We start from the raw sequence: 115343 nt of genomic DNA, 5'->3' as shown, positions 1-115343 counted from the left end.
AAGATGGAGGCGATAGAAAGGATCATCCCAATCAGGCTGAAAAGACCGTCGAAAATAATGGCCTTGGCATCAGTCAGCAAGCCAAAAAAGATGCTTAAAAGTGCAAAAACACCTGTCAGATAAATAGATAGCTTAATCAGTCGGTTTTCAGTCAGGGCCATAATATATTTAATTCCTCAAAATACACAAAAGCCCTACCTGTATCTGCCCAACTAGGTTCCACATTCTAAAGTGAAACGCATTGCTCAACGCCTTACTCCTATTTGTTGAAGTGGATCAATAGCTTTGTTTTAGGGTCTATCTAAATCCTTAAACATTATGGCAGAAAATAATAAAAAAGTTGGTTTAATCCCAGTAATGCTGATGGTTGCAGGGAACATCATGGGCTCCGGAGTATTTCTTCTGCCTGCAAATCTGGCTTCTACCGGTGGCATTGCCATTTATGGCTGGCTGATCACCATTGTAGGCGCAATTGCCCTATCTATAGTGTATGCGAAGATCTCTTCGATAGACCGTAGTCCGGGTGGTTCTTATGCGTATGCAAGAAGAGCTTTTGGGCCTTTTCTAGGTTACCAGACCAATATGTTGTACTGGGTGGCCGCCTGGGTGGGTAATATCGCCATTGTGGTGGTCGGTGTAGGCTACCTCAGTTACTTCTTTCCTTTCTTAAAAGAACCAATTCCCGCTGCGATTTGCTCTATTGGAATTCTTTGGGGATTTGTACTGATCAATATCTCTGGTCCGCGGTTAATGACCAAAGTACAGGCCGTGACTACCGTTTTAGCCTTAATCCCCATTATCGGTGTGGCTGTATTTGGTTGGTTCTGGTTTAAAAGCAGCACCTACATGGAGGCCTGGAATGTGAGTGGAAAAAGCTCGCTTAGCGCCGTACAAAGTGTGTTAAATATTACGTTATGGGCATTTATAGGGGTCGAAACGGCTTCTGTCGTTGCCGGAGTAGTAGAAAATCCTAAAAAGAATGTACCTATTGCTACCGTTGGCGGGGTATTAATTGCCGCGGTTTCTTATATACTATCCAGCACTGCAATTATGGGGATGATTCCCAATGCAGAATTACAGGTTTCCTCTTCTCCTTTCGGCGATGCCGTAGCGATGGCCTTAGGAAAAACTGCCGGTGCGGTGGTGGCTTTCTGTGCAATGTTGGGCTGTTTAGGTTCTGTTGGTGGCTGGACCTTAGTAGCCGGACAAACGGCAAAAGCAGCAGCTGATGATGGTCTGTTCCCTAAAATATTCGGCAAAGTCAACAAAGACGGAATTCCGGTAACGGGTTTGATAATTGTAGGTATCCTGATGACCATCCTTCAATTGACTACCATCTCGCCAAATGCCGCAAAACAGTTCGGCGTGGTCTCTTCGATCACCGTAATTTTCACCGTTATCCCTTATATCTATACCTGTGCAGCATTAATGCTGATCGGTCATGGTAACCTTGGAGAAAAACGCAATGCTTATATCGGTATTATCGGCGTTGCCTTTATCTACTGTATCTGGTCTGTGATAAGTTCAGATTCTACTACCGTATTGGGTGCTTTCGTTTCTGTACTGATTACTACTGCACTTTACGCTTTCAATTATAACCGTACCCATAAAGGAGCATATCCACTTGATTCTAATTAAATAAATAAACCTATGATTCAACGTATCAATAAACTCAACAAAAGAAAAGTTCTGATCATCGATGATGAACTTCTTATTCTAAATACAGCCAATGGAAGAGCGGTCAGAGCATTGGTAAATGAATTGAATGATCGTAATTTTGAAGTGATCGAAGCGATTTCCTATGAAGATGCCCTATCGGTGATTATCTCTGACGCGGCGATCAGCTGCGTATTGCTGGACTGGACTTTAGGCGATAATGACGATACTACCCATCAACAGGGAACGGCATTACTAACGGAAATCAGAAAAAGAAATGCTGCTGTACCGGTATTCTTATTGGCAGAGAAAGGCGATCAGCATTCCTTTACCATAGAATCCATGAGCCTGGCTAATGAATTTATCTGGATGCTGGAAGATACTGCTTCCTTCCTGGGCGGAAGAATTGAGATTGCGATTCATCATTATTTCGAAAACCTATTACCCCCGTTTACTAAAGCCTTAATCAATTATACTGAAAATTCGGCAGAGTATTCCTGGGCTGCTCCGGGTCACCAGGGTGGGATTGCCTTTACAAAATCTCCGGTAGGAAGAGTATTTTTTGATTACTTTGGAGAGAACCTTTTCCGCACAGATACCGGGATCGAAAGAACACCACTCGGCTCTCTGCTAGACCATGAAGGGCCGGTTAAAGAATCAGAAGCTTATGTAGCCAAAGTATTTGGCTCGCATTTAAGTTACAACATGCTGAATGGCACTTCCGGTTCTAACAGAGCGGTGTTTGTGGCTGCGGTTAGCGATGGACAGTACGCGTTATGCGATAGAAATTGTCATAAATCCATCGAGCAATCCTTAACGATGACGAGTGCGATTCCGGTTTTCTTTATCCCAACCCGTAACCGTTTTGGGATCATCGGTCCGATTCCAGCGAAAGAATTTTCTCCGGAGGTGATCCAGTCGAAAATAAAAAACCATGCGCTTAAAGATTTAGCCGTTCAGGACAGACCGGTTTATGCCGTGGTCACGAACAGTACTTACGATGGTATGTGTTACAATTCTAAAGAACTTGAAAGTATACTGGCCCCAACCGTAGACCAGATCCATTTAGATGAGGCCTGGTATGCTTATGCCCGTTTCAACCCATTATACAAAGATCGCTTTGGCTTACGCGGCAAAGCGGAAGATCATCCAAAAGATGCTCCTACGATATTTGTAACGCATTCTACGCATAAATTATTAGCTGCACTATCGCAATCTTCTTACATCCATGTCAGGAATGGCAGAAAGCCAATTGAACATAGCCGGTTTAACGAATCTTATCTTTTACAGTCCACTACCTCTCCATTGTATGCGATCATCGCTTCTAATGAAATTGGTGCGGCGATGATGGATGGTCCACAGGGAGAAATCCTGATTCAGGATGTAATTGATGAGGCCGTAGATTTCCGTCAGGCATTAGCGCGTACGCAACGTGCTTTCCATCAGAAAAAAGACTGGTTCTTTGGTTCCTGGAATGCCCCAACGGTAACCGATCCGGCAACTGGAAAAGAGATAGATTTTGCAGATGCGCCTAAAGAATTGCTGAGTCATGATCCGAAATGCTGGGTACTAAAGCCCGGAGATGCCTGGCATGGCTTCGATCATATGACCGAAAACTGGTGTATGCTAGACCCGATTAAAGCAGGGATATTATGCCCCGGGATGGAAGATAATGGTAAATTGAGTACCTGGGGGATCCCCGCGGCTGTATTGTCATCTTTCTTATATGCGAAAGGAATCATCCCTTCCAGAACGACAGACTTTATGGTTCTTTGCCTGTTCTCTGTAGGAAATACTAAGGGGAAATGGGGTACATTGATCAATGCACTTTTAGAGTTCAAAAGATTTTATGATGAAAATGCACCATTAACGGCGACCATCCCTGACCTTCCTGCGAACTATCCTGATCGATATGGAAAGATGGGACTAAAAGACCTTGCGGATGAGATGTTCCATACCATGAGAGAAAGCAACATGGATAAATGGCAAACAGCAGCTTTTAGTCAGTTGCCAAAACCGGTCACCACGCCAAGGGTTGGTTTCCAAAAACTGATGTCGGGCGATGTAGAGTTATTGCCACTAGATAAATTGGCTGGCAGAACTTCTGCAGTAGGGGTTATTCCTTATCCTCCCGGAATTCCAATCATTATGCCGGGTGAAAACTTCGGTCCGGCCGACGGCCCATGGTTAAGCTATATCCGCAGCCTGCAGGATTGGGGAAGAAGGTTCCCTGGTTTTGAAAAGGTGGTGGAAGGATCAGAAATGAAAGACGATACCTACCATGTTTGGTGTTTAAAATAAGTCTTTAAAGTAAGACGGGGAAGTTTCCTCCGAAACCTCCCCGTCTAAATTAACGCTCTCATATATATAGACGCTCTTCTATCCGGTTTATTATATCCGACTGAAAATATTTTTACATTTCTTCTCTATCCCTGATCTCCGCGAAGCTTATTCTTAGCGCTAAGACTATTTCTCTTTCCTCATTAGTCTATTTACAATTAATCTAAATAATTCTTGCACTTGTCAGAATCAGCACTTACATTTGCGCCTTTCTAGAATTAATCTAAATAAACTCCTATGAAGAGACTTTACATTTTATTAAACATTACGCTACTTCTATTTATAACGCATACCACTTTTGCCCAATTGGCTTCGGCACCTGTAAGAGGAACAATTACTGGAAAAGTAAGTACCATTGATGGAAAACCTGCTGCATTTGTAAACTTACAGATCGTAGAAAACGGAAAGAAATCCTTGTCAAAGGAAGATGGTACTTTCATTTTTAACAACCTTAAAGCTGGAAACTATACGATTAAGTGCTCTTATGTTGGTTCAAAAGTGCAATCTCAAAAAGTTACGGTCATAGAAGGACAAACTTCTACCGTAGATTTCACGCTTTCGGAAAGCTCAGCTGATCTGGATGAAGTGGTAATTTCATCTTATAAATCTCAAAATCTAAAACCTGTTAGTGCGGGTAAGATTGCAATTAAACCAATGGATCTCCCTCAAAGTGTTTCCATTATTGGTAAAGAAGTGATCAGAGATCAACAAGCAAACCGTTTAAGTGATGTATTGAAAAATGTAAACGGTATTGCACTGGGTTCTACCAGAGGAACTACCGGAGATAACTTTTTTGCCCGTGGCTATAGCCTTGGTGCCAACAATTACTTTAAAAATGGTGCCAGATCAAATTCTGGTGCTTTACCTGAAGCCAGTACTTTAGAAAGTGTTGAAGTGCTGAAAGGTAGTGCTGCATTGCTTTACGGAAATGTAAGCAGTGGCGCAATCGTAAATATGGTAACTAAAAAACCACAATTTGAATATGGTGGTGAGGTATCCCTGCGTGCAGGTAGCTATGATCTATATAAACCTACCGGTGACATTTACGGTCCGATCACAAAGGATCTTGCTTTCCGCGTAATTGGTACTTATGAGAATGCAAGAAGTTACAGAAGCACTGTGAAATCTGAGCGTGTTTACGTAAACCCATCCTTATTATATAACATCAGCAAAAAAACAAGCCTTTTAGTACAAGGTGATTATTTAGACTACAACCTCACTCCTGATTTTGGAATTGGCTCTGTAGGCGGAAAAATCCCGACTAACATCTCACGTTCTGCATTCTTCAATACCGCATGGGCATATAATAAAGGTAAACAAGGAACGGCTTCTGGTGAATTAAACCACCAGTTCAATGACAACTGGAAGTTAAACGCAGTAGGTTCATTCCAATCTTTTAACAGAAACTACTTTTCTTCGGAAAGAATTCAGGCAGCTGCTAACGGCGACCTTGATCGTAAGTTAACCCGTTCAAAAACTGCGGAAGATTATTATACCGGCCAGGTAAACTTAAATGGTTTCTTTAAGACAGGTACCATCAAACATACTTTATTAGTTGGTATTGACGGTGATCGTTACCTGAACCTGGTGAACCAGTTTGACTTAAACACAAATACGGTTTATGATAAAATCAACACCCTTGATCCGAACAAATTTACGCCACGTACAGATATGCCGGTGACTAACATTACCGGATCTACAAAAACGCCAACAGATCGCGTAGGTGTTTATTTCCAGGATTTAATTGCGGTATCTGAAAAAGTAAAAGTACTTGCCGGTTTACGTTATTCTTACCAGGCAATCGCTGCTCCTGATGTATATTCAGTAGCAACAGGTGAAACTATTAAATCTCCTACAGTAAAGGCTAAATACGATCAGGCTTTCTCTCCAAGAGTTGGACTTGTTTACCAACCTTTCAAAACGACTTCCCTGTTTGCAAGTTACTCCAACAACTTTGCGCCAAACAATGGTGTAGATATTAATGGTGCAAATCTTAAAGCTTCCATCATCGATCAGTATGAGGTGGGTGTAAAAAATGATTTATTCAATGGAAAAATGACGGCCAATGTATCTGTATATAAAATCATTAACCATGACTTTGTACAAGGTGTAGTGCTTCCTGACGGACAATCAACGGTCGCAAAAGAATTTGCCGGTCAAACGACAAGTGACGGTTTCGAAGTTGATTTATCAGGAACGATTGTTTCAGGATTGAACTTCCTTGCAGGTTATAGCTATAACTTTATGCGCTACACCAAAACATCAGGATTACCTAACGGTAATATTGTAGGTGAGCGTTTAGTAGGAAATACTGCTCATACTGCAAATGGAACATTATTCTATACTTTCAGTGAAGGCGCCGTAAAAGGACTTAAATTAGGTGCTTCCGGATTTTACACTGGTAAACGTTATGCCGGATGGAACAATACACCAGCAGACTTAGCCAGTGCTACCGGCTCACGTCTGATTCCGGTTAAAGGTTTCACTACATTTGATTTATCTGCTGGTTACAACTTTAAAAAGTTCTCTATCCTGGGTAAAGTTTCGAATATTGGAAATACTTTAAATTACTATGTTCATGAGAACTACAGTATCAACCCAATTCCACCAAGACAATTTATGACTACCTTAAGCTACAGATTCTAAGACGCTAAAATATATTTTTAAAAAGGAGTTGTCTTTTCAGACAACTCCTTTTTTGTTTGCAGGGGATTTTCTTTACTGACTGATTTTCAAGCCGGAGTTTTTTAGCAGGATAAGGAATTCCAATCCTATATGGAAGAAAAAAATAGTCCTGCCTATACCGAATGGCCTGTGTTTTGCGTTAATGCACGAAAGAGACCCGCTAAATTATAACCGGGCCCTGAATAAAGAAAGATAAGATGAAGATTATTGCCCTTGCGCTCTTACTAACCCTCCCGTTTACCAGCCCTGCTCCTCAGTCTAATATCCTTTCACCAGATGACAGCTGGACCAGAGAAGAGCTGAGAATGGCCAATACCGCGGGTAATGCCAGTTATCTGACTCCCGAAGAAAAAGATATGGTGATTTACATGAACCTGGCCAGAATGGATGGTGCCAGATTTTTTGACACCTATTTTCAGGATTTTGTAGATGCCTACAATACCAGAGTAAGGCAATATGGTAATTATGAGGAGCTAAAAGTGAGCAGAAATGACAATTACTACCGCACATTGAGAAGAGATCTTCAACAGGTTAAGGATTTTCCGGTGTTTTGGCCGGACAGGGCGCTCAGTAATGTTGCCAGAGCACATGCAAAAGACTTAAACAGAAACAATTATGCGGGCCATACTTCTAAAGACGGGCGTACGCTAAACCAACGTGTTGCTACCGTATATCCGAAAAGATCTAATGGAGAATGTATCGCTTTTGGTTTCAATTCCGGCCTGGAAAACGTATGTATGTTACTGCTGGACAAGGGTGTTCCGGACCTGGGACACCGAAAACTGATCTTAAACAAATCCGCTGAGCTGAACACGGTTGGTTTGAGTATTCAACCTCACCCAAGGTACCGTTATTGTGCTGTCATCGACTTTGTATCCCTCCCGGATTAATTTTTACAATTAATAACATCAAATTCCTTTGAATTGAGGAAAAAGGTGCCGAGCTTTGCACCAATGAAAACAACTGACGATAAGTACAACACCGCGTATAAACGCTTCGGCCGATATGAGCGGGAGAACTACGCTTTCGGCTTTGTTTTCCAGAGTACCTCGAGAGATTTTATTCTCTTAGCCCCGAGTCCTTCGCCATAAGATTCTCGATTCAGGGGCCTATTCTATTCGAAAAATTATTATTTAAATTCATTTTGAAGGTATAAGATTCAAAAATCATATACCTCAGGATGCTCATTTTACTTTTATTTATCACCATCTTATGAAACAAAAAGGATTTCGTTCCATACTAGGAACAGTATTTCTTTGGATCGCCTTATTTGGCATTATCGCTTTAATCGTGAACGCATTTTATCAAAAATCTGCCTTCCATTTATTAATAGCGTTGCCCGTTATTCTGATTACGGCTCTTGCATACGACCGTTTTCAATCTAAACACGCCGTTCTCCGCAATTATCCGGTGATTGGCCGCTTACGCTATTTCTTCGAATCCATCAGACCAGAAATGCGTCAGTATTTCTTTGAATCGGAATTGGATGGAAAGCCTTTTAATCGTCGTCAGCGTTCCATTGTTTACCAAAGAGCAAAAAATGAAAGAGAAACAGTAGCCTTCGGAATGCAGGTAGACCCTTATCAGGAAGGATATGAGTGGGTATCCCACAGTATTTACCCGAAAAGGATTTCTAATATGGACCTAAGAGTGAAAGTTGGTGGTTTGGTATGTTCACAGCCTTACGACCTGAGTATCCTGAACATCGGAGCAATGAGTTTTGGTGCATTGAGCAAAACAGCGATTCAATCGCTCAGCCATGGTGCCCATTTGAATAAATTTGCACACAATACCGGCGAAGGTGGGATTAGTCCTTATCACGTTAAAGGTGGTGGCGACCTGATCTGGCAGGTAGGTACCGGTTATTTCGGTTGTAGAGATGCAGAAGGTAAATTTGATGCCGCGCTGTTTCAAAAGAACTCAAAAAGAGAGTACGTGAAAATGATTGAGCTGAAGTTATCTCAGGGTGCGAAACCTGGTCATGGTGGTATTTTACCGGCAGCCAAAAATACGCCTGAGATTGCAGAAATCAGAAATGTGGTAGCAGGAACAACGATCCTTTCTCCACCAGCACACAGCACCTTCTCTGATGCAACAGGTCTGATGCACTTTATCCAACAGTTGCGTGAGCTTTCAGGTGGCAAACCAGTCGGCTTTAAACTGTGTATCGGTAGCAAAGAAGAGTTTGTTGAGATCTGTGAAGCGATGGTAGCCACTAAAATTTCTCCGGATTTCATTACCATTGATGGTGCAGAAGGTGGAACCGGTGCCGCTCCGCTGGAATATACAGATTATGTAGGGATGCCTTTATTAGATGCCCTTGCTTTTGTAAACATCACCTTGAAACAATACGGATTAAGAGAAGACATTAAAATCCTGGCCTCAGGAAAAATCATTACCGGATTTGACATTATGCGCGTCGTTGCATTAGGTGCAGATGCCTGTTATAGTGCAAGAGGCATGATGATGGCCCTGGGTTGTATTCAGGCCCTTAAATGCGACAGTGGTAAATGCCCTGTAGGTATTGCTACTCAAGATAAAAGCTTATTTAAAGGAATTGACGTAACCGATAAGAAACATCGTGTCGCCAACTTCCATAAAAATACCGTTCACGCTACGATAGAGCTGATGGAAGCTTGTGGTTTTGATACCTTAAATGAGATTAAACCAGAACGTTTCAACAGAAGAATTGATACGACGAAAACGTTGAACTTTAAAGACATCTATTTTTCCTAGAGCATGATATTATAGAGAAATAGCTAACAATGATCAAAAAGGGCTGTCTTCCATAAGGAGATAGCCCTTTTGATTAATTTACCATTAATAAATCATTATCAATACTTAGCTTTGGAGCAAATATTTAAAAATTGAAAATAAAAGACACAACGGGCCTGAACCTTTATCTGGTGCTGGCTTATCGCTTTCTGATATTATTATTACTATATACCTTGTGCAGAATCGGTTTTTACCTTTTCAATCAGGATCTCTTCCAAAACATTACAATCGCTAAGTACCTCTACATCCTTTGGGGTGGACTAAAATTTGATGTTTCCGCTTTAATCTACATCAATGCGATTTATATTCTTGCGCATGTAATTCCTTTTCCTTTCCGTTATAACGAAGGTTATCAAAGGTTTTTCAAATGGTGGTTCATTATCACCAACAGTTTAGGGATTGTTGCCAATCTAATTGATTTCGTTTACTATAAATTTACACTTAAAAGAACAACAGCAACGGTTTTCAACCAGTTTAGCAATGAGAATAACAAGCTGAAACTCTTTGGTGATTTTCTGAAAGACTATTGGTACCTGTTGATTTTGCTGGCCGTATTTATCGGGTTCTTCATCAAATTATATCAATTGATCCAGGTTAAAAAGACAGCTGTTTTTACCTGGCCAGTCTATGTTTTACATACGGTATTGATGTTTATGATCGCTGTAATGTGCATCACCGGCGTTCGTGGCGGTTGGGGATTTGGTACCAGACCAATCACTTTAAGCAATGCGGGTGAATTTGTGGATACTCCGGATCAGATGAGTCTGGTACTGAACACGCCTTTTGCCATCATCAGGACCTTAAAAGCGTCCAGGTTAAAGCAACTAAATTACTATGATGAGCAAACTTTAAATGCCATTTACAACCCGATACAGCAACAAAAAGATACCGCAAAATTCAACAGGTTAAATGTCATGTTCATCATTGTGGAAAGTCTGGGAAAAGAGCATATAGGCTACTTTAACAAGGACCTCGATGGCGGAAAATACAAAGGATACACCCCTTTTCTGGATTCTTTAGCAGCTCAGAGTTATACTTTTAACAGGAGTTTTGCCAATGGCAGGAAGTCTATCGATGCCTTACCTTCTATAATTACCGGTATTCCTTCCATCAACGAACCTTTTGTACTCTCGATTTATTCGGGTAACAAAACCACCAGTATCGCTAAAATTCTAGGCGATGAAGGCTATGAAACGGCCTTTTTTCATGGTGCTCCGAATGGCTCTATGGGCTTTTCTTCTTATACGAACCTGGCAGGGATCAAGAAGTATTTCGGACAAAATGAATATCAAAAGACTGGTGACTCTGATGGCACCTGGGGCATTTGGGACGATCCCTTTTTACAATACACGGCGCAAACGATGAACACGCTGAAACAACCATTCTTTGCCAGTGTCTTCACTTTATCTTCCCACCACCCTTTCCGTGTTCCGGATGAATATGCAGGTAAATTTCCTAAAGGACCACTTCCGGTACAAGAGCCCCTGGGTTATACGGATATGGCCTTGCGCAATTTCTTTAAAACCGCATCCGGCATGCCATGGTTTAAGAACACGTTATTTGTACTTTGTGCTGATCACGCTACAGTTTCTTATCACCCGGAATACCAAAATACTCCCGGATACTTCTCCATCCCGATTATCTTTTATCGCCCGGATGGCTCATTAAAAGGATTATCAGATAAGCTGGTGCAACAAATAGACATTATGCCTACCGTTTTGAATTACCTACATTACGACAAACCTTATTTCTCCATGGGATTTGATGCTTTTGAGGAGAAAACGGATAACTTTGTGCTGAACAATAACGATGGTTCTTTTAACTTTTACATGGGCGATTATTACCTGGTAAATGATGGCAAGAATAACCTTGCCTTATATAACCTGAAAAAGGACCGCCTCAGTAAGCACAATATTCTGGCAGAAGAACCGGAAGTTGCCGCTGCCATGGAAAAGAAATTAAAAGCTTTCAGACAACAGTATAACAACAGAATGATCGCAAACCAGTTAACCTATAAATAATAAGTATGCGTAAAGCTTTGTTAAAGCTCATAGACTTTTTCTATCCTCCTTTTTCGAAATACATTTCCTTACATACATTCAGGTATATCGCTTCCGGAGGCACAACAACTGCTGCCGGAATTGTGATTTACTATATTGTCTATAACTGGGTGTTAAAACAGCAGGATGTTCATTTGAATATCTCCTTTCTGCCAAAGCTCATTACCGCACCAATTGCGGCATTTGCCATCGAGTCTGTGATTACTTTTATCATCGGTTTTACACTGAATAAATACCTGGTCTTTACAAAGTCCACCTTAAAAGGCAGGATTCAATTGTTTAGATATGCCTCTGTCGTAGCCACCAATATTCTGATCAATTATGCCTTGTTAAAAGTGTTAATAGAAGCCTTTGGTTTTTACCCTACAGTTTCCAAAGTGATCATTTCCGTATTACTTGCCGTGTTTAGTTATTTCTCTCAAAAGCACTTTTCTTTCAAAGTGAAGAAATAAGGATTTTAGGACCCGGGAATGTCTACTTTCCGTTATTTTTCGGAATCAAGGCGGGTTTTGTTTAGGAGAAGAAATAGATTTTCTTATATTGGGCTCCATATAAACCATATAGGTAATGAGTGATTTTAATGACTTCAACAATCCACAAGTAGCTAAGCTTCCTAAGCATTTAAGGCAATTTATTGTAGAGCAGCATTATGAAAAATATACGCCAATTGATCAGGCAGTCTGGCGCTATGTAATGCGTCAAAACTATAGCTACCTGAAGCAAGTGGCCTATTATCCTTATATCAAAGGTTTGCAACGCGCAGGTTTAAGTATAGAACATATCCCGAATTTGCAAACCATGAACGATAACCTTGGCAAAATAGGCTGGGGTGCCGTTACTGTAGATGGATTTATTCCGCCTGCGGCCTTCATGGAATACCAGGCTTACCGGGTATTGGTGATTGCAGCAGACATACGTCAGATTAACCACATTGAATATACACCAGCTCCGGATATTATCCATGAGTCGGCCGGGCATGCCCCGATTATTGCAGATACAGATTACAACAATTACCTGAGCTATTTTGGCTCTATAGGTGCTAAGGCCATGTTTTCTTCGAAAGATTTTGAGTTGTATGAAGCTATTCGCAACCTGAGTATCTTAAAAGAGGCAGCAAATGCGCCGGAACAGGAAATCGCAAAAGCGGAGAAACACTTACAAGTGGTTTCAGAAAACATGGGTGAGCCTTCGGAAATGTCCTTATTGGGTCGTTTACATTGGTGGACCGTGGAATACGGCTTGATCGGCACACTGGAAAACCCGAAAATATACGGTGCAGGGCTGCTTTCTTCTATCGGAGAAAGTTCGAGCTGTATGAAAGAAGAGGTCACCAAATTATGGTACAATATTGATACGATCAATTACGCTTATGACATCACGAAACAGCAGCCACAGTTGTTTGTAACGGAAAACTTCCAGAACCTGATTGATGTTTTGGAGCAGTTTGCCGATACCATGGCATTCAGACGTGGTGGTGCAGAAAGTGTAGTCAAAGCAATTGAGTGTAAAAACCCTGCAACGGCAGTTTATAGCTCAGGATTGCAGGTAACCGGTGTCTTTACAGACATGGGACTGAATACCGCTGATGAGCTTACTTTTATCAAAACAACAGGTCCTTCTGCATTGGCAGTAGATTCGAAACAACTGGAAGGTCATGGTAAATTCTACCATAAAGACGGCTTCTCCTCTCCTGTTGGTCGCTTAAACGGCCTGGTATTGGAAGATCTTAGTCTGGCGGAATTGCAGGAGCAAGGTATTGCTACAGGCAGCAGAGCAGAGGTAACTTTTGATAGTGGAATCCACCTTAACGGTGTGGTAAAAGATATTCTTCAACACAACGGTAAAACAATCCTGATTGTGTTTGAGGACTGTACCGTAAAAGAAGACAATGGCAATGTGCTTTTCCAACCGGAATGGGGTACTTATGACATGGCTGTCGGAGAGAAAATCGTTTCCGTATTTAATGGTGCTGCTGATAAAGATGCTTACGAAGAAATCACACACATCAGTGATAAACAAACACATAAGATAACCTACGACGAGAAAACGCAGCAGCTGCATGCGATTTACAAGGAAGTTCGCACGATCAGAGAAGACAAAAGAAATTATGAACAGGTCATTGCTTTATTTGAAGCTTTAAAAACAGAACATCGTCACGATTGGCTGGCTGCTTTAGAGATTCTGGAGATCCTGTACCACAAGAATCTGGATCCTGAACTGGAAAAAGAAGTGCGTATCTACCTGGAACTAAAAGCGGCAAATGAGCCAGAGCATCATAAATTAATTACAGATGGTTTACATGTGATTGAAAATCCGGTAAGTCAATTGATTACAGAAGAAGATTAAATGAATATAGTATTAACAGGTGCGAGCAGTGGGATTGGTTTTGAAGCTGCATTAGAGTTCGCAAACTACAAAGAGCATAAAGTTGTATGTATTGCCCGTTCTGCGGACAAGCTGCGTAAACTGCTGGAAATTGCCAAAAGTCTCAATCCGGATTGCACGTTGCTTCCGGTAGAATTTGACATTGTAAATGATGATTATGCCGTATTAGTTCCTTTCCTGAAGGAAAAGTTAGGTACAGTAGATATTTTAATCAATAATGCGGGTGCATTGATCAACAAGCCTTTCCTGGAAACTAGTAAAGATGATTTGTATCAGATGTTTGAAAGCAATGTTTTGGGTCATTTTAATATGATTCAGAATATATTGCCTTTAATGACTGCCGGCAGTCATATTGTAAACATTGGCAGTATGGGTGGTTTTCAGGGCAGTGTAAAATTCCCTGGCCTTGCAGCTTACTCTTCAAGCAAATCGGCCTTACATACCTTAACCGAATGTTTGGCTTCCGAATTGGCAGAAACGGGTATTAAAGTGAATTGTCTGGCTCTGGGTTCTGCGCAAACAGAAATGCTGGAACTGGCCTTCCCTGGCTATGAATCGCCTGTTATGGCTTTTGAAATGGGTAAATATGTGGCCGACTTTGCGAAGACCGGACACCGGTTTTTCAATGGAAAAGTGCTACCAGTAGCAGTAACCACCCCTTAATCAATTACTTATCAACATTACTTTAGGCTAAAGATAGTTTTATTATCTTTAGCCCAATCCCTATGAAGAAAAGCATCCTAATCCTCCTGTTTCTATCCATAAGTACGTTTGCTGCAAAGTCGCAGTCATTGTCGCCAGTCCTTTATCAGGATATGGTTTTCAAAATAATGGAAAACTTACCGGCACTTCCTGCCAGCAAATTTCAACCAGGCAATTTGTTATCTTTTGCAAAGTCCATGATTGGTACGCGTTACCGTTATGCTTCCAGCAATCCTAAAATAGGTTTCGACTGCTCCGGATTTGTAAACTATGTGTTTAAGAATTTTGGTATTAATGCACCACGATCTTCAAGAGATTTTGCGACCAAAGGACAGGACAAGAAGCTTGCTGATGCACAGGTTGGAGATGTGATCATCTTTACCGGCACTAACAGCCGCGTTCGTCGTGTTGGCCATGTAGGCATTATTTCTGCGGTAGATGGTGATGAGATCAAGTTTATCCACTCCTCTTCAGGTGCTGCAAAAGGCGTAACTATTACCAGCTTAAACGAGGGTTTCTATAAGAAACGGTTTATGAAAGTAGTAAGTATCTTATAAAAAAGCTTTTTAGCTGCATTTAAAGCAATACAATTTTTAAAGCATCCGCTACATTTCCTGCTGCCAGAAACTGTTTTGCCAGTTCATGAAGTTCACGTTCGCGGTTATTCGCATCGCCAATCGTGGCGTCTAAAACTTCTTTCACCTGGCTATTGCGTTGCATTTCATCCACATCATCAGCCGAAGGCAGTTGTTCTATGTTTCCTAATCTTCCAAGATCATTCCCCGAAAGCACATAAGAGTTTCTTACTGCTTTAGGCAGGGCATCTACGCCAATACCCAGTGTGGTTAAGGGTTTTGCTACTTTAAACAAGCTTTCCGGGGTCACACGACAATACCAGTCGCCACCCAAACGGGCCACAAGATCTATCTTTTCCTGATCAATTTTACCATCAGAATCCAGTATTTCTTCCTGAATGTGAATTAGCTTTACTTCTGCCAGAATCAGGTTGCCGGCGCCAGGCTGATCTCCTAAATGAATTACTTCTTTGACGATACACTCCATTTGCACGGGTGCTTCTGCCACTCTTGGTGGCTTCACCAGATGAGAAGGCAGCATGGTAAAACCAGCCTTTTCAAACTCATTAATGCCCTTTATGTATTCTGTACTGGCCAGACTCATTTGCTGTACCATCGGATAGTTGACGATATTGATGACACATTCTTTTACTTCCAGCACGTTTTCCAGGGTGTGTTTAGTACTGCCATCCCTTACCCTTCTCGATGGAGAAAAGATGCACATTGGTGGGTTAGTACTGAACATATTGAAAAAGCTGAAAGGGCTGAGGTTGATGTTTCCGTCCTGATCAATGGTGCTTGCAAAACAGATAGGTCTGGGTGCAATCGCATATTGCAGATAGTTTTGCAATTGAACAGGGGAAAGTGTGGTTACATCGATAGTCAGCATATTTATTTGAGCTTGTGTAAGGTCAAAGTTACTCCCTAAAAGTAGTTTAAAAAAGGGCTTACTGAATTTTAATAGCGATGGGCTGCAAAGAGCATATCATATATCCGGTAAGAAAACAATAGCTTCTTACCGGAGAATATGATTTTATTCTTGTATGGGATTCTATTTCTTTTTCAAAGCAAGGATAGAGAAATCACTATCTACTTTGATGATACTGTTACTTAAGTGTCCAAGACCGGTAATCTCCATTTCGACCACATCGCCATCTTGTAACCATTGCGGTTTAAAATCAGGGTTATTCAACAATCCAGTGCCATTTAGCTCCAGAAAGCAGCCTGTACCAACGGTACCAGAGCCAATCACATCACCAGGCAGAATATCTACGCCGTAGGCGCAACGCTCAATGATCTCAGCAAAAGTCCAGTCCATATCAGCCATATTTCCCGCAGATACCTGCACTCCATTTACGGTACAAGTCATTTCCAGATTATAAGCCTTTCCGGTATGACCAGGTTTGGCTGCTGTTAAATATTCTTCCAGTTCATCCGGTGTGACCAACCAGGGGCCGATTACAGTAGAAAAATCTTTACCCTTTGCCGGACCTAAATTTAGCAGCATTTCTTCCATTTGCAGGGTTCTTGCGCTCATATCATTCATCACCATATAACCGGCAATATAATTATCGGCTTCTGCGGCAGTAATATTACGGCCTTTCGTTCCGATAACAATGGCGACTTCCAGTTCAAAATCCAACTTTTGGAAATGATCCGGCATACATTCGATATCACCAGGACCCTGAATGGCATTGTGGTTGGTAAAGTAAAAAATCGGATACTGATCAAACTCTGCAATCATATCTACCTTACGGTTTCTACGTGCCGCAGCTACATGCTGGCGAAAAGCATAACCATCTCTACAGGATGTTGGATGTGGTACCGGTGCCAGTAATTCAAAGAAAGCTTCTTCCTTAGGTTCGATTTCGCCAGATTTAATCTGTGCATCCACCTTTTTAGCGCGATCCATCAGATCCACCCCTCCACGCAGGAATTCGTTCATCTCATCAGGCAACAATTTGTCGCAGGAATTCAGGTTATAAATATGTCCGTTTACAAAAACACCCAGGTGTTCTCTGTCTTCTGTTTTATAGGATACCAGCTTCATATGCTCAGTTTTTTGTCAAGTTATTCAAAGCTATATAAAAATACAGCTACGATGGTTAAATATAATTTATCTACATATAATCGTTCTGATTGTTTGTTCTTTACTATAATTATTACTTAATTTAGCTCCGCAAACAAAATGATCTTACACCTCACATATCAAAATCAAGTGGCCAAACAAGCGTTGGCTGCATTCAGGTATGCGATGCTTTCCAAGATCATCTTTGCACAATACTCCATATAGCATTTCCTTCGCTGTTGATTAAAACGTTTTCTACGTTTTACTGTTATTAATATACATATAATTCTAACCAAATTAACCTACTGTTATGCCTATTTATCATACCTTAGGAACTATTCCTGCGAAACGTCATACCGTTTTTAGAAAGCCCGATGGCAATTTATATGCAGAAGAATTAGTCTCTACTGAAGGGTTTTCCAGCTTATATTCACTCGTTTATCATTGTCACCCGCCAACCATTGTAAAAGAGCTCGGTGAGCCTTACTCGGTGGAGCCAAAGATTGCGCGCGAAAAGCATCTGCGTCATACCAGTCTGATTGGTTTCAACGTCAAACCGGAAGATGACTACCTGAAAAGCAGAAAACCTGTACTCGTAAACAGCGATTTACACATCTCTCTTGCAGCGCCAAGAAAATCTATGACCGACTATTTTTATAAGAATAGTCAGGCAGATGAGGTCATCTTTATCCATGAAGGTACAGGAACACTAAAAACAGGCTTTGGAAAGATCCGTTTTGCCTACGGCGATTACCTGGTGGTACCCCGCGGTACCATTTACCAAATGGAATTTGACGATGAGAAAAACAGGCTTTTCATCATAGAAAGTTTTAGCCCGATCCGCTCTCCGAAGCGTTACAGAAATGAATACGGGCAGTTAATGGAGCATTCTCCTTATTGTGAACGCGACATCAGACGCCCGCAGGATCTGGAAACCATCGACGAGTTTGGTGATTTCAAGGTATTGATTAAGAAACAGGGCTTAATGTATCCATACACCTATGGCACCCACCCTTTTGATTTTGTAGGCTGGGACGGTTTCCACTACCCATGGGCATTTTCTATCCACGATTTTGAACCGATTACAGGCCGTTTACATCAGCCACCTCCGGTACACCAGACTTTTGAAGGACATAATTTCGTGATTTGCTCTTTTGTACCGAGAAAATACGACTACCATCCCCTATCTATTCCTGCCCCGTACAACCATAGTAATGTGGACAGTGACGAGGTATTGTATTATGTTGATGGTGATTTTATGAGCAGAAAAAGCGTGGTTAAAGGCCAGATTACCCTACATCCGGGCGGAATTCCTCATGGACCACACCCTGGAACAGTAGAGAAATCCATCGGTAAAGAGCGCACAGATGAGCTGGCGGTCATGATTGATCCTTTCCGCCCTTTAATGCTCACCGAAGATGCCATCAGTATTGAAGACGAGAGTTACCATAAAAGCTGGCAACAAAACGTAGAATAAGGCATTTTAACGTAAAAAATCAGATTAAGAGTTTAAAATATTTAAAATCATGAGTACACAAACATTTGCAGAAAAGATTGCTAAAGCGCCAGATTTTCTTCCAATAAATGGAACAGATTACATAGAATTCTATGTAGGCAATGCAAAACAAGCTGCACATTACTATAAAACTGCGTTTGGTTTCCAATCTCTGGCTTATGCCGGACCGGAAACCGGGGTGCGCGACCGTGCTTCCTACGTACTAAAACAAGGAAAGATCAGGTTGGTACTGACTACGGCTTTGAAATCGGAAAGCCCGATTGCAGAACATGTAAAAAAACATGGTGATGGCGTAAAAGTATTGGCTTTATGGGTAGATGATGCTTATAGTGCCTTTGAAGAAACCACTAAACGAGGAGCAAAACCTTACCTGGAGCCGGTTACTAAAACAGACGAATTTGGAGAAGTAAGGATGTCGGGAATCTATACTTATGGAGAAACCATCCATATGTTTGTAGAACGTAAAAACTATACAGGGACTTTTATGCCTGGCTACCGCGACTGGAAGAGCGACTATGCGCCAACGGAAGCCGGCCTCTTGTACATTGACCACTGTGTGGGTAATGTGGGCTGGAACAGGATGAATGAGACCGTAAAATGGTATGAAGAGGTGATGGGATTTGTCAATATCCTATCATTTGATGATAAACAGATCAATACCGAATATTCGGCCCTGATGAGTAAGGTGATGAGCAATGGGAATGGTTTCTCTAAATTCCCGATCAATGAACCTGCGGAAGGAAAGAAAAAATCACAGATCGAAGAATATTTAGAATTTTATGAAGGCGAAGGGGTGCAACACATTGCAGTAGCTACAAAAGATATTTTGTCTACCGTAAAGGAATTAAAAGCTCGAGGGGTTGAGTTTTTAAGTGCACCCCCTGATGCCTATTACAGCATGATGCCAACGCGTGTGGGTGAAATCGACGAAGAAATTGAGCAGCTAAAAGAGCTGGGTATCCTGGTAGATTGCGATGAGGAAGGCTATCTATTGCAGATTTTCACAAAACCGGTAGAAGACCGTCCGACTTTATTCTTTGAAATTATTCAGAGAAAAGGGGCACAATCTTTTGGTGCCGGAAATTTCAAAGCCTTATTCGAATCCCTGGAACGTGAACAGGAATTGAGAGGTAACTTATAAAAAACTGACGCTTATTATTCATAAAATGAAAGCCAGTCTGGAAACAGTACTGGCTTTTTTACATCATAGCAGGTGGAGATTTACGAAAAAATAGTTAATTTCGGCCTTCAAGGCAACCTGCGGGAATGGACATTAACATCATCGGAAGCATCTCATTATTTTTCACACGCTTTACGGCGGCATTTACGCTGTTCCAAAAAAACGACCCGCTACGCCTTGCCGGAGCAACGGCTTTTTTTGCCAACTTCGCCCTACCTCCCATCCTCATCATATTAATTCGTTTGTTTGGATTTTTCATGGACAGAAAAACCCTGGCTAACACTTTATTTGAGCGCTTAGGAACGGTATTAGACGACAGTAGCACCACTCAAATCAAACAGGTGCTGCGAAATATCAGAGGTGTAGATCACCAGTGGTATGCGACTGTATTGAGTTTTATATTTTTCATCTTTGTAGCCACAACACTTTTTGCCGTGATCAAAAATTCTATGGACCAGATCTGGTCTATTGGTATCAAAGAAAAAGTGGGATTCTATTTCAAAATGAAACTGCGGGCAAGGTCTTTTGTGATCATCTTACTCGCTGGACTGTTATTCTTTGTGGGGATCATGACGGATAGTATGCAGGCCATTATCGGGACTTATGTCAACAATGCCGCCCCAACTTTTGGAAGAATTTTCCTACTGATGCTAAACCAGGTCTTATTTATTATAATTGTGACCACCTGGTTTTCCGTATTGTTTAAATACCTCACCAATGGCCGTCCGGGCTGGAAAGCTGCCATCCATGGCGGTATCCTTACGGGAATACTGTTTACCATTGGAAAGTCTATCCTTAGAATCATGCTCCCGCTTAGTGGCATCGGAAACATCTACGGCACCTCAGGATCTATTGTCCTCATTATGCTGTTTGTCTTTTATTCTTCCTTCATTTTTTACTTCGGAGCTTGTTATGTCAAAGTGCTGAGCGATGACAAAAACCGTCCTATACGCCCTATAAAAGGTGCTTTCAACTACGAAATCAAGGAAATAATAAAAGGTGCCTAATCAAATCTAAACTGCGGCGATTTTCTCGAATCCCTGCATTTCAAACACGGCCAGTTTATTGAGCAGGTTATAATGAAGCGTACCAAAAAGATTGACAATACCTTCTTTGTTCCTACCTTCAATGCAGATGCTTTCTTTTAAGATGTCTTTGTGTCGCAAAATCTGGTCAGACAAGATCACGTCTTCATCCTGAATTTTAACGTCACTGGCTTCAATTGAGAATTGTTTCAGCAGCTCTGAGAAGCCGTTTCCGTTCAATAATAATTCTTTGATATTCATGGTCTTCTTAATTTAGTTAGGGAGAATCATAACATCAATTTTAGCGCCAAAAAAAAGGGCAAAGCACTAAAGCTCAACCCTTTTCCACAAATGTTGAAAAATTGTATTTTAGAACAAACGGTAAGCTAGTCCCAGCGTGAATAAGCCAAGTTTTTTAGCCTGGTTGTAGTCATCTTTCCCAATTTTGGACAAACCTTGTTCATATCTCAGGTCAATTCCTAATTTACTGACATCCAGTCCTGCGCCAAACTGCCATGCAAAGTTTTGATCTTTAAAATTACCTTTAAAAGCCTCACCTGCTGCCTGTTTAAATGACTGATCTTTGCTCAACACAAAAGAAACTACCGGTCCGGTATTCAGGCGAATGCCTACTCCTGCTGCTCCGATTTTTGTACCTACTAAAACCGGGATATCTAAACTGGTGAAATCTACATTACTTTCGAAGCCATTGGCATCTTTTAACGTAGTGTTTTTACCTGAAATATACATCTCTGGTTGCAAGTGGATTCCTGCTGCGCCAATACGGGCCCAAACACCACCATAATATCCTGCTCTGTTTTCACTTTTGAAGGTACCTTCTGTACTGAACTTGGTCATATTTACCCCACCTTTTAATCCGAATTGGAAGCTTGGCAAGATCTGACTAAACGCCATCATACTTGAACAGATGAATAACGCAGATAAGATAATTTTTTTCATAATGTAATGTTAGGTTGATAGTATAACTGTTATGTAAAACTAAGAATATTTTTAATTCATCAGTATATTACGTAATTTTATATTTACAATCGCCTGTTTGAAATCATCTTAGAATTCGAAGGTGAGGCCCTAATCATCACCTATTTAGATGGATTTTACCTTTAATGCGTACTCGTATTTCTTAATTTTTTTCGGGGCAGTCACCCTCTTTTTATCATGGTTTGCGTATCGCAAAGACCATGGTGCAGTGCGCCTTTTTGGCCTGGTCATGCTATCCAATGCCATCTGGTCCTTAGCTTATGGATTTGAACTGGCCACCAGCAATTTAGCAGATGCGAAATTCTTCATTGACATAGAATATATTGGCATCACTACCATTCCATTACACTGGTTGATGTTCTGTTTAAAACTATCCGGAAAAGAATATTGGTATAAACGAACCTTAAACCTGTCTTTACTAATCAGTGTAGCCGTCATTACCTCAGTTTTGGTATGGACCAACGACTACCACCACCTCCATTACAAGCATTATTTTATGGATACCAGCGGTCCCTTTCCATTGGTTTCTATTGAAACCGGCATTGCCTATAAAATATTTACTGCCTATTTTTATGTGTTACTCGCCACCGGCAGTTACCTCCTGATCTCTACATTCCGCAAAGCGGATCCGATTTATAAAAGACAAAACTACAGCATTATCATCGCTGCACTCATCCCATGGATCACCAATATTGCCTATACTTTAGGTTTCCGCCCGGTAGAAAACCTGGATCTTACCCCCTTTGCCTTTGCAGGAACGATAACATTTATAGCCATGGCCGTTTATCGGTACAAGCTTTTTGATGTGTTGCCAGTGGCCAGAGAAAAGGTATTGGACTTAATTCAGGATGGTTTTTTAGTGATCGACAAGCAATTTCGGGTGATTGATTACAACCATGCTATCCGAAAATATCTGGATGAACCGAACAGTAAAAAAATCATTGGTACATCCATAGAATCACTATTCCCGGAACAGGAGGCTTTTTTCCAATTCATCAAAAACCACCAGTCTGGCAAGGTAGAATTACGTGTGGAAAGCCCACTGGGGATACATGAACTGGAAGCCGACATTCTTTACCTCGATGAAAATCAACTGAGCAACAACGCAACAATCATTAAATTTCAGGACCTGACCCATTTTAAACAGGATGCCCTGAAATCTCAACACCAAACCGAAGAACTTAAAAAACTAAACCAGTTAAAAGACCGGATTTTCTCTATCATCGCTCATGATCTTCGCGGTCCATTGGTGAATCTTTCTGAGGTACTCAAAATGATTTCAAATGATCAGATCACCATTGAAGAGTTTAAAATGTTATCACCGACCTTAAACAAGGACATTTTATACACCACCGAATTGCTGGAAAACATCTTACACTGGTCCAGAAGTCAATTAAAAGGATACGGCATCAATAAAGAATATTTCGATTTGAGGAGCATGATCATCAATGAAGTAAATTACCATCTACCTTCTGCTGCTTCAAAAAATATTAAGATTATCCAGGATGTATTTCCGGGAATCCTGGTTTATGCCGATATGTTAATGATTCAGATTGTGGTTCGCAACTTACTGAGTAACGCTATAAAATTCTGCTACGAAGGTTGCGAAATTGATATTTCCTCTGTCTATACCAAAGGGCATATGATGCTCTCGATACATGACAATGGGGTTGGAATCAAGGCCGAAACTGTTGAAAAGTTGTTCAGCGGTGAAAACATGTCGACAAGAGGTACCTTAAATGAAAAAGGAACCGGATTGGGCCTGGTGGTGTGCAAGGAGTTTATGGAGCGCAATGATGGCGATATAAATGTAGAAAGTGAGCTGAATACAGGCACTAAATTCAATATGTTTATCCCCGTTGAGCCAACCAGCGATGAATTCCATAAAAAAACTGGTAAGCATTAATGCCGACCAGCTTTTTTATACCATTATTAGGTAATCAATTTAATGACCTGTTGCTTCGTTAATGATTTGCTTCTCTTTTAAAGCTTCCACATTGTTTTTATTTCCAAAATTCTGAGTTTTATCGGCAAAGTATTCCAGGATACCTACAATCGTTTCCAGATTATCTGAAACGCGTTGGTGCATATCCGGCAGGTCTTTATCTAATCTTTTATCCCCCAATTCAATATTGTCTACTTCAATCTTACCTATTTTTTGGATAATCGCTTGTTGTGAATGTTGTAAATCCTCCAACTCTCTGACTATCTTCTCCATTAATTCGAACTTTTTTAATGTATCCATACTATTTTCGATTTAAATTAATACTCTATTGATATGGTAGTAGAACCAATTACCCTGCCAGGATGTTTTCTTTTTTTTCAATCAAGACCAGATTATGATGGTTAAATTTGGAATACTGAGGTCAAACTAATAACTTAGTTTATCGAATTGCCTCAATTATCTTATCTTTCACAAAAATAGCTTAGTGCATGAAAAAACTCCTGCTTCCCTTTTTAATATTGATCAGCACTTATGCTGTGAATGCTCAAACGGCTACCGTTGTTGATAAAGAAAAACTACTGGACCTTTTTCAGACGCAACGCTACCTGGAGGCCGCTCAATACCTGCAAAGCATTTACAAGGAGGACACTACAGATCCGAAGGAGATTTCACAACTGGCTTACGCCTATCTTATGGCCGGAAAGCTGCCGGATGCAGAAAAGAACTACTTAAAACTTCATGAAGCGAAGCCAGACGACCTTGCAGGTTTATTTAACCTCTCCAACATCAATTTAAGAAGAGGAAACAATGCTAAAGCCAGAGAATATCTGAGTAAGGTAGTCGCACTGGACAGTAATAATTTCAATGCCTACAAGCAGATTGGCCGCATAGAAAAAGAGCAGACAGATATTGCACAGATGTTCAGGAATTTCAAAAGAGCGAATTTATTAAATCCGGCAGATGCCGATGTTGCTTATGAAATGAGTGAACTTTATTTCAAGATGAACAATTTCAGATTGGCCTTAAATGTGCTGGAACCAGCTTTGGCTGCCGACAGTAGTAACCTTCAACTACTGAAGATGAAAATGCCGGCAAGTATCGCTTCAAAAGATTACAAAGGATCCATTAAGACCGGTGAAAAACTGATGAGTTATGGAGACAGCTCCACCTTTGTGTTGACCAACATGGCAAAAAGCTATTTTCTACTCCTGAACTATCAAAAAGCATTGGATTATTTCTTAAAAGCAAACATTGACAAAGATGATGATGAGGGGCTTTTATACAATATTTCCCTGAGTTACCGAGGGATTAAGGATTACAAGAATGCGGCGGCCTATTTAGAACGTACCATTAAGGCTGCCATTTCTAAGAAAACATCCAGCTATTATGGTCTTTTAGGTGATTCATATGAAAATATTGATAAAAACGACCTGGCAAATGCTGCTTATAAACGAGGTTTGTTATTTGAAAACAATGGCAGTCTATATTACAACATCGCCTTAGTCTATGAAACCAGGCTAAATGACAAGAAAAATGCCATCAGTTATTACCAACAATACCTGAAAACAGTAAATCCTGCAGAGCAGGCTAAACTGGTCGTTTTTATCAAAAATAAGATTGAAGAACTAAAAAGATAACTATGCGCGCCCCATTAAACGGGCCACATATTTACCAATAATATCAAATTCAAGGTTTACAGTATCCCCAACATTCACCTGATGTAGGTTGGTATGTTCGAAAGTGTAGGGAATGATAAAAACAGAAAACTCATCATTTTCTGACCCTACCACGGTTAAACTGATGCCGTTTACGCAAACAGAGCCTTTTTCTACCGTTACATTACCATTTTTCGAATCGTATTTAAAGCGGTATTCCCAGCTTCCGTCTAACTCTGCTCTTTTCACACAAACAGCCGTCTGATCTACATGACCCTGAACAATATGACCGTCCAGGCGTCCGTTCATCTCCATACAACGCTCCAGATTCACTTTACTCCCCACTCTTAAATGCCCAAGATTGGTCTTTTCTAAGGTCTCCTGAATGGCCGTTACCGTAAAAGAGTCTTCTGTCAAAGCTACTACCGTTAAACATACCCCGTTATGGGCCACACTCTGGTCGATTTTCAATTCATTACTCAATTCCGATTTAACGGTAAAATGAAGATTAGTTCCTTCTTCCCTGATCGCTGTTATTTCTGCTAAGGTTTCAATAATCCCTGTAAACATCTCTAATTATATTTTGTACGGTTTCTTTTCCAATTGCTGACTTGTTGTTCCGAAGAATCTGCAAGCATTGCAAGAGATTTCTTTTTATAAGTTATTGCCGCCATGACTGCTGCCATCAGCGCTTCATTTTCATCTGCATGCTTTATCCGCTCCTGACTAAAATACCTGCTTACGAAATGTGTGTTAAAATCACCTGATTTAAAAGCTTCATGCTGCATGACAAATTTACCAAAACCCAGGGTAGTTTTTATCCCTGTAATGTGATATTCGTCGATTGCCCTAACCATTCTTTCAATGGCTTCCTCTCTGGTCTGACCATAAGTAATCAGCTTGGCGATCATTGGATCGTAATAAATAGGAATTTCCATCCCTTGTTCAAAACCATCATCAACACGCACCCCATTGCCTTTTGGGGTTTGATAAACTTCCAGCACGCCGATATCAGGCAGGAAATTATTCTCCGGATCTTCAGCATATACCCGCAGTTCAATCGCATGGCCATTAATTTTCAGGTCCCCCTGGGTATAAGAAAGCGCTTCTCCCCTGGCGATTTTGATCTGCTCTTTGACCAGGTCTAAACCGGTGATCAATTCAGTTACCGGATGCTCTACCTGGAGTCTGGTGTTCATCTCTAAAAAGAAGAAATCAAGGTTTTCATCCAGGATAAACTCTACTGTACCGGCACCTACATAATTTACAGAACGGGCAACATCTACGGCACATTTACCCATTTTCACACGGATTTCTTCTGTAAGTACACTGGAAGGCGCTTCTTCAATCACCTTTTGATGTCTGCGCTGTACTGAACATTCGCGTTCAAAAAGGTGAACAATATTTCCATGGGTATCTCCAAGGATTTGTATTTCTATATGTCTGGGTGAGGAAACATAACGTTCAATAAAGACTGCACCATCGCCAAAAGCAGAAGTAGCCTCGCTAACCGCCAGTTTCATTTGTTCTTCAAAATCACTAACTTTTTCTACTACGCGCATTCCTTTTCCACCACCCCCGGCGGCAGCTTTAATCAGGATAGGAAAACCGACTTCTACCGCTCTGGATTTCGCCTCTTCGACATCAGTAATGGCCTCTTCCGTTCCGGGAACCATAGGAATCTGGTATTTTAATGCCGCTGCTTTTGCAGACAATTTATTTCCCATGATTTCCATTGCTTCGGGTGTTGGCCCGATCAAAATCAAACCGGATGCCTTCACCAATCTGGCAAAAGCAGCATTTTCTGATAGAAAACCATAGCCTGGATGAATCGCGTCAGCGCCGGTAATCCTGCAGGCTTCAATAATTTTATCGCCCAGTAGATAACTTTGATTAGATGCTGCCGGACCAATACATACAGCCTCATCGGCATACCGGACATGGAGTGCCGTTCTATCGGCCTCCGAATAAACGGCTACCGTTTTAATCCCCATTTCACGTGCAGAGCGCATAATACGCAATGCAATCTCGCCCCTGTTGGCTATCAAAATTTTCTTCATGTAAAGGTTATTTATGGAGGGAAGGATGTAAATGTAAAATCTGTTCAATGGTATAGTCGATCATTTCCCGGGAAACATCAAGATGGGTAACCATGCGTACCGTTTTAGGCCCGGTAATGCCACAGGCGATTCCCTTTTCTGCCAGGAGCTGGACAATATTTTCTGCTTTAAAGCCTTTTGCAATTTCAAAAACCACAATATTGGTTTCTACAGGCATCACTGAAGCTACATAGCTCACCTGGTTCAACACCCCGGATAAAACCTTAGCATGATCATGGTCAATAGACATTCTTTGCACATGGTGATCCAATGCATAAATTCCAGCCGCAGCCAGAAATCCCGATTGTCTCATTCCACCACCAAATGCCTTGCGGATCTTAACCGCTTTTTTGATGGTTTCTTTGCTTCCCAATAAAACAGAACCTACAGGAGCACCTAATCCTTTGGATAAACACACCGAAATACCATCGAAATATTGTCCGTAGTGTTTCGCAGAATCTCCGGTAGCTACTAAAGCATTAAAGATCCTTGCGCCATCCAGGTGTAACTTTAGTCCTTTTATATTACATAAGGTATGAATAGGCTCAATCTGCGATAGCTGATAACAGGCGCCACCGCCTTTATTGACGGTATTTTCCAATACAACCAGGCTAGAATTTGGATAATGAATATTGTCCTCATTGATTTCCGGTTCGATCATTTCCGGACTAATGAGTCCCCGCGGAGCATTTAGCAACCTGACCGAGGCCATAGAATGATAGGCAATTCCTCCACCTTCATATCGATATACATGAGCGGTCTGGTCGCAAATCACCTCATCCATTGGCTGGGTAAAGCACTTGATTGCAATCTGATTGGTCATTGTTCCGGAAGGACAAAACAGTCCGGCTTCCATGTTAAACATCGCTGCAAGCTTTGTTTCCAGCTGATGAACAGTTTCATCTTCTCCGAAAACATCATCGCCAACCTTCGCAGCCATCATTGCAGCCAGCATTCCTGCTGTTGGTTTGGTCACGGTATCGCTTCTCAAATCAATCTTTATTGCCATCATATTATCTTATAGCGTGTCTACAAATATTAACTTTTTAAATGTCGTTAAAAAGAGGTGCAGTACAAAATCGACAGAGCTATCGAGATAATTACATTAAATAAGGAATGGTTGTACTTTATTCGAAAAACGCCATTTAAGGCTAGTAAAACGTTTATCAAGCCCCCTATGAAGGTTTTTTTAATTCATAAAAAGTAGTTTTTTCAGAATTAAAATGCCATTTCCGGCAAATGCTTGATTTTAAATTTGGATTTCAAAATAACAAGTGTATTTTAGGCTTAGTGTTTTTTTAACAATATGGTAACTTTAAATCAATAAATAAAACGAGCAAAAACGCCCTTATTAGCACCATAGAGGCGGAAAATTATTTAAAAACTTAAACCAAAGAATTAAAATTATGAAAAAAAACCCTACAAAAGTGTTAGGATTATTTACTTTTATCCCGAAAAAAACAAATTAAGATGATAGTTATTGCAGATGGTGGTTCAACCAAAACCAATTGGTGTTTAATTAATGAAGCAGGCAGAAAAATTCTATTTAATACAGAGGGATACAATCCATACTTTTCAGATACAGCATACATTGTTGGTTCGTTAAGAAAATCTCTTCCGGATCATTTAGAAACTGATAAACTTACCGAAGTAAATTACTATGGTGCAGGTTGTTCAACAGATGCCAAGCGCAAAATTGTAGCAGATGCTATGCAACAGGTTTTCCCTAATGCAAAGATCAACATAGGACACGATTTATTGGCTTCATGCCGTGCTTTACTAGGTGATGAGCCTGGTTTTGCAGCGATATTAGGCACAGGTACAAACTCTTGTTTGTATGACGGTAAAGAAATTACACAAAACATCGATTCTCTGGGCTATTTCCTTGGAGATGAAGGTAGTGGATGCTTCATCGGAAAAAGAATTCTTAGTGATTATATGAAAGGTTATATGCCTAAAGGCTTAAGAGAAAGTTTCTATGATAACTTTGCCTTAACCAATGAGGACATTTTCGACCAGATTTATAATAAACCACTTCCGAATCGTTTTTGCGCTGGTTTCAGCAAGTTCTTATACGACTATAAAGACAATTACGAAGATTATACCTTCTCTACTGTAGATTACGCATTTACTGCTTTCTTTGAGAACCTGGTGATTCATTATCCAAACTACAAAGACTACTCTTTAAACTGTGTAGGTTCTGTAGGTTATAGTTTCAGAGATATTTTAAGCGTTGTTGCAGACAGATATGAGATGGGCGTTGGTAAAGTGATCCGCTCTCCTATAGATGATTTAGTGGATTACCACATGACTACCGTGAACAAATAAGCACAGTAGTTCTGATATAAAAAAACAGCGGATACCTGATCAAGGTACCCGCTGTTTTTTTATAACTAAAATATCGCAAAAAAATGGCCGCAGCATTGTAAATGTTGCGGCCATTTTATGTATTTATAGGTTACCTGATTAAAAAGAAATCTCTTTACTGAATAATTTGGCGTATTTACGCTTGTCAAATTTATACAAGGTTGCTGCCCTGAAGGAAACACCTTTTTGTTTTTCTTCCAGATCTTTCAGTACGCCGAAGCTCAGCATTTTCTTTCTAAAGTTTCTTTTATCCAGCTTTTTATTGAGAATGATTTCATACACGTTTTGCAATTGCGTCAGGGTAAATTTTTCCGGTAAAAGCTCAAAAGCAATGGGCTGATGTTTGATCCGTCTTTTAATTTTCTCCAGCCCCTTATCAAAAATCTGCTGATGATCGAATGCCAGTTTTGGCAGGTTTTTCACATTGATCCAATGTGCTTGTTTGGCATAATTACTCAATGGCTTTAAGGCTTTATCGCCTCCTAACCTCAATAGCGCATAATAAGCAATACTGACTACCCTTCCCTGTGGATGTCGGTTAACATCACCAAAAGTGTAATATTGTTCCATATATACATCACCCAGTCCGGTTAGTTCATGCAAAATACGTGAGGCAGACTGATCTAAACTCTCATCTTCTCCCACTATATTTCCTGGCAATGCCCACCAGTCCTTAAAGGGTTCCTCGTTCCTTTCTATCAAAAGAATTTTCAATTCTCCTTCATCAAATCCGAACAGCACACAATCAATCGAGAAAGTGGAATTAAACTTTGGTAAGACTTCTTTCAAAATATCAAATTTTATATATCAAATTTATTTTTCAATCTGCCTTGAATTCTATTTAAGGCGTTAATTTCTGGTAGATTATTTATTTTTCTATGCTTTTCCCTTAACCCGCTTCCTATACTCCTCCTGTTCCCGACCGGGTTTAATTTATAAAGTTCTTAAATAATATCTTGTTTTAACAAGATTAACAGGATTTAAGTTAAAAACAAAATGAAAAGTATAATTATAAAAATATTGTTGCAAAAGAATCTTAAAGGAATTGAGGTACTGAATCGGATTTTTCAGTCGTGTTTTCTATATTGCATCCGCAAATCCTGCGGATGTGAGGATATTGAATCAAATTTATTGATTTTAGATCTTGTTTTTTGTCGGACTGAGCAGCTAACAACCTTGTCTTTTTCAAAAAGGCTAAATCAATAAAGCAACGGGGAGATTTTTATCGGTCTATACTAAAATAGTAAATTTTTAAACATTGAAGCAATAAAATGCACTTACATCCTAATTACACAGGAAAATACAAAATAAATTACTTAGTGTAAAAAATACACGCTATATTCGTAATCACAAATCATGAAACCAAATATTAAAAATATCGCCGTATTGACATCTGGAGGAGACGCTCCAGGAATGAACGCCTGCATCAGAGCAGTAGTTCGTACCGGTATATACAATGGAATCAATATGTTTGGGGTTTTGCAAGGATACCAGGGCTTGATCAGCAACAACATCAAGCCAATGGACGCAAGATCCGTTAGTAACATCATACACTTAGGTGGTACCATTTTAAAAACAGCACGTTGTCTTGAGTTTAAAACTGAAGAAGGAATGCAGACTGCTTTTGAAAACTTAAAAGCCCGTGATATTGACGGTTTGGTAGTAATTGGGGGTGATGGAACATTTACAGGAGCACAAATTTTTGGAAAGAAGTTCGGAATTCGCGTGATTGGAATTCCCGGAACAATTGACAATGACTTATATGGGTCTGATTTTACTTTAGGATACGATACGGCTATAAATACCGTTATTGAAGCAATAGATAAAATCAGAGATACTGCCGATTCACATGACCGTTTATTCTTTATTGAAGTGATGGGAAGAGATTCCGGATGTATTGCCCTGAGAAGTGCAATCGCCAGTGGCGCAGAAGCTGTACTCCTACCGGAAAAAGAAACCAGTCTGGACGAGCTGATCTCACAATTGGAAATTGGAGCTTCTACAAAAAAGTCTTCCAGCATCGTGATTGTATCAGAAGGCCATAAAGCTGGTGGTGCTTATGATGTTGCGAAAAAAGTTAAAGAGAGTTTTAACCACTATGACACGAAAGTAACGATATTAGGCCACCTGCAACGTGGAGGTAGCCCAAGTAGTTTCGACCGTATTTTAGGCAGTCGTTTGGGCTTTGCAGCCGTAAATGAATTGTTAAAAGGTAGTACCATGCAAATGGTTGGCTTACGTGGGAATGATATAAAGACGACGAGTATAGACGAGGCGCTAACCAGACACACTTTCAAATTAGAAAGTGACTTATTGGAAATGACTAAGGTTTTATCCATTTAATTATGATAGCGGTAGTTTACAGTGGATCTAAAACAGCATACTGGAAAATTGCACAGGATGGAAAAACCATCGCCGAATGCAATATGCCGGGAATTAATCCCTGTTTTAATGACCAGAAGTCTATACTTCAATTCTTAAACAAGAAATCGATTCTGGTGAATCACGCAGAAAGCATTAAGAAAATTTATGTTTTTGCTGCTGGTGCTTCCTCAGAAGAAAGAAGAAATGAACTGGCTGAAACGCTGGGGATGTTCTTTAGATATAGTAAAATAACGGTTAAAGATGACCTGTATGGTGCAGCACTCTCTGCCTGTTACAATAACCCTGGAATTGTAGGATTATTGGGTAGCGGAGCAAATTGCGCTTATTACGACGGAAAGAAACCGGAGAAGAACAACTTTGGACTGGGGTATATCCTGGGAGATGAAGGTTCGGCAAATTACCTTGGAAAAACACTGTTGAAGTATTTTGTTCAGGATAAACTGCCAAAGGACTTACATAAAAAGTTTGAACTGAAGTATAACCTGGACAGGCCGCAAATCCTGGAACGTGTATACAAAAGACCTCTGGCTCAACAGTTTCTAAGTTCTTTCTTTGACTTTTTTATTGAAAACAGAAACGATAAATTTTTGTTAGGAATTATAGAGAAAGGGTTTGAAAGTTATTTTAACACTTATTTATTACCAACATTGAAATTACATCCCGGTAAAGAAATACATTTTGTAGGACTTGTGGCCGGAAACTTCCAGGAAGAGTTGCGGGCAACTGCAAAAAGGCACGGATTGGAAATAACATCGATTACTAAAGAACCGATATATAATTTACTAAACTACTATTCAAATTAACAAAATGAGCAAAATTGGAATAAACGGCTTTGGCCGTATCGGCAGACTGGTTTTTAGAGCTGCTTTAAAAAGAGGATTAGATATTGTTGCAATCAATGATTTAGTTGAGCCGGATTACATGGCTTATATGTTAAAATACGATACTACACACGGTCGTTTTGATGGTACTATTGAAGTAGTAAACGGACACCTTGTAGTAAATGGAAAAACGATCCGTATCACTGCGGAAAGAGATCCAGCAAACTTAAAATGGAATGAAGTAGGTGTAGAAACTGTAATTGAATCTACAGGTTTATTCTTAACTCAGGCTGATGCTGAAAAACATATTCAGGCTGGTGCTAAGAGAGTAGTTCTTTCTGCTCCTGCAAAAGATGATTCAATCCCTACTTACGTAATGGGTGTAAATCATGAGTTATTAACTGCTGATCAAACTGTAGTTTCTAACGCATCTTGTACTACTAACTGTTTAGCGCCAATTGCTAAAGTATTAAACGACAACTTCGGTATCGTTGAAGGCTTAATGAGCACTGTACACGCAGTAACTGCAACACAAAAAACAGTAGATGGTCCTTCAGCTAAGGACTGGAGAGGTGGACGTGGAGGTTTCTCTAACATTATCCCTTCTGGAACTGGTGCTGCTAAAGCAGTAGCAAAAGTGATTCCTGCACTAAAAGGAAAATTAACAGGTATGGCTTTCCGTGTACCGGTAGCTGATGTATCTGTAGTAGATTTAACAGTTCGTCTGGAAAAACCAGCAACTTATGAGCAAATTAAAGCAGCCATGAAAGAAGCCTCAGAAGGTTACTTGAAAGGTGTTCTAGGATATACAGAAGATGAAGTTGTTTCTTCTGACTTTATAGGAGATGATCGTGCGTCAATTTTCGATGCAAATGCAGGTATCGCATTAAACGACAACTTCGTGAAAGTAGTTTCCTGGTATGATAACGAATGGGGCTATTCTAATGCATTAGCTAAGTTCGTAGAATACTACGGAAACGTAAAGTAAAACCCGTTCATACAGGTTTATATTTGGTTAGAAAAGGGATGTGTCTGGATGGAACATCCCTTTCTTGTTTTCTGACCAATTCAACAGCTGTTAATCAGTTGTTTACAGACAAGCATCTGATAAGCAGTTTATAATTCTGTCAGATGGATAACTAAACCTTTTATTTTAAATTCAGTACTATGACGTATAACGAAGCTCAACAATTAGTTGAGGATTACAAACACCTGATTGGTAAAACATCAACTGTTACAGATAATAAACTAACCAACCTACTGATTACACCTAAGCCAATCTATGAACATGTGGTAACCATGTTTACTGCATTAAATGAAAAGATCGATGTATCATCATTCATTGAACAATACGATGATTTTGGTGTGTTGATGGTTTATGATTTTGATAAATTCAGATCAACCGCCAATGCCAGTGTTGGAGATTTAGAAACCTATTTAAAAGGAACACCTCATTTGAAATAATGGATAATCAAAAAACTCCATATCACAGTTCAGCAGCTGCAATAAGTCCGCAGCAACTATTCCGCAATAAAGGCAAGTAGTCCCAGATCTGTAACGCCTGCAACCAGAGGCGACTTCCCTTTAGGATAATATTTATAGGATATTAAACGCTTATACTTAAAAATATCTACCGGGTTCATATGCATTAGAAATTCTCCGTTGACAGTAACTGCAGGTACTTTTTCGGTGACTACAGATGCCATAAAAACTGGTCCACCATGATAATTATTATACTTATAAGCATCACTTAAAAGTTTGTTCTTATACTGTAAACAGTCGAATCCCGTTTGTACCACCATAACACTATCAAACACGGATACAGCTCTTTGATGTAAATGGGTAATTTTCACTTGTGCAATCAATTGCTGACAAACTAAAACAGCAAACAGGAAGGCGGGTACTTTTTTCATTATAAAGATTTTAGCTAAGAAAACATTTAAATATTTTTTCATGATAATCAAAATAAGTGGAATTGCAACAATAAAGTAGATCTCAATTGCCTTTCCTACTCATGCTCCTGATGATCAATGGGTATTTTTCCAGTAACCATCGGAATTCATTTCAGGCATATTGAACACCAGAATCAGAATAAAAAATAAGCTCCTGAGTAATTCCCGGACTACCATATATCTTTTAAGCCTTAACCCATAGTGTTATGGCCCCTAAAGCAAAGGGCCTTCAAAGGGTTTTCCCACCCTTTAAAGACCCTTTAAAATACTCTTACAGCAGCTGTATAGGTTATACTGTGAACTAAGAGTATTCTTCTACTGAACTACATTTAATTCAGCAATACCCACTCTACTGGCATTATTCGAAGCAGTAACGTCAAACCTAAAATACCTGGCCTGTACCGGAACAATAAAATTGATGTTCTTCAAATCCGGATTTATAACTGATGATGTTGCAGCAGGTCCTGTACCCTTCCAGGCACCTTGTACTGTCCAGGTTACATTGTCTGTACTGGTCGAAACAGTTATTGCTGTTGCATTTTCCGTTGTCGCTACATAATTGGGTACCATTACAAAACCTTTAATCTGCTGAGCAGCGCCCATATCTATAGTCAGCCATTTAGCTGCAAAAGAAGAAGTACTGCTTGACCTCCAGGCTGTGGTATTAATTCCATCCAACATGGCAGGCCCTAAGGATCCGGCAGTAGTACTGCCTACGCTCGGCACCCATCCTGTTCTGGGAATAAATGTTCCGGTTAATGGTAGTTGCGCATCACTAATATTAGTATAGGTACTTTTTACAACCACATAAACCGTTCTGTAGTTATCACTGGATTTTGCACCTTTGTCCTTACCTGAAATCTCGCTTATTGAAAGTGGCAGAAGATAGCCATTGTCATTATTTAACTGTAACCTGTCCAACAGCTGGATTCTTAATGAATCTGTTGATATCACACTACCTGCGGGAATGGTAAGCTGCGCACTGCCCACAATTTTATAATTGGCGGCAGGCAACAATATATAGTTTGTCTTATTTGCACTGTTATAATTACTGACCAGACTTTCATCAATACTTATATTTACCAGCACATCGCTGTTTATTTCCCTGGTTAAATAAGCAGGGAATTTAGCGATAGAATCTCCGGATACAGCTAAAGGCGTTCGTCTAAATGCCAGATTAGCTACATGAACATCTCCCCCGGCAGTTTTGATAAAAACCGAAAGCTCTTTAGAATTCATATCTCCATCTTTTTTGCAGGCATTTAAAATTAGTATGCTGAAAATGGTTGCATACCAGAACTTATATCTTGCTTTCATATTTTAATATTTTATGTCAATGGATTAACGAACAGCAGGATTCATAATTTGAATGGCCTGTCGGGTAAATTTAAAGTCGGGATTGAGTGGATATTCATATTGGGCAAGATAAACACCCGTACCACCTTTACGTCCTTGTGTAGGTTGCCAGTAAGCCATTCCTAATAGGGAAGGTATTACGCCACGTACAGGATCAGTAAAGTTTACTCCTCCTTTTTCCCAATAACTCTCAAAATTTTCTGCTACAATAAACTTCCTGATTGGAAGCGTTCCGAAGCCATATTGAACAAATCTGTTTTGAAGATTTGTCGGAGAGGTAGCCGCATAAGCCTGTTGTACGAGATAATCAATATAAGGAGCAAGCTCAGGTGTACTTTCACCATCAATAATCAATAGTTTACCGGTACCTGAAAGTGGGCCAAGATACTTCGACAACGACTTATACAAAGCCGTCGTCAGGTTGGCACCAGTTATTCCATCCTTACCAGTCGTAAAAATCCCCCCTTGTCCGAAATGCGGTTCATAATCAATGTCAAAACCATCAGCCCCAAATACCTTCACCTCAGCATCCAGATCCCTGGCTATGCTATCCAAAGCAACCAGAATCGGTAAAGTCGGATATTTTTTCAAAAGAGCTGTTGATACATGATCTGCACCTCTGACCAGTACAAACCTTGTTCCTTTAAGTTCCTGTGTTTTTTTCATTACATTGTGATTGTATGAACCCACCGGAGGTGCACCTCCCCATAAGCTTACAATATCAACGCTATCAGGAATCTGATCCATTACACCTGGCACATTGGGGTTTCCCTCACCACCGGTTGCTCCAAACCAACCAAAAAACACTTGATGATCCGTTTTTTTATAGGCCCTTAAATTGGCATAATAATCATCAGATCTTTGAAGCACCTGTTTCATTGGTATATTTTCAGGCATATTTTCTTTCGAACACGAAAAGAATGATATGCTGATTACCAGCATGCCGGCAATTATTAATAATTTATTCATATTCATAACGATTGCTTTATGTTACGTTTTCTACTTATATCAAATATTAATCAGGGCACCTTACACCTGTAACCCATTTCACAGTTCCACCTATCGTTCCGGTATGTCCATGCCCGGTTGCATCGGCAACGGTAGTACCTTTACCCTCATTGAACTTCCAATATCCATACAGTCCACCTGAACCAGGATTTACAGCACACATTCCACTGCTTATTTCTGCCTGAGTCAGCACTTTTGTCCAGAACCTCAGTTCCTGTACCTGTGCAGAACCCCCAAAACCCATGGTTTCCAGATTGAACTTAGTATTTGCCGGAGCTGATGTTGTGCCATCTGGTTTTCCATTTACATAAATTTTAAAACTATTGGCGGTACCATCAAAAACATAGGCAATATGATACCATTTGTTTGTTAAAAACTCGGTCGTTGAAGCTGGCTGTATACCCGCATATTTTACCTGCAATTGGTTAGGCTTAATCACCACATCACCAAAACGCGAATAGATCTCAGAAGAACCTGCATAAAACAAAGCCATATTATTCTTAAAGGCTGTAGTCACCCTGACCCTCATTTCTACGGTAAACTGAGTTAAGTCTTTGATCGGATCAGGTATAGCAAATGTTACTCCGGTAGAACCTGCATCCAATGCCGGATTAATGAGTACCCGATTGATCACGATGTAAAAAACCTTTGATGCATCTATGACCGGGATACCAGATGATGCATCTTTAATCGCAATTGGGATCATATACAAATCCCCATCTTTTATCGTCGCATCCAAAGGAGAAACGGTTATTTTTATCGCATTGGAAACACTTGCTCCGGCAGGAATAACAGCTGTATTGGCCGATAATGAATAAAACCTTTCAGGTAGCGGTTTGTACTTTGTATTGTGCTTTTTATTATAGTCCGCCACCACATTGGTATCAGAAACGTAAGAAATCTCAATATTTTCGGGGGTTACTGCCGAAGAACTTGAAGTTAAACTGATTGAACCGCCCATATCATCAACGGAAACAAAGCCCTGAACAGATTCAGCTGCATTTGTAATAAAGAGGCCCCTATTTTCTACGTTGTTTTTCTTACAGGCGAAAAATAGTACCAGGATCAAAGCAGGTAAAATTTGATATAAAATGTTATATTTTTTCATATTCATGATATTATTGTCTTTAAATACATCAATTCGCTACGGTTTTTTATCCCACCACAAGCGTGTTCCACCGTTATCAGCGCCACCTAATAAGGCTAATCCCTTGCTGACCTCTGCTCCATTTTGCTGATACTGCGCCAAAGGATAGGGTAATCTGCGAACCTGCTTCACTACATCTATATTCCCCCTGTTCAAACTGATCGGAAAAATTTTAGGAAATCCTGTTCTTCTGAATTCGCTCCAGGCTTCCTGTCCATTTGGATAGAGTGCCAACCACTTCTGGGTAATAATCCGCTCTAGCTTAATATCTAAAACAGCGGCATCATCCCATTTTATGGTAATCGAAGAGGCTGCGCTGCGACTATTTGAACTCCCCCCGCTTGCAAAATCAGTATAGTCTTTAGGCTTAGCCGTATTGTCTGCAAGGTACCCTGCCGGCATCGCAACCCCGGCTTCCGAAAAAGCCGTAGTAATACCTGTTTCATACCATTCCTTTGCCGTTCCTCCAACATTCCATCCGCGTAACACGCCTTCAGCCTTTAAAAAACACACCTCAGAAGCCTGCATCCAGGGCATTGGGGTCTGATCGGTTACATTTAATTCAGAAAATGGTTGATAGGACGCTCTTGTAACATTAATACCGCTACGGATGCCTAAAAACTCTGAAGTATGGGCTGTTAAAGTCGCTGTTTTAAACCAAACAGCTATCCTTGGGTCGTTATAACCGGTTAAAATAGATTGCATAGAAGCCCCCATTCTGGCTTCTTTATAATCCTGTGTTAGTGTACGTAAGGGATTGGAATAGTTAAGTGCGCCGTTGCCTGGTTTAAGACCTTGTAAGGCATTATCCGCTGCCGTGGTAATCATACCAGCAGGGTTTGTAAGCGCTTCCTCCGCATATAGCTTTGCTTTATCGGGAGCTACATAAGCAATTCGAATGGCAAGTCTTAATATTAAGGAATTTGCAAATCTGGCCCATTTTAAATAATCACCAGCATAGATCAGATCGTAAGATTTTAAAGGCGTTCCAGCACCAGCACCAAGCTTAAATAACATATTTCTTGCTTTAATTAAGTCGCTTAAAGCCGAATAATAAATGCTTTCCTGACTTTCGTAGGCTGGAGTAAAAGATCCTGAAGCTAATGAACCACTTGGAATTGGTCCATAGCTATCGGTAGCCTTTATAATTCCCGTTACCTTAATGATCTGTGCTACTGAAAACTGCAAAGAGTCTCCTGATATTGTGCTCAGGTCTTTGATGTTTTTCCAGGCAGCCATCAACTTGCCTGTCAGTGTAAACTGCTCGTTCACCCAGCTCAGGTTAAAAGCATAGGTAAGGTTGTTTGAATTCCCACCCCAGTCACCTGCTTGTCCCATATAGCCCGAAAAAGAATCCCCGGCTAAATTATAGCCTACCTGATAACTGTTAACAAAATCGGTTCTGCCCGCGGCATCTCCCGCTGGTAAGACCGCATTGATCATTGCCGGGAAGTTTTTACCGGAAGCATAATTATCAGCTTCCTGTTGTGCTAAGGTGGACAGATATGGATTCGTATTAAATTCTTCATATTTTTTTGTACAGGCAGATAATATGACTACCAGCCACAACAATAATATTTGTATCCTTTTCATGTTCTTTTAAATATTTTGTTCAAACTAAAACTGTGCAGTTACACTGAAACCGATACTTCTGTAACTGGGCTGACGGAAATAGTCAATACCCTGATCATAAGTTCCTGTAGAAGATGTTGATTCAGGATCGAAGGGCGATTTGTTGTAAAACATGAACAGGTTACGCCCGGTTGCTGAAACTTTTATATGGTCTAATTTACCGCCTAAAAATTTCGCCGGGATGGTATAACCAAACGCAGCCTCTCTCAATCTTACATTGGTAGCACTATACACATAATAACCGCTCATTCCTACTGTAGCCCCCGAAGCAGCCCCCAGTAAATTGTAAAATTTCTCTACATCGGCATATTGCTTACCATATATAGTCACAGCGCCTTGATCTCTATCTTCCGCCGACCTTTGAGATACGCCGTAAGCATCCATTATTGACTGGGTGTAAGAAACCCCAACCCCTCCTACCCGGGCATCAACCAAAAAGGAAAGGCTAAAGCTTTTATAGGTAAAATTATTTCTCCATCCAATGGTATAATCAGGTGTAGAACGACCAATGAAACGCCTTGGAATGGTTATTTTTTCAATGTTACCATTACCTGGATTCACCCAAAGGTTCCCCTGATTATCTTCACGCAAGGCTTGAGAAATATACAAATCGGCTGTTGATCCTCCCACCGCTAATAGATTTTGTAAATCCCCTATGCCACCCATGTTGGTACTATCGCGGCCAAACACTTCCTGAGTCAGGGGATTTTTATATCCTTCGGAAAGACGTTTTATTTTGTTACGGTTAAGCGTGAAAATTGCGGAAGTTGTCCAGTTAAAATCTTTTAAACTGGTATTATAACTTAAACTGGCTTCGATACCCTGATTTTGAATATTTCCTGCATTATAATAAAATACAGAATAGATATTTCCGGTTAATGGTTGTGAAAGTAACTGGTTAGTAGTATTTGACTTATAGACAGTTGCATTTAAACTCAGTTTATTCTTTAAAAACTTTAATTCTAAACCTGCTTCATAAGATTTCGTACGTTCAGGTTGAAAATCTGGAAAAGGAGCAGGTCGGTCCGCGCCCGGATCTACAAGCGAAAAGGTAGGGAAACTTAAATTAGGTGGATTACCTACTTCAGCATAGGAGAACCTGACTTTGGCAAATGAAAGTACCGAAGCCGGTATCTTTAACGCATCGCTGATCACACTGGAAATTCCTACTGAAGGATAGAAGTAAGACTTTTTGTTGGCGATTGATAATTGTGAAGGCCATTCGTAACGGCCTGTAGCATTTAAAAATATCCATTTTTTATAGTCAAACTCTGCGGTGGCAAATCCCGATTGCAATTGTTTATGTAAATAGGTCTGTGAGGGCACATTGACTGTATTTTCCTGAACAGAGTAAAAATTAGCGAGCCTTGCCAGCTTTCCACCCCCCATAAGTCCATCTGCTTTGTCATCCTGATAACTGCCTCCGATATTGGCATTAAAGCCCAGATCAGGGGTTATGCTCCGGTTTATGGAAGCTATTAAATCGATATAAGAGTTTTTCAATAGATTCTTACCACTTGTATAAAAACCAAACTCTGAAGCAAATATTCCATCTGTTCCGGCAGGACGTTTTACTTCGCTTTGTATGTCACTGTTATCAATACGTACCCTTCCCACAATATCCAGCCAATCAAACACCTTGTATTTGGCCGTTGCATTCAGCATATAACGATCTGTTTTGTTGACATTGGATTCTGCATCAGTAATCCAGTAAGGATTTTGTATGCTCAATCCCTGGTTTCCGAATGGCCAAAACTGCGTTGATATTTTCCGGTCGGGATTATACCGCGTATATACCTGATACTTTCTGATATCATCACCCGGCGGAAATAAATAAATCGGGATTAGGGGATTGTGGTATTGCCCCTGAGCAATCATATTCTGATCATCAGTTTTCGCATACATCACGCCGAAATCAAGAGTAAGCCGATCCGTTAAATTAGCGGTATGTCTCAGATAAAAATTATATCTGTTGTATTCATTTTTACGGATAATTCCATTCGCGTTGTTCATACCTGCAGAGAAGAAGGTCTGGCTCTTTTCTGTTCCTCCAGACAAGCTCATGGAGTTGAATACATTGGAACCGGTCTGAAAGAAATCTTTGGGTTTGTAAGCGGAGGGTGTTTCTAATTTCGCGCCCCAGCTGGTCATTTGCGCATCGTTGGCCTGGCCATATGTATTCTGAAAACGAGGCATCACAAATGGAGAAAAGAAATCAGTGCTATTGCTTAAGTTGATTTTTATTTTCCCAACGCTACCCTTTTTTGTCGTTACCACGATGACACCATTAGCGCCCTGATTACCATATAATGCAGTGGCAGAAGGACCTGTAAGTGCCGAAATACTTTCTATGTCTTCAGGATTAATACTGGAAATACCTTCTCCACTTACTACACCTGCAAAAGGGCCTCCTACTGCACCTCCGCTACTATTCGGAATGGGAATACCATCTACTACATACAATACATTGTTGTTTCCTGAAATAGACTTTACACCACGCATCACTACTCTACTGGCACCGCCAATACCTGATGAACTTGGGTTAATCGTCACTCCGGCCACCTTACCTGCAAGTGCATTTACAAAATTGGCGTCCTTGTTCCGGGTTAGTTCATCCCCTTTTAATTCCTGGACATTATAAGTTAATGCTCTGACTGATTTTTTTATGCCCAGTGCGGTAATCACAACCTGGTCCAGTTCATTCTTCTCTTCTATCAGAACAACATCGATTTTTGTTTGGGAGCCGACTTTAAGTTCCTTCTTTATGTATCCTACAGAAGAAAAAACGAGCACATCTCCGGCATCAGCCTCTATTGAAAAAGCACCTGTAGCGTCGGTTAAGGCCGCCTTATTACGTTGTTTGTTTAGAACAGATACACCAGGAATTAATAAGCCTGCCGTATCCCTGACGGTACCGGTAATTTTTTTGAACTGATAGGTATCTATTGATGAAAACAACTGTTTTACCAGATCTTCTTTCGGTGAAATCACAATAAAGTTATTCCTGATTACAAATTCGAGAGGCTGATTTTTTAAAATTGTACTCATCGCCTCTGCCACAGTACTGTTTTGCAGGGAGACATCGATGAATCCTATTTTTTTTATGGTCTTCTTTTCGTAGATGAAACTATAGCCACTCATTTTTTCAATCCTTGAAAAAACAGCTTCTATCTTAGCATTTTTTAGTTGAAGATTAATCTTTTGTGAATAGCTTTTTGCCGAGACTATCGTGACAAAAGAAAATAACAATATTACAGTAATTTTCATGACGATCCAGGTTTTTGATCGGTTGATTGCTTCAAAAAAATCCAATATTTTTTTGTTCTTAGCATTTAATCGCATAGATTTGGTTAGTTAGGGTAAGAAATTTTCCTTCGTGGGAAACAATTATTGAGCCTTACACTTTTACCGATTTGCCGGCCAGCAGATCGGTTTTTTATTTCAGGCCATGGGTTTAGGTTGTGTTTTATTTCATAATTGTCAGTGTTTTATTATCTAATTTAAAATGGACCTGTTTAGTTAGTTCAAGTAAGCTAATTAGCTCAACCAAACTAATATTTCTGGGTAATCTGGCCGTAAAATCGGCCTGAACATTATCTTTATATACCACACGTATATTATACCATTTTTCAACCTGTTTCATCAATTCAGGCAAACTGATACCTTCAGTACTGAAAAAACCATTTTTCCAGGCGATCGCCTGATTTACATTTACATCATCCACAAGATTAATATTTTTATCGATCTTGTTTAGTACGGCCTGTTGTCCGGGCAAGATTTCTGCTGTCTTCTGCCCTATCTTCACCATAACAGCGCCTTCCAGCAGCGTGGTATTAATTTCATTTTCCTCTTTGTAAGCACTGATGTTAAAATGTGTTCCAAGTACAACTACCTCAGTGTGATTACTCATTTTAACTTTAAATGGCTTTTTAGCATTTTTAGCTACTTCAAAATATGCTTCTCCGATGAGTTCAACATTCCTTTCCTTGCCAACAAAGCGTGTTGGAAATTTTATTTGTGTACCTGCATTGAGCCAAACCTTTGTTCCATCCGGCAAATTGACCTGGTATTGCCCGCCATTCGGTGTTTCGATAGTGTTTAGTGTAGCTGGTTCATTTTCATCCCCCACCACATTGTAAACCAGCTGCCCGTCTGCTGTTTTTGAAATTGAAATATTACCCTGTTTAACCAGAACACCATTTGCGATGGTATCCAACACGATTTTTTTACCATTACCCAAAGTCAAAATGGCTTTATTCCCTCCGGGAGCAATATCCTGTGTTTGCAATGCCAATAAACTATTCTGATCCTTTTTATAGAAAAATAATCCAAGCCCCAGTATGCCTATTAATAAAACTGCAGCATACTTCGTCCAGCCGGTGCTAAACTTCGGGAGCTGATGAACAGGCACTTCAGCATCTGCGCTCTGGTATATATTGTTAAGTATCTTTTCTTTTATTTCCGGGGTAAATTCCAGGGTCGACTGATCAGACGTGTAGGTGGCCTCCATTAGTTTAACCAGAGGCTCATCAGATTTCAACCGGGCAACAAGGCGCATAAATTCTGCACGCTCTTCAGGAGTAGCGGTTTTATCAAAATATTTGCCGAACAAATAATTTAATCTTGAATATGACATCTGGTTAGAATTTTTAAAGCCGCAACAGGCTGCTTTATTCTAAAGACACCTTAACTAAAAAAAGGTGGTAATGGGTTTTAACTTTTTTTTAAAAAAAGATCCCACATAAAAGTATGGACACCACAACTTCATCCATATGGTTATGCACATGCTCCTTAATCGCTTTAGTGGCCAGATACATGTGTTTTTTTACCGTTTCCGCACTCAGGCTTAGTTGCTGCGCAATTTCTTCATATTTTAACCTTTCAAACCGGCTCAATTGATAGATTCGCTTTTGCTGTGGTGGTAACCGTTCAATGGCGTCATCAATCAGTAAACGGAAGTCTTCATAAATGTCATTTTCCTCTTCTGTACGCACATCTGTTTCCAGTTCCGTTTCAAGAGATTGAAAATGGCTACTATACCTGGCTTGCTTACGCAGATGGTTTAAAGTTTTATTCCTGGAAAGAATGAACAAATAATTGCTGAAACTGCTGATCCCGGTCAGGGTTTCCCGTTTAAGCCATACCTTAATGAAAACATCCTGTACAATTTCTTCGGTAACTTCCATCGACTCGGTAAGCTTAAAAATATAAGCTGCCAATGATTTATAATATCCCTCAAAAAGGGTAGTAAAGGCGCGTTTGTCCCCTTTGCTGATCTTTAAAATTAGTTCCGCTTCATGAGAAAGGGGTGCTATTGCCATTGAGGTAACGTGGTTAGATTTCCAAATCTAATTATCTAATCAATAATTCCAATAGAAAAAACTATTACCTGGAACAAATCTGCTCAATAGGTTTTAAACAGGTCCGGGAGCCATTAACATCCGTATCATGTTATTTCTGCAAACTGCAGATTAGCCTCAATAGTATTTTTATACTGGCTTTAGTTGGCGGGGCCTTGACGGAGCCCTGACCGGGCTGTGCCCGATCCTTTCTCCGGCTTCAGGCCTGTCAACACTGTAACAATACACTATTGAAGCTTCAATTCTATCGGGAAAGCATAGCAGCTAATTCCCATTCTTTTTTATATTTGCAAGGAAACAGACCTAACTCATTTCCGCTCAATTATGAAAAAATCCCTGCTTGCCCTCTCCCTGATCATCCTGATCATTGGTTGTAGCAAAGACGACGAAAAGACAAAAAACTACATTCCGAGAGTTTTAACAAAAAACGAATCCTTCAATCATTATTCTGAAAAAAAGAGTGATTCCATTACGATATTCAAATCAAACAAACCAGAACAGGGAGAATCGCTAACCGTAAAATTCAGAGACAGCACGGTGAGCATACAAACAGACCCAAAAGACCCTAAAAAAACAACTAATCGTTTTGCTTTTGCAGAATTTATAAATAGCCAGAAAACCTCTTTACTGGTTCAGGTTGAAGACGAAAATGAATTGGCTGCCCCTTCATTTATAATCTCATTAAAGGAAGAAGGCGGACTGGAAGTGGTGAGTTTAACCCGCCCGACTAAACCTGGTCCGGGAGAAAAAATTGGTTTAGGCATCAGTAGGTTGGGCCGTACAGGTCACCTGGTAAACAATGATTTCTTTATCAGGGGTGTGACAGGAAAAGCTTATTTCCTGAAAAGACAAGATCCTGAACAACGAATTGACGGCAAATATTTACTCCTTTCGCCAGACAGAAACACAATCGTTTTTGCTGCTCCAAAATCGCTATATCAGGTGAATTACATTGCTGATGAAAGCTCAACACTACCCTTACCGGCAGATCAGCCTTCAGAAATAGCGGTAGTTTATACCTATGTTCAGAACAACTACAGCTTTCAGAAAAACAAAGAAGGCGTTTCCTTTTTGAAAAAGAATGACAACGACAGAATTGTTGACATCAGCGAGTTTAAAAAATAGGCTTTAAACGCCAAAATCATCCAGGGAGTAAGGAAGTTCCTCGCAAAAAAAACCGTTGTTCATGAGGATATGCTTCACGACAGCAACAGCCGGAACCGCACTTACTACCCTTAAAATTTTATCGACATCTTCAAAAGCGAAGGTCCAGTTTTTATCTCCGAATAAAGTATCCATCACCGGTCTGATTGAAATCAAATCTTTGTGATCCTGTACTGAGGTTTTAAAAATCATAATATTCATTGCTTTTCGGTTTAAGGTTTAGGAATAAACTTCCCTAAAAATGCGGCTTCCAAAGCTTTTAGAAAAGTACTGGCAGTCAAACCCAATGAAAAAACCGACGAATAGCGGAAAATTACCGGTAAACGATTTCAGCCCTCCTTCATATTACACTTAAATCCGGGTTATTTTTACTAAATTTGTTAGTAATGAAATACTCAGGAACAGCAGATTTACCTTTGCATTATGGTTATTTACCCGCCTGGCTGACAGAACGGATGACCCGACTTGGTTTGGCCATTACGGAGGCCATCATTGCTGAATACGATACTGCCGAAGTATTGCGCCGTTTAAGCGATCCGTTTTGGTTTCAAAGCCTCGGTGCCGTAATGGGAATGGATTGGCACTCTTCCGGTATCACCACCTCTGTTTTGGGCGCATTGAAAGCTGCCATTAATCCACATAGTAAGGAATTGGGCCTTTATGTTTGCGGTGGGAAAGGAAAAAGATCGAAACAGACCCCTGTAGAACTATTGCATATTGCCAGTCAGACAGGCTTAGATGGAAACCACCTGGTTCGATGCAGTAAGCTCAGTGCAAAAGTGGACAATACTGCGATTCAGGACGGATTTCAGCTTTATGCACATAATTTCATCCTCAATAAAGAAGGGCTGTGGACGGTAGTCCAGCAAGGGATGCGGAATGATAGCGGAATGGCAAGAAGGTACCACTGGCATTCCTCAGCACTTCATTCTTTTGTGGAAGAACCACATACCGGTGTTTGTGGAATCCATCAGGGCGACATCATGAATCTCGTTGCAAAAGCCGCCGCCCCTGCTCAAAAATCCATGCTGGCCATGACTACAGAACATCCCGACCGCATGATCAGGGAAGCAAAAAAACTGATTATGCCCAACCACCATGACGTAAAAGCCAAAGATGTAGATCTGAAACGCCTGGGCGCAATGCTATGGTTAACACAGGAAAAACAACCGGCAGACTTTGAGGAACTCCTGTTATTAGAAGGTATGGGGCCGAGAACCTTACAATCACTGGCCCTGGTTAGCGAGGTGATCTATGGAACACCTTCCCGCTTTACAGACCCTGCACGTTTTTCATTTGCCCATGGCGGAAAAGACGGGCACCCCTTTCCCGTTCCTGTAAAAATATACGATGAAACCATCCAGGTATTGAGCAAAGCGATTCAACAGGCTAAAATAGGGCAATCTGATAAGCAAAAAGCCATCCATCAACTCAGTACCATTGCGCGAAATGTGGAAAAGAATTTTATTCCTAATGATAATTTTGACGCACTGATTGAAAAAGAAAGGAGAGATTCCTGGAAATATGGCGGAAAAACGGTCTTTCGTGATGCTAAACCACCTCAAGAACAACAACTCAGTCTGTTTTAGGCTAAAAAAATACTGATTATCTGTTTAAACATCTTATTTTTTTAGAGAAATAACCACTATTTCTTAACCTGGCTATTCATTTATAATAGATTAATTCCGTTATTTGTTTTGTTTAGTTTAAAATATACCTTCAGAAGACATTAATGCAGTTTAAACAATTCTCCTGGCAAATTGCCTGGGATTACCCCTCGTTCCGACTTAAATTTATCCTGGGAATATCCATTCTTGCAATGATTCTGCTGTTTATCCCTCATTTTTTCGCTTTCGTAGAAAACAGGGAGAAAGGATTTATACTAAACGACTGGTTACTGGCACAAATTCCAGCTGTCGACGTATCCTGGTGGATTTTTATCATCCTCTATGGGATGGCTATCTTCTTCATCATACGTATGTCCAGAAATACGTCCATTTGCCTCACGGCACTTTGGTCCTACATATTTCTATGCACAGCCAGGATCATCACCATCACCATTGTCCCACTTCATCCCCCAAAAGATATTATTGAATTAATAGACCCCTGCTCTGTTCTTTTTTATGGTGGGAATGTGATCACTAAAGACCTTTTCTTCTCTGGTCATACTGCAACCATCTTTTTAGGAGCATTATGTCTTGAAAACAGGAGAGAGAAAGCAATCGCTTTCATTTTTGCCGGAATTATTGGCGCATTGCTGTTGGTTCAGCATGTGCACTATACAGCCGATGTAATTGCTGCTCCTTTCTTTAGCTGGATCTGCTGGTATTTCGGGAAATCAATTGAAAAACTATAATCCTTAGAAAAGAGCGGAAACAATTCCTGAGAGCTGCTTCCGCCGGAAGAGTTTTGAGAGCTCCTGTATTTTTTAGATTTTGTCTGCTACTGGTTTAAGCGCTTTAATGAGCTTACCCGTATATTGAAAATCTTTGTCTATATTGATGTTAAAAAGCATCATTCCACCTTTTAAACCATTATCCGGCTGCCACTGAGACAATTGAATGGCTTCGGTTAAAGATGTCGACTGGTGCCTTCCTGGCTGTACGCCAAACAACAGTTTCTTACTTCCTACCAGCCCGGAGTACAATTCAAACTGGTTGATCATAGTTTCCATATCCCACAGATATCCTGCCAATGCGACATAATCAAAACAAGCATTGCATCGTTTCAATAACTGCTCATCCGCATAATATTGATAGGTTATATAGCTCATGGTTTTTCCTGTTGATGATCTGGGGCCAAAGTACCTGGAAAGTGCGATGATGACCTGGATAAATGTATCATCAGGAGCATCCCCCCCCATTTCGGGGTCTATGTCAATACCATCCAAACCCCAGGTATTGACAACAAGTTCATAAACACTGGCCGCAAAAGCCTTAGGATCAGCAATGGTATTCCAGGAGATTTTTGGATGAACAGCAGTCGCAATGGAAGCCATCACTTTAACCCCTCTTTGTTGTTGTACTCTTACTCCGCTTAGCATATTCTCCCAGCTCATCCCATCACTCGTCAGGTATAAATGCTGTAATGTTTTATCGGGATCCAGATTGATGAGAAACAAATTAATGACATCAATTCCAACGGGTAGTTCTTCAATAATCATCTTTTGATTTGCATAACCTAACCAGTAGGCAATAAATAGAGGATCCGGGGCTTTCATAAGTAAAATGTATACTGGTTCAATAACATATAAAGATCAGTAATGCATGGAACGTAGAAATACGCTAGATTACCTGAATAAATAAACAGGTATTTATACCTATTTAAATAACGGCAGCGTAAGAAATATAAATTAACTATAAATAATCGATAAGCTTAACAAGGAATGTTTTATTTTAGATTAAGAATTTAAAACAAAATTCTCTAAATAAACCAAAAAACCAACAAAGAACCATGGAAAAAGAAGCTGCTAAACACAACAAGAGTATTTATGAAATACCTTATGCTGAAGCTAAAAAACTCACTGCCGCCTGGGCAGCGCAAGGAAATTTCATCAAGGGCTTCCTCGTAGATGCACAAGAATTGAGGGATATGATTGATGAGGAAGGCGTCAAATACGTAAGGATGTATTTCGGTTGGGATGAGCAGATGGAAGATGGAAGACAACAAAGGATGATCATGGTTCCTACAGATATATACGGAAAAGATATGACCAATAATAACTATTCACGAGGAAAGGAGCTTTCCGGCCCTATAGATAGCAATATCTTTGATTTCACCATGCCTTGTCCACCAACATGCTCACCTGATGAGCCTGGTCTTTAATTAAAAAATGGCATCAACACTAGAAAAAATCTACCTATATTTTTCAATGGGCATCATTCTTTGCCCATTGATTTTGGCATTGATCAACGTTAAATCCTATCCAAAGGAATTAAAAGTGATCACCTTGTATTTAGTATCTATTGCATTTATAGGTGCTTATAGCGCCTATTTATGGTCGCAGAATAAAAACAACCTCCCGGTATTGCATATTTATACGATGGTAGAATTTACCGCCATCATGCTTTTTTATCGGGTGATTTTCAAAACGTATATTGCAAAGCGTTGGTTTGGATTACTGATCGCCGTATTCCTGGCCTTCTGCCTGCTCAATGCCACCTATATCCAGGACTGGAAAATATTCAATACTTATCCCCGTACACTGGAAAGTATCCTGGTCATTGGCGCATCTTTATTCTACTACTATAAAATCACCCGACAAACCTTATACACGCAAATTGAGAAAAGCCCTGTATTCTGGATCAATACCGGTTTCTTCATTTACTTTTCGGGAAGTTTCTTATTGTTTACCATTAGCAATTATATCCTGCCATATAGCTTTAAATTCAATATGATGGTTTGGCAATTTCATGCCTTCCTTTCTATTGTCAACAACATCTTAATCTTTATTGGCTTATGGCAACACAAGAAAACATAGATGTTTACTTCTTCCTGTTTACAGGGATGATTGTTATGTTTATTCTGAGCGCCGCCGTTGTGGTGCTCTTCTTCGTATATCAGAAAAAATTCTATAACCAACAGGTAAACCTCAGAGAAAAAGAAGCAGAATACCAGCAAAAACTGCTGCACAATAACATCGAAAAAATAGAAGAAGAAAGACGGAGAGTTGCAAAAGACCTACATGATGAAGTAGGCAGTATTTTTTCTACGATTGGCATAAAAATCATACAGTTTGAGAAAAAAAACAAGACCACACCTCACACTGTTGGTGGTTTAGATCTCATCAAAGAAACCAAACTATTGGTAGATAAAGGAGTGATGAGTGTGAGGCGTATTTCTCACAATATGATCCCCAATGAACTGGAAATGTTTGGAATTGCCGCAGCAATTGAAGAATTATGCTTTCAGATAGAAGGTTCCGATGGACTGGATGTCAACTTTGAAAGCGAAGGCCTTGATAAATGCGGCCGTTCAGAAGTAGAGCTTGCCCTTTACCGCATCACCCAGGAACTGATCAGTAATACCGTAAAACATGCGCATGCAAAACACGTGGAAATACAGCTCAACTGCACGGAAATGGAAGTAATGTATCAATATAAAGATGATGGAATAGGCTTCGACAAAGATTTAGTACGCAGAGGATTGGGCATACAAAACATCACCAGCAGGGTAGAAATGAACGGCGGACAACTCACTTACCATACCGGTAACCAGGGATTTGGCGTCTCCATCTATTTCCCTGTAACAACTAAATAACATGAACAAATTGATAAAAATAGCAGTCACAGATGATCAGGTGATGTTTAGAGAATGCCTGGTGAACAACATAAAAAGCTTTGGAAACATGGACGTCATGTTTGAAGCAGGAAATGGCCTCGAATTACTAAATGCGATGAAAGAATGTGGCGAGATTAAGCCCGACATCGTACTGATGGACCTGAACATGCCGGAAATGAACGGAATGGAGGCTACCAAAAAATTAAAAATCGCCTATCCGGATGTCCGGGTGATCGTACTTTCCGTACATGGAGAAGAGAAACATGTATCCAGGATGATTCAACAAGGGGTAAATGGCTATATCGCTAAAAACTCCGAACTTTCTGAACTCAAAAATGCCATAGAAACAACTTATAATAATGGTTTCTATTTCAATGAAATGGTATTGAAAACCCTGCAATCAGGGAAATTACTTAACAAAACCAACCTGAGGGGCTTTGATGCCGGTTCTTCCCTTACCCAGCGCGAAAAGGAAATATTAGGCTTGATTTGTGAGGAACTCACCACCGCTGAAATCGCCGACAAACTGTCGATCAGCTTGCGTACAGTAGATGGTCACCGGAACAATTTATTGGTTAAAACCGGAGCAAAAAATGTTGCCGGACTGGTAGTCTTTGCTTTTAAACACAAAATTATTGATACCGATATTTAGTTAAATTATACACCTGCTGCCAGCAATGCTATTTTTGCAGCCCTTAAATCCAGGAATAATTCATCCGCTATGCTTAATGACGGATGAACTTCCAGGTTGCTTTGTACTGCAATACACCTGATTCCTGCCGCTTTTGCCGCTTTAATGCCATTGACGGTATCTTCATAAACAATGCATTCCTCCTGTTTTAAACCAAGCATTGCACAACATTTTAGATAACCTTCGGGATCAGGTTTATTCTGTACCACATCCGTCCTGGTAATGATCAGCGTAAAATATTTACTTAACCCGTTTCTATCGAAAATTGCAGTTACGTCTTCCCTCGGACTGGAGGTCACAATGGCCAGTAACAGCTCACGTTCATGCAAAAATTCTATGATCTCTAAAGCATGAGGCATCAGCCCCACATCCTTCGTTTTCAATCTTTCCAGTGTCAGTGCCTCCCTCCTTTTCACTACATCCGCCAAAGAAGCATCTATGGAATACTTTGACAACAGGTTTTTCGCATTCAGCGGAAGCTGAATGCCTGCGTAGTTTTTTAACCAATCCCGGTACTCCAGCTGAACACCATAATCGCCCAATAGCTCATTCCAACATTCGAAATGAAAATACTCAGAGTCGATCAATGTCCCGTCAAGATCAAATAGTACAGCTTTAAGGTTTTTCATAGCTTATTTTTATTTGGGGGTAAACCAATCCCGACTTTAATAGCTGGTTTGGATTTTCTAATCAACCGCTCTGGGTTTTCAGATATGATCCAATATACAATGCTGTTTTGAAAACACAGCGAACAATAATAAAATAACCATGTAAGGATATAAATAACGACCCGAGGTATGCAAAAAGAATTATAATCACATACATTAAACTATTTTTGAATATTATTCTGAATTTACATACATTTATAGAATGATAATCGAAAACAACATCAGTTTAGATAAGATCGACCTTGCCATTTTAAGGTTGATGCAGGAGAATTCAAGGATTTCCAATGTTCACATGGCTAAAGAACTGGAAATGGCTCCTTCTGCTGTGCTGGAAAGGGTGAAGAAACTAGAACAGAAAAATGTAATTACACAATACACCGCAAGGATTAACCCTGCCGCTGTGGATTTAAAATTACTGGCCTTCATCTCCATGAAAGCATCGCATAGCATTGGTTGTACGACCACCGCAACTGAATTGGCCAGGATTAAGGAAGTACAGGAAGTACATATTATTGCCGGAGACGACTGTTACCTGGTCAAGGTAAGAACCGCAGATTCGGCCTCCTTAATGGCATTAATGAGAGATTCCTTTAGTAAAATAACAACGATACAATCTATAAGAACCACCATTGTACTCGAAACTGTAAAAGAAGAAATACAATTGATCATCCCTGAAAAATAACCTGAACCTATGATACCTGCTCCTAAAACTGCTTCCCCATTGATGGTATATCTGGCTTTTGCCATCGTTTATGTCGTTTGGGGCTCCACCTATTTTTTTATTCAAAAAGCCCTTGCTGGCTTTCCACCATTTATTCTGGGTACTTTCCGCTTTTTAGTTGCCGGAGGACTGTTGATGTCGTGGTGTGCATTAAAGGGAGAGCAGATTTTTAACAGGAAAAATATCAAGATCACCGCAGTTGGTGGCATATTGATGCTGGGATTAGGAAATGGGATTGTAATCTGGGTAGAGCAGTTTATTCCCAGTGGACTGGTAGCCATCATGGTGGCTTCCGCAGCAATTTGGTTTGTGATTCTGGATAAACCCAAATGGAGAGAGAATTTTAAGAGCCAATCTACCCTGGCCGGTCTGATCATTGGTTTTATAGGGGTGATTTTGCTATTTGGCGAACAAATGATCCATTCCTTTAACAGTCACCAAAGTACCAAACAGATTATTGGAATGAGCTTGCTTGTTGTCGGCCCTATTGCCTGGGCAGGAGGATCGTTGTATGCTAAATATAAAACCGACCCTGACAGCTCTGTAACCGTAAATACGGCATGGCAGATGATTGCAGCAGGTTTATTCTTTATCCCTGGCAGCATTTTTAGTTCCGAATATAAAACTTTTCAATGGTCACAGGTTCCTTTGGATGCCTGGCTTTCTATTGGCTACCTGATCATTTTTGGCTCCATCGCTGCTTTTAGTGCTTATGTATGGTTGCTAAAAGTAAGGCCTGCCACACAGGTAAGTACTTATGCTTATGTTAATCCGGTGGTAGCTATCCTGCTTAGTCTGGGTTTTACCAATGAGAAAATTACATTTATCCAGATTATTGGGTTATTTGTTATTTTAGGAAGCGTCCTCCTGATCAATCTGGTCAAATATAGAACCAACGCTAAAGTGCTGATAGCGGAAGAGGAATTAATAATCCCAAAGGTTTAGAAAAGACAATTATCAGAGAGAATGAAAAACAAAAGACCGTATCAATATTTTTGATACGGCCTTTTGTTGTAAACAATATAACACTCAAGCGATGATGATTTAAGCGATTTTGCTCACTTCTTCGATGCGGTAAACCTTAATACCGTCAGCCATCTCCCACTGTAATTGTGCACCTTTAACATATCCTACCATCGCTACTCCAATTGGCGATAAAATAGAAAGGGTTTTATGCTTATCTCTTGCTCTTGATGGTGCAACCAGTTTATAAGTAAATTCAGTACCTGATTCCATTTCTCTTACGCGTACAGCTCTGTCTACGGTCACCACATCTTCCGGCAATTCTTTATTCAATACTTGTTTGGCAAAACGAAGCTCCAGTTTTAATTTGTCTTCATTGAACTTACTTAGTTTTCTTCTTCTTAAGTGATCTTTTAACAAGTCAAAAATTCCAGTTGATAAAATGATTGGGGTTTCGTCTATTTTTAATGAGTTTGTAGTCATGATATTTGTTTTATTGGATTAAATGATAAATTAATGGTGTATTCCCTTGCCCCGGTCTAATACTCAACCGGGGCTAAACCATCAAAATCCCTACTCCTCCTTACCAATACTCCCATCTTAATAAGCATTATTTTTTTCTTTCCCTAAAACCGAATGTTTCTCTGATACCCCAAATTGATCATGATTTTGAAAAGCCGCCATCATCGCAAAAAAAGAGACAGAAAGGCCAATCCATAATGGTTTAACCATCAAAATGGATATCAATAAAACACCGAGGTTTAATAGAGAAAGTAATACAAGAACAACCCTTAAAAAGGATATGATGCCTGATTTTTTCATGATAAGAAAGAAAAAGATAAAAGGAAAAAAGAATTAAGGTCAAATCCCCAAACCTTCAGAAAGGCCGGGGCTTACTTAATAAAGTCCTTACTACTTTTAAGAAAAGAATCCCCCAAACGATATTGTAGAGATAAAAAATGGCAAGACACAGCCGATACCCTTCGCAATTGTGTTGCGAGCTGGTTATAGCGGAAGTGATTGATATGCCTGATGGGATTCATTATACCAAAGGTAGCCCAAATGCTTCGATATAAAAAATATAGTGCTCTGATCTCTGGCTTCTTTTACCCGATTTTGACGATCTCCGGCTTCTTTTCAAGGAATATCCCTAAGTTAATTGCCGCGGATTCCGTTAATTCTAAAATCTCCTGATTCACCGGACTAATAAACCGGGCTTCAAACTGAAACTTATTTCCTTTTATCGTTCGTTTCCAAACGCCTTTCACCTGGCCATTTACGACGATCACAGGGTGAAAAATTCCATTATTGGTAAATGCATGGACATGGTGTTCCAAAGGAAATGAAGCGGTCCTATCTTTATAACTGATTAAAAATTCATCAAAAGCGGGCAATAAATATAAGGAGGGCTGACCGGAAGTCCGGCTAAGTAATTCTCCGGAAAATGATTTAGAAACCCAATATTCTCCTAAACCTATCCGCTCCATAACAAAATCAGACTTGATCATTTCCAATGCTTTTTTCGAATCCCTTAAGGACAAACCGGACCACCATTTAAAATCCAAAACCGTAGCCGGACCATGACTGGTAAAGTAACGATGTGCTAATTTAGCCAATGCTTCTTCTCTATTTAAGGGACCGGGCTTTGGCACCCGCTCTTCCAGCAAAGCATAAGTAGGTTTGTTATTTTTATGTGCTCCACTACAAATGATCCCCTCTATTTCTGCCCAAAGCAGGAAATGGGATAAATATTCCCCGCTAGCGCAAATCCCCGCATCTTTAAGCGCAAAAAGCAATGCTGCTCTATCCAGATTGGCATCTTTCAAAAACGCCTTTTCAATGACCTGATTAACCCTCAGATACGCCTCCGGACTGATCCCGAATTGCTTAAGTCTGGATTTCATTTGCGGTTTCAATTGCAGGGCCGATAATTCCAGCATCCACCAAATATCACTCGCCGCCACAAAATGCCAGGTTGGCCTCAATACATGCGTTCTCAGGATCTCTCCCTGATCTATGGCATGTTGAATTGCGCTTTCTGTTAAATCTGATCCACGAAGCCCTATTGCCCAACAGGCCATAGCATAATCCTGGGCCTGGATCGCAGCCATCCAGGCCACAATATCTTTGGGATTAGAAACACCCGCTCCCGGATGAACCAGCTGGCGGCTTAATCTGGCATTTGAAATATCCGATAAATTCATAAACTAATCTATCAACCGTACGTATTTCTCAATGATCTCATGGTCTACCCCAATTTTCTCGTCCTTTTCGGCCCCTTGCTGAATCAAAGTATCTCCTTTAATCGTTAACTTAAAATTGAAGGTCTTATTTTCCCATTCCCTGTAATTACAATATTCCAGATGTTCTGTGTAGTCATTCCCCCTTAAAGTATATTTTCCTCCACCGGCTACAAAAACAGGTTTCAGATCTTTTCCTGATTTCAGGTCGTGGTTAAAAAACGCAAAGTGAGTACCATTAATAATCTTGATCTGCTTCATGTCTTTTTTATAATCCGTAAAGGTAGACTTCCCCTTTTCAATGGTTACCCCGGAAACAAGCTGCCAGGTGCCCTGAATAGGTAAGACTTCTGTCCGCTGATGAGTAGTATTCAGGATACTTAATACCGGGATCAGGGCTGAAGTAAGGATAATCAGGTTAATTTTTAGGTTCATAGCGTTATTTTTTAGGAGTTGGTTTTAGGAGCTGGTTTAAGTATTAAGCATTTTTCATTGTCGGTATTAAACCATTTTGCGCTTGTTCAAGGTTTAGCCAATATCCGCGTATACAAAAAAAGATAAGGCCTTACTAAAATATTAAAATATTTTTTCATTCGCTCTGAATTTTTCTTCCTTTTAGGTTGACAGAAATTACACCGCCTCATAAACAAATCCCATATCCTTATGCTTGTACTTTTTTAATCCTTGCCCCTCAGCATCCAAATATTCTCCTAATGCCTGCTCCAGAAACCCCGCCTTAATCAAATGCCCGGCCCTGATTCTACATATTTTAAAAATTTCCAAAGGTGTTTTTGGCCCTACATCAAAAAAACCTTCCATGATTAAATGACTGAGCTCAATCCTGGAATGGTATAGAAAAGCAGACTCCTCATTTTCAAGGTACCGCTTACCCGGATCCATTTCATTCAGCATATACAACAACTCCATAGGATGCTCTTCATGCAATTGATAGACCTTATATTGAATATAGTCCTGTTCCTGCGACTGTACCGCCCATAATCTGATTTCTTTAGGATAACCATCTATGCTCCTGAAGAAATCCACCGTATGACAATCAAATATCTTAGCCAATGCAGAAACATCTCCAAGCCATAATTCTTTGTTGAGTTTAAATGCTTCCCGATCTGCAATAAATCCTTTTTTTCTACCCATTAAAAAGGAAAGCTCCTCCTGAGAAAACCTGGAAGCGATCCTTTTCAATTGTATAAAATAAATTAAATCAAAATTTAAATAAGTAGTTTTCAGCCCCTTTTCATTTCTTTTACCAACAGTTGTCATATTTTACGTTTTAGTTAACCAAAAGTAAATACAAGGGGGTAAAAAGGAGCGTAGGACGAGGTTGTAATTAACCACAAAATGGTTGTATTTTACAATTACTTAACTTACCAGAAAAGTAAGAAACTTAATAACTTTACCAGTAACAAAATGAAGAAGAAACCCCATTTAGGAAGAAACCTGAGCCGCATTCGTCTCTATTACGGCATGAAACAAGCCACATTAGCCAAAGCGCTGGGCATTAGCCAGCAAGCAGTTTCAAAAATGGAACAGAAAAACACCCTGGGAGATGAATTACTCCTTAAAATCGCAAACATTATGGGCGTAAAAATCAGCATGTTCAAAAAGCTTGATCCTGATCTCGCTCAGCAAAATATCAATGATATCGAAAAGAACAGTGATATGGGACTCATCATCGAGCTGGTTAGAAGACTAGTGAAAAACGAGAAACAACATAAATAAAACCTTTCCTTAAGCAATTGCCTGATTAGCGCATCTTCGATAGAAAATCAACAGTTCAAACAACGCTATCGAAGGCGCTATGACAAGCCGGAAAGGTTACATCAGTAGTTTTCTCATTCCTTTAATCCTGGTTAATAACCATACTGTTGCGAAGGAAACCAGCAGGGTGATCAAACAAGACAACAATACATTTAACCCGGGATGAAGGTCGAACTTAGCAGCAAAATATCTAAAAATCACTCCTATAAAGAAGTAATGAATTAAAAATATTCCAAATGAATATTTAGCAATGGCTTGAATGATGCGCGTAAAAACGCCATTTTTAAGCGCTAAACCTTCAACCAATAGAAACACCCCTACGGCCTCTAAAAGCACATTTGGCGAACAGTAATACCAAACCATTTCAATATTTGGAATAGAAAAAGGAACACTGATCGTCAGGAAATAGGTAATGCCATAACCAGTCAGGAATAAAATTGCACCGGTACATCTTTTGGTCAGTGTACTCCAACCCGGCAGGTAAGTATACAGATAGTATCCCATCAGCAAGTACCCGATAAAGCCTGATAAGTAATAGAAAGAATGAAATTCATTCCAATCGCTTACTCCGAAAGCCAATCCCGTTAAAAACTTCAGATAAGGAATAAAAGTCGAAAAAATAAAGATGGCCAGGACCAATTCCAGCTCTCTTTTTGTGGCTTTAGCTACCCATGGAGAAATGACCGGAATAATCAGGTACAATCCAACCAGCATATATAAATACCATAAATGTGGGGAGGCATCACCAAAACTAAGTGGCAATCTAACAATGTCAAACCACATCTTGCCCCAGGATTTAGCATTCAACACCATTCCGTCAAACACCACATAAGCTATACCCCAGAAGAGTAATGCCGGCAGAATCCGCCAAAGTCTCTTTTTATAAAAATCAATGGTATTGAGTTTGGTAGGTAACAGTAAAACTCCGGAAATCAGCACAAATAAAGGAACCGAAAAACGGTACAAAGAACCGATATAAGTCCCCCATTCAAAATTAAAATTACCATCCTGATTTAAAATAATACAATCATTGGCATGTGCCACAATGACCATAAAAACAGCAATCACTTTGAGTAAATCCAGCCAGTTAATCTTCTTCTTTAATATCGCCTGCTCCGTTCTTAATTGGTCTTCCATATCCTGATACTACTTTATGCTAATTGCTACTTTGGGAGGATAAACCTAAACCAATTAACGCAAACTATCAAGCTTTGCCCGTAAACAGGTCGTTCTTGCCAAAAGCGTTTAATCATTGGCTATAAACAGATAATTATAAAAAAACTGGTCGCTTATCTTAGTAAACGACTAACCATCAAGTGATATCCAAATATGAACAAGCTAAGAAAAACCAGCATTTTCCTTTTTTTATTTTTATCCACAATTTACGCATCCCAAGCTCAGGACATCGAAAGATGGGATAAAAATGCTGTCGGAAAAGAAAACCCGGACACCCAATGGTTTCAGGAGGCCAAATTTGGAATGTTTATTCACTGGGGATTGTATTCCAAACTTGCAGGCGTATGGGAGGATAAAGATTATTATGGTAGTGGAGAGTGGTTGATGCACCAAGCTAAAATACCGGCAAAGGCCTATGAGAAGGTTGCGGCAAGTTTTAATCCTCAAAAATTCAATGCAGAAGAATGGGCAGATCTGGCGAAAGATGCCGGCATCAAATATATGGTTATCACGGCCAAACACCATGAAGGCTTTGCCATGTACGATTCTAAAGTGAGCAATTTTAACATTGTAAAAGCCTCCCCTTATGGAAAAGATCCGATGAAAGCCCTGGCCAGTGCCACCCGAAAAAGAGGCATTCAATTTGGATTCTATTACTCTCAGTTTCTGGATTGGCATGAGCCCAATGGTGGTGGCAACAAATGGGACTTTAAAGAAGCCGACAAAGACTATTTAAAATATTACAAAGAGAAATCCATCCCGCAACTCAAAGAACTGCTGACCAATTATGGCAATCTGGGCATTGTCTGGTTTGACATGCCCGGGGGATTAACCAAACAACAAACACAGTCGCTGGTAGACGAAATGCATGCACTACAGCCTAAAAGCCTTTTCAGTAGTCGCGTGGGACAAGGTCTTGGAGATTACCGTACTTTCGGAGATTCGGAAGTTCCGGCAACGCCGATAAAAGGTGCCTGGGAATCTATTTATACTCATAACGACTCCTGGGGTTATATCAGTCATGATATGAATTTCAAAACACCAGAAGAAATCACCCGGCTATTGGCTAATGTAGCCTCCAAAGGGGGAAATCTGATGCTCAATGTAGGTCCTGACGGAGAAGGAAACATCCCCTATTACTCGGAAAAATACCTTAGAGAAACCGGTAAATGGCTAAAGAAAAACGGGGAAAGTATTTATGGAAGCACTTATGGCCTTGTTCCTGCTCAACCCTGGGGAGTCACTACCTCTAAGCCTGGTCAGCTATACCTGCATATCCTTAACCCACCGACAGACGGGAAAATCAGGGTTCCGGGAATCAATGCAAATGTGACCAATGTTGCAGCGCTCAACAGCAATACGCGATTGAAATATGAGATTAAAGACCAGGTCCTTTATTTGAATCTTCCTCCTAAAACGGAACCATACCATGAGGTAATCGCAGTTAGCTTTAATGGTCAGTTAAATGACGGTTATTTAAATTCAGTTCCTACGGTTTCTGCTGCGTATGACAACAATATGCTGGAAGTGATCCATTCAAAAACCAGTGGTTCAGCAAAAATACAGACTTTAACCTACAGTCATTACTTTGGCGACTGGAAGCATACCACCTGCGTAACAGATATGGTAAAACCAGAAGATCAGGTAAGCTTCGAATTTAACATCACAGAACCCGGTGATTATAAAATACAGCTGGAATACGCTTGTCCGGAGGGAAATGCAAAACAGGAAGGCCTCATGGAGTTCAACCATAAAACCTATAAGTTTCTAACTTTAAGAACCTCAGAATACAGTTCTGGAAAACCGTTGCTATTCATTAAACATCCTGTGGCTACTGTTACCGTGGAAAAGCCTGGAATATACACCCTGAATTTAAAGCCGGAAAATAACACCAAAGAGCTGTTCAAATTGAAATCCGTAATTCTTCAAGCCATCAGATAACTTAATCCTCTACGAAATCCAGGTCTTTATGGTGGGTTTCAGGAATGGTTTTAATGCAATAAAAACCTATTCCAAAACAAAGGATGCCAATAATCGCCGCAGCATGTAGCTCCATAACATGTGGTTTTAAGAAGGTATAACCGGTAGTCATCAACACCACTGTTCCACGCACCATGTTTGGAATAGTGGTGGCTGCCGTTGCCCGTACATTTGTACCGAACTGTTCCGCACCGATGGTCACAAACATGGCCCAATATCCGATCCCAAAACCTACCCATAAACACATCGCATATAGTCCTTTACTTGTAGAAATCCCTCCATAAAGGAAGATCACCGCTCCGAAAGCCGCAAACAACATCAGATAAGCCACTGCCTTACGCCTCGATTCCAACCAGTAACTGATCACACCACTCACCAAATCTCCCGCAGCTAAACCTACATAACACCACATCACTGCTAATCCTGGTTTTATAGCCTCAGAAATATGTAAAGCTTTCCCGATTTCATTACTGAATGTAGCCAGAATTCCAATTACAAACCAGGTTGGCAAGCCAACACCGATACATTTCAGATACAAGATCAACCGGCTTTTCTTCGTGAAAAAAGACAGAAAATTACCCTTGCTTAATTGTTCTTTGGCTTTCATCGCATGGAACATACCGGATTCAAAAACCCCGATACGGAGAAACAACAACATAATCCCCATCCCTCCGCCAATAAAATAAGCATTCCGCCAGCTAAATAATTCTACGGTGAAATAGCCTACTACAGCGCCTAGCAGTCCTACACCTGCGACCAGAGATGTTCCCAATGCCCTGAGTTTTTTCGGTAGACTTTCGGACACCAGTGTGATACCCGCACCTAGCTCTCCAGCCAAACCTATTCCTGCGATAAAGCGCAAGATCTTGTATACAAAAACATCCTGCACAAATCCACAGGCAAAGTTTGCAATAGAATAAGTAATAATGGAGCCAAAAAGAACAGATAACCGGCCTTTTTTATCTCCCAGAACACCCCATAAGATACCGCCCAGCAATAATCCCGTCATCTGCCAGTTGATAATGCTCGCTCCTTCTATAGAACGCGCGGCCTCATCAAGGCCCAGATCCGTTAAACTGGGAATCCTTACAATGCCAAATAAAAGTAAATCATAGATGTCTACGAAATAGCCAAGAGCGGCTACAATTACGGGTGCACTGAACAAATAAGCCCAGGCACTTTTTTCTTTAATGGTGGTGGTCATTGAATTGGTTTGTTGGTTGAAATCTATTCCTAATGTAACAATTCCATAGTAAATAATTTCAATTTTATACCGCAACTATTGCAACCTGGTTATTTAAACCAGGTTGCTCTTGCCCATAAGCCTTCCAATGGACCTTGTTTATGTTTGCTCAGCCACCATTTACAAAACTGTACCTGGGCCAGAAAAACAACAATACCGATCAGCAGGCTCAGTGCCATCCCACAGGATTTCGCCAGAGAAAGGCCGAAAGGAAAATAAATTAAAGCGCCCAGTATCGACTGGCTCACATAATTCGTCAGACTCATCCTTCCATAAGGAATCAGCGGGGAAGTCAGCTTTCTAAATTTTAGCTTTTGATAAAGGAGTACGAAAGAGGCCGTCAGGACCACCGTAAATGAAAATTTAGACCACATATCCATTACCACACCTATGGTAGATTTACTGATCACATCGGTATTTTTATCCATCATGATCACTTTAAACTCATAAAGGGGAGCAAACAATATTGCCGAAATGATTAAAGCGCTCAACCAAAAAGCCCTGCTTTCTTTCGAATCCAAGAACAGTTGTTTTCTTCCGATCCACAATCCACATAGGAACAGGCCCATCGTTTGCATGAACCGTCCACCTTCAATCGCCCATAATAAACTGGCCTTCTGCCCGGTGGTTACATTAACGATAAAGAACTCCCAAAGATTTCCACTGGCCACTACCTTCCCTATTTCTCCATAAAGTGCAGCAGCTTGTTTCACCGGCAACGTAAAACCAGCATCGAACACGCTCCTCAGATAATGATACCATTCTATCGGCTGAGATAAACAAAGCATAGCCAATATCAGCAGGGTTTTATGATCAAATTTTCTCACAAAAAACAATACAATCCCTGCAATACTGTAAAGCAGCAATACATCACCACCAGGAAAAAACAGTGCATTCAATGAAGCAAACACACTAAGTAACAGCAGGCGCCACAAAAAACGATAGCCGAAATCTTTACCCAGGGCCTGTTGTTTCGCAAATAAAACAGAAAAAGTAAAACCAAAAAGAAGGGCGAATATGGCATAAGCCTTTCCTGCGAAAAGAGAAAAAACAAAGGTAAATACTCCTTGATCAAGGGTATTCAGCCAACCCGGTTGTGTAGCTGCATCAGGATAGATTCCCGATATAAAGTGCTCAATATTATGTACTAAAAAGATCGCCATCACGGCAAATCCTCTAAAAGCGTCTACTACATGGATCCGGTTGGTTTGACCGGGGAGAGTACTATTCAGATTCATTTAAAGATAGATTAGGTTTCAAATTTGTGTCCCTAAATCTAAGAAATTTATATTTTATGCCTAATAAACAATAACCAGGGCCACAGAAACCAAACGTTTTGATATTTAGATACATATCCTTATCTTTGTAAAAAAAAAGACCATGCTAAAGTATCCACATATCCCATTTACAAGCAGTAGCCCAATGGCTTGCCTGCATCGGATAGGCATGGAATATCCTTTTTTATCCGGGATATAAAGCCATCCCCGCTGATACTCAGCCAGTACCAAAATCAATGATTTAATACCACCCCCGAAAGTTTTCTTATCGGATTAAAAACGAAACGATTCCTTATGGACATTTTATATACGACCGAAGAAAAGTATTTGGAAGCTCTTGAAGAATTAAACTTCGGAGAGCCACCAAAAGCGCTTCATTTACTAAATGCAATTATTCAGTCAGACCCGGAATATGCGAGAGCCTATTGCAGTCTGGGAAATATCTATCAGGATAAACTGAAAAATTATCAGACTGCTGGATATTATTACAAAAAATGTATCGAGTTAGAGCCGGAATTTCCAGACACCTACCTGCCCTACCTTCGCTTATTGAGCACATTAGAAATGCCAAGGTTAGCTGATCAGATTTTCGCACAAGCCCTTGCCACTAAAGGCGTTTGCAAATGTTGCATCTATGAGCAAATGGGAATTTATGCAGAACAGGACAAAAGATGGGAAGCAGCTAATGAATTTTATAAGCAAGCATTGTTAAACAGTACCGGCATAGAAGACAAAAGCGCCTTACACGATAACCTGCAGCGATTAAAAGACAAAAAGAGATTAACTTCTCAAGTGATTTACAACTTTCAATCGCAAGATTAGTTTGCTCTCGCCAGATTAAATGGCCATCACTGGATTAATTCTAATCACAAGATTGCAACCACAAGATTAAAAATCAGTACGATTCCTGATTTAAAACACAAATAGCCTTCAAAAATGAAGGCTATTTGTGTTTTATATTGAGCTGTTTTTAGCTCATACAAAATCCGGGCACATTTTCAGGCGCAAATACAAAAGCCATATTTACTTCCCTTGCTTCAATACAAGAGCTCCTAAAGGTGGTATCTGCAATTGAATAGAATACTCCCTCCCATGACAAGCTAAAGATTCAGGCAATAAAACCAATCCTTCATTCCCTTTTCCACTGCCAAAAAACTCCGCGGCATCCGTATTAAAAATCTCTGTCCATTTCCCTTTGAAAGGAAGTCCGATCCGGTAATTTTCCCGAAGCACAGGCGTCATATTTAAAATCACGATCAGCGTATCTTTCGCTTTGAGCCCTTTCCGCTGATAAACGTAAATGGAATTATCGGTATCATCTGCGTTAATCCATTCAAATCCCTCTCCGGAAAAACTATGCTCATAAAGTGCTGGCTCGCTACGGTACAAATTATTAAGCGCCCGAACCGTTTTCTGCATTCCCAGATGGGGAGCATGTTTCAACAAATGCCAATCCAGTGAACTCTTAAAATCCCATTCATGCGTTTGAGCGAACTCATTACCCATAAATAACAACTTAGAGCCGGGTTGTGTAAACATGTAAGCGTATAAAAGTCGCAGGTTGGCAAACTTCTGCCACTCATCGCCTGGCATCTTATAAATCATGGAAGACTTCCCATGTACCACCTCATCATGAGAAAAAGGCAGCATAAACCGTTCAGTAAAGGCGTAAGTAATGCTAAAGGTCAGCTGATGGTGATGATAACTCCGGTTAAGCGGATCATTCTTGAAATACTTCAGTGTATCATTCATCCAACCCATCATCCATTTCATACCGAAGCCAAGGCCGCCCTCCTTTACAGGATGCGTCACCCCCGGATAAGTGCTGCTCTCTTCTGCGATCGTGTGTACCCCCTCAAAATTGCCATAAATCGCCTCATTCAAATCTTTTAGAAACTGTATAGCCCCCAGATTTTCTGAACCGCCGAACTCATTTGTTGCTGCATCTTCTGCCTTTCTCGAAAAGTTAAAATACAGCATAGAGGCCACTGCATCTACCCGCAGCCCATCGGCATGGAATTTATCCATCCAAAACATCGCATTGCTGATCAGAAAAGACCGCACCTCATTTCTATCATAATTAAATATGTACGACTTCCAATCCGGATGGAAACCTTTCCTCATATCTGCATGCTCATACAAATGTGTGCCATCAAAATGAAAAAGACCATGCGCATCACCAGGAAAATGAGAAGGCACCCAATCCAGGATTACACCTATATCATTTTTATGGAGTTCATCCACCAGATACATCAGCTCTTCCGGCGTCCCATGTCTGGAGCTCGCTGCAAAATACCCGGTAATCTGATAACCCCAGGAAGGGAAATACGGATATTCCATGATCGGCATCAGCTCCACATGCGTGAAACCCATATCCAGAATATAAGGCACCAGACTATTGGCAATCTCCTTATAAGTCAGCACCCGATGAGGTTCCGCAGGATCCCTTTGCCAGGAGCCTAAATGGAGTTCATACACCGATAAAGGCTGATTTAAAGCATTAACCTTAGGTCTTTTTTTCAACCAATTCTTATCTTTCCAGCGATAATCGACTTCCCAAATCACGGAAGCTGTTCTTGGCGGATGTTCCCAATGACGCGCAAAAGGATCACCTTTCTGGATATTTACCCCATCAAAACCCTTAATCGCGTATTTATAAACTTCGCCGTTTTTCAGGTCGGGGATAAAACCCTCCCAAATACCGGAGTCATCCCATCTTTTATTCAAAGGATGCGCAAGGGAATCCCACTGGTTAAAATTACCAACCACACTTAGTGATTGCGCATTTGGCGCCCAAACGGCAAAATAAGCGCCATCTCTGCCATCAACGCGCAGCAGATGGACCCCCATTTTTTCATACAGGCGGAAATGCTTTCCGCTTACAAATAAAGAAACATCAAAATCAGTAAATAAACTATGCACCCAAACGCTGCTATCTTGCTGCACTACTTTATCTTCTATTATTTTAACGGAACTGCTCTTAACTGGTACATTCATGATAATGATTTTAATTATTTTTTCCTACTCACCATATATCTTTACCGCCATAAAATTCTTGTTAGACTTGAACCGCAAGCAATTACGTTCGTCCATATAATAATCTTTTATATCTTTTTCATCCACCGTGATTTTCTTCACTTTAAATGGAATCCCGATCACCGTATAGTCGTACAACTCATAATTCGGAGTATAAAGTCCGGCTACGCTCTGCCCGATCACCAACTTTTTCTGATCACCTTTTACACTAAACTTTTTCTCCGAATAAATATCCTGTTCATAGGCAAAAGTATCCCCATGATCCTCGTAGAAGAAAGAATTCACCTCATAATCAGAATAGTAAATATTGAGTAATACCTCATCGATATTTTTCTCACCTACATATTGCATCACCGGATATTCAGGAATTACGCCACCTGCGCGCACAAATAGCGGCATATGGTCTAAAGCGGCCTGAATCAGGTGTTCACTCTCGCCGGTCAGGATCTCATGCGTCCAGTAGTTATACCATTTCCCTTTAGGGAGATAGACCATTCTGGAAGTTGCTCCTTGCTCCAATACCGGACAAACCAGTATTTTATCCCCAAAAGTAAACTCATCCTGACGGTAATGATTGCCTACATTTTCCTGTTCCAACATCACCAGCGGTCTTAAAATAGGGAAACCATAACGGTGATGTTCCCAGAACACCGAATACAGGTAAGGCATCAAACGATACCGCAACTCAATAAAAGTTCTGTTGATGCTGGTATACGGCTCACCGAAGCTCCATGGCTCCCTTTCGGCAGTATCTCCGGCCGAATGTGCGCGCATAAAAGGAGAGAAAGTACCCAGCTGAATCCAGCGGGTGAACAATTCTGCATCCGGTTCGCCACTAAATCCACCGATATCAGTACCACAAAAAGGAACGCCGGAAACCGACATCCGCTGACACTGGATATTGCCCATTTTCAGGTTCTCCCAGGTCGCCACATTGTCGCCCGTCCAGACACAACCATACCTTTGCATTCCGGAATAACCGGCTCTGGTAATGGTAAAAGGTCGTTTATTGCGCATCAATTTCTTCAAACCGTCATAAGTAGAGCGCACCATCTGCATCCCATACACATTATGTGCTTTGCGATGTGAACCTCTATAGCCATCAAAATTATGCCTTACATCATTTGGAAAAGTCCCGGCACCAAAAACTGCGGGCTCATTCATATCGTTCCAGACACCGGCTACACCAATATCAACCAGCTCCTTGTATAAATTACCCCACCATTCCCTGACCGCAGGATTGGTAAAGTCCGGAAACTGACACCTACCCGGCCATACATGCCCTTCCATGAAATAATCGTCGCTCCTTCTACAGAAATAATTATGCTCCTTACCTTCTTTAAAGACCCAGTAATTATCATCCACTTTGATCCCAGGATCAATCATTACAACGGTCTTAAAGCCATCATTTGCCAACTCCCTGATCATCCTTTTAGGATCCGGGAAATAGTTCTTATTCCAGGTAAAGCAGCGGTAACCATCCATATAATCGATATCCAGATAAATGGCATCGCAAGGAATATTCCGGGAACGGAAGCCATCGGCGATTTCTTTCACCTTCTTCTCCGGATAATAACTCCAGCGACATTGGTGGTAGCCTAGTGCCCATTTAGGAGGCATCGGATGCGTTCCTGTTAAAGTCTGGTATCTTTTTACCACGTCCATCATGTGTGGTCCATGGATATAATAATATTGCAATTCACCACCATCCGCCCAGAAACTGGTTTTCTGCTGATCTTCCTTACCAAAGTCAAAGTAAGAACGGAAAGTATTGTCGAAGAAAATACCGTAAGCCGACTGCTGATGTACGCCGACATAGAAAGGAATAGTCCGGTATAACGGATCCTGATCCCAGCCAAAAGAATAAGCATCGGTATTCCAGTTCTGGAAATGGCGCCCTCTCAGGTTCATATTGCCCGATTTATCACCTAATCCAAAGAAGTTTTCCTCAGAATGGCATTTCTTCGTCGCATATACATAATAGCCCCCAAACTCCACATTTTCCTCCCAGTGCATCGGAGAATCATCTTCACTCATCACCTGCTGGCTTCTGTTCTCTACAAAAGAGATCTGAAAATCAGCTTTCGCCACCTTACAGGTAATGGTATTTGTTGAAATCGCATAGTGGTCCTCCTGCTCAGTCATTTTAAAAGTAGTCACCTTTTGGTCCACCACAGGTACAGCATAAGAGAAATCATCCAGAAAAACACCATGAGGTGCCAGTCTGACCCTGATGATCTCATCGCTCACTACCCGAACTTCCACCCTGGCATCCCCGTCAGAGAAAAAGAACTTATTACCCTCTTTCTTGACCTTCTGCACTGCAGATAAATATTTCTTGACAATAGGTTTTATATCGGTAACAGGATTGTTTAAGTGTTGAACAGTCTCTTCAACAATTTCGGGAATTTTGTCCTCCTCTTTTATTTCTTTCCCTTGTTCGTGTTGTTCTTCCATGAAAATCGTTTAAGTAAAAGTAGCAGATAGATAGATGGTGTATTTTGTACAACTAAGATTGTTAAAATTTACAGGAAAACCAAAGGATTATTTTGCGGCTTTCAGATTGGTACCTAAAAGTTTAGCGCATAAAAAAACCCGGCATTTCTGCCGGGGTTTTCCGAATTTAAACTAAAATGAGAGACTATGGATTGAATACGTACGACACATAATACAGCGCTCCAACAGAAGGATTACCGTATGACGTGAAATAGTATTTATTTAGCACGTTAGATCCACCAATTTTAATCATAGAGTTTACAGCAGGTATTTTCAGGTTAACCTGCGCATCAAGTGTGCTGAAAGCAGGTACATCTCCGGAAGCAAAAGAAGAGTTCCAGTAGAATTTACCCTGCCATCTCCAGTTTACATTAAAACCTACGTTTTTGATGATTTCGCGGTTACCAAACCCAAGGTTATAACGGAACTCAGGTGTGTTGAAATCATTGATATAATCAGCAGGAAGGTCATTAAGCTTGTTGTAAGATACATTACCACTCACATTGTATTTGCCTATTAAATAATCAAGACCTATGGCACCACCATAGGTTTTCACTTCTCCTGTAGCATTCACCGGAACACCAAACTTAGTGATGGCGCCATCTTTACTCTGATAAACATCAACCGCAGTAATGAAATCCTTGTAAATACTGTAATAAGCATAGGCATCAATCATAACTTTAGGACCCAATAAGCCTTTGTAACCTACCTCATACGACTGCACACTCTCCGGACGAACACCCTTAGGATCAAAATCATAAGTCTTAAGTAAGGACGGATCTGGCGTACCTGCCGAATTAGATGCTAAAAATGCACGGTAACTTACATCAGTATAAGGCTTGGTATCAAACAAATCATACTTCCTTAAACTGCCCGGCAATCCACCGATCAAACGCTGAGAACCACCACCAACAGATAAATCTATGTATTGATTCTGAGTTGTTGGGTTACGATAGCCGGTTTGATAAGATACACGGATATTGTTGTTTGGCGCAACGGTAAATACACCCGTGATCCTTGGGGTAAACCTGCCATCGAAATTAGAGCTTTTATCATAACGTCCTGAAAAGGTCAATTTCAGCTTCTCATTAAAGAATTTCTTACCAATCTGCGCAAAAGCACCGTATTCATTGATGTCAATTCCTTTGTTTAAATCGTCAAAGATAGTACCACCAGATCTCAATTGATACATACGGTAAGAAGTCCCAACCTGTAATTCTACCACATTTTTCAAGGCGTTAGTAAAATTGTACATGCCCTCATAATGGTACAAATTGGTTTTATCATCGAACTTCGCACCATAAATACCTTTTTTGAAATCAGTACTGGAAATAGTTGTGTTCATGATATTCTCTTTTGCAGATTCAAACTGAGCAGATCCCGGTTGAAATCTTCCCTTATCAGCTGCTGCTCTTGCGGCTGCATGTGCCTGTGCATCTGTAACACCAAGGGCTTTTGCACCCACAAAATTCCCTACATACTCTGGAAACCAACTCGTAGAGCTTTTAGACGTTTCATTGATGTAACTACCCAAAATAGAAGAAATATAAGAATCTCCGGAACGCTCCTGAGTGGTGTATCCTTTTAAGAAGAAATCCTGACCTTTCAATTCTAATTTATACTGTCCGATACTGAAATTACGCAGTGAATAACGGTCAGAACCAGTGTACACCGATGTTCCTGTTCCCCAGTTTGCCTGTGCAATCGCTTCGATTGTTGGTGTAAAACGATAGTGAAGTGCACCAGAAGCTTTCAACGACTGTGTTTTATAGTCTACCAGGTTCAATTCCTCATATCCGGTTCTGGAAACTGCCTGATCCGGAAGCAAGGCTTTATTCGCCAGTCCGGCTGCAAAAGGTCTGAACCTTGGATCAGTACCCAGGAAATTGTTTAAAGCAGCTAATCCATTCGGATTAGATTTAAACCCTGCGATCTGAGCAGCAGTAGGTGGAGCTGGTAAACCCAGAGCCCCCTGTACAAAGGCCGAAGTTCCTGCATTTATCGCCGCCTGAGCTACATTTCTCATATTCTGACTCACCTCATCCCCATAAATGTTAATCCCGTCATAGTTAGGGTCAGTCTCTCTTGTACCTTCTTTAAATTTTCGCGCAGCACGATCAAAATCACTGTAATTGTTCGCATGCCAATCTTCTGCCTGTAGGAAAGAGAAACTTCCCTTAAACGCAAACTTGTTGTTAAATGCTTTAGCTACACGAACATCCAGCTGATTGAAAGGTTGCACTTTTGAAGTAGCATCATCCACATGGTTGATCCCGGTTTTAAACTGAAAACTCGCTCCCTGATAATCATAAGGGCTTTTCGAAGTGATCAGCATCGTACCGCTGATCCCACCTGCACCGTACAATGCCGAAGAAGCACCCGGTAAAAGCTCTACATTATCAACATCAAGATCATTGATCCCAACGATATTACCCACAGAGAAATTCAGACCCGGAGCCTGATTATCCATTCCATCCACATACTGGTTGAAACGCGTATTTCCGTTAGAGTTAAATCCTCTGGTATTGATAGATTTGAAGGTCAGACTCTGCGTACTCATTTCCACCCCTTTCAAATTCGTCAGGGCATCATAAAATGAAGGTGCAGCGACCTCTTTAATTGCTGTAGCCCCCATCCGCTCAATAGAAACCGGAGATTCCAGAATCCGCTCTGGAGTTCTCGAAGCAGAAATTACCACCTCTTGTCCCAAAATACCAACTTGCTCCAGAGCCGCATCCAGATTGGATACATTTCCGGTAATTTGCTTCTCAACAGGCGCATAGCCAACATAAGAGATCACGAGGATAAATGGAGCTTTCTGTGAAGTACTGAAATTGTACTTACCGTTAATGTCTGTTGCTGTGCCGGAAGTAGTGCCTTTAACGGTGATCCCAACACCTGGTATTGGCTCCTTAGTGAGTTTATCTGTAATTGTTCCACTAATGATCACATTTTGTGCCTGTGCAAATGCGGCAGTCATACACAGCAATAAAAACGTGAGGATCGTTTTTGTAAAAGTTTTGCTCATACTATTGAGAATTTATAGTTGGTTAATTTATCTTAAAATTAATACAATTTTTGAATTATCCAAACTGTATTTTGTTAACAAAATAATTGACGAAATCTAATTTCCATTTCAAATGATTAAGTTTTATGTTAAATTGCAACAGCATTAAAATCAATTACTTCTATTGACAAGATAAGCCGTACATCTAATTCAATCCTGATGAATAAATTAAAAGCCTTGGTTTGCGTGATCATTCCCATCCTACTCGCGTATGCCTTGAATACTAAGTTTGGAAATACCCCCCCATTGCTGAAATTCCTGAATCCTTTTACCGGATTCTGGCAAAATGCCGAGAAAAACACGATTTCCCCCAACACCAGTCTCGCCTTAAAAGGAACTTTGCAAAGTGTAGATGTTGCGTTTGACGACCGCATGATCCCCCATATCTTCGCTCAAAATGACCATGATGTATATTATGCACAGGGTTATGTGACGGCCATGCATCGTTTATGGCAAATGGACTTCCAGACACGTTTTGCCGCCGGACGCTTATCAGAAGTAGTTGGCAAAAAAGCCATCGAATTAGACCGCTACCAGCGCCGGATGGGCATGGTATACGGTGCAGAAAAGTCTATAGAAGGCATGATGGCCGACCCGAAATCTAAAGAAATGATCCTGGCCTATACCGCCGGAATCAACGCCTATATCCACAGTCTCAACGCTGCAACACTACCGTTGGAGTACAAAATACTGAACTTTAAACCAGAAGACTGGACACCTTTGAAATGTGCGTTATTGTTAAAGCAAATGTCGGCAGTATTAGCCATGGGTTCCGATGAGTTCTACATGACCAATATCAGAAAGAAATTCGGCACTGAAATCGTAAAAGACCTGTTCCCGGATTACCCTTTCAAAGAAGACCCGATCATTCCTGTAGGTACCAAATGGGACTTCAACCCCCTTCCAATCCCTACAGCCCCTGCTGCATTTACGGAAATGAATACGGCAAACATCAAAACCCGGGAAAAAATAGAAGGCATCGGTAGCAACAACTGGGCGCTATCCGGCGCAAAAACGCTTTCCGGATCTCCAATTCTGGCAAATGATCCTCACCTCGACCTTACTTTACCTTCTATCTGGTACCAGATTCAACTTCATGCTCCCGGCTTAAATGCCTATGGCGTATCCCTTCCCGGAGCACCGGGAATCATCATCGGCTTCAACCAGAACATTGCCTGGGGAGTCACCAATGTGGCCGCAGATGTACTCGATTTCTACCAGATCAAATTCAAAGACAACACCCATAAAAGCTATTGGTACAACAACAAATGGAACAATACCAGTACCCGGTTAGAAAAGATCGAAATACTTGGAGAAAAGACAGAAACCGATACGGTATTCTATACTCACCATGGCCCGGTAGTATACCTGCAAAAACCTGAAAGCTTCTCCAAAGCCGCAAACGTACCGGTAGGAAACGCCCTTCGCTGGATCGCACATGAGAAATCTAACGAGCTCAGAACCTTTTATCTCTTAAACAGAAGTAAAAACTACAACGATTACCGTAATGCCCTGACTTATTATACCGCACCGGCGCAGAACTTTATTTTCGCTTCCGCGGATAATGATATCTCCATCACCGCAAATGGTAAATTCCCACTCAAATGGAAAGACCAGGGGAAATTTATCCTGGATGGTACAGATCCTAAAAGCGACTGGCAAGGCTGGATTCCTGCATCCCAAAATCCAACCGTAAAAAATCCGCCGAGAAACTTTGTGAGTTCTGCCAATCAATCCTCCACCGACCAGACCTACCCCTATTATATCAATTGGGAATTCAGCCCTTATGAGCGTGGCAAAAGAATCAACGACCGCCTGACGGCAATGACTAAGGCCACTGCCGATAGCGTCCGCCTCATGCAAACGGATTCCTACAGTATCTACGCACAAAACATTCTACCCTATATCATGCCCCTCGTCACCAAACTGGAACTCAATGCGACACAACAGGAAGCGTTCCGGATAACTTCTGAATGGAACAAATATTATGCTGCCCAATCTGTTGGAGCCAGCGTATTCGACCTATGGACCAAAAGGATGATGTACAACATCTGGAACGATGAATTTAGTGTGGATTCTGTTCCGATGCGCTTCCCATCCAGAGACCGTACCGTTCAATTGATACAAAAGGAACCTGCTTCCAAATGGTTTGACAACATCAATACGCCAGCTAAAGAAACACTCAGCGATGCCGTAAACGAAGCTTTCAAATATGCCTGCGACAGCCTCGAAAGAAAATATGGTGCCATCAGCATGGACTGGGCATGGGCTAATGTGAAACACAGCAATGTACCTCACCTCGCTAAAATCCCTGGTTTCGGTTCTAAAGTATTGATGGTCGGTGGAGGAAAAATGACCATTAATGCGCTCAACGAAACCAATGGACCTTCCTGGAGAATGGTCATCGAACTTGGTAAAACCCCCAAAGGACATGGCGTATTTCCAGGCGGACAATCAGGAAACCCCGGAAGCCGTTTCTATGACAACATGATTGATACCTGGGCCAGCGGCAAATTGTATGACCTTTACTTCATGCAATCTCCTGATGACACTGCTGCCAAAATAATTACTAAGTTAAAAATAACCAAAAAATAAGAAGATGGTCTTTCTAGTTATCCTTATCGCATCCTTTCTGCTTCAAATGGTACTCCCATGGTGGATTATTATCGTGATTGCTTTCGCTACCTGCGGATTAATCGGCAAGACTGCAAAAATATCCCTATGGGCCCCTTTCTTTGCCATATTACTATTATGGACTGGCATGGCACTTTTCAAAAGCATACCAAATGATCACATCCTGGCTACACGTGTGGCCGAAATGATCGGTATAAAAAGCTGGTATCTGGTGTTAGCCCTAACCGCTATTCTCGGTGCTTTTGCAGCAGCAGTAAGTGGTTTTTGCGGTTACCAGTTCAGAAAAGCATTGCTAAATAAAAATCAGGTCGCCAACTAAAGCAATCTTGTGTATTTTTGCAGGGTGAAGGACTTAATCAAGCAAATATTTTCTATCTCCAATAACGAACAGTTTGAAGAAACCTGCCTGGAGGTGTTTAAACACCAGGCAGAAAACTGTAGCGTCTATAAAGCCTATATTTCTCACCTTAGGGTGAAGCCAGAGGCGATAAAATCTTCCAGAGAGATCCCTTTTCTACCTATCGGATTTTTCAAAACTCACGAAGTATTGAGCAGCACTGACCCGGTAGAAATTACGTTCAGCAGCTCCGGAACCACCGGAATGTCCCAAAGTAAACATTTGGTCACAGACCTTTCTATCTACGACAAAAGTTTTAATCTGGCCTTCGAACAGTTTTATGGGCCCATAGAAAACACCTGCTTTCTCGCTTTATTGCCTTCCTATCTGGAGCGCGACGGTTCTTCTTTAATCTACATGGTAGATGCCCTGATCAGAGAGAGCAAGCATCCTGATAGTGGTTATTTCCTGCACAACCATGAGGAACTACACCAAAAACTAACACAACTACAGGCCAGCGGACAAAAGACCATCCTGATCGGTGTCACCTATGCCCTGCTCGACTTTATCGAAAAGTATCAGATTAATTTCCCTGAACTGGTGGTTATGGAAACCGGCGGCATGAAAGGAAAAAGAAAAGAGATGGTAAGAGAAGAATTGCATCAGCTCTTGCAAGAGGGATTTGGCATAGCCGATATTCATAGCGAATATGGCATGACCGAACTTCTTGGACAAGCCTATTCCAAAGGTGTTGGTATTTTCAACTGTCCGCCCTGGATGAAAATCTACCTGCGTGACATCAATGATCCATTAAGTCTGATCAGCAACAAAAGCAGTGGTGGTATCAATGTCATCGACCTTTCCAATGTCAACTCCTGCGCTTTTATAGCCACTCAGGATCTGGGACGCCTGTTCCCTGATGGTTCATTTGAAGTATTAGGCAGGTTCGATAATGCCGACATCAGAGGTTGCAACCTGCTCGTTCAATAAAAAAACTCAAAAGTAATAAACAGGCATTTTTCAGTAAAGCATAAATCAACCCCTGGAAAGTTGTAACCACAATTTCAAGTACAAAACATCCTTAAAATTATAGCATAAAAAATCCCGGTTCTAATCAGACCGGGATTTTTCATAAGAGATAACCATCTCTGATATATTATTTTAAAACCAAAAGCCAGTTTAACAAACCTGACGCTGGTCATCCAACTATTTCACGCTCAATAAGAAATAGTTTTTCTTTCCTTTTTGCACAATGATAAACTGATCATTTAAAAGGTGCTCAGAACTGATAACCTCTGCTGCATCTTTTAGTTTTTCTCTGTTTACAGAAACTCCGCCACCCTGAATCAATTTCTTCGCTTCTCCTTTAGAAGCAAATACACTTGATTTCTCTGCCAGTAAAGTCGCTGCATCAATACCCAACATCAGCTCATCTTTAGAAATCTCAAACTGAGGAATACCTTCAAAAATCTCCAATACCTGAGTTTCATTTAAAGTCTTAAAGAACGCTAAAGAACCATTGCCGAATAAAAACTCAGATGTTTTGATTGCAGTTTCCAAAGCCTCCGCAGAATGCGTTCTCACCGTGATATCTTCCGCTAATGCTTTCTGCAGGATGCGCAAATGAGGTGCTGCATCATGCTCTACTTCTAAAGCTTCGATTTCTTCCTGTGTTTTTAAGGTGAAGATTCTGATCCATTTTTTAGTATCATCATCGGAAGCATTCAACCAGAACTGGTAGAATTTGTAAGGAGAAGTTTTCTCAGGAGCCAGCCAAACCGCACCGCTTTCCGTTTTACCGAATTTGGTACCATCAGCTTTCTTAATCAACTTCGTAGTTACCGCAAAAGCAGTACCTGCATCTTTACGTCTGATCAATTCCGTACCGGTCACGATATTTCCCCACTGATCTGATCCACCCATCTGAATTAAACAGTTATGGTGTTTCCACAAGTAGTAAAAATCGAAACCCTGGATCAACTGGTAGCAAAACTCTGTAAATGACAATCCTGAATCACCTTCAAGACGTCTCTTTACACTATCTTTTGCCATCATATAGTTCACCGTAATGTGCTTACCTACATCTCTGATAAAAGTAAAAAGATTCATATCCTTAAACCAGTCTGCATTGTTCACCATTACTGCACCGTTTCCGGCATCTTCAAAGCTCAAAAACTTCGACAGTTGCTTTCTCATACCGGCAAGGTTATGTTCTACCATATCCTCAGTCTGCAAATTACGCTCATCAGATTTACCTGAAGGATCACCAACCATTCCGGTTGCGCCACCTACCAAAGCATAAGGCTTATGTCCTGCACGTTGAAAATGAATTAAAGTCATGATCTGAGTCAGGTGACCCACATGCAGTGAATCTGCTGTTGGATCAAAGCCGATATACCCCGATGTCATTCCCTCATTTAATTTTTCTTCTGTACCAGGCATTATATCCTGCAACATGCCTCTCCAGCGTAACTCTTCAACGAAATTGGTCATTATGTATCTCCTTAGTTTGCCGCAAATATAAGACAAATATGGAACAAGCTGAGGGCTTCCCGTAATTCAATAGCCCTCAGAAACAGCGAAACTGAACAAAAATCGCTACTTTTAAACCGATGAACTTTCTTTCCCACTATTATTTTGAACGAGACAACACTGACGAAAACATCGTCATAGGTGTCATATTGCCCGATCTGATCAAAAATGCACAGAAAGAAAGTAACCTCTACCCCCTAAAAGAAAAACACCTTTTTTTAAAGGACCCGGTTCAACTGTCGCTGTTAAAAGGCTGGGAAAGGCACCTCGAAGTAGACCGCATATTCCACAATTCAGACTTCTTCAAAGTGCAAACCGCTGCCCTGAAACAACTGATCTTACCCGCTTGTGAAAACAGTCCGGTTAAACCATTTTTCCTGGCACATATTGGTATTGAGCTGGTTCTGGACCACATTCTTACGGTAAAAGGCATCGTCAACATCAATACCTTTTACGAACAGCTCATCAAATCTGATAAAAAAGCCGTTGAAACCTTCCTGAAAAACAGCGGTGTAGCAGACACCAGTGTATTCCTTAAATTTCTGGAAAATTTCATCAGCAGCCGTTACCTCTTCAGCTATCAAAAGATTGAAAACATCTCTTATGCGCTCAACAGAATCTGTATGCGCATCTGGCCAAATCCTTTCACAGAAGCACAGACGAAGCTACTTACCGAAAAGCTGATCATCTACCGTGATGCTGTCAAACCGGAATACCTGGAGATTTTTAACCGCATAGAACGTATTCTGCCCCCTTTATAATCTGAGATTTTCTATCTTTGTCCTATGCCACTTATGGAGATTAAAGACAAAATGGAAGCCTTGGTTAAGGAGCTTAACCAACATAGTTACAATTATTATGTGCTGGCGATGCCTACCATTGCAGATTACGAATTCGACAAGAAACTAGCAGAGCTGGAACAGCTTGAAAAAGCCCACCCGGAATTCGCTGATCCCAACTCCCCTACGCTAAAAGTTGGCGGAGATATCACCAAATCTTTCAAAACCGTTACCCATCGCTGGCCAATGTTGTCTTTAGGGAATACCTATAACGAACAAGACCTCCGCGACTTTGATGAACGTGTCAGGAAAGCAATTGGAGACCAGTTTGAATATGTATGTGAGCTTAAATTCGATGGGCTATCCATCAGTTTAACCTACGAAAACAACAAACTCGTTCGCGCGGTTACCCGTGGCGATGGGACTAAAGGCGATGATGTCACGACCAATATCAAAACCATCAGCAACATCCCCCATCAGTTAAAAGACGAAACCGTTCCTCCCTTGTTTGAAATCAGAGGAGAGATATTTATGCACCGTGCAGCCTTCGACCGCCTCAACAGAGAACGCGAAGAGCTTGGAGAGGTACAATATGCCAACCCAAGAAACTTTGCTGCAGGAACCGTTAAAATGCAGGACTCTAAAGAAGTTGCCAGAAGACCATTAGACTGTTTCCTGTATTCACTAAATACCGACAAAAACTACTTCAAAACGCATTGGGAAAGCCTGCAAAGCTTAAAAGAATGGGGTTTCAATGTTTGTGAGCATACCGAACTGAGCAGTACCATCGACGATGTACTTGCTTTTATCCATAAATGGGAAGAACAACGTTTCAACCTCTCTTATGATATCGACGGGATCGTGATTAAAGTAAACAGCTATGCGCAACAGCAGGAATTGGGCTTTACCGCCAAATCTCCACGTTGGGCCATCTCTTATAAATACAAAGCACAGGAAGTAGAAACCATACTGGAAAAAGTAAGCTACCAGGTGGGAAGAACTGGTGCAGTTACCCCTGTAGCCAATTTAAAACCTGTTCAACTGGCCGGAACAACCGTTAAAAGAGCTACCCTTCACAATGCAAATGAAATCGAAAGACTGGATCTTCATGAAGGAGATACCGTATTTGTAGAGAAAGGCGGCGAGATCATTCCTAAAATCATCAACGTCAACCTTGAAAAACGTAAACCAGGTGCTTTAAAAATACATTACCTCACCGAATGCCCGGAATGCAATACTACATTGGTCAGAAAAGAAGGAGAAGTAGCCTTTTACTGCCCGAATGATGAAGCTTGTCCGCCACAAATTGTAGGTAAAATCCAGCATTTTATAGGCCGCAAAGCGATGAATATTGACGGATTAGGGGATGAAACCATAGAAACTTTTTACCAGCGCGGCCTGATTGCACACATCAGCGACCTGTACACTTTACACCAGAGATCAGAAGACCTGAAAACACTGGAGCGTTTCGGAGAACGTTCCATTGAAAACATGCTGAAAGGCATTGAAAACTCTAAGCAAATGCCATTTGAAAAGGTGCTTTTCGGATTAGGTATCAGATATGTCGGAGAAACCGTAGCGCGTAAATTAGCTATCGGAACCAAAAATATCGAGAAGTTAATGACGGCGACCGTAGAAGAACTCACCGCAATTGATGAAATCGGACAAAGAATCGCAGAAAGTATCCTGGAATACTTCGCAAAACCGGAACACATTCATCAAATTGAGCTGTTAAAGTCGTACGGACTTCAGTTTGAAGTGGTAGAAAAAGAAATTACCCTGCAAAGTGACAAGTTAACTGGAAAAACATTCGTAATTTCGGGAGTTTTTGACAATTACAGTAGAGAAGAACTCAAAGAGATAATAGAAAGCAATGGTGGCAAGATCTTAAGTGGAATTTCCGCGAAACTCAACTACCTTGTCGCGGGTGATAACATGGGACCTTCCAAATTGGAAAAGGCAAATAAATTGAATGTCCCCCTGATTTCACAGGATGACCTATTAGCGTTATTGAAGTAAATAAAAAAGATGAACAAATTTCACGGAACGGGTGTGGCATTGGTCACCCCATTTAATGCAGACGGAACAGTGGATTATCCAGGCCTTAAAAACCTGATCAATCACCTTGTTGAAGGAAAAGTAGAATACCTGGTATCCTTAGGTACAACAGGAGAAGCATCAACACTGAATAAGAGCGACAAGAAGAAGATCTGGGAATTTACTGCTGAAATTAACAATGGCCGTTTACCGCTGGTAGCTGGTATCGGAGGAAATGATACAGCTGAACTTGCTCAAAGTATAAAAGAATTTGAAGTGACTGGTTATGATGCTATCTTATCTGCCAGTCCATATTATAATAAGCCGACACAAGAAGGCATTTACCAACACTATAAAGCAGTATCGGAAGCAAGTGCATTACCAGTATTCCTTTACAATGTACCAGGTCGTACGGGTAGCAATGTAAGCCCTGAAACCACCTGCCGCTTAGCTAATGATTTCAAAAACATCATTGGAACAAAAGAAGCGTCCGGAAGTTTCGACCAGTTCAACCAGATCCTGCGCGATAAGCCTGCTGATTTTATGTTGATCTCCGGTGATGATCCGGTTGCGATGCCAATGATTGCATTGGGCGCAGTTGGTGTCATCTCTGTCGTAGGAAACGCCTTGCCTAAGCAATTGTCTGACATGATCAGATTGTGTTTAAACGGCGCTTTTAAAGCAGCAGCTCCTTTACACCTTGACTTAATTGAATTCACCAGACTAATCTTCGCAGAAGGAAATCCTGGTGGCGTAAAAGCTGCCCTGAAACAATTAGGCGTATGTGATGATTATGTTCGTTTACCATTGGTACAGGTAACTGATGCCCTTCGCAAAGCAATTATCGCAGAAACCATCAGAATTACTGCTTAAAAGCAAAACCTTATTCCATAAAAAAAGCGTCCCGGTTGCCTGGACGCTTTTTTTTTGAATCAAAAAGCTTATTTAGCGTCTTTATTTTTAGTTTCCTGAACTTCCAGACGAATCGCCTGAGCTAAGTTCTTAAGATCCTGCATACCTTTACGAACACGTGTTCCTGCAGCGCTATTAGCTTTGTTGTAGAATTTGTCTGCATCTGCTTCTAAAGCAGCAACAAGTTCTTTTGCTTCATTAAATTTTTTCATCGTTAATTTACTCCTTTTTAGTTTTTAATGGTTTGATTGATACTCTATTACTAAAGTAAGGTGTTTATTCTATAAAAAAAAGATTTTCAGACAATAAATAAAGGCCTTTTGAAAACTATATTTTCAGAAGCAATTCCACAGGCAAAAAAAAAGACTGCTTAAAAAAGCAGTCCTTCTTTTAATCTTATAAAATGGACTAAGCCATAGAGAACTGATGTTCTTTGTAATAACCAGTTTTCAACTTCTCAGACACCTCACTAAAAGCGTCTAAAGTACGTTGTACGTCCTCCAGAGTATGAACAGCAGTTGGAATCAACCTCAGCTCAATAAGTCCCTTAGGGATCACCGGATAAACCACAATCGAACAGAAGATACCGTAGTTCTCACGCAAGTCCATTGTCAATGCCGTAGCCTCTAACAACTCGCCTTTTAAGAATACAGGCGTTACCATGGTATCAGTAATACCTAAGTCAAAACCACGTTCTCTTAAACCTTTTTGAAGGGTAGTTGCGATCAGCCAAAGACGTTCTCTTAACTCCGGATTGTTTTTAAGCAGCTCTAATCTTTTCAATAAACCAATCACCATCGGCATTGGTAAAGCCTTCGCGAAAGTCTGCGAACGCATATTGTAACGGAAATAGTTAGTTAATTCCTGTGTAGAAGCAACGAAAGCACCAATACCTGCCATTGATTTTGCGAAAGTACCGAAATACACATCTACACCATCAATACAACCTTGTTCCTCATGCGTACCTGCACCTGTCGGGCCCATCGTACCGAAACCATGTGCATCGTCGATTAACAAACGGAAATCGAAATCTTTCTTCAATTCAATCAGTTCCTTCAGTTTACCCTGAGCACCTGACATACCAAAAACACCTTCAGTAATCAAAAGAATACCACCACCCGACTGTTCAGTCAGTTTAGTAGCACGTTCCAGTTGCTTGCGTGCACTTTCAATATCATTGTGCTGGTAAACGAAACGCTTACCCATGTGTAAACGTAAACCATCGATAATGCAGGCATGAGATTCCGCATCGTAAACGATCACGTCATTTCTGTCTACTAAACAATCGATGATAGAAACCATCCCCTGGTATCCAAAGTTCAATAAGAACGCATCTTCCTTACCAACAAATTCGGCCAATTCCTGCTCCATTTGCTCATGGTACTTAGAATTACCAGACATCATTCTTGCACCCATCGGGTAGGCCATACCAAAATCTGTCGCACCCTGCTTATCCGCTTCCCTGACTTCAGGGTGATTAGCTAATCCTAAATAGTTGTTTAAACTCCAAACTAAATGTTCTTTGCCACGAAAATTCATGTGAGGTGCGATTTCCCCCTCTAATTTAGGAAAAGAGAAATATCCATGTGACCATTTCTGGTGCTGACCTATCGGTCCCATGCGTTTTGCTACTTTATCAAAAATATCCAATGTGTATTTATTTAAATGTTATGTACCTTTTTTTTTGCAAATTTAAGGTTAATCTGCTTCAATAGCAATTTTACCTGGCAGCGCTTTGGCCCGCTTGTGCTCTCCGCACGATTATTATGCCAAAAAAGCCTTAACAACAGAATTGCTAAGGCTTTTTAAATATTTAAACTGACTGACTAATCAACGTTATCGTGTAAAAATGAGTTGTTAGGTCTGATCTCTGTAGAACCTTCCTCATCATTACTCAAAGTAAATCTCGAAACCTGAGATTCTGAAGAGTGCTGAACCTGTTCCAACTGCATTTGCTTACGTTTATAAGCAGGCTCGTTTTCCAGTTCCTGTAAACCATTGCTGGTTCTCAGTTTCATGCTCAGGTCTTTTAATCTCAGGATACGCTCTTTAGATTTTTTCAACTGATCTTCGATAGAATCATCATTTTTATCGTCATCTGCTCCTGCTTCGGCCACTTCCTGACGTTGTGGCTCCACATTGTTATGGAATACAGATTCTGGTTTTTCAAAGGTAAAATCAGTTTCCGCAACTTTGATCTCAAACTCAAAAGAAGGATCCTGCTGCTCTTCTGCAACTGGTGCCTCTTCTTCTACTAAAGTATGTCTGACGATACCATTGTTGTCTGGTTCCTGATAACCTCTTTTATTGTTCCCGTATAAATCACCAAAAAGATCAGACTGTTTGATCTCTTCTTTAGTTTTCATCACCGGCTCATTGGAATAAGTTTCCGGTCTTGGCGCGATAAAAGAATTAACTGCTTCTACCGGTTTCACTAATGGTGCCTCCTCAGGCGTAAGCAAAGAAACTTTTCTTACATTTTTTTTTTCTTCATCACGTTGTTCCGTAGTCTGGAAACCAGTGGCAATAATCGTTACCGATAATTTGTCCTCCAGGTTCTCATCAATACAGTTACCCCAGATCAGGTCCGCAGAAAGACCTGCTTTATCCTGAATATAGTCCGTGATAATCGTCACCTCATCCATCGTTACTTCACGTAATCCTGAACTGATATTTAATAAAATATATCTGGCGCCTTCAATTTCGTTATCTTTTAACAATGGAGAAGCTAAAGCGCCTTCCACTGCATTTAATGCTCTGTTCTCACCATCACAGGCAAAACTACCCATGATCGAAACCCCACTGTCCTTCATCACCGTACGCACATCCTTAAAATCCACGTTGATGTAACCAGGTACTGTAATGATCTCTGCAATTCCTTTGGCTGCAGTAGTTAAGATATCATCTGCCTGTGCAAAAGCAGATCCTAAAGTCAGGTTACCGAAGATCTCCCTTAACCTGTCGTTCGAGATCACAAGATAAGAGTCTACATATTTCTTCAGCTCATCCAAACCATCGTTAGCCTGCATCTTACGTCGTTTACCTTCAAAGGCAAATGGCGTAGTTACAATCGCAACGGTTAGTATATCCAATTCTTTCGCGGCTTTAGCAATAATCGGGCTTGCACCTGTTCCGGTACCACCACCCATTCCGGCAGTGATAAACAACATCTTTGTGGTGCTTCCCAGCATTTGTTTGATGTCATCTATATTCTCTATCGCAGAATTCTTTCCTACCTCCGGAATAGAGCCTGCGCCCATTCCTTCTGTTAAGCTAGCACCCAATTGTACCTTGTTAGGGATCGGACTAAACTCCAATGCCTGCGCATCTGTATTACAAATAATAAAGTCTACACCTGTAATTCCCTGACGGTACATATGGTTTACCGCATTACCACCACCGCCACCAACACCAATTACCTTGATGATTGATGACTTATCTTTTAACATTTCGAACTGCATATCTTTATGAATCAGTTGTTTAAAAATTCGTTTTTCCTGTTCATCTACCAACGTAATAATACCAATTTTTAACAGCGGTTTTACATATCTGTTTGGAATGTGGAAAAATCGCCAATTGTGGATAAGTATTTATGATTTGATATAATCTTCGTCACTTACGTTCATATCGTCCTTTACAAAGTCTTTAGCCTTCGCCAAAAGCTTATCGAAGAGCCCACCACCAGAATTTTTGTTTTTGTCTTTAGCCTCTTTTGGCTTTTCAACATACACACCTGGTTGTTTCATTTCTTCAATTAACTCCTCTGCTTTTTGAATTCCTTTGATCAGCAAACCAACACTCGTTGCATACATCGGGCTTTTCAAATCGTCATAAATGGTCTTCGGCATGTCTTCATATTTCGACAAATGCTCGTTCGGATAACCTACGCGGCAATCTAAACCAGTTACATATTCTACCAGTTGAGAAAGGTGTTTCAGCAAAGCACCACCACCGGTAATCACTACACCACCGATCAGTTTTTTCTCATAACCAGACGACTTAATCTCATAATAAACATGCTCAATGATTTCTTCCATACGGGCCTGGATCACATAAGCTAAGTTTTTCACTGAAATCTCTTTTGGCTCTCTTCCACGAAGTCCGGGAACACAAATGATTTCATTTTCTTTGTTCTCTTCAGCCAGGGCAGAACCGAAACGGGTCTTCAACAATTCAGCCTGGTTTCTCATTACAGAACATCCTTCACGAATATCTTCCGTTACGCTGTTACCACCAAATGGGATAACCGCAGTATGGCGGATGATGCCTTCATGAAAAATAGCAATATCGGTTGTACCACCACCAATATCCACTAAAGCAATACCAGCTTCCTTCTCTTCGTCGCTCAACACCGACTCTGAAGAAGCAAGAGGCTCTAATATTAATTCCTGAGTTTGCAACCCGGCATTGGTTACGCATCTCATGATATTTTTAACCGCAGTTACCTGTCCGGAAATGATGTGGAAGTTCGCTTCTAAACGCACTCCTGCCATTCCGATCGGGTCTTTTACGCCGGGCTCATTATCGATAGTAAATTCCTGGGGCAAGACATGGATGATTTCTTCTCCCGGGGGCATAACCAGTTTGAACATGTCATCAATTAATTTGTCTATATCCTTCTTACCAATTTCATTGTTCAGCTCTCTCCTAGTCAAAATCCCGCGGTGTTGCAAACTTTTGATATGCTGACCAGCGATACCAACGTTCACCACGCGGATTTCTACATTCGACTGACCGCTGGCAACTTCCACTGCCTGTGCGATCCCCTGAACTGTTTTCTGGATGTTTGAAACCACACCACGGGTTACCCCTGCTGATTCCGCCTTTCCAATGCCCAATACCTCTATTTTTTTATGCTGAGTGCGCCGACCAACGATCACGCAAATTTTTGTAGTACCAATATCCAATCCTACTACGATTGGAGACTGCACGATAGATTTTTCTTTGCCCATAACTATATCGATTTGCTGAGTTATATTCTTGTTGTTTTTGTGGTATCTGTATTCTTATCTCTTTTCTGCTGCCGTTACCGGCTTCTTAGCAGTTGTTTTTGCTGGTTTGGTTGTTGCTACTTTCGCCGCAACTGCTTTTTTTACCGGAGTAGCCGTACTGGTCTTTTTCACCGGACCCGTAACTGGCTTTTTTACCGCTGCGGTAACCGTTTTTTTCGCCGTAGGGCTTGCTGCCTTTTTCACTGGCGCTGCAACCACCTTTTTCGCCTTGCTAACTGCCGGCTTTGGTTTAGGCTCCGTCTTTTTAACCGGAGGTTTTACCGTAGCTTTCTTTGGCGAAGCAGGCTTAATGGCCGGCTTTTCCGTCGGAGGCTTAAGTGGCTGTACAGCTACCGCTCCATCCGGTACATCCGGGTCGTTCGCATCGTTTTTCATTTCCTTTGCAATCTGCTGCAACACCAAGGTGTTGATCGCTCCCTTATTTGCTTTGACAGCCTCTGTGTACTTAGGCCGCTTCACCCCATTCACGATAACCGAGTCAGGCTTGCTCTTTTCACAAACCACCTGATTCGTATATTTTATATTGATCGTTTTATAGGTATCCCATCCCACTTTCGGCATGGCCTGCTTATAAAACGCCAGAAGATTTCTCATTTTCACCTGCAAAGAATCAGCAGAACCCAGCACGATGCGCTGGTTACCTACTCTTGGGATCAACTCAATATCCATTTTGTCATCAACATACAGCTGCTCTATTTGTGCATCCCACAAAGTATCACGCTTGATGAACAATGCCGTCTCATACAAATCTGCTGCCAATTTGGTGATTAAAGTGTCCACGCGGCCACTAAAACGCTCCATAATGTTTCCATTGGCCACCAAAACATTGGCGGTAAAATTCGGAGACACCGGCATTTTTAAACCGTCACGGTCAATGTAATAGTCCTGTCCGCCAGCATTAATCACCCTTAAAATAGGCTGACGTTGCTTAATTTCAATGTGAATCACCCCATCCATGTCTGCATACACAACCGCAGTAGCAATATATGGATTGGAAATGATCTTCTTCTCGATCGCATGAAGGTTAATATCTTCCAGTTTACGACCAATTAAAGAGCCCTGGCTCTGCTTTAAAACCGCATCTATCTCTTCCCGCTCGATAAAATTATCCGCACCGGGAATCAATATTCTGACATTCGTAATGGTCACCGTATCCTTCTTCATGCCAATGAAACTCATGAGCACAACCACCCCACACAGGCAAAAAACCCATGCAAAGCATCTGAATACAAATTTCCAGTTGATGTCTTTAAACATTAGTGAAATTAGTTTTTAACGGTTGTATTAAGGTATCAATATCTCCTGCGCCAACGGTAATCAGCAGCTCAGGGTTCTTTGTTTTAATGCGCTCCAACACAAGGTCTTTCGCACAAATCTCTTTACTTTTAAGCGTAATTTTCTCCAGCAAAAATGCGGAATCAACTCCGGCAATCGGCAGCTCTCTGGCAGGGTAAATTTCCAGTAAAATCAGGTCATCTACCGTACTCAGAACCTCTGCAAAACCAGCGGCAAAATCGCGTGTGCGACTGAACAAATGGGGCTGAAAAATCACCGTCATTTTCTTCTCCGGGTACAACTGTCTAACGGCATGAAAACATGCTTTTAACTCCTCCGGATGATGCGCATAATCGTCAATATAAATGTGATTATTTGTATTAACTATATATTCAAATCTTCTTTTTACTCCTTTAAAACTGGCAATAGCGCCCTTTATTTTATCCGCATCAATGCCCAGCTTTAAGGCCACTGCCATTGCCGCAACTGCATTTTCAACGTTGTGTGTACCAGGTAACATCAGCTCAACATCAGCTATTTTAACCTCCCCGTCTACATAATCAAAAACGAATTTAGAGCCCACAACCCTGATGTTTTCTCCTTTGATCGTGGAAGACATTCCAGCGCTGTAACTCACACCACCTTCCAAAGGCAAACCTGCCTTTACAAACAAGGTACCTTCCGGCTTTAATTGTCCGGCAAATAAGCGGAAAGACTCTTCCAGCTGACTCGCATCACCATAGATATCCAAATGATCCGCATCCATCGAAGTGATCACCGATAAATCCGGATGTAAAGTCAGGAAAGAACGGTCATATTCATCGGCTTCCACCACAACTACATTGTTGGTGCCCAATAAAAAATTACTGTCATAGTTGCTGGCAATACCACCTAAAAAGGCTGTGCAACCAAAACCAGTATCCATCAGTACATGTGCAATGATAGAAGAGGTAGTAGTCTTACCATGGGTACCTGCAACAGCAATACAAAATTGCCCTTTGCTAATGATCCCCAACACCTCAGAACGTTTCTTCATCACAAAAGACTGTTCCTGGAAATAGTGTAGCAAAGCGCTGTGTTTAGGAATCGCCGGCGTATACACCACTAAAGTATATTCGTCGCTGGTCAGGAATTCTACCGGCAAAGTAAATACCTCATCCACATAGGAGATCACAATCCCTTCGGCTTCCAAAGACTTCGTCAGGTTAGTACTGGTTTTATCGTAACCACAAACCTCGCAACCTCTGCTTTTGAAGTAACGCGCCAGGGCACTCATACCAATCCCGCCAATGCCAACAAAATAAATCCTTTTAATCTTATCTAACTTCACTTAGACCTCCTTTTCCTGCTAAAATTAACACCTCTTCTGCAATGATGTTATCCGCATCAGGCAAAGCCATTTTTCCTATATTTTCAGAAAGCACTTTACAGCGATTCTTATCATTCAATAAACTCAACGCTTCCGATACCAGGGTATCTTCCGCAGAACGATCGGCAATTAAAAGCGCCGCATGGTTTTTCACCAATGCCATCGCATTTTTCGTCTGATGGTCTTCAGCCACATTTGGCGAAGGAACCAGGATTACCGGTTTTTTAATCAGACAAAGCTCAGCAATCGTCCCTGCACCTGCTCTTGAAATGATCAGATCGGCAGCAGCATAAGCCAAGTCCATTTTATTCAGAAATTCCAGAATACAAACATTCGGATGGTAATCCAAACCTAAGCGTTCCATAATCCCTTTGTAATAATATTTACCCGTCTGCCAGATCACCTGAACATCCTGAGCAATTAAATCCGGTAAATGCTTTTCAATACTCTTGTTTAAAGTGCCGGCACCCAGACTACCACCTGTTACCAGAATGGTTTTCTTTAAAGGATCCAGTTTCAATAATTCCGCACCTGCGTGATGTTTCTGTGCGATATCCACCACATCTTTCCTCACCGGGTTTCCTGTTTTCAGGATACTTGCCGCAGGGAAAAACTGATCCATCTCATCAAAAGCCACACACACTTTCGAAGCATTTTTGCCCAACCATTTATTGGTCACTCCTGCGTAGGAATTTTGCTCCTGAATCAGGTAAGGAACCTTTTTTAAGGATGCAGCAAATAAGATCGGTCCGGAAGCATAGCCCCCAACACCAACCACTACATCAGGTTTAAAATCAGCAATTAACTGCAAAGCCTTACGCATGCTTCCAAGCATTTTAAATGGCAAACTTAAATTTTTAACGATCGAGCCTCTCTGGAAACCGCTGATATTTAAACCAATGATCTTATATCCGGCAGCAGGAACTTTTTCCATTTCCATTCTGCCTGTTGCGCCGACAAATAAAATCTCACAGCCTGGCTCCATGCGTTTTAAAGCATTCGCTATCGATATGGCCGGAAAAATATGTCCGCCAGTACCGCCACCTGAAATAATTACTCTCGTTGCTCTATTCATTTGCTTTAATCTATTGCAGGTATTTCACCTACAACTACTTTTTTATTACTATTCTCTTCAACATCCCTGCTCACACTCAGGATAATTCCAAAGGCGATACTGGTAAAAATCATCGATGTACCACCCATGCTTACCAATGGCAAAGGCACCCCGGTAACCGGACCTAAACCTACAGCTACGGCCATATTCGCAAAAGCCTGTATCGTCAGACTAAAGCTTAGGCCCGCAGCCAGTAAAGCCCCGAAGGCCTTGGGACTCTGCGTCACAATCCGGACGCATCGGTAGAGCAGCACCAGGTACAGCACAATCACCGTCATCGCCCCTATTAAACCATATTCCTCCACGATAATCGCGAAGATAAAATCCGAATACGGGTGTGGTAAAAAGTTTCTTTGCGTACTATTTCCCGGGCCTTTTCCAAAAACACCGCCTGTTGCCAATGCGATTTTCGATTGATCCGCCTGATAAGTTTTATCAGAATTCTGCATCTCCGGATGCAAAAAGGAATTTACCCTTGATTTATAGGTACCTGCTCTGGGTCCTAAAAACACGATGAACAACAGCAATACGGCACCACCGGCACACACTATTGAAATCTGTTTGATGGAGATCCTGCCGATAATCAGCAATAAGATACTTACCCCAAACAACATAATTGCCGTCGATAAATTCGCCCAGGCAATCAGTGCAAAAACCACACAAACCGATCCCATAATCGGGACAAAGGCTTCTTTTACATCTTTAATATTTTCCTGCTTCTTCGTCAGCATCCTCGCCAGAAAGGTAATCAAAGCTAGTTTTGCCAAATCGGAAGTCTGGAAAGTCAATCCAATCACGGGAATTTTCACCCAACGGGAAGCCTCATTGATGTTCGCCCCAAACACTGCCGTATAAAACAACAGTGGAATGGTAATGATCATCAGCACCTTAGAGATCCCTGCATAATATTTATAATCCAGTAAATGCGCAATATAGATCATCCCTATACCCATGATCACGAAGATCAAGTGTTTCGTCAATAAAACTTTTTCAACGGTTTTATTCACTTTATAGGCATACGTTCCCGTAGCACTATACACGGTAAGTATAGAGATCAGCGATAAAAGGATAATGATCAGCCATATCCAGCGATCTCCTTTTGTCTTGTCTAAAATCTGATTAATTGCGATCATAACTTATAATTCCTTCACAGCCATTTTAAACTGATTGCCACGGTCTTCGTAATTTTTGAACAGGTCAAAACTTGCGCAGGCCGGTGACAACAGCACCGTATTTCCTTTATTTGCCAGATGGTAAGCTACCTGAACCGCTTCATTTGCAGAAAACGTATTCACGATCACTTCCACATCATCCTCAAAAGCCTCATGGATTCTCTTATTGTCTCTTCCTAAGCATACAATCGCCCTGACCTTCTCACGAACCAGGTCTTTCAGCATGCTATAGTCGTTACCTTTATCTACGCCACCCATAATCAGGATCACACCGGGATTTACACTTTCCAGTGCATACCAGGTAGAGTTCACATTGGTCGCTTTAGAATCGTTGATATACTCCACACCGGAGATTTTACCTACATGTTCCAAACGATGCTCAATGTTTTTGAAATCACTCATGCTCTCACGAATCACTGAATTTTTGATATCCAATATTTTCGCAACTATGCCCGCAGCCATAGAATTATAAACATTATGCTTGCCTTGCAAGGCTAATTCTGTGATCGACATGGTTAATTCCTCTTTTAAGTTAATGTTGATGTGTAAATTATTGCCCTCAAGGTAGGCGCCGTTTTCAATCTCCTTACGGATAGAGAAAGCAACCATTCCTGAGTTGATTTTGACAGACTTCATCGCTTTTAAAGTCTCGTCGTCATCAGCACAATAAATGAAAACATCATCACTCTGCTGATTTTGAGTGATACGCAATTTTGAGGCTGCATAATTACTCAGTTTATAATCGTACCGGTCCAAATGATCCGGCGTAATGTTCAATAATATGGAGATATCGGCTCTGAAATCATACATATCGTCCAGCATAAAACTGGAAATCTCCAATACGTAATAATCAAAATCAGCTGTTGCGACTAAAGCGGCAAAGCTATTTCCAATATTCCCTGCCAATGCAACGTTCAATCCCGCATTTTTCAAAATGTGGTATGTCAACATGGAAGTCGTTGTTTTACCATTTGACCCGGTGATACAGATCGTTTTTGCCTTCGTATATCTTTTCGCAAACTCAATCTCCGAAACCACTGAAATGCCTTTTGCTTTCAGCGCTTTGATCATTGGAGCTGCTTCCGGAATACCCGGGCTTTTCACCACCTCTACCGCATTCAAGATTAGCTCAGCGGTATGCTGCTTTTCTTCGAAGGCGATATTCAGTTCCTGTAAACGTTCTTTATACTGCGAAGGGATGGCACCGAAATCAGATACAAAAACTTCAAATCCTTGTTTCTGCGCTAACATTGCTGCACCTACACCGCTTTCACCGGCTCCTAAAACGACTATCCTTTGCTTTTCCATTATCGAAGTTTTAAGGTAATAATCGTAATGATGGCCAATAAAATTCCAATAATCCAGAACCGCGTAACGATTTTGGCTTCATGATATCCTTTTTTCTGATAGTGGTGGTGTAAAGGAGACATCAAAAATACCCTTTTTCCCTCTCCAAACCGCTTTTTTGTATATTTAAAATAGCTTACCTGAATGATAACTGATAAGTTTTCAATCAGGAATACACCACATAAAACCGGAATTAATAACTCTTTACGGATCATGATCGCAAAAGCGGCAATGATACCACCAATGGCTAAACTTCCGGTATCGCCCATAAACACCTGTGCAGGGTAAGAGTTATACCATAAAAAGCCCACACAAGCCCCAACAAAGGCACCTGCGAAGATCATCAGCTCACCGGAATTCGGAATGTACATGATGTTCAGGTAGTCGGCAATCACAGTGTTACCCGATACATAAGCCAGCAAGCCGAGGGTAATCCCGATAATGGCGGAAGTTCCCGTAGCAAGTCCGTCAATCCCGTCCGTGATATTTGCCCCGTTGGAAACCGCCGTCACAATAATGACCACGAAGAACAAGAACACAAACACCGAATATTTCTCATAGCCATCTCCTAAAAACTTCAGGACTTTGGCGTAATCAAACTCATTATTTTTATAGAAAGGAACGTTAGTCAGCGTAGATTTCACATCCTGTGTATAGTAAAAGCTCTCTCCTTTTTGTCTCAACACCATTGGTGTAGCCGAAGCTTTCGAAACCGTAGATTCATCCACAGTTTGTCTCACTACAATATTAGGATTGAAATACATGGTCCAGCCGATAATCAAAGCCAGACCAACCTGACCTACAATTTTAAACCTACCTGCTAAACCTTCTTTATTTTTTCTGAAAACCTTAATATAATCATCTACAAAACCGATTACCCCCATCCATACGGTGGTGATGATCATCAGTAATACATAGATATTGGAAAGGTTGGCCAGTAAAAGTGTAGGCACCAAAATCCCCAGAAGGATCATGATCCCACCCATTGTTGGCGTACCTGCTTTTTGCATTTGTCCTTCCAGACCCAGGTTTCTAACGGTTTCACCCACCTGCATTTTTTGCAGATAGTTGATGATGCTACGACCAAAAACAGTCGTAATGATTAAGGAAATGATGATCGCTAAGGAAGTACGGAAAGTGATGTATTGAAACAACCTCAATCCGGGGAAATCGTAATTTGCGTTTAAGTACTCGAATAAATAATATAACATTAGCTGATCAAGTTTAACTGTTCCATTAATATTTCCTTATCATCGAAATGATACCTTACGCCATTGATTTCCTGATACTTTTCATGCCCTTTACCAGCAAGCAGGATGATATCTCCTGGTTTTGCTAAATGGCAAGCCGTTTTAATCGCTTCTCTTCTATCTACTATGCTCAACGTCTTCCTTTTATTTGTGGGCGATACACCCTTTTCCATTTCTTCTACTATCGACTGTGGATTCTCCGACCTTGGATTATCCGAAGTCAGGATCACCTTATCGCTCCAGTCGCAGGCCACTTGTGCCATAACCGGGCGTTTTGTCCGGTCTCTGTCGCCACCGCAGCCGATGATGGTAATCACCTGCTCAGTGCCTTTTCTAATGTCATGAATGGTGCTCAACACATTCTGCACCGCATCCGGTGTATGTGCATAATCCACAATCCCAATGATCTGGTTGCTGGAAGTAATGTAGTCAAACCTGCCTTCAGCACCTGTCAGGTTGCTCAATGCAGTTAACACCTCTAGTTTCTCTTCGCCCAATAATACTGCGGTACCATAAACGGCCAGCAGGTTATAGGCATTGAAAGAACCAACCAACTTAAAGAATACATCTGCCTCATCGATTTCAAGGTGTAAGCCATTGAAACTATTCTCTATAACCTTCGCTTTAAAACTAGCCAGTTGTTTCAGGGCATAGGTCATTTTCGTTGCTCTGGTATTCTGCAACATGACCATCCCGTTTCTATCGTCCAGATTGGTCAGTGCAAAAGCATCTGACGGCAAACCATCGAAGAAAGCTTTCTTCGCTTTGATGTAATTGTCAAAGGTTTTATGGAAGTCCAAATGATCGTGACTGATGTTCGAAAACACGCCACCAACAAAACTCAAACCTTCAATACGGTGTTGTACTACGGCATGAGAACTTACTTCCATGAAACAATACTCACAACCAGCGTCCACCATTTGCTGTAACAATTGATTTAAAGCCAATGGATTTGGCGTAGTATGCGTAGCTGGAATCACCAGATCATCGATATGATTCTGTACTGTAGAAATCAATCCTACATGATAGCCCAGCGTACGGAAAAGCTTAAACAAGATCGTAGCGATCGTCGTTTTACCATTCGTACCGGTAATACCTACCAATTTCAGTTTCGAAGAAGGGTTACCATAATAATTAGCCGCCATTTCTCCCAACGCCACCGAACTATTGTCTACCTGTATATAAACTACTCCCGGAACGGTCTGCGCAGGAATCTGCTCACACACGATTACCGAAGCACCTGCCTGTATTGTATTTTCAATATATTTATGTCCATCTGAAAGTGTTCCTTTTATTGCAAAGAACACCGCATCTTTAACCACCTGACGGGAATCAAAAACAAGCGCAGTAATCTCCCTGTTAGTAGAACCCACCAGGTTTGTTATTGCGATTCCATATAAAACGTCTTGTAATTGCATATTATCTTAATTCTAAATCTACACCCAATCCTCTACCTATTTTGCTGCCGGAAGGAATCGACTGACTAAACACCTTTCCACTTCCCACAACCTTTGTTTTTAAACCCGCATTTCCTAAAAGATACAATGCATCTTTCAGGCCCATTCCATTCACGTTAGGCATCACTCCTTTGATGGAGTTATACTCTTCGTACACGATACCGTTATTGGTATCAATGCTGTTGAAATAATCCGACTTTGCGGCATATAAAGACTTGATTCCAAAAGCGCTGTACACTTTCTTTATCGCTTTACTCTGTCCCGACTTCGCTTCAGGATTTTTAGTATTGCCCACTAAATGATCCTTAACATTGTTGTACATTTCGATGTCACTTGCGTAAATACGATCTGCAATTTCTTTAAATACCGGACCCGCTACTGTTGCCCCGTAATAACCATTTTTGGGGCCGTTAATGGCCACCATAATCGAGTATTTAGGCTTATCAGCAGGGAAGTATCCGCAAAACGAAGCCTGGTAACTTCTTTTCGCTTTGTATCCTTTATTACCATCTGCCACCTGTGCGGTTCCTGTTTTTCCCGCAACGCGATAAAAAGGAGAGCTCATCAACTTACCAGTACCTTTGGTGACCACTGCTTCCAGCATGGCTTGTAATTTCCTTACTGTTTTCTCCGAACAAATCTGGTCGCTGATCACTTTAGCATGAAATTGCTCAATCGGATTACCCAGTCTTCTGATCTCTTTTACAAAAATCGGCGAGATAAATTTTCCATCATTGGCTACTGCATTATAGAATGCCAGCATTTGTAATGGCGTAATCTGCATCTCATAACCATAGGCCATCTGAGCCAGCGTCAGGTTCTTGTTCCAGCTTCTGTTCGATGGATTTTTGATGACTGGCTTTGCTTCCCCGGGAATCTGTAAACCCAACTTTTCATTCATGTGGATATCATATAAATGATCCGTGAACTGAGCAGGATTGTCTTTGTAATGGGTATTTACCAGTTTAGCAATCGCTGTATTTGCCGATTGCTCAAATGCTTTCATTACGGTTACTACACCAATCCCACCGTGTGAATCTTTAATCGTATGTCCCGGAACGCGGTAAAAACCATCGCCTGTATCTACTAAAGTATTGGTATCTACTTTTTTATCTTCCAGTAATGCCATATAAGAAGCCAGTTTAAAGGTAGAACCCGGATCCTGACTGCCACCAATGGCGTAGTTAAATTTCTCTTCGTAAACGCCCTCAGATACCCTGGTGTAATTGGCTACCGCTCTCACTTCCCCGGTATTTACTTCCATCAGGATCACTGTACCATGGTCTGCATCACTCAGTTTCAGCTGTCTTTCCAAAGCGGTCTGCGCTAAATCCTGCATATTGATATCGATGGTAGAGATGATATCTGCCCCTTCTTTAGGTGCAACCTCTGCTTCATCATTTACCGGCATCCATACGCCACCGGCGATACGTTGTACCAGTCTTTTTCCGCTTTCCCCGTTGATGTAATTACCAAAAGCACCTTCCAGACCTACACCATTGGCCACGTTTTCATTTTTATAACCAATCGTTCTGGAAGCCAGAAACTTGAATGGTTTAATTCTTTTATTTTGTTGCACCGCGATTAAGCCGCCGGAATACTTACCGATATTGTATAAAGGGAAGGTTCTGATCGTTTTCAGCTCCTGATACCCTACTTTACGTTTGATCAACAGGTAACGCACACTATCCTGTCTGGCAGAACGCAGGTAACGCGAATATTCTTTAGGGCTTTTATCCTTAAAGAACTCCGATAATTTCATGGCTAAAGAGTCTACTTTTCCATAGAACACCTTATTATCATCAATCCCACCGGCATACAAATCCATCCTCAATTCGTACTCAGGAATAGAGGTTGCCAGCAGACTACCATCTGATGAATAAATATTTCCCCGCGCAGCTTCCACATTGATATACTTAGTAGAGAGGCTATCGGCCATGGCGCGCCACTTGTGCCCCTCTACAAATTGTACATCGCATAGTCTGACCAATACTGCTACGGCAAGCAGTACAATCAGTCCAAATGACAGATAAACACGTAGTAATATGTTTGCTCTAATGTTCATTAGCGGGTATAACAATTTTTTTAGGGGGTTCAGTTAATTCTTTAATCCCTAGAGTATCTACTTTTTTAGCAACTTCAGTCAGCTTACTCTTGAACATTAAATCTGCTTTCAGCGATTTAAATTCCCAGCTCAACTCTTTTACTTCTTTATTTAATTTATCAATACTTCTGATGTTCTTCACTGCCATGTGGCTGTTTGCGATGTATAGCATACACAAAACCGACAAAAACAGTAAAAACGGTAACATATCTGTTGCCGCTTCCTTAGTCACTACCCCTTCGGTAAATAACTTTTTAAAGAACGCTTTACCACTCTCAGGCTCCCTTTTCTTCCTTCCGGGTTTCTTAATCTGAATTTCTTCAGCATCCGGTTCTTCCTCTTCTATATTTTGCCTGAACTGGTTATTCATAGTTTTTCTCCAATTCTGAGTTTCGCACTCCTTGCGCGACTGTTGCGTTCCAACTCTTCATCGTTAGCAACCACCGCTTTTCTGGTGATGATTTTAAATGGTTTTTGTTCATTACCATAAAAATCTTTCTCCACTTCACCTCTGAATTTACCCTTCTGTATGAAACTTTTTACCGGCCTGTCTTCCAGAGAATGGTAAGACATCACCACCAAACGGCCACCTGGTTTCAGAATATCCGCTGTTTGTTCTAAAAAGTTCTCCAACACTTCAATCTCCTTGTTCACTTCAATGCGTAAAGCCTGAAAAACCTGAGCCATATACTTGTTTTCCTTCCCTTTAGGGATGTGGGCACCAGCAGCTCTTTTAAAATCCGCAAGGGTTTTAATCGGTTGTTCTACACGGCCGGTAACTACGGCACGGGCCAGGGACTTTGCATTTTTCACTTCACCATAGATTCCGAAAATCTTGTGTAGTTTATCTTCTGCATAGGTATTCAACACATCAGCAGCTGTTAAAGCGCCTTGTTTGTCCATACGCATATCCAGGTCAGATTCAAATCTCGTAGAGAAGCCACGTTCCGGAACATCAAACTGATGTGAGGAAACGCCTAAATCAGCCAAGATACCGTCCACCGCTCTATAACCCAGCAAGCGCAGGTTATTTTTGATGAAGGCAAAATTCTGATCTACGAAAATGAAACGTGGGTCATCAATTTTGTTTCTTTGTGCATCAGGATCCTGATCAAAGGCGATCAATACGCCGTCTTTTCCTAAATGCTTCAGTATTTCTCTTGAATGTCCGCCACCACCAAAGGTAACGTCCACATATACGCCATCGGGTTTGATATTCAAACCTTCGATACATTCTTTCAACATGACAGGAATGTGGTAACTATTCTCCATCGCTCCTCCTATTTTTATTACCCATTACTTCTTCTGCAAGTTTTGAAAAGTCAGCTGGTTCATTATCAAACAAAGCATCATAAGCCTTTTTCGACCATACCTCAATCTTATCAAACTGACAGGCTAAAACCAACTCAGTGTTGATCTCAATGCCTACAGATTCCAATAAAGATTTAGGTAAGTTAACCCTTCCTGCTGCATCCAACGTCAATTCCGTAGCGCCGCGCGTGAAGTATCGAATAAATTCTCTGTTTTTTTGTTCGTATGGATTCAACTTACTCAACTCTTCCACTATTCCTTCCCATACTTTTTTCGGGTAGATCACGAGGTGTTTTTCAAAACCTCTGTTGATCACAAGTCCCTCAACCTCAACATCAGGCAATTGTTTTTTCAGAGACGAAGGAACCATCAAGCGGCCTTTCGCATCCAATTTACAATCAAACTCTCCTAACAGTTGAACCATTTCTTTATGTGGTCTTTATAATGTAGTGTAAAAATAGATATTTCTACCACTTTTTACCACATTCTACCACAAAAAATTATCAACATAATTCGTACCACTTTTTTTGTGCCTTGAGGTGATCGAAAACACAGTAAATGAGGTGGTAAAAAAAACAGGCGCATCGCAAAATAGCGAAGCGCCTGTCCTGTTTTTCAGCCAATATATTTAGCTATTAATGGCTTTTACACCCGGTAATTCTTTACCTTCCATGTACTCCAATAATGCACCACCACCGGTAGAAACATAGCTCACTTTATCCTCCAAATTGAATTTTGCGATGGCCGCAGCAGAATCGCCACCACCAATCAATGAAAACGCGCCATTCTCCTGAGTAGCAGCTACAACCGCATCAGCAACAGCACGTGTTCCCTGTTCGAAATTCGCCATTTCAAAAACACCCATCGGGCCGTTCCAAAGCAAAGTTTTCGAACCTTTAATCACTTCAGAAAATAAAGCGATAGTTTTCGGACCGATATCCAATCCCATCCAGTCTGCAGGAATACAACCGGTATCAACATTTTTCTTTTCTGCTTCATTGGAGAATTTATCCGCAATCACGGTATCCAAAGGAAGGTAGATATTTACGCCTTTAGCTTTCGCTTTATCCAGCAATTCCAGGCAAAGCGCCATTCTGTCTTCCTCTAAAAGAGAAGTACCAATTTCGCCACCCTGAGCCTTTGCAAAGGTATAAGCCATACCACCACCGATGATCAGGTTATCTACTTTATCCAACAGGCTTTCGATTAATAAAATCTTATCTGACACTTTCGCGCCACCCATGATTGCTGTAAAAGGTTTCACAGCACCATCGTTAACTTTCTCCGCATTTTTAAGCTCCTCAGCCATTAAATAACCGAAGTATTTATCATTAGGGAAGAATTCAGCAATGATCGCTGTAGAGGCATGCGCACGGTGTGCAGTACCAAAAGCATCATTCACATATACATCACCTAATTTCGATAATTTCTCTGCAAAAGCTTTATCTCCTTTTTCTTCTTCTTTGTAGAAACGAAGGTTCTCCAATAGTAAAACTTGTCCCGGCTCCAGGTTTTTAGCTTTGTCTACGGCTTGTTCTCCAATACAATCATTTGCAAACTTCACTTCCAGGTCTAACATTCTGGAAAGATCACCTAAGATGTGTTTCAAAGAAAATTTGTCCTCAGGACCGTTTTTTGGACGACCTAAATGAGACATCAGAATTACTGAACCACCATCATTCAGAATTTTAGTAATGGTAGGCAATGCAGCACGCATTCTTTTGTCGTCTGTAATGTTGAATTCAGCATCCAGAGGCACATTAAAATCTACCCTGATTAAAGCCTTCTTATCTTTGAAATTACACTGGTCTATTGTTCTCATTATTGTTATTGTTTAGAATTATTGGTTTTTGAATGGTGTTCATTTATAGCTTTCTGAGCATATCAAAATGCGGACCGACGCCCGGTATCTGAAACTCCTCAGAAATCAGCACAAAGCCCAGCTTCTCATAAAAAGGAGCAGCTGTACTACGTGCGTTGCACCAAATATAAGCAGCATTCGCTGATGTCAGTTCATCAATTGCAAATTTTATCAGCTTTGCGCCATAACCCTTCCCTGCAAAGGCAGGATCGGAAGCCATACCGCGCAATCGAAAACCTCCGGGACCTTGCTCCGGACGATCTTCCGGGAAGAAAGTAGCCACCGTAACCAGCTGCGCTCCTTCAAAACATCCGAGGTGAAAAACACCTTTCTGTTCGTCCTGAGGAAAGATACACTGTTCATAGGGCATCCCATTTCTCAGCACAAGACTCCTTAAAGGCAGAGTCTCTGCCGCCGTAATTTCTTTAATCATTTATCGCTGCAATTTTTAGTACCAGATCCACCAAACGGGCAGAATAACCAGACTCATTATCATACCAACCCACCACTTTTACCATGTCGCCAACAATGGAGGTCAGCTGTGCATCAAAGATGCAGGAATGTGGGTTGTCCAGAATATCAACGGAAACTATAGGGTCTTCCGTATATTCCAGGAGCCCTTTTAATTCATTTTCTGCAGCTTTTTTGAATGCAGCATTGATTTGTTCTATGGTAGTTGTTGATTTCAGCAGACAGGTAAAATCAGTCAGGGAGCCGTTCAACACAGGAACCCTGATCCCTGCACCTCCTAATTTTCCTTCCAGATGAGGAAAAATATTGGTGATGGCTTTTGCCGCACCGGTACTGGTCGGAATGATGGAAGCTGAAGCCGCTCTCGCTCTTCTCAAATCTTTATGAGGTCCGTCATGCAGGTTCTGATCACCGGTCATCGAGTGAATGGTGGTAATGTAACCTTCTAAAACACCCCAGTTATCATCCAGAATCTTCACCATTGGCGCCACGTTATTCGTCGTACAGGAAGCGTTAGAAAGGATTTCAGCTTTCAAATCGATCTCTGCTTCGTTAACCCCCAATACCACCATTGGAATGTCTTTATCCGCAGCCGGTGCCGAAATCAGGACTTGTTTTGCCCCTGCCTGTAAATGCTGGCCTGCCCCTGCTCTGCTGGTAAATTTTCCGGTAGATTCCAATACCAGATCGATGCCAAGTTCTGCCCATGGCAATTCTGCCGGGTTGGACTTTGCATAGACCTGAATTTTCTTTCCGTTAACAATTAAAGCATCAGATTCAAAGCTAACCCTGCCCTTAAATCCACGGTGAACGGTATCGTATTTGAACAAATGCGCCAGTGTTGCAGGGTCTCCGAGGTCATTGATGGCCACAACATTGATGTTTTTTTCAATTGCAGTACGTAAAAAGATACGGCCAATTCTACCAAAACCATTAATTGCTATTTTCATTAGAGTATATTTCTTATCTATTACGTTGGTTAGTTCGCTTACAGTAGCCGGTCAACCCCCGCATTTTTTAGCGGTGATTTTCCTTCTTGCTGTTATAAATCTCCCTGATCAGCGAAATTGCGATGATCATCGGAATTATGGGGCAAAAGTACCTATATTCTGAGTAGAACGGTGATAATTTTAAAGTAGAATCTTAAAAATTATGTCATGTTTAATATTGGGAAAGATAGCCAGCATCCTTACCAGGGGAAAATGAATTCAGGGTAGAAAAGAGCCAGGAACCACTCCAGATCCGGACTATTTTAATGCTCACTTTAAGGGGAGCAATAAAATCCTCCGGGCCCCTGTCCTGGCCTATCCTCTTTTCTTCAGGAAGCTAAAACGTAATTCAAATTGCACTTATTGAAACTGCGCGCGTTTTAATTTTAGCCTAAGATTTCGAATTATTATTTCGGAATTAACTTATAATCTGTATTTTGATTTTTCCAGGTATAGATCATTATGAAATACAATAGAAGAGATTTTTTGGGGGCTACTGCGCTCGCCACCACTGCTACCCTTTTGACATCAATGAAAGCATTCGACTCCCCCGGAGTCATTTCTAATAAAGCCGCTGAAGGTTTTTCATTGCAGATTATGGCCCCTTACTGGGGTTTCCCCGGATCTGTAACAGAGTTCTGTAAAAAGGCAAAACAAGACGGCTATGACGGGGTGGAAATCCTATGGTCTGCCGATATTGCAAAAGAATTGTTTAGCGCACTAAAACAGTATCAGTTAACCGTCGGCTTTCTTTGTCGCGGGGATGAGCCTGTTGCCGCAACCAATCTTGCTACGTTTAAAAAGGTGCTGAAAGAAGCCGCTGAGAATAAATACACGAAACCGTTGTACATCAATGTACATTCCGGAAAGGACTTCTTTAAATACGAAGACAACAAAAAGTTTATAGATTTTACGGTTCAATATGCCAAAGAAACAGGGGTTCCAATTTACCATGAAACACATAGGTCAAGGATGCTGTATGCGGCTCCGGCATCTTTACGGTATTTAGAAGAAAATCCAGACTTAAGGCTAACGCTTGATATCTCACACTGGTGTAATGTGAGTGAAAGCTTACTGGAAGACCAAAAGGAGACCGTTGATCTTGCGCTTTCCCGTACAGACCATATTCACTCCCGTGTTGGCCATGAGCAAGGACCGCAGGTTAGCGATCCACGTGCACCGGAATGGAAGAGGGCTGTTGCCGCACATTTTGCCTGGTGGGATAAGGTAGTTGCCATGAAAAAACAACAGGGAAAAATCCTGACGATGTTGACAGAATTTGGTCCGCCAGGTTATATGCCTACCCTTCCTTACACAAATGTTCCGGTTACCAATCAATGGGAGATCAACACTTACATGATGCAGATCTGGAGAAAAAGATACCTTTAGATTGTCATTAACCTGATCCGGATTAACAACAACCTGAACAAAAACGAGAATAAAAAGGGGCCGCAGCATTTGATGATGCGGCCCCTTTTCAGACCAATCTAAATTTACAATATAACGTTAAAAAACACGAATGGTTTGCCTTCTGGTACCATTGGTAAGCGCCTTAATCATATGATTATCCTGCTGCTCCTTCTCTGCTTTCACCTGTTGCTCTGCCAAAATATGAGCCTCAAATCCGGAAGAAGCAGTGTATTCAATTTTAATTACTTTACCTGCATACGGCAACAGATCATAGGTATACATGCTCCAGGCTTTCGCTTTATCGCTGATCATCCCTTCCCTGGCATAGCTGGCAAAATTATTTAGCGCTGACTTACCGGAGCGGACTGGATTCAATAACACTCCATTTATTTTTATCCCTGGTGCATCGGGCCAGCCGATGACCATTAAATCTGCCCGTCCTTTTACTCCGGAAGGAACAGTCAAAGAAGTATATGGCTGAGCTGTTTTCACCGTGCTAAACTGGATTTTTCCAGGGGCTGTTACTGAAACGCCAGGCTTCCCTTTTTCCAATTCAAAAGCCATGGTAGCATAACCTGCCAGTTCAATTTCCATCGTCTTACCCGACGTAAAAGCTACCGGATAAGCATCCTGATAGGGATAAACAACCTTAGCGCGGTAAGCCTCACCTGATTTACCCATAAAATGAACCGACCGGTCGAATGGAACGAGCACTTTTTGTGTCACCGCACTTGTGTTTCTAAGCACAAGTACCCCTTTTTCAGCAGTCCAGCCCACATAACCATAGGCATTTCCCTCATCCGGACGACCGCCTGCATACACCATATTCGTTAATGCAGCGCGATGGTCTTTAGCCCAGTTGTCTATCTTACATAACACTTCCCAGTCTTCGGCTTTCATAACCGATGGCGAGATGTACCATTCCTTAAGCAGTGTACCGCGACCATAATGCATCAACACATAATCTGCCCAATCCTGAAGATTATCTTCTTTACTCTCCATCATGCCTGTCGTATTTTTTATGATCCCATGCGTCATCAGTCTGGAAACGGGAATAAGAGGCCGATCCTGAGGATTACCAAACATCCGCCAGATAAAAGTATCCCGATCGCTGGAGCCCATAGCTCTGGTCGAGATCTCCGGCCAGTTGCCATTCGTCCCATCATCACCAGCCAACATCCATAAATAATCCGCATACATCAACCACCAGGGAGAAAACCAGACCCAGTTCGTCATATTCTGATAGATCTCCGGATTTACCTTTTTGGTGGCAAGCAGTATCTCTATTGCCGCATCCAGGGATGCCTCATGCCCATGACGCGCAGTAGCGGGGTGGTTATTTCCTTCCCCGGAATCTGAAAGCGCATTAAAATCATGCTTATAATATAGCGAAGCTGTTTGACGGGCTATTTCAGGAATCTTTTTAAGTACTTCGGCTTTGTATTTGGTAGAAGAAAGGCTGTAATCACGTCCATATTGTCTAAAATAAGGATCACGTTTCGCCTCTCTATAGCCATTTGCCATTCCCCAGTTCATATCATTATTCTGACCAGCCAGGCTGAGCCATAATCCAAAACCAACCCCTTCCTTATTCAATTTATCACTCAGTAATTTAACGTCGGAATAACCATTGGGGAAATACCTTTTTGAAGGATCCCAAATAGATTTTCGATCCTGCCATCCATCATCAACCACCATAGCGTCCATTTTTACACCATACGGACCAATCGCAGCTTTGTATTCCCGCCAGATATTCAACAATCCATCGCCACTTAAATCTTTAGCCTTTGGTTCAAACCAATTGTTGAAATGAAGGAAAGACCGCGGCGCTTTCCAGATGCTTTCCAGATATTTCATAAAGGCAACTTCTACCGGTTGACTTTGCGAGGTAATACCAGCAACCGCTGTTTTACTAATGATTTGCATCCCCGACTTGTTTTGCTGCGCATACCCCGGAAAATGCATAAGCCTGATCAAGCCCTTTTCCTCCTTTGGCTCAATATCCCTTCCTTCCAGCTCAATTTTACTGTAGTTACCTACCTTATCGTAAGTTCTGGCAAAGCTTAGGGGCGTATTTCCGTTAGTATGTCTGGTATGTCCTGCCGGATACTCCAAACCGAAAAACCATTGGCCGTTTACAAAAACAGGTTCACCACGACCACCTCCGGTTGCCGTTTTAGTGGTCGTAAAACGCTCCACTTCCAGGCGGTCTACCGCAGCAGAATCAGGATAAGATAAGGTCAGTATTTTTCGGGTATAGGGCTGTCCTTTTACCAAAAAGTATTTGATGTCCAATTTATCCGGAACAGCATCTGAACCCGCATTTCCTGGTAATGGCTGATAGCTCAACACCACAAAACTGGTATCTCCCCTGGAATAAACAGCTGGCTTCCCGACAACAGTAAAATCGCTGATACTATAGGTTTTATTGCTGTTCAAAGGCAGAATACTCAACTCCTCACTTTTCACTGCAAGGCTGATATCGCCTTTCGCATTTGAAAACCGAATGGTTCGCCATACCTTTCCATCACGTTGCAAGACGCGTTGTACAAGGTCATTTTTTAAAACAATCTGCTGGGCATTTATCGTCAACGGGACAATAAACAGTCCTAATAACAGGCTTTTTCTCATTTTAATCAGGGTTAAATCAACCGCAGTTATTTTCTTCATTTCGCTGGTTTTAAAGAAGCACCTGCTTGTGGCTTCCATTTAGCAAACAGTTCTGCCGCTATCTTTTCCGGATCACCTACCGGCTTATCGGCATACTTCTCATTACTTTTTGTCCAGTTTCCCTCGAATTGAGCAAGGTCTTTATAAAATTGATTTGCATCATATGCCGGTCTTCCATACGACATTTTCAATTTGGTCTGCGTAAATCGGGAATTGTCATAAGGTTGTGTAGCCAGATAATCCAGGAACTTAACCCATCGTACCTTATAATAACCACTCAGCAATCCTGCCCACTGCCTGTTGGAATAATCATACTGAACAGCATCGTTACGCACTGGTCCCCAGGTGGTCACCAGCGTGCGTGCATTCCTTTCATACAAATCTTTTTCGGCTTCCGTTTTACCCCATTTCCTGGCATCATTTATCCATTTTCCCAATAGAAATTCAGACCGTGTAGCAAGTAACCTGTCAAAATCATCTATTAAAGCAATAAAGCGGTCGGACGCAAGCTTTAAAGCCTGCTTGTCTTTAGCTTCATAGGCGATAGTAATGTCTTTTTGCAGGGGTAGGGAAAGATCGGCCAGACACTGTCGGGCTACATCAACAAGGTCATATTGGTAGGTTTTCATTCCTGTTAATTCTTTTGCAGCCAAAAGATGTTCCCAGGCCTTCCACAATTCCAGCTGATCATAACCTCTTCTCATATCACCATTTGGAGCCACTTTAGTCACCTGAAGTGAAGGCCTTGCACAGATGGCACTTTCCATAGAACCATCACTTATTTTCTGTGCATAAACCGTATGCTGAAGTACATCCCAGGCTTTTGTCGCTTCAGCGGATGTTTGGCCGTAACGTGCCAGAATATAGTTCTTCAGCCAGTTATTTAATTCCGGTGCTTCGGAATGCCAGGCCAATTCAAGCCCTAGTTCATAAACTACCGGATTGTGTTCTATCGCTTCCGGGAAAAGTCCGATTCCTTTTAAATTACCGGCTTTTGGATTCTTTAACAAGGATGGGGCATTATTAGCAAATAGCGGTAAATCGCCCCCCATAAAGACTCTTCCACCGTAATTATGCAGGATCCCTGCTACCCATTCCCGTCCCCAGAAACCCTCATTACCGGACCAGTTTCTACCGGCAAGATCTAAAAGGATGATTTTATCTTCAGGAATTGCTTTAGCGAGGGCCGGCCTTAAAGACCAGGTTTGCATGGCAATTATGGCTTTAGGGTCTACCGCCACGGTCACTTTATAAATACTTTCTCCTACTTTTTTAAGGTATTCGTCTCCTTTTACCGGAGGAGCGCCTTCATGAAAAGGGTCCGCAGCATACAGGTGATCTGTACCAAAAAGTTTGGTCTGTGCTTCCAGAAAGGTCTTGCCCATCTCTGCAAACAATGGATCCAACGGGTCTAATTGTCCGGATCCGGGAGGTACACCAAACCAATCTCCCTTAACCGAAATATTTGCGTTTGGGTACTTATCCTTTAAGATCCGGGGAATGTAGCCCGTAAAGCCCTGCAATATCGGGGTCATTCCCATTGCCCTTTCTCTTTTTAAAATCTGCTGTCCTAATGTGATGTGTGTGTCTATCCAGTGTTGTGGAAGCGGTCCTCCCCATGCTTCAATATTGGTCATAAACTGCCAGGCAAAATAGGCGGGTCCAACCAGAAATTCCCTGATCTCAGGCTCAGTGATTTTGAATTTACGCAGTGTGGCCTGCCATACTGCTTCCTGCCCGGTGATGGCCAGTGGCATATTCACGCCATGCATGGCCATCCAATCTATTTCGCGCTCCCAACGCTCCCAGTCCCACCAGGGCATCGTATAGCTGAACGTGCAATAGTTCAGGTAAGCGCGGTAAGCATAGGCTGTTTCCAACCGTACCTTTTCCGGAACTACCGGCAATTTCGCCGGTAGTTTAAGGTTATCGCTATTCCAGGAAACCTGGCAATGTGCATAATGTTTAAGGTACCAGTTCAAGGCAGAGGCTACAGAAATCGTGTTGTTACCACGCAACACGATTTGCTGATTACGGCTTTCTATTTCGAACACATCCTTTCCCTCCTGAGCTTTGATGATTTCTACTTTAAAGTATCTGGCATGGTTTGGTACTACCCTAAGAATAAGTTCTTCTGCCGTTTTCTTGTAATTAACTTCCGCAGCAGCAACGTCTAACCTTAAAACCAGGCAGAAAACGAGGAATACTACAGCAGTACTGAACAGGTGTTTTTTCACTTGTGTGTGCATTAATGAGGTGTATATTTAAGTCTTGACCGATTACAAGAGGGGATCGAAACTACCGCTTTCCCAACCCTTAGTTTGTTTTAAATTCTGATTATTTTGAATAATAGACCTCGGTATTGGATAAAAAGGGCTATTGGTTTGGATAATCATAGGCTGCAGATCTATTGCTTCTAAAGATTCCGTAAAAACAGTAGCCACATTTGGCGCAACACCCGGGGTCGTACTTACCAATTTCAATCCCTTTCTGGTTTTACCATGAAGTGTGGAAGAGAGGGTATTCCAGCGCAACAGGTCGAAAAAGCGGATATGTTCAAAGGCAAATTCCACTAACCGTTCTTTTTGAATGCGGCTGCGCATGGTTCCCATATCCATTGCAGGCGTTAAACCGTATAAATTATTGGCTCCTGGTGTAATTTTAGCTCTCGCTCTTAGTTTTGTTAAGGCAGCATAAGCTGGAGCAGTATTGCCAAGTTCGTTGGCTGCTTCTGCTTCCATCAGCAAAATATCGGCATACCTGATGGCGACATAATCGGCACCTGAGGTACCTCCCTGTGGAGCCGTTAAGGTGGTATCTATGGCCTTTTTACTGTAGTATCCTGTGTAAGTACCATTAACATCTTTATAACCATCAATACCTGAGTTTACAAAGGTCCATTGTTTACGGCCAAAATAAGTAGCCCCGTTATAAACAATGGTCGCATAAAAACGGTCGTCACGACCAGAGAATCGTTGCTGATAGGTCAAAGCAGTATTTACATCTGAGCCATCCTTCATCGGGTAAGCGTCAACCAGCTCCTGAGTAGGCTGGCAGCCACCCGTTGCATTTACAGAGACCGATATTGGCCGTACTGAAGCATCACGATTATGCGTCCGCCCCGGATTGGAGTACCTAATGGCAAAAACCACCTCTTTGTTCATTTCTGTCAGGAATATAGATCCGTAATTATCAAATAATCCATAACCTTTCGCATTCAAAGCAGTAAGCGCAGCAGTACTGGCTTTGTAGGCCAGATCCCATCTGCCAGGGTCCTGGGTTGGATTATACCTCGGCGAAGCCCAGTCCATCAGCACCCTTGCTTTCAACGACAATGCAGCCTCTTTCGAAGCCCTGCCAACATTTGCAGTCGAGGATACCGAGGGCAGCAATGCGATTGCTTCATCCAGGTCTTTCACAATAAAATTGATGCAATCGGAGGTTTTATCTCTCGATACAAAAATATCATCAGTCAATTCCTGTGGGACAGCGATGATCGGTACACCACCACTTCTTCTTACCATTTGAAAGTACTGGTAGGCCCTTAAAAATTTAGCTTCTCCGGTTAACCGGTTTTTCAACTGCGAACTTCCCGAAGAGGCAGGCAGTTCCTTGATCATGGTATTGATCTTTCTAATGCTAACAAATGGCCAGTAGTTAATCGTCGCATCAGGGGTCACGGTGCCATTGGTTACCGGCCCTCCTCCTCTGGTTTCTTCCGTATAGGTATCCATAGCCAGATTCCAGGCAGGAATATCCAGATAAAGATTATTGGCAAAGGCGGTAGTTAAAACGGTATCCCGCCAAACCAACTCGTCCTTAATGTTATTGATGTCATTTTTATCTGTAACCTTTTTACAGCTGCTCAATACCAGCAGAAAAAATGAGGCAGCAAATAAAGTGTGATATATTAATTTCTTCATGACTTTTGATTTTAAAATTTCTTAGTACAAATGATCATTAGGGTTAAAAGGAAACGGTGGCTCCAAATGAAATTGTTCTCATCAGCGGATATTGAAATGCACCGAATCCTGTTTCATTGGTTTGATATTCCGGATCGTACATTTTTATAGAATCACTAATGATGAAGAGGTTATTGCCATTCGCAAAGAGCCTGCAAGCAGTCATCCCAATCTTTTTGGTAAGGGAAGCAGGTAGCGTATAGCCAATTTCTGCACTTTTGAACCGCAGGTAATTACCACTTCTCATCCAGAAAGACGAGTTAGGATCTTGTGTACCGTTCAGTCCGCCAATTTTTGGATAAGCGGCGTTAACATTGTCTGCCGAATAGAAGTCTGCCCAGAATGAGAGCGGATTCTGTTCCTGCCATTGCCCACGGTCACTCAATAATACCTTACGTTTTCCAACACCCTGAAGAAGGATACTGATATCGAAACCTTTCCAGGATGCGCCTAAAGATATACCATAAGTGATCCTTGGGTCATAAGACAATTCCGACAACACGATATTGTCATTTCCGTTAACGATGCCATCCGGACCTCCGTTATTAGGTCCATGAAGATCCTGGAATCCAATATCACCGGGTTCAAAAGCGCGTGTACCATACTTAACCGCTAAATAATTGGCCAGCTGATCTGCAGTTCTAATGATTCCGTTAGACTGATAGCCCGTTAAGAAATTAACCGGGCGACCGGTTCTGCGTTGGTAATCCGGAATTCCCGCCTGCTCAGGATACTTCACGACCTCATTTGTGGTATAAGCGAAGTTAACACCGGCATAATATTTCACCTGACCAATCTGGTTGTCATGGCGCAACGTTAATTCGAATCCTTTTGCATCAACCTGACCGTAATTGATCTGCGCAAGCGTGGCTCCAAAAGTAGTTGGAACAGTAGTAGGATTGGCTACCAGTAGATCTGTTGTTTTCTTATAAAACAGATCCAGGCTTCCACTAATTAATCCTTTATAGAAACTGGCATCTATACCTCCATTGAAGGTGGCAATCTTTTGCCATCTGATATCCGGATTTGGATAACGTTGCGGTGCAATTGTATTCACCGGGTTATTGAAAACGGCACTACCTTGTATCGAGTAAAAGGAATACCATTGAGATAAGGCCACAACACTTGGGTCATCATAACCCAATACGCCATAGGAAGCCCTGACTTTTAGATTATCTGCATTTGGCAATAATTTCTGCATGAAGGACTCTTCAGACAAGATCCAGCCCAGACTGATAGACGGAAAATATCCCCATTTATTTTTTGGTGCAAAAGCGGAAGAAGCATCTGCCCTCAGAATTCCATCCAACAGATACTTATTTTTGTATTTATAGTTTACTCTCCCAAAAACAGATGACCTGCCAAATTCCGATCCGGTTCCGGTAATGGAACGTCGGTTAGGATCAGTGTCTGCAACAAACAGCTGGTCAATTGTACTCGCCAATAAGTTCTCTCCTTTTGCGGAAAAATCATCACCAGCAGATTCTGACTGCTCATAAAACACCTGGAAACCAAAATCATGGTCTTTGATGGTCTTATTGTAATGGATGTTTGCATTAAAGACATAGTTATCTTTTTGAGTATACCTTTCCTGGAAAAAATCGTAAGGTTGCTGTGCGGCAGCTTTAGTACCAATAATCTGATCGCCAATGATGTGGTTATTAGCTCCGGAACGGTTGAATAAATACAAGGTATAAGGTTTGTACCTGGTCTTATACAAATCCGACTGTTTGTTATAATTGAAAGCGACATCTCCACCCAATCCTTTGGCAAAGGAAGGATTGTAACTTACCTTCAGATTTCCGTTAAAATTGCTTTTGTTGACCTTCATATAGCCATTTTTAATCACCTCCGGAACCAGGAAATGATACAAACTTCCATCCGGCAATCCATTTACATAAGCCGGACTCATCGGGGTAAAATTCAGGGAAGCCCTGGTCAGGTCGCTTAAGGTGTTGGTTTCTACACCATCATACCACCATGGCGTAGTATTTGGTCGTACTGTACCTTGCAGACCAAGCTTGATCGAAAGGTCATTGTTCACCTTCACATCAACATTACTGAGCACATTAAAACGTTTGGACTCCAGTTTATCAAACAATCCCGTTTCTTTAAAATAACCGGTAGACAAGTAATATCTGGCATTTTCATTTCCACCGCTTACGCTTAGGTTTGCATCATAGGTGGTTGGTGTTTTACTGATCATATCGAACAGGTCAGTATTGATTTTTCCTGATTTATAAAATTCCACTTCATCAGGAGAATAATACCTTGGATCATTTGCCGGAACGCCCTGATTTAAGTAATAATTATTCCTGTATAGCGCATCCTGATAAGAAGATAACCTTTTTGGCACTCTCGTAGGATCTGAGGTTCCTCTGGTCGCACTAAAATTGAACCTTGGAACACCTGTCGCCCCTTGTTTAGTCGTCACCAGGATTACTCCACTCCCTCCTCTTACACCATAAATAGCCGCAGCAGCATCTTTTAACACCGATAAACTTTCAATGTCATTCGGAGAAAGCATGTCAAACTCCTGTTTAGTGCGGGGAACATCATCAATTACATACAATGGATCTTGTGAGGTGTAAGAAGTGGTACCCCTGACTCTAATTGCTGAGCCTACACCAGGCAATCCGCTTGGAGAAAGCACAACCAATCCTGCCAATCGGCCGGCAAGTGCATTGGAGATATTAGAAACAGGCATATTATTAATAGAGCTCCCTGAAATCGATACGATGGAACCGGTTACAAACTTTTTATTTTGCGTTCCATAACCGACTACAACAACTTCATTAAGCTTATTGTCTTCCTCCTGCAACACCACCTTTAAGGTTGCTCCAGCACTTTCAACAAGCACACTTTTAGGAATAAAGCCAATAGCAGAGAAGATTAATGTTTCATTGATATTTGCAACGATTTGAAACTTTCCGTCTCCGTCTGTTACCGCATGATTTTTTGCAGACTTTACATTTACGCCTGGAACCGGACTATTGTTGACATCCAGCACCTGACCTTTGATCAAGGCAAATGCGTTTTCGAATTTGATGACCTGCTCATTTAATTTAGTATTCGTTTTTTCTACAACAGGTGTTTCATGCTTCCTGACAATAATCAGCTGGTTTTTTGACAGCTTTTTTAAGAGGTATTGTTTGTCTTCCAGATAATCTGTTAACCGTTCCAGTGCTTTTTCTTTTGAAAGGCTTAAGATATCGGCATCAACAGAAAAGCTGCTGATCTCTCCCTGGTTACTTGCGACTCGTACCCGGTGTTTCTTATAAATTTGCTCCAGTACATCAGTTAGGTTCAGTGTAATGTTATTAGTGCCGGATTTCGCTGTTTTCCTTTGAGCCTTACTGCTTAGAAAATTATCCTCCACCTGTTGCAATTGTTGCGCTTGAGCAGCTGAGTAAAGAATCAAACTGAAGGCAAGCCAGCAGTAAAATCCCTTTAAATAAAAAAGTAAATTTCTAGATCCCATAGTTTTAGATTTGGTTGATTGATTGATTTGGTTCTTTGATTTGGTTGGTTGGTTGGTTGGTTGGTTGGTTCTGTTTCTTTGGGTTTTAATTGATGGTAATCGTGTGGTTCTGTTTGGTGATTTTTGCGGACAACATATCCTGTAATATATTTAAGAGCTGATTTTCGGTTTTGGCTTGTACCCTTCCAAGAAGTCTGGTTTGCTTAAATTTCTCCGGATTCAGGATCACCACATCGCAATTGGTGTAGTTTTCCAATAGTTGAACCACCTCTGTTATCGTGGTCTGATTAAATTTATAATCCCCGGTTCTCCAGGACGTAAATAGTGCTACATCTACCTGGTCCTTATTCAATTTGCTATGCTGTAGTTGTGCCCTGTCTCCGGGA

General features: G+C 41.2%; 96 protein-coding genes (2 of these 96 only partly in view). 40 read left to right on the top strand and 56 right to left on the bottom strand.

Translation table 11 applies throughout. From position 1 onward, the window contains the following. Positions 1 to 161, bottom strand: partial view of a cation diffusion facilitator family transporter gene (locus tag OQX61_RS08555; RefSeq protein ID WP_265841243.1) — the start only. It extends 745 nt beyond the left edge of the window; the window shows 161 of its 906 coding nt (coding positions 1–161); its start codon is at positions 159 to 161; its stop codon lies off the left edge, out of view. Positions 162 to 318: 157 nt separating this feature from the next. On the opposite strand from OQX61_RS08555, the gene adiC reads away from it, so the two are divergent. The 11 genes from adiC (at position 319) to OQX61_RS08500 (ending at position 15160) form a co-directional block, all read left to right on the top strand. Continuing rightward, the gene (adiC, locus tag OQX61_RS08550; protein ID WP_265841242.1) at positions 319 to 1638 is read left to right on the top strand and encodes an arginine/agmatine antiporter; all 1320 of its coding nucleotides are present in this window, start codon (positions 319 to 321) and stop codon (positions 1636 to 1638) included. A gap of 12 nt (positions 1639 to 1650) precedes the next feature. After that, entirely contained in the window at positions 1651 to 3957 is a 2307-nt protein-coding gene (locus tag OQX61_RS08545; protein WP_265841241.1) for an Orn/Lys/Arg decarboxylase N-terminal domain-containing protein, read from the top strand. Positions 3958 to 4233: 276 nt separating this feature from the next. Then, positions 4234 to 6642, top strand: coding sequence for a TonB-dependent receptor (locus tag OQX61_RS08540; protein ID WP_265841240.1), 2409 nt, complete (start codon positions 4234 to 4236; stop codon positions 6640 to 6642). A 236-nt stretch (positions 6643 to 6878) separates the two neighbouring features. Then, on the top strand, positions 6879 to 7571 hold the full coding sequence (locus OQX61_RS08535; protein ID WP_265841239.1) for a CAP domain-containing protein: 693 nt from the start codon (positions 6879 to 6881) through the stop codon (positions 7569 to 7571). A gap of 63 nt (positions 7572 to 7634) precedes the next feature. Next, positions 7635 to 7772, top strand: coding sequence for a hypothetical protein (locus tag OQX61_RS08530; protein ID WP_265841238.1), 138 nt, complete (start codon positions 7635 to 7637; stop codon positions 7770 to 7772). A gap of 121 nt (positions 7773 to 7893) precedes the next feature. Beyond that, positions 7894 to 9417, top strand: coding sequence for a glutamate synthase-related protein (locus tag OQX61_RS08525; protein WP_265841237.1), 1524 nt, complete (start codon positions 7894 to 7896; stop codon positions 9415 to 9417). 131 nt (positions 9418 to 9548) lie between these two features. Further along, positions 9549 to 11477, top strand: a complete 1929-nt coding sequence (locus OQX61_RS08520; RefSeq protein ID WP_265841236.1) for an LTA synthase family protein — start codon at positions 9549 to 9551, stop codon at positions 11475 to 11477. A gap of 5 nt (positions 11478 to 11482) precedes the next feature. After that, positions 11483 to 11968, top strand: coding sequence for a GtrA family protein (locus OQX61_RS08515; protein ID WP_265841235.1), 486 nt, complete (start codon positions 11483 to 11485; stop codon positions 11966 to 11968). Between the two features lie 115 nt (positions 11969 to 12083). Further along, complete coding sequence (locus OQX61_RS08510; protein ID WP_265841234.1) at positions 12084 to 13862, top strand: aromatic amino acid hydroxylase; 1779 nt, start codon at positions 12084 to 12086, stop codon at positions 13860 to 13862. Continuing rightward, positions 13863 to 14564 carry an SDR family oxidoreductase gene (locus tag OQX61_RS08505; RefSeq protein WP_265841233.1) on the top strand — a complete coding sequence of 234 codons (702 nt, stop codon included), beginning with the start codon at positions 13863 to 13865 and terminating at the stop codon, positions 14562 to 14564. Between the two features lie 62 nt (positions 14565 to 14626). Further along, positions 14627 to 15160 (top strand): C40 family peptidase, encoded by a 534-nt coding sequence (locus OQX61_RS08500; RefSeq protein WP_265841232.1) that lies wholly within the window; start codon positions 14627 to 14629, stop codon positions 15158 to 15160. A gap of 19 nt (positions 15161 to 15179) precedes the next feature. Here the strand turns inward: OQX61_RS08500 and OQX61_RS08495 are convergent, their stop codons facing one another. After that, positions 15180 to 16067 carry a flavin reductase family protein gene (locus tag OQX61_RS08495; RefSeq protein ID WP_265841231.1) on the bottom strand — a complete coding sequence of 296 codons (888 nt, stop codon included), beginning with the start codon at positions 16065 to 16067 and terminating at the stop codon, positions 15180 to 15182. Between the two features lie 162 nt (positions 16068 to 16229). Continuing rightward, positions 16230 to 17228: a fumarylacetoacetate hydrolase family protein gene (locus OQX61_RS08490; RefSeq protein WP_265841230.1), complete on the bottom strand. Its 999-nt coding sequence runs from the start codon at positions 17226 to 17228 to the stop codon at positions 16230 to 16232. Positions 17229 to 17556: 328 nt separating this feature from the next. On the opposite strand from OQX61_RS08490, the gene OQX61_RS08485 reads away from it, so the two are divergent. The 3 genes from OQX61_RS08485 to OQX61_RS08475 all read left to right on the top strand — a co-directional run bounded on the left by OQX61_RS08485 (position 17557) and on the right by OQX61_RS08475 (position 20949). Continuing rightward, positions 17557 to 18723 (top strand): homogentisate 1,2-dioxygenase, encoded by a 1167-nt coding sequence (locus OQX61_RS08485; protein WP_265841229.1) that lies wholly within the window; start codon positions 17557 to 17559, stop codon positions 18721 to 18723. Between the two features lie 49 nt (positions 18724 to 18772). Further along, positions 18773 to 19903 carry a 4-hydroxyphenylpyruvate dioxygenase gene (hppD, locus tag OQX61_RS08480; protein WP_265841228.1) on the top strand — a complete coding sequence of 377 codons (1131 nt, stop codon included), beginning with the start codon at positions 18773 to 18775 and terminating at the stop codon, positions 19901 to 19903. A gap of 125 nt (positions 19904 to 20028) precedes the next feature. Beyond that, complete coding sequence (locus tag OQX61_RS08475; protein ID WP_265841227.1) at positions 20029 to 20949, top strand: YihY/virulence factor BrkB family protein; 921 nt, start codon at positions 20029 to 20031, stop codon at positions 20947 to 20949. A 6-nt stretch (positions 20950 to 20955) separates the two neighbouring features. Here the strand turns inward: OQX61_RS08475 and OQX61_RS08470 are convergent, their stop codons facing one another. Both OQX61_RS08470 and OQX61_RS08465 read right to left on the bottom strand, forming a co-directional pair. Next, positions 20956 to 21228 carry a hypothetical protein gene (locus tag OQX61_RS08470; RefSeq protein WP_265841226.1) on the bottom strand — a complete coding sequence of 91 codons (273 nt, stop codon included), beginning with the start codon at positions 21226 to 21228 and terminating at the stop codon, positions 20956 to 20958. Between the two features lie 108 nt (positions 21229 to 21336). Next, positions 21337 to 21927 carry a porin family protein gene (locus OQX61_RS08465; RefSeq protein WP_265841225.1) on the bottom strand — a complete coding sequence of 197 codons (591 nt, stop codon included), beginning with the start codon at positions 21925 to 21927 and terminating at the stop codon, positions 21337 to 21339. Between the two features lie 148 nt (positions 21928 to 22075). On the opposite strand from OQX61_RS08465, the gene OQX61_RS08460 reads away from it, so the two are divergent. After that, the gene (locus tag OQX61_RS08460; RefSeq protein WP_265841224.1) at positions 22076 to 23872 is read left to right on the top strand and encodes a histidine kinase N-terminal 7TM domain-containing protein; all 1797 of its coding nucleotides are present in this window, start codon (positions 22076 to 22078) and stop codon (positions 23870 to 23872) included. A 39-nt stretch (positions 23873 to 23911) separates the two neighbouring features. Here the strand turns inward: OQX61_RS08460 and OQX61_RS08455 are convergent, their stop codons facing one another. Next, positions 23912 to 24211 (bottom strand): hypothetical protein, encoded by a 300-nt coding sequence (locus OQX61_RS08455; RefSeq protein WP_265841223.1) that lies wholly within the window; start codon positions 24209 to 24211, stop codon positions 23912 to 23914. 188 nt (positions 24212 to 24399) lie between these two features. On the opposite strand from OQX61_RS08455, the gene OQX61_RS08450 reads away from it, so the two are divergent. After that, complete coding sequence (locus OQX61_RS08450; protein ID WP_265841222.1) at positions 24400 to 25548, top strand: tetratricopeptide repeat protein; 1149 nt, start codon at positions 24400 to 24402, stop codon at positions 25546 to 25548. Here OQX61_RS08450 and OQX61_RS08445 read toward each other — a convergent pair whose 3' ends face one another. Genes OQX61_RS08445 through OQX61_RS08435 form a run of 3 tightly spaced genes read right to left on the bottom strand, consistent with a single transcriptional unit; the run spans position 25549 to position 28677 of the window. Beyond that, positions 25549 to 26136, bottom strand: a complete 588-nt coding sequence (locus OQX61_RS08445; RefSeq protein ID WP_265841221.1) for a riboflavin synthase — start codon at positions 26134 to 26136, stop codon at positions 25549 to 25551. Between the two features lie 2 nt (positions 26137 to 26138). Then, positions 26139 to 27626 (bottom strand): acetyl-CoA carboxylase biotin carboxylase subunit, encoded by a 1488-nt coding sequence (accC, locus tag OQX61_RS08440; protein WP_265841220.1) that lies wholly within the window; start codon positions 27624 to 27626, stop codon positions 26139 to 26141. A gap of 7 nt (positions 27627 to 27633) precedes the next feature. Beyond that, positions 27634 to 28677, bottom strand: coding sequence for a GntG family PLP-dependent aldolase (locus tag OQX61_RS08435; protein ID WP_265841219.1), 1044 nt, complete (start codon positions 28675 to 28677; stop codon positions 27634 to 27636). A 458-nt stretch (positions 28678 to 29135) separates the two neighbouring features. Here OQX61_RS08435 and OQX61_RS08430 point away from each other — a divergent pair, with 458 nt between their 5' ends. Beyond that, entirely contained in the window at positions 29136 to 29993 is an 858-nt protein-coding gene (locus tag OQX61_RS08430; RefSeq protein WP_265841218.1) for an N-acetylglucosamine kinase, read from the top strand. Between the two features lie 138 nt (positions 29994 to 30131). Here OQX61_RS08430 and OQX61_RS08425 read toward each other — a convergent pair whose 3' ends face one another. Then, positions 30132 to 30821, bottom strand: a complete 690-nt coding sequence (locus tag OQX61_RS08425; protein ID WP_265841217.1) for an NUDIX domain-containing protein — start codon at positions 30819 to 30821, stop codon at positions 30132 to 30134. A gap of 567 nt (positions 30822 to 31388) precedes the next feature. Here OQX61_RS08425 and pfkA point away from each other — a divergent pair. The 4 genes from pfkA to OQX61_RS08405 all read left to right on the top strand — a co-directional run bounded on the left by pfkA (position 31389) and on the right by OQX61_RS08405 (position 34702). Next, on the top strand, positions 31389 to 32375 hold the full coding sequence (gene pfkA / locus OQX61_RS08420) for a 6-phosphofructokinase (protein ID WP_265841216.1): 987 nt from the start codon (positions 31389 to 31391) through the stop codon (positions 32373 to 32375). A 2-nt stretch (positions 32376 to 32377) separates the two neighbouring features. Then, positions 32378 to 33220 carry a hypothetical protein gene (locus OQX61_RS08415; protein ID WP_265841215.1) on the top strand — a complete coding sequence of 281 codons (843 nt, stop codon included), beginning with the start codon at positions 32378 to 32380 and terminating at the stop codon, positions 33218 to 33220. Positions 33221 to 33224: 4 nt separating this feature from the next. Beyond that, positions 33225 to 34226: a type I glyceraldehyde-3-phosphate dehydrogenase gene (gene gap, locus OQX61_RS08410; protein WP_265841214.1), complete on the top strand. Its 1002-nt coding sequence runs from the start codon at positions 33225 to 33227 to the stop codon at positions 34224 to 34226. 179 nt (positions 34227 to 34405) lie between these two features. After that, positions 34406 to 34702, top strand: a complete 297-nt coding sequence (locus OQX61_RS08405) for a hypothetical protein (RefSeq protein ID WP_265841213.1) — start codon at positions 34406 to 34408, stop codon at positions 34700 to 34702. Positions 34703 to 34758: 56 nt separating this feature from the next. Here the strand turns inward: OQX61_RS08405 and OQX61_RS08400 are convergent, their stop codons facing one another. From OQX61_RS08400 to OQX61_RS08365, 8 genes are all read right to left on the bottom strand, one after another. Beyond that, positions 34759 to 35151 carry a hypothetical protein gene (locus tag OQX61_RS08400; RefSeq protein WP_265841212.1) on the bottom strand — a complete coding sequence of 131 codons (393 nt, stop codon included), beginning with the start codon at positions 35149 to 35151 and terminating at the stop codon, positions 34759 to 34761. A 354-nt stretch (positions 35152 to 35505) separates the two neighbouring features. Then, positions 35506 to 36507: a DUF1735 domain-containing protein gene (locus tag OQX61_RS08395; protein ID WP_265841211.1), complete on the bottom strand. Its 1002-nt coding sequence runs from the start codon at positions 36505 to 36507 to the stop codon at positions 35506 to 35508. 24 nt (positions 36508 to 36531) lie between these two features. Further along, positions 36532 to 37515, bottom strand: a complete 984-nt coding sequence (locus tag OQX61_RS08390) for a glycoside hydrolase family 18 (RefSeq protein ID WP_265841210.1) — start codon at positions 37513 to 37515, stop codon at positions 36532 to 36534. 46 nt (positions 37516 to 37561) lie between these two features. Beyond that, on the bottom strand, positions 37562 to 38662 hold the full coding sequence (locus OQX61_RS08385) for a DUF1735 and LamG domain-containing protein (protein ID WP_265841209.1): 1101 nt from the start codon (positions 38660 to 38662) through the stop codon (positions 37562 to 37564). A gap of 36 nt (positions 38663 to 38698) precedes the next feature. Continuing rightward, positions 38699 to 40294 (bottom strand): SusD/RagB family nutrient-binding outer membrane lipoprotein, encoded by a 1596-nt coding sequence (locus OQX61_RS08380; RefSeq protein ID WP_265841208.1) that lies wholly within the window; start codon positions 40292 to 40294, stop codon positions 38699 to 38701. Between the two features lie 24 nt (positions 40295 to 40318). After that, complete coding sequence (locus OQX61_RS08375; RefSeq protein ID WP_265841207.1) at positions 40319 to 43600, bottom strand: SusC/RagA family TonB-linked outer membrane protein; 3282 nt, start codon at positions 43598 to 43600, stop codon at positions 40319 to 40321. 199 nt (positions 43601 to 43799) lie between these two features. Then, positions 43800 to 44969: a FecR family protein gene (locus OQX61_RS08370; protein WP_265841206.1), complete on the bottom strand. Its 1170-nt coding sequence runs from the start codon at positions 44967 to 44969 to the stop codon at positions 43800 to 43802. 88 nt (positions 44970 to 45057) lie between these two features. Further along, the gene (locus OQX61_RS08365) at positions 45058 to 45654 is read right to left on the bottom strand and encodes an RNA polymerase sigma-70 factor (RefSeq protein WP_265841205.1); all 597 of its coding nucleotides are present in this window, start codon (positions 45652 to 45654) and stop codon (positions 45058 to 45060) included. 363 nt (positions 45655 to 46017) lie between these two features. Here OQX61_RS08365 and OQX61_RS08360 point away from each other — a divergent pair, with 363 nt between their 5' ends. Beyond that, on the top strand, positions 46018 to 46818 hold the full coding sequence (locus OQX61_RS08360) for a hypothetical protein (protein ID WP_265841204.1): 801 nt from the start codon (positions 46018 to 46020) through the stop codon (positions 46816 to 46818). 3 nt (positions 46819 to 46821) lie between these two features. On the opposite strand, the gene OQX61_RS08355 is transcribed toward OQX61_RS08360, so the two are convergent. After that, positions 46822 to 47058 (bottom strand): hypothetical protein, encoded by a 237-nt coding sequence (locus tag OQX61_RS08355; RefSeq protein WP_265841203.1) that lies wholly within the window; start codon positions 47056 to 47058, stop codon positions 46822 to 46824. A gap of 185 nt (positions 47059 to 47243) precedes the next feature. On the opposite strand from OQX61_RS08355, the gene OQX61_RS08350 reads away from it, so the two are divergent. After that, entirely contained in the window at positions 47244 to 48446 is a 1203-nt protein-coding gene (locus tag OQX61_RS08350) for a DUF763 domain-containing protein (protein ID WP_265841202.1), read from the top strand. Between the two features lie 143 nt (positions 48447 to 48589). After that, positions 48590 to 49213, top strand: coding sequence for a phosphatase PAP2-related protein (locus tag OQX61_RS08345; RefSeq protein WP_265841201.1), 624 nt, complete (start codon positions 48590 to 48592; stop codon positions 49211 to 49213). Positions 49214 to 49285: 72 nt separating this feature from the next. Here OQX61_RS08345 and OQX61_RS08340 read toward each other — a convergent pair whose 3' ends face one another. Further along, complete coding sequence (locus OQX61_RS08340; RefSeq protein ID WP_265841200.1) at positions 49286 to 50077, bottom strand: glycosyl hydrolase family 18 protein; 792 nt, start codon at positions 50075 to 50077, stop codon at positions 49286 to 49288. 233 nt (positions 50078 to 50310) lie between these two features. Here OQX61_RS08340 and OQX61_RS08335 point away from each other — a divergent pair, with 233 nt between their 5' ends. From OQX61_RS08335 to OQX61_RS08320, 4 genes are read left to right on the top strand one after another with little or no spacing between them, the layout of a single operon-like run. Continuing rightward, positions 50311 to 50682 carry a hypothetical protein gene (locus OQX61_RS08335; RefSeq protein ID WP_265841199.1) on the top strand — a complete coding sequence of 124 codons (372 nt, stop codon included), beginning with the start codon at positions 50311 to 50313 and terminating at the stop codon, positions 50680 to 50682. 7 nt (positions 50683 to 50689) lie between these two features. Beyond that, complete coding sequence (locus OQX61_RS08330; protein ID WP_265841198.1) at positions 50690 to 51337, top strand: hypothetical protein; 648 nt, start codon at positions 50690 to 50692, stop codon at positions 51335 to 51337. After that, entirely contained in the window at positions 51316 to 52116 is an 801-nt protein-coding gene (locus OQX61_RS08325) for a sensor histidine kinase (protein ID WP_265841197.1), read from the top strand. The genes OQX61_RS08330 and OQX61_RS08325 overlap by 22 nt, the downstream gene beginning before the upstream one ends. Position 52117: 1 nt before the next feature. Continuing rightward, positions 52118 to 52789, top strand: a complete 672-nt coding sequence (locus tag OQX61_RS08320; RefSeq protein WP_265841196.1) for a response regulator transcription factor — start codon at positions 52118 to 52120, stop codon at positions 52787 to 52789. Between the two features lie 5 nt (positions 52790 to 52794). Here OQX61_RS08320 and OQX61_RS08315 read toward each other — a convergent pair whose 3' ends face one another. Continuing rightward, positions 52795 to 53457, bottom strand: coding sequence for an HAD family phosphatase (locus tag OQX61_RS08315; protein ID WP_265841195.1), 663 nt, complete (start codon positions 53455 to 53457; stop codon positions 52795 to 52797). A 241-nt stretch (positions 53458 to 53698) separates the two neighbouring features. Here OQX61_RS08315 and OQX61_RS08310 point away from each other — a divergent pair, with 241 nt between their 5' ends. Further along, positions 53699 to 54178, top strand: a complete 480-nt coding sequence (locus tag OQX61_RS08310) for an Lrp/AsnC family transcriptional regulator (RefSeq protein WP_265841194.1) — start codon at positions 53699 to 53701, stop codon at positions 54176 to 54178. Positions 54179 to 54187: 9 nt separating this feature from the next. Continuing rightward, positions 54188 to 55162 (top strand): EamA family transporter, encoded by a 975-nt coding sequence (locus OQX61_RS08305; RefSeq protein WP_265841193.1) that lies wholly within the window; start codon positions 54188 to 54190, stop codon positions 55160 to 55162. Between the two features lie 99 nt (positions 55163 to 55261). On the opposite strand, the gene OQX61_RS08300 is transcribed toward OQX61_RS08305, so the two are convergent. The 5 genes from OQX61_RS08300 to OQX61_RS08280 all read right to left on the bottom strand — a co-directional run bounded on the left by OQX61_RS08300 (position 55262) and on the right by OQX61_RS08280 (position 58698). After that, positions 55262 to 55663 (bottom strand): GreA/GreB family elongation factor, encoded by a 402-nt coding sequence (locus OQX61_RS08300; RefSeq protein WP_265841192.1) that lies wholly within the window; start codon positions 55661 to 55663, stop codon positions 55262 to 55264. A gap of 117 nt (positions 55664 to 55780) precedes the next feature. Next, a complete protein-coding gene (locus OQX61_RS08295) occupies positions 55781 to 56002 on the bottom strand; it encodes a hypothetical protein (protein ID WP_265841191.1) in 222 nt (73 codons plus the stop codon). A gap of 284 nt (positions 56003 to 56286) precedes the next feature. Continuing rightward, a complete protein-coding gene (locus tag OQX61_RS08290; RefSeq protein ID WP_265841190.1) occupies positions 56287 to 57384 on the bottom strand; it encodes a winged helix DNA-binding domain-containing protein in 1098 nt (365 codons plus the stop codon). A gap of 3 nt (positions 57385 to 57387) precedes the next feature. Next, a complete protein-coding gene (locus OQX61_RS08285) occupies positions 57388 to 57855 on the bottom strand; it encodes a hypothetical protein (RefSeq protein ID WP_265841189.1) in 468 nt (155 codons plus the stop codon). Between the two features lie 195 nt (positions 57856 to 58050). Further along, entirely contained in the window at positions 58051 to 58698 is a 648-nt protein-coding gene (locus OQX61_RS08280; protein WP_265841188.1) for a hypothetical protein, read from the bottom strand. Between the two features lie 147 nt (positions 58699 to 58845). On the opposite strand from OQX61_RS08280, the gene OQX61_RS08275 reads away from it, so the two are divergent. Further along, complete coding sequence (locus OQX61_RS08275; protein ID WP_265841187.1) at positions 58846 to 59157, top strand: helix-turn-helix transcriptional regulator; 312 nt, start codon at positions 58846 to 58848, stop codon at positions 59155 to 59157. Positions 59158 to 59253: 96 nt separating this feature from the next. Here OQX61_RS08275 and OQX61_RS08270 read toward each other — a convergent pair whose 3' ends face one another. Then, a complete protein-coding gene (locus OQX61_RS08270; protein WP_265841186.1) occupies positions 59254 to 60333 on the bottom strand; it encodes an acyltransferase in 1080 nt (359 codons plus the stop codon). Between the two features lie 192 nt (positions 60334 to 60525). Between OQX61_RS08270 and OQX61_RS08265 the strand changes: the two genes are divergently transcribed. Then, positions 60526 to 62313: an alpha-L-fucosidase gene (locus tag OQX61_RS08265; RefSeq protein WP_265841185.1), complete on the top strand. Its 1788-nt coding sequence runs from the start codon at positions 60526 to 60528 to the stop codon at positions 62311 to 62313. A gap of 1 nt (position 62314) precedes the next feature. On the opposite strand, the gene OQX61_RS08260 is transcribed toward OQX61_RS08265, so the two are convergent. Continuing rightward, a complete protein-coding gene (locus tag OQX61_RS08260) occupies positions 62315 to 63556 on the bottom strand; it encodes an MFS transporter (protein ID WP_265841184.1) in 1242 nt (413 codons plus the stop codon). Between the two features lie 89 nt (positions 63557 to 63645). Next, positions 63646 to 64833 (bottom strand): DUF418 domain-containing protein, encoded by a 1188-nt coding sequence (locus OQX61_RS08255; protein ID WP_265841183.1) that lies wholly within the window; start codon positions 64831 to 64833, stop codon positions 63646 to 63648. Between the two features lie 333 nt (positions 64834 to 65166). On the opposite strand from OQX61_RS08255, the gene OQX61_RS08250 reads away from it, so the two are divergent. After that, positions 65167 to 65694, top strand: coding sequence for a hypothetical protein (locus OQX61_RS08250; RefSeq protein ID WP_265841181.1), 528 nt, complete (start codon positions 65167 to 65169; stop codon positions 65692 to 65694). A 201-nt stretch (positions 65695 to 65895) separates the two neighbouring features. Here OQX61_RS08250 and glgB read toward each other — a convergent pair whose 3' ends face one another. From glgB to OQX61_RS08235, 3 genes are all read right to left on the bottom strand, one after another. Further along, positions 65896 to 67869 carry a 1,4-alpha-glucan branching protein GlgB gene (gene glgB, locus OQX61_RS08245; protein WP_265841180.1) on the bottom strand — a complete coding sequence of 658 codons (1974 nt, stop codon included), beginning with the start codon at positions 67867 to 67869 and terminating at the stop codon, positions 65896 to 65898. 24 nt (positions 67870 to 67893) lie between these two features. Next, a complete protein-coding gene (locus tag OQX61_RS08240) occupies positions 67894 to 70365 on the bottom strand; it encodes a glycoside hydrolase family 31 protein (protein WP_265841179.1) in 2472 nt (823 codons plus the stop codon). A 184-nt stretch (positions 70366 to 70549) separates the two neighbouring features. Beyond that, positions 70550 to 73432, bottom strand: coding sequence for a TonB-dependent receptor (locus OQX61_RS08235; protein WP_265841178.1), 2883 nt, complete (start codon positions 73430 to 73432; stop codon positions 70550 to 70552). 198 nt (positions 73433 to 73630) lie between these two features. Between OQX61_RS08235 and OQX61_RS08230 the strand changes: the two genes are divergently transcribed. The 3 genes from OQX61_RS08230 to OQX61_RS08220 are packed head-to-tail and all read left to right on the top strand — an operon-like array spanning position 73631 to position 77432. Further along, entirely contained in the window at positions 73631 to 76066 is a 2436-nt protein-coding gene (locus OQX61_RS08230; protein WP_265841177.1) for a penicillin acylase family protein, read from the top strand. 4 nt (positions 76067 to 76070) lie between these two features. Beyond that, the gene (locus tag OQX61_RS08225) at positions 76071 to 76424 is read left to right on the top strand and encodes a hypothetical protein (protein WP_265841176.1); all 354 of its coding nucleotides are present in this window, start codon (positions 76071 to 76073) and stop codon (positions 76422 to 76424) included. A 24-nt stretch (positions 76425 to 76448) separates the two neighbouring features. Continuing rightward, positions 76449 to 77432 carry an acyl transferase gene (locus OQX61_RS08220; RefSeq protein ID WP_265841175.1) on the top strand — a complete coding sequence of 328 codons (984 nt, stop codon included), beginning with the start codon at positions 76449 to 76451 and terminating at the stop codon, positions 77430 to 77432. 216 nt (positions 77433 to 77648) lie between these two features. Here OQX61_RS08220 and tyrS read toward each other — a convergent pair whose 3' ends face one another. Continuing rightward, positions 77649 to 78935: a tyrosine--tRNA ligase gene (tyrS, locus tag OQX61_RS08215; RefSeq protein WP_265841174.1), complete on the bottom strand. Its 1287-nt coding sequence runs from the start codon at positions 78933 to 78935 to the stop codon at positions 77649 to 77651. A 119-nt stretch (positions 78936 to 79054) separates the two neighbouring features. Here tyrS and OQX61_RS08210 point away from each other — a divergent pair, with 119 nt between their 5' ends. From OQX61_RS08210 to dapA, 3 genes are read left to right on the top strand one after another with little or no spacing between them, the layout of a single operon-like run. Next, positions 79055 to 79735 carry a hypothetical protein gene (locus tag OQX61_RS08210; RefSeq protein ID WP_265841173.1) on the top strand — a complete coding sequence of 227 codons (681 nt, stop codon included), beginning with the start codon at positions 79055 to 79057 and terminating at the stop codon, positions 79733 to 79735. Positions 79736 to 79759: 24 nt separating this feature from the next. Then, positions 79760 to 81772 carry an NAD-dependent DNA ligase LigA gene (ligA, locus tag OQX61_RS08205; RefSeq protein WP_265841172.1) on the top strand — a complete coding sequence of 671 codons (2013 nt, stop codon included), beginning with the start codon at positions 79760 to 79762 and terminating at the stop codon, positions 81770 to 81772. A 9-nt stretch (positions 81773 to 81781) separates the two neighbouring features. After that, entirely contained in the window at positions 81782 to 82663 is an 882-nt protein-coding gene (gene dapA, locus OQX61_RS08200; protein WP_265841171.1) for a 4-hydroxy-tetrahydrodipicolinate synthase, read from the top strand. Between the two features lie 68 nt (positions 82664 to 82731). Here dapA and OQX61_RS08195 read toward each other — a convergent pair whose 3' ends face one another. The 18 genes from OQX61_RS08195 to gap (OQX61_RS08110) all read right to left on the bottom strand — a co-directional run bounded on the left by OQX61_RS08195 (position 82732) and on the right by gap (OQX61_RS08110) (position 103395). Continuing rightward, positions 82732 to 82914 (bottom strand): hypothetical protein, encoded by a 183-nt coding sequence (locus OQX61_RS08195; RefSeq protein ID WP_062547107.1) that lies wholly within the window; start codon positions 82912 to 82914, stop codon positions 82732 to 82734. A gap of 196 nt (positions 82915 to 83110) precedes the next feature. Beyond that, positions 83111 to 84352, bottom strand: a complete 1242-nt coding sequence (locus OQX61_RS08190) for an aminotransferase class I/II-fold pyridoxal phosphate-dependent enzyme (protein ID WP_265841170.1) — start codon at positions 84350 to 84352, stop codon at positions 83111 to 83113. A gap of 176 nt (positions 84353 to 84528) precedes the next feature. Next, positions 84529 to 86163, bottom strand: a complete 1635-nt coding sequence (ftsZ, locus tag OQX61_RS08185) for a cell division protein FtsZ (RefSeq protein ID WP_265841169.1) — start codon at positions 86161 to 86163, stop codon at positions 84529 to 84531. A 129-nt stretch (positions 86164 to 86292) separates the two neighbouring features. Then, entirely contained in the window at positions 86293 to 87654 is a 1362-nt protein-coding gene (gene ftsA, locus OQX61_RS08180; RefSeq protein WP_265841168.1) for a cell division protein FtsA, read from the bottom strand. Between the two features lie 54 nt (positions 87655 to 87708). After that, positions 87709 to 88971 carry a cell division protein FtsQ gene (locus tag OQX61_RS08175; protein ID WP_265841167.1) on the bottom strand — a complete coding sequence of 421 codons (1263 nt, stop codon included), beginning with the start codon at positions 88969 to 88971 and terminating at the stop codon, positions 87709 to 87711. Beyond that, entirely contained in the window at positions 88964 to 90319 is a 1356-nt protein-coding gene (gene murC / locus OQX61_RS08170) for a UDP-N-acetylmuramate--L-alanine ligase (RefSeq protein ID WP_265841166.1), read from the bottom strand. The genes OQX61_RS08175 and murC overlap by 8 nt, the downstream gene beginning before the upstream one ends. Continuing rightward, entirely contained in the window at positions 90306 to 91433 is a 1128-nt protein-coding gene (gene murG / locus OQX61_RS08165) for an undecaprenyldiphospho-muramoylpentapeptide beta-N-acetylglucosaminyltransferase (RefSeq protein WP_265841165.1), read from the bottom strand. The genes murC and murG overlap by 14 nt, the downstream gene beginning before the upstream one ends. Positions 91434 to 91438: 5 nt before the next feature. Further along, entirely contained in the window at positions 91439 to 92605 is a 1167-nt protein-coding gene (locus OQX61_RS08160; protein ID WP_265841164.1) for an FtsW/RodA/SpoVE family cell cycle protein, read from the bottom strand. Between the two features lie 3 nt (positions 92606 to 92608). After that, a complete protein-coding gene (gene murD / locus OQX61_RS08155; RefSeq protein WP_265841163.1) occupies positions 92609 to 93952 on the bottom strand; it encodes a UDP-N-acetylmuramoyl-L-alanine--D-glutamate ligase in 1344 nt (447 codons plus the stop codon). Continuing rightward, positions 93952 to 95202 carry a phospho-N-acetylmuramoyl-pentapeptide-transferase gene (mraY, locus tag OQX61_RS08150; RefSeq protein WP_265841161.1) on the bottom strand — a complete coding sequence of 417 codons (1251 nt, stop codon included), beginning with the start codon at positions 95200 to 95202 and terminating at the stop codon, positions 93952 to 93954. The genes murD and mraY overlap by 1 nt, the downstream gene beginning before the upstream one ends. Continuing rightward, a complete protein-coding gene (locus tag OQX61_RS08145; RefSeq protein ID WP_265841160.1) occupies positions 95202 to 96659 on the bottom strand; it encodes a UDP-N-acetylmuramoyl-L-alanyl-D-glutamate--2,6-diaminopimelate ligase in 1458 nt (485 codons plus the stop codon). The genes mraY and OQX61_RS08145 overlap by 1 nt, the downstream gene beginning before the upstream one ends. Before the next feature lies 1 nt (position 96660). Beyond that, positions 96661 to 98763, bottom strand: coding sequence for a penicillin-binding protein (locus tag OQX61_RS08140; RefSeq protein ID WP_265841159.1), 2103 nt, complete (start codon positions 98761 to 98763; stop codon positions 96661 to 96663). Beyond that, on the bottom strand, positions 98753 to 99172 hold the full coding sequence (locus OQX61_RS08135; protein ID WP_265841158.1) for an FtsL-like putative cell division protein: 420 nt from the start codon (positions 99170 to 99172) through the stop codon (positions 98753 to 98755). The genes OQX61_RS08140 and OQX61_RS08135 overlap by 11 nt, the downstream gene beginning before the upstream one ends. Then, positions 99169 to 100074 carry a 16S rRNA (cytosine(1402)-N(4))-methyltransferase RsmH gene (gene rsmH, locus OQX61_RS08130; RefSeq protein WP_265841157.1) on the bottom strand — a complete coding sequence of 302 codons (906 nt, stop codon included), beginning with the start codon at positions 100072 to 100074 and terminating at the stop codon, positions 99169 to 99171. The genes OQX61_RS08135 and rsmH overlap by 4 nt, the downstream gene beginning before the upstream one ends. Further along, positions 100064 to 100537, bottom strand: a complete 474-nt coding sequence (gene mraZ / locus OQX61_RS08125; RefSeq protein WP_265841156.1) for a division/cell wall cluster transcriptional repressor MraZ — start codon at positions 100535 to 100537, stop codon at positions 100064 to 100066. Before mraZ ends, rsmH begins: the two co-directional genes overlap by 11 nt. Before the next feature lie 204 nt (positions 100538 to 100741). Further along, on the bottom strand, positions 100742 to 101935 hold the full coding sequence (locus OQX61_RS08120) for a phosphoglycerate kinase (RefSeq protein WP_265841155.1): 1194 nt from the start codon (positions 101933 to 101935) through the stop codon (positions 100742 to 100744). A 43-nt stretch (positions 101936 to 101978) separates the two neighbouring features. Then, positions 101979 to 102407, bottom strand: a complete 429-nt coding sequence (locus OQX61_RS08115) for a GNAT family N-acetyltransferase (protein WP_265841154.1) — start codon at positions 102405 to 102407, stop codon at positions 101979 to 101981. Beyond that, positions 102400 to 103395 carry a type I glyceraldehyde-3-phosphate dehydrogenase gene (gap, locus tag OQX61_RS08110; RefSeq protein WP_265841152.1) on the bottom strand — a complete coding sequence of 332 codons (996 nt, stop codon included), beginning with the start codon at positions 103393 to 103395 and terminating at the stop codon, positions 102400 to 102402. The genes OQX61_RS08115 and gap (OQX61_RS08110) overlap by 8 nt, the downstream gene beginning before the upstream one ends. 501 nt (positions 103396 to 103896) lie before the next feature. Between gap (OQX61_RS08110) and OQX61_RS08105 the strand changes: the two genes are divergently transcribed. Next, positions 103897 to 104823: a sugar phosphate isomerase/epimerase gene (locus tag OQX61_RS08105; protein WP_265841151.1), complete on the top strand. Its 927-nt coding sequence runs from the start codon at positions 103897 to 103899 to the stop codon at positions 104821 to 104823. A 117-nt stretch (positions 104824 to 104940) separates the two neighbouring features. Here OQX61_RS08105 and OQX61_RS08100 read toward each other — a convergent pair whose 3' ends face one another. The 5 genes from OQX61_RS08100 to OQX61_RS08080 form a co-directional block, all read right to left on the bottom strand. Next, on the bottom strand, positions 104941 to 107514 hold the full coding sequence (locus tag OQX61_RS08100) for a hypothetical protein (protein WP_265841150.1): 2574 nt from the start codon (positions 107512 to 107514) through the stop codon (positions 104941 to 104943). Beyond that, positions 107511 to 109763 carry an alpha-N-acetylglucosaminidase gene (locus OQX61_RS08095; protein WP_265841149.1) on the bottom strand — a complete coding sequence of 751 codons (2253 nt, stop codon included), beginning with the start codon at positions 109761 to 109763 and terminating at the stop codon, positions 107511 to 107513. The genes OQX61_RS08100 and OQX61_RS08095 overlap by 4 nt, the downstream gene beginning before the upstream one ends. Before the next feature lie 30 nt (positions 109764 to 109793). Continuing rightward, positions 109794 to 111437 carry a RagB/SusD family nutrient uptake outer membrane protein gene (locus tag OQX61_RS08090; protein WP_265841148.1) on the bottom strand — a complete coding sequence of 548 codons (1644 nt, stop codon included), beginning with the start codon at positions 111435 to 111437 and terminating at the stop codon, positions 109794 to 109796. Between the two features lie 43 nt (positions 111438 to 111480). After that, entirely contained in the window at positions 111481 to 114957 is a 3477-nt protein-coding gene (locus OQX61_RS08085; protein ID WP_265841147.1) for a TonB-dependent receptor, read from the bottom strand. Between the two features lie 85 nt (positions 114958 to 115042). Next, positions 115043 to 115343, bottom strand: the end of a protein-coding gene (locus OQX61_RS08080; protein ID WP_265841146.1) for a FecR domain-containing protein. Its footprint extends 680 nt past the window's final position; the window shows 301 of its 981 coding nt (coding positions 681–981); its start codon lies beyond the right edge, outside the window; its stop codon occupies positions 115043 to 115045.

It is taken from the genome of Pedobacter sp. PLR, from assembly GCF_026239675.1.
Classification (GTDB): Bacteria; Bacteroidota; Bacteroidia; order Sphingobacteriales; family Sphingobacteriaceae; genus Pedobacter.
This window is presented reverse-complemented; position numbering and strand designations above follow the sequence as displayed.

Excerpts from the sequence above, each read along its gene's own strand:
- OQX61_RS08495 (WP_265841231.1), bottom strand. The coding sequence starts at position 16,067 with ATGCTGACTATCGATGTAACCACACTTTCCCCTGTTCAATTGCAAAAC.
- pfkA (WP_265841216.1), top strand. The coding sequence starts at position 31,389 with ATGAAACCAAATATTAAAAATATCGCCGTATTGACATCTGGAGGAGAC.
- OQX61_RS08305 (WP_265841193.1), top strand. The coding sequence starts at position 54,188 with ATGATACCTGCTCCTAAAACTGCTTCCCCATTGATGGTATATCTGGCT.
- ftsA (WP_265841168.1), bottom strand. The coding sequence starts at position 87,654 with ATGGGCAAAGAAAAATCTATCGTGCAGTCTCCAATCGTAGTAGGATTG.
- gap (WP_265841214.1), top strand. The coding sequence starts at position 33,225 with ATGAGCAAAATTGGAATAAACGGCTTTGGCCGTATCGGCAGACTGGTT.
- OQX61_RS08450 (WP_265841222.1), top strand. The coding sequence starts at position 24,400 with ATGAAAAAACTCCTGCTTCCCTTTTTAATATTGATCAGCACTTATGCT.
- OQX61_RS08400 (WP_265841212.1), bottom strand. The coding sequence starts at position 35,151 with ATGAAAAAAGTACCCGCCTTCCTGTTTGCTGTTTTAGTTTGTCAGCAA.
- OQX61_RS08235 (WP_265841178.1), bottom strand. The coding sequence starts at position 73,432 with ATGAGCAAAACTTTTACAAAAACGATCCTCACGTTTTTATTGCTGTGT.
- OQX61_RS08525 (WP_265841237.1), top strand. The coding sequence starts at position 7,894 with ATGAAACAAAAAGGATTTCGTTCCATACTAGGAACAGTATTTCTTTGG.
- OQX61_RS08230 (WP_265841177.1), top strand. The coding sequence starts at position 73,631 with ATGAATAAATTAAAAGCCTTGGTTTGCGTGATCATTCCCATCCTACTC.
- OQX61_RS08085 (WP_265841147.1), bottom strand. The coding sequence starts at position 114,957 with ATGGGATCTAGAAATTTACTTTTTTATTTAAAGGGATTTTACTGCTGG.
- OQX61_RS08375 (WP_265841207.1), bottom strand. The coding sequence starts at position 43,600 with ATGAAAATTACTGTAATATTGTTATTTTCTTTTGTCACGATAGTCTCG.
- OQX61_RS08365 (WP_265841205.1), bottom strand. The coding sequence starts at position 45,654 with ATGGCAATAGCACCCCTTTCTCATGAAGCGGAACTAATTTTAAAGATC.
- murG (WP_265841165.1), bottom strand. The coding sequence starts at position 91,433 with ATGAATAGAGCAACGAGAGTAATTATTTCAGGTGGCGGTACTGGCGGA.
- OQX61_RS08175 (WP_265841167.1), bottom strand. The coding sequence starts at position 88,971 with ATGTTTAAAGACATCAACTGGAAATTTGTATTCAGATGCTTTGCATGG.
- OQX61_RS08370 (WP_265841206.1), bottom strand. The coding sequence starts at position 44,969 with ATGTCATATTCAAGATTAAATTATTTGTTCGGCAAATATTTTGATAAA.
- OQX61_RS08515 (WP_265841235.1), top strand. The coding sequence starts at position 11,483 with ATGCGTAAAGCTTTGTTAAAGCTCATAGACTTTTTCTATCCTCCTTTT.
- OQX61_RS08250 (WP_265841181.1), top strand. The coding sequence starts at position 65,167 with ATGGACATTTTATATACGACCGAAGAAAAGTATTTGGAAGCTCTTGAA.
- OQX61_RS08115 (WP_265841154.1), bottom strand. The coding sequence starts at position 102,407 with ATGATTAAAGAAATTACGGCGGCAGAGACTCTGCCTTTAAGGAGTCTT.
- adiC (WP_265841242.1), top strand. The coding sequence starts at position 319 with ATGGCAGAAAATAATAAAAAAGTTGGTTTAATCCCAGTAATGCTGATG.
- OQX61_RS08095 (WP_265841149.1), bottom strand. The coding sequence starts at position 109,763 with ATGCACACACAAGTGAAAAAACACCTGTTCAGTACTGCTGTAGTATTC.
- OQX61_RS08355 (WP_265841203.1), bottom strand. The coding sequence starts at position 47,058 with ATGAATATTATGATTTTTAAAACCTCAGTACAGGATCACAAAGATTTG.
- OQX61_RS08290 (WP_265841190.1), bottom strand. The coding sequence starts at position 57,384 with ATGAATTTATCGGATATTTCAAATGCCAGATTAAGCCGCCAGCTGGTT.
- OQX61_RS08385 (WP_265841209.1), bottom strand. The coding sequence starts at position 38,662 with ATGAAAAAATATAACATTTTATATCAAATTTTACCTGCTTTGATCCTG.
- OQX61_RS08320 (WP_265841196.1), top strand. The coding sequence starts at position 52,118 with ATGAACAAATTGATAAAAATAGCAGTCACAGATGATCAGGTGATGTTT.
- murD (WP_265841163.1), bottom strand. The coding sequence starts at position 93,952 with ATGGAAAAGCAAAGGATAGTCGTTTTAGGAGCCGGTGAAAGCGGTGTA.
- OQX61_RS08090 (WP_265841148.1), bottom strand. The coding sequence starts at position 111,437 with ATGAAGAAATTAATATATCACACTTTATTTGCTGCCTCATTTTTTCTG.
- OQX61_RS08105 (WP_265841151.1), top strand. The coding sequence starts at position 103,897 with ATGAAATACAATAGAAGAGATTTTTTGGGGGCTACTGCGCTCGCCACC.
- OQX61_RS08485 (WP_265841229.1), top strand. The coding sequence starts at position 17,557 with ATGCCTATTTATCATACCTTAGGAACTATTCCTGCGAAACGTCATACC.
- OQX61_RS08275 (WP_265841187.1), top strand. The coding sequence starts at position 58,846 with ATGAAGAAGAAACCCCATTTAGGAAGAAACCTGAGCCGCATTCGTCTC.
- OQX61_RS08430 (WP_265841218.1), top strand. The coding sequence starts at position 29,136 with ATGATAGTTATTGCAGATGGTGGTTCAACCAAAACCAATTGGTGTTTA.
- OQX61_RS08540 (WP_265841240.1), top strand. The coding sequence starts at position 4,234 with ATGAAGAGACTTTACATTTTATTAAACATTACGCTACTTCTATTTATA.
- ftsZ (WP_265841169.1), bottom strand. The coding sequence starts at position 86,163 with ATGCAGTTCGAAATGTTAAAAGATAAGTCATCAATCATCAAGGTAATT.
- OQX61_RS08160 (WP_265841164.1), bottom strand. The coding sequence starts at position 92,605 with ATGATCGCAATTAATCAGATTTTAGACAAGACAAAAGGAGATCGCTGG.
- OQX61_RS08195 (WP_062547107.1), bottom strand. The coding sequence starts at position 82,914 with ATGAAAAAATTTAATGAAGCAAAAGAACTTGTTGCTGCTTTAGAAGCA.
- OQX61_RS08490 (WP_265841230.1), bottom strand. The coding sequence starts at position 17,228 with ATGAAGCTGGTATCCTATAAAACAGAAGACAGAGAACACCTGGGTGTT.
- gap (WP_265841152.1), bottom strand. The coding sequence starts at position 103,395 with ATGAAAATAGCAATTAATGGTTTTGGTAGAATTGGCCGTATCTTTTTA.
- OQX61_RS08350 (WP_265841202.1), top strand. The coding sequence starts at position 47,244 with ATGAAATACTCAGGAACAGCAGATTTACCTTTGCATTATGGTTATTTA.
- OQX61_RS08435 (WP_265841219.1), bottom strand. The coding sequence starts at position 28,677 with ATGATGGCAATAAAGATTGATTTGAGAAGCGATACCGTGACCAAACCA.
- OQX61_RS08535 (WP_265841239.1), top strand. The coding sequence starts at position 6,879 with ATGAAGATTATTGCCCTTGCGCTCTTACTAACCCTCCCGTTTACCAGC.
- OQX61_RS08210 (WP_265841173.1), top strand. The coding sequence starts at position 79,055 with ATGAACTTTCTTTCCCACTATTATTTTGAACGAGACAACACTGACGAA.
- OQX61_RS08330 (WP_265841198.1), top strand. The coding sequence starts at position 50,690 with ATGGCATCAACACTAGAAAAAATCTACCTATATTTTTCAATGGGCATC.
- OQX61_RS08405 (WP_265841213.1), top strand. The coding sequence starts at position 34,406 with ATGACGTATAACGAAGCTCAACAATTAGTTGAGGATTACAAACACCTG.
- OQX61_RS08225 (WP_265841176.1), top strand. The coding sequence starts at position 76,071 with ATGGTCTTTCTAGTTATCCTTATCGCATCCTTTCTGCTTCAAATGGTA.
- OQX61_RS08300 (WP_265841192.1), bottom strand. The coding sequence starts at position 55,663 with ATGACTACAAACTCATTAAAAATAGACGAAACCCCAATCATTTTATCA.
- OQX61_RS08530 (WP_265841238.1), top strand. The coding sequence starts at position 7,635 with ATGAAAACAACTGACGATAAGTACAACACCGCGTATAAACGCTTCGGC.
- OQX61_RS08380 (WP_265841208.1), bottom strand. The coding sequence starts at position 40,294 with ATGAAAAGGATACAAATATTATTGTTGTGGCTGGTAGTCATATTATCT.
- OQX61_RS08280 (WP_265841188.1), bottom strand. The coding sequence starts at position 58,698 with ATGACAACTGTTGGTAAAAGAAATGAAAAGGGGCTGAAAACTACTTAT.
- ligA (WP_265841172.1), top strand. The coding sequence starts at position 79,760 with ATGCCACTTATGGAGATTAAAGACAAAATGGAAGCCTTGGTTAAGGAG.
- OQX61_RS08475 (WP_265841227.1), top strand. The coding sequence starts at position 20,029 with ATGGACATTAACATCATCGGAAGCATCTCATTATTTTTCACACGCTTT.
- OQX61_RS08325 (WP_265841197.1), top strand. The coding sequence starts at position 51,316 with ATGGCAACACAAGAAAACATAGATGTTTACTTCTTCCTGTTTACAGGG.
- OQX61_RS08260 (WP_265841184.1), bottom strand. The coding sequence starts at position 63,556 with ATGACCACCACCATTAAAGAAAAAAGTGCCTGGGCTTATTTGTTCAGT.
- OQX61_RS08240 (WP_265841179.1), bottom strand. The coding sequence starts at position 70,365 with ATGGAAGAACAACACGAACAAGGGAAAGAAATAAAAGAGGAGGACAAA.
- OQX61_RS08395 (WP_265841211.1), bottom strand. The coding sequence starts at position 36,507 with ATGAAAGCAAGATATAAGTTCTGGTATGCAACCATTTTCAGCATACTA.
- mraY (WP_265841161.1), bottom strand. The coding sequence starts at position 95,202 with ATGTTATATTATTTATTCGAGTACTTAAACGCAAATTACGATTTCCCC.
- OQX61_RS08545 (WP_265841241.1), top strand. The coding sequence starts at position 1,651 with ATGATTCAACGTATCAATAAACTCAACAAAAGAAAAGTTCTGATCATC.
- OQX61_RS08295 (WP_265841191.1), bottom strand. The coding sequence starts at position 56,002 with ATGAAAAAATCAGGCATCATATCCTTTTTAAGGGTTGTTCTTGTATTA.
- OQX61_RS08445 (WP_265841221.1), bottom strand. The coding sequence starts at position 26,136 with ATGTTTACAGGGATTATTGAAACCTTAGCAGAAATAACAGCGATCAGG.
- OQX61_RS08510 (WP_265841234.1), top strand. The coding sequence starts at position 12,084 with ATGAGTGATTTTAATGACTTCAACAATCCACAAGTAGCTAAGCTTCCT.
- OQX61_RS08285 (WP_265841189.1), bottom strand. The coding sequence starts at position 57,855 with ATGAACCTAAAAATTAACCTGATTATCCTTACTTCAGCCCTGATCCCG.
- OQX61_RS08455 (WP_265841223.1), bottom strand. The coding sequence starts at position 24,211 with ATGGATACATTAAAAAAGTTCGAATTAATGGAGAAGATAGTCAGAGAG.
- OQX61_RS08145 (WP_265841160.1), bottom strand. The coding sequence starts at position 96,659 with ATGCAATTACAAGACGTTTTATATGGAATCGCAATAACAAACCTGGTG.
- OQX61_RS08470 (WP_265841226.1), bottom strand. The coding sequence starts at position 21,228 with ATGAATATCAAAGAATTATTATTGAACGGAAACGGCTTCTCAGAGCTG.
- OQX61_RS08315 (WP_265841195.1), bottom strand. The coding sequence starts at position 53,457 with ATGAAAAACCTTAAAGCTGTACTATTTGATCTTGACGGGACATTGATC.
- mraZ (WP_265841156.1), bottom strand. The coding sequence starts at position 100,537 with ATGGTTCAACTGTTAGGAGAGTTTGATTGTAAATTGGATGCGAAAGGC.
- OQX61_RS08270 (WP_265841186.1), bottom strand. The coding sequence starts at position 60,333 with ATGGAAGACCAATTAAGAACGGAGCAGGCGATATTAAAGAAGAAGATT.
- hppD (WP_265841228.1), top strand. The coding sequence starts at position 18,773 with ATGAGTACACAAACATTTGCAGAAAAGATTGCTAAAGCGCCAGATTTT.
- OQX61_RS08360 (WP_265841204.1), top strand. The coding sequence starts at position 46,018 with ATGAAAAAATCCCTGCTTGCCCTCTCCCTGATCATCCTGATCATTGGT.
- tyrS (WP_265841174.1), bottom strand. The coding sequence starts at position 78,935 with ATGACCAATTTCGTTGAAGAGTTACGCTGGAGAGGCATGTTGCAGGAT.
- OQX61_RS08500 (WP_265841232.1), top strand. The coding sequence starts at position 14,627 with ATGAAGAAAAGCATCCTAATCCTCCTGTTTCTATCCATAAGTACGTTT.
- OQX61_RS08465 (WP_265841225.1), bottom strand. The coding sequence starts at position 21,927 with ATGAAAAAAATTATCTTATCTGCGTTATTCATCTGTTCAAGTATGATG.
- OQX61_RS08135 (WP_265841158.1), bottom strand. The coding sequence starts at position 99,172 with ATGAATAACCAGTTCAGGCAAAATATAGAAGAGGAAGAACCGGATGCT.
- rsmH (WP_265841157.1), bottom strand. The coding sequence starts at position 100,074 with ATGGAGAATAGTTACCACATTCCTGTCATGTTGAAAGAATGTATCGAA.
- glgB (WP_265841180.1), bottom strand. The coding sequence starts at position 67,869 with ATGAATGTACCAGTTAAGAGCAGTTCCGTTAAAATAATAGAAGATAAA.
- OQX61_RS08310 (WP_265841194.1), top strand. The coding sequence starts at position 53,699 with ATGATAATCGAAAACAACATCAGTTTAGATAAGATCGACCTTGCCATT.
- accC (WP_265841220.1), bottom strand. The coding sequence starts at position 27,626 with ATGAAGAAAATTTTGATAGCCAACAGGGGCGAGATTGCATTGCGTATT.
- OQX61_RS08255 (WP_265841183.1), bottom strand. The coding sequence starts at position 64,833 with ATGAATCTGAATAGTACTCTCCCCGGTCAAACCAACCGGATCCATGTA.
- OQX61_RS08505 (WP_265841233.1), top strand. The coding sequence starts at position 13,863 with ATGAATATAGTATTAACAGGTGCGAGCAGTGGGATTGGTTTTGAAGCT.
- OQX61_RS08390 (WP_265841210.1), bottom strand. The coding sequence starts at position 37,515 with ATGAATAAATTATTAATAATTGCCGGCATGCTGGTAATCAGCATATCA.
- OQX61_RS08415 (WP_265841215.1), top strand. The coding sequence starts at position 32,378 with ATGATAGCGGTAGTTTACAGTGGATCTAAAACAGCATACTGGAAAATT.
- OQX61_RS08340 (WP_265841200.1), bottom strand. The coding sequence starts at position 50,077 with ATGAAAGCCCCGGATCCTCTATTTATTGCCTACTGGTTAGGTTATGCA.
- OQX61_RS08345 (WP_265841201.1), top strand. The coding sequence starts at position 48,590 with ATGCAGTTTAAACAATTCTCCTGGCAAATTGCCTGGGATTACCCCTCG.
- OQX61_RS08335 (WP_265841199.1), top strand. The coding sequence starts at position 50,311 with ATGGAAAAAGAAGCTGCTAAACACAACAAGAGTATTTATGAAATACCT.
- OQX61_RS08140 (WP_265841159.1), bottom strand. The coding sequence starts at position 98,763 with ATGAACATTAGAGCAAACATATTACTACGTGTTTATCTGTCATTTGGA.
- OQX61_RS08460 (WP_265841224.1), top strand. The coding sequence starts at position 22,076 with ATGGATTTTACCTTTAATGCGTACTCGTATTTCTTAATTTTTTTCGGG.
- OQX61_RS08120 (WP_265841155.1), bottom strand. The coding sequence starts at position 101,935 with ATGAGAACAATAGACCAGTGTAATTTCAAAGATAAGAAGGCTTTAATC.
- OQX61_RS08100 (WP_265841150.1), bottom strand. The coding sequence starts at position 107,514 with ATGAAGAAAATAACTGCGGTTGATTTAACCCTGATTAAAATGAGAAAA.
- OQX61_RS08265 (WP_265841185.1), top strand. The coding sequence starts at position 60,526 with ATGAACAAGCTAAGAAAAACCAGCATTTTCCTTTTTTTATTTTTATCC.
- dapA (WP_265841171.1), top strand. The coding sequence starts at position 81,782 with ATGAACAAATTTCACGGAACGGGTGTGGCATTGGTCACCCCATTTAAT.